The sequence below is a fragment of the Parachitinimonas caeni genome (assembly GCF_030129945.1).
In the GTDB taxonomy this organism is placed as follows: Bacteria; Pseudomonadota; Gammaproteobacteria; order Burkholderiales; family Chitinimonadaceae; genus Parachitinimonas; species Parachitinimonas caeni.
Genome location: NZ_JARRAF010000010.1, coordinates 1 through 113118 on the forward strand (window position 1 = coordinate 1; position 113118 = coordinate 113118).

The 113118-nt window shown below is 57.5% G+C and carries 117 protein-coding genes, 3 tRNA genes and 1 CRISPR repeat array (1 of these 121 only partly in view); of the genes, 66 read left to right on the forward strand and 54 right to left on the reverse strand.

Annotated elements, in window-relative coordinates; all coding sequences use genetic code 11:
* From PZA18_RS10115 to PZA18_RS10195, 17 genes are all read right to left on the reverse strand, one after another.
* The coding region (locus PZA18_RS10115; protein ID WP_284100719.1) for a secretin N-terminal domain-containing protein at positions 1 to 1066 on the reverse strand (1066 nt) is incomplete at its 3' end.
* Positions 1067 to 1079: 13 nt separating this feature from the next.
* Positions 1080 to 1529 carry a toxin co-regulated pilus biosynthesis Q family protein gene (locus PZA18_RS10120; protein WP_284100720.1) on the reverse strand — a complete coding sequence of 150 codons (450 nt, stop codon included), beginning with the start codon at positions 1527 to 1529 and terminating at the stop codon, positions 1080 to 1082.
* 69 nt (positions 1530 to 1598) lie between these two features.
* A complete protein-coding gene (locus PZA18_RS10125) occupies positions 1599 to 2072 on the reverse strand; it encodes a transglycosylase SLT domain-containing protein (RefSeq protein ID WP_284100721.1) in 474 nt (157 codons plus the stop codon).
* A 7-nt stretch (positions 2073 to 2079) separates the two neighbouring features.
* Positions 2080 to 2625, reverse strand: coding sequence for a hypothetical protein (locus PZA18_RS10130; RefSeq protein ID WP_284100722.1), 546 nt, complete (start codon positions 2623 to 2625; stop codon positions 2080 to 2082).
* Positions 2625 to 4760 (reverse strand): TraM recognition domain-containing protein, encoded by a 2136-nt coding sequence (locus PZA18_RS10135; RefSeq protein ID WP_284100723.1) that lies wholly within the window; start codon positions 4758 to 4760, stop codon positions 2625 to 2627. Before PZA18_RS10135 ends, PZA18_RS10130 begins: the two co-directional genes overlap by 1 nt.
* Position 4761: 1 nt before the next feature.
* Positions 4762 to 7797 (reverse strand): IcmB protein, encoded by a 3036-nt coding sequence (locus PZA18_RS10140; RefSeq protein WP_284100724.1) that lies wholly within the window; start codon positions 7795 to 7797, stop codon positions 4762 to 4764.
* Positions 7798 to 7799: 2 nt separating this feature from the next.
* On the reverse strand, positions 7800 to 8390 hold the full coding sequence (locus PZA18_RS10145; protein ID WP_284100725.1) for an HNH endonuclease signature motif containing protein: 591 nt from the start codon (positions 8388 to 8390) through the stop codon (positions 7800 to 7802).
* A 4-nt stretch (positions 8391 to 8394) separates the two neighbouring features.
* Positions 8395 to 8766 (reverse strand): hypothetical protein, encoded by a 372-nt coding sequence (locus PZA18_RS10150; RefSeq protein WP_284100726.1) that lies wholly within the window; start codon positions 8764 to 8766, stop codon positions 8395 to 8397.
* A 32-nt stretch (positions 8767 to 8798) separates the two neighbouring features.
* Positions 8799 to 9368 (reverse strand): hypothetical protein, encoded by a 570-nt coding sequence (locus tag PZA18_RS10155; RefSeq protein ID WP_284100727.1) that lies wholly within the window; start codon positions 9366 to 9368, stop codon positions 8799 to 8801.
* Positions 9369 to 9418: 50 nt separating this feature from the next.
* Positions 9419 to 10582: a hypothetical protein gene (locus tag PZA18_RS10160; RefSeq protein WP_284100728.1), complete on the reverse strand. Its 1164-nt coding sequence runs from the start codon at positions 10580 to 10582 to the stop codon at positions 9419 to 9421.
* Positions 10579 to 11796 (reverse strand): DotG/IcmE/VirB10 family protein, encoded by a 1218-nt coding sequence (locus PZA18_RS10165; protein WP_284100729.1) that lies wholly within the window; start codon positions 11794 to 11796, stop codon positions 10579 to 10581. Before PZA18_RS10165 ends, PZA18_RS10160 begins: the two co-directional genes overlap by 4 nt.
* A 1-nt stretch (position 11797) precedes the next feature.
* On the reverse strand, positions 11798 to 12712 hold the full coding sequence (locus PZA18_RS10170) for a DotH/IcmK family type IV secretion protein (RefSeq protein ID WP_284100730.1): 915 nt from the start codon (positions 12710 to 12712) through the stop codon (positions 11798 to 11800).
* Entirely contained in the window at positions 12709 to 13407 is a 699-nt protein-coding gene (locus PZA18_RS10175; RefSeq protein WP_284100731.1) for a DotI/IcmL family type IV secretion protein, read from the reverse strand. Before PZA18_RS10175 ends, PZA18_RS10170 begins: the two co-directional genes overlap by 4 nt.
* Positions 13388 to 13654: a hypothetical protein gene (locus tag PZA18_RS10180; protein WP_284100732.1), complete on the reverse strand. Its 267-nt coding sequence runs from the start codon at positions 13652 to 13654 to the stop codon at positions 13388 to 13390. Before PZA18_RS10180 ends, PZA18_RS10175 begins: the two co-directional genes overlap by 20 nt.
* Before the next feature lie 437 nt (positions 13655 to 14091).
* A complete protein-coding gene (locus PZA18_RS10185) occupies positions 14092 to 14850 on the reverse strand; it encodes a VanW family protein (RefSeq protein WP_284100733.1) in 759 nt (252 codons plus the stop codon).
* Positions 14837 to 15583, reverse strand: coding sequence for a class I SAM-dependent DNA methyltransferase (locus tag PZA18_RS10190; RefSeq protein ID WP_284100734.1), 747 nt, complete (start codon positions 15581 to 15583; stop codon positions 14837 to 14839). Before PZA18_RS10190 ends, PZA18_RS10185 begins: the two co-directional genes overlap by 14 nt.
* 177 nt (positions 15584 to 15760) lie before the next feature.
* Positions 15761 to 16624, reverse strand: coding sequence for a DMT family transporter (locus PZA18_RS10195; protein WP_284100735.1), 864 nt, complete (start codon positions 16622 to 16624; stop codon positions 15761 to 15763).
* A 238-nt stretch (positions 16625 to 16862) separates the two neighbouring features.
* Between PZA18_RS10195 and PZA18_RS10200 the strand changes: the two genes are divergently transcribed.
* On the forward strand, positions 16863 to 18302 hold the full coding sequence (locus PZA18_RS10200; protein ID WP_284100736.1) for an RCC1 domain-containing protein: 1440 nt from the start codon (positions 16863 to 16865) through the stop codon (positions 18300 to 18302).
* A 75-nt stretch (positions 18303 to 18377) separates the two neighbouring features.
* Here PZA18_RS10200 and PZA18_RS10205 read toward each other — a convergent pair whose 3' ends face one another.
* Positions 18378 to 19877, reverse strand: a complete 1500-nt coding sequence (locus PZA18_RS10205) for a mechanosensitive ion channel family protein (RefSeq protein ID WP_284100737.1) — start codon at positions 19875 to 19877, stop codon at positions 18378 to 18380.
* 280 nt (positions 19878 to 20157) lie between these two features.
* Between PZA18_RS10205 and PZA18_RS10210 the strand changes: the two genes are divergently transcribed.
* Positions 20158 to 20526 carry a VOC family protein gene (locus PZA18_RS10210; RefSeq protein ID WP_284100738.1) on the forward strand — a complete coding sequence of 123 codons (369 nt, stop codon included), beginning with the start codon at positions 20158 to 20160 and terminating at the stop codon, positions 20524 to 20526.
* A 66-nt stretch (positions 20527 to 20592) separates the two neighbouring features.
* Positions 20593 to 21279, forward strand: coding sequence for a helix-turn-helix transcriptional regulator (locus PZA18_RS10215; protein ID WP_284100739.1), 687 nt, complete (start codon positions 20593 to 20595; stop codon positions 21277 to 21279).
* A 39-nt stretch (positions 21280 to 21318) separates the two neighbouring features.
* Here PZA18_RS10215 and PZA18_RS10220 read toward each other — a convergent pair whose 3' ends face one another.
* Positions 21319 to 21831 (reverse strand): cupin domain-containing protein, encoded by a 513-nt coding sequence (locus tag PZA18_RS10220; RefSeq protein WP_284100740.1) that lies wholly within the window; start codon positions 21829 to 21831, stop codon positions 21319 to 21321.
* A gap of 262 nt (positions 21832 to 22093) precedes the next feature.
* Here PZA18_RS10220 and ggt point away from each other — a divergent pair, with 262 nt between their 5' ends.
* On the forward strand, positions 22094 to 23830 hold the full coding sequence (gene ggt, locus PZA18_RS10225) for a gamma-glutamyltransferase (protein ID WP_284100741.1): 1737 nt from the start codon (positions 22094 to 22096) through the stop codon (positions 23828 to 23830).
* Between the two features lie 97 nt (positions 23831 to 23927).
* Entirely contained in the window at positions 23928 to 24686 is a 759-nt protein-coding gene (locus tag PZA18_RS10230) for a substrate-binding periplasmic protein (protein ID WP_284100742.1), read from the forward strand.
* A gap of 44 nt (positions 24687 to 24730) precedes the next feature.
* Here the strand turns inward: PZA18_RS10230 and PZA18_RS10235 are convergent, their stop codons facing one another.
* Positions 24731 to 25306, reverse strand: a complete 576-nt coding sequence (locus tag PZA18_RS10235) for a 3'-5' exonuclease (RefSeq protein ID WP_284100743.1) — start codon at positions 25304 to 25306, stop codon at positions 24731 to 24733.
* A gap of 457 nt (positions 25307 to 25763) precedes the next feature.
* Here PZA18_RS10235 and PZA18_RS10240 point away from each other — a divergent pair, with 457 nt between their 5' ends.
* Both PZA18_RS10240 and PZA18_RS10245 read left to right on the forward strand, forming a co-directional pair.
* Positions 25764 to 26756 (forward strand): BsuPI-related putative proteinase inhibitor, encoded by a 993-nt coding sequence (locus PZA18_RS10240; protein WP_284100744.1) that lies wholly within the window; start codon positions 25764 to 25766, stop codon positions 26754 to 26756.
* Between the two features lie 347 nt (positions 26757 to 27103).
* A complete protein-coding gene (locus tag PZA18_RS10245; protein WP_284100745.1) occupies positions 27104 to 28165 on the forward strand; it encodes a BsuPI-related putative proteinase inhibitor in 1062 nt (353 codons plus the stop codon).
* Between the two features lie 47 nt (positions 28166 to 28212).
* Here PZA18_RS10245 and moaC read toward each other — a convergent pair whose 3' ends face one another.
* From moaC to PZA18_RS10275, 6 genes are all read right to left on the reverse strand, one after another.
* Positions 28213 to 28686: a cyclic pyranopterin monophosphate synthase MoaC gene (gene moaC, locus PZA18_RS10250; protein ID WP_284100746.1), complete on the reverse strand. Its 474-nt coding sequence runs from the start codon at positions 28684 to 28686 to the stop codon at positions 28213 to 28215.
* 115 nt (positions 28687 to 28801) lie between these two features.
* Complete coding sequence (mobA, locus tag PZA18_RS10255; protein WP_284100747.1) at positions 28802 to 29392, reverse strand: molybdenum cofactor guanylyltransferase MobA; 591 nt, start codon at positions 29390 to 29392, stop codon at positions 28802 to 28804.
* Positions 29379 to 29876, reverse strand: a complete 498-nt coding sequence (gene moaE, locus PZA18_RS10260; protein WP_284100748.1) for a molybdopterin synthase catalytic subunit MoaE — start codon at positions 29874 to 29876, stop codon at positions 29379 to 29381. The genes mobA and moaE overlap by 14 nt, the downstream gene beginning before the upstream one ends.
* Position 29877: 1 nt before the next feature.
* A complete protein-coding gene (gene moaD, locus PZA18_RS10265) occupies positions 29878 to 30138 on the reverse strand; it encodes a molybdopterin converting factor subunit 1 (protein ID WP_284100749.1) in 261 nt (86 codons plus the stop codon).
* A gap of 18 nt (positions 30139 to 30156) precedes the next feature.
* Positions 30157 to 31374 carry a molybdopterin molybdotransferase MoeA gene (locus PZA18_RS10270; protein WP_284100750.1) on the reverse strand — a complete coding sequence of 406 codons (1218 nt, stop codon included), beginning with the start codon at positions 31372 to 31374 and terminating at the stop codon, positions 30157 to 30159.
* A gap of 453 nt (positions 31375 to 31827) precedes the next feature.
* Positions 31828 to 32091, reverse strand: a complete 264-nt coding sequence (locus tag PZA18_RS10275) for a hypothetical protein (protein WP_284100751.1) — start codon at positions 32089 to 32091, stop codon at positions 31828 to 31830.
* Positions 32092 to 32441: 350 nt separating this feature from the next.
* Here PZA18_RS10275 and nudB point away from each other — a divergent pair, with 350 nt between their 5' ends.
* A complete protein-coding gene (gene nudB, locus PZA18_RS10280) occupies positions 32442 to 32927 on the forward strand; it encodes a dihydroneopterin triphosphate diphosphatase (protein WP_284100752.1) in 486 nt (161 codons plus the stop codon).
* A 110-nt stretch (positions 32928 to 33037) separates the two neighbouring features.
* On the opposite strand, the gene PZA18_RS10285 is transcribed toward nudB, so the two are convergent.
* The 7 genes from PZA18_RS10285 to PZA18_RS10315 form a co-directional block, all read right to left on the reverse strand.
* Positions 33038 to 33499, reverse strand: a complete 462-nt coding sequence (locus PZA18_RS10285) for a DMT family transporter (RefSeq protein WP_284100753.1) — start codon at positions 33497 to 33499, stop codon at positions 33038 to 33040.
* 5 nt (positions 33500 to 33504) lie between these two features.
* On the reverse strand, positions 33505 to 34548 hold the full coding sequence (locus PZA18_RS10290; RefSeq protein ID WP_284100754.1) for a bifunctional UDP-4-keto-pentose/UDP-xylose synthase: 1044 nt from the start codon (positions 34546 to 34548) through the stop codon (positions 33505 to 33507).
* A 140-nt stretch (positions 34549 to 34688) separates the two neighbouring features.
* On the reverse strand, positions 34689 to 35594 hold the full coding sequence (locus PZA18_RS10295) for a formyltransferase (protein ID WP_284100755.1): 906 nt from the start codon (positions 35592 to 35594) through the stop codon (positions 34689 to 34691).
* Complete coding sequence (locus tag PZA18_RS10300; protein ID WP_284100756.1) at positions 35591 to 36532, reverse strand: glycosyltransferase; 942 nt, start codon at positions 36530 to 36532, stop codon at positions 35591 to 35593. The genes PZA18_RS10295 and PZA18_RS10300 overlap by 4 nt, the downstream gene beginning before the upstream one ends.
* Before the next feature lie 9 nt (positions 36533 to 36541).
* Positions 36542 to 37666, reverse strand: a complete 1125-nt coding sequence (locus tag PZA18_RS10305; protein ID WP_284100757.1) for a DegT/DnrJ/EryC1/StrS family aminotransferase — start codon at positions 37664 to 37666, stop codon at positions 36542 to 36544.
* A gap of 26 nt (positions 37667 to 37692) precedes the next feature.
* On the reverse strand, positions 37693 to 38064 hold the full coding sequence (locus tag PZA18_RS10310; RefSeq protein WP_284100758.1) for an EamA family transporter: 372 nt from the start codon (positions 38062 to 38064) through the stop codon (positions 37693 to 37695).
* Positions 38065 to 38082: 18 nt separating this feature from the next.
* Positions 38083 to 39726 (reverse strand): glycosyltransferase family 39 protein, encoded by a 1644-nt coding sequence (locus PZA18_RS10315; RefSeq protein ID WP_284100759.1) that lies wholly within the window; start codon positions 39724 to 39726, stop codon positions 38083 to 38085.
* A 127-nt stretch (positions 39727 to 39853) separates the two neighbouring features.
* Between PZA18_RS10315 and PZA18_RS10320 the strand changes: the two genes are divergently transcribed.
* The 4 genes from PZA18_RS10320 (at position 39854) to PZA18_RS10335 (ending at position 43777) form a co-directional block, all read left to right on the forward strand.
* The gene (locus PZA18_RS10320) at positions 39854 to 40759 is read left to right on the forward strand and encodes a polysaccharide deacetylase family protein (RefSeq protein WP_284100760.1); all 906 of its coding nucleotides are present in this window, start codon (positions 39854 to 39856) and stop codon (positions 40757 to 40759) included.
* 141 nt (positions 40760 to 40900) lie between these two features.
* Entirely contained in the window at positions 40901 to 41665 is a 765-nt protein-coding gene (locus PZA18_RS10325; protein WP_284100761.1) for an endonuclease/exonuclease/phosphatase family protein, read from the forward strand.
* Between the two features lie 4 nt (positions 41666 to 41669).
* Positions 41670 to 42845, forward strand: coding sequence for a cardiolipin synthase ClsB (gene clsB, locus PZA18_RS10330; protein ID WP_284100762.1), 1176 nt, complete (start codon positions 41670 to 41672; stop codon positions 42843 to 42845).
* Positions 42846 to 42946: 101 nt separating this feature from the next.
* Complete coding sequence (locus PZA18_RS10335; RefSeq protein ID WP_284100763.1) at positions 42947 to 43777, forward strand: response regulator; 831 nt, start codon at positions 42947 to 42949, stop codon at positions 43775 to 43777.
* Here PZA18_RS10335 and PZA18_RS10340 read toward each other — a convergent pair.
* A complete protein-coding gene (locus PZA18_RS10340) occupies positions 43744 to 44256 on the reverse strand; it encodes a response regulator (RefSeq protein WP_284100764.1) in 513 nt (170 codons plus the stop codon). The two genes, PZA18_RS10335 and PZA18_RS10340, sit on opposite strands and share 34 nt — an antisense overlap.
* A gap of 860 nt (positions 44257 to 45116) precedes the next feature.
* Between PZA18_RS10340 and PZA18_RS10345 the strand changes: the two genes are divergently transcribed.
* Positions 45117 to 45944 carry a helix-turn-helix domain-containing protein gene (locus PZA18_RS10345; RefSeq protein ID WP_284100765.1) on the forward strand — a complete coding sequence of 276 codons (828 nt, stop codon included), beginning with the start codon at positions 45117 to 45119 and terminating at the stop codon, positions 45942 to 45944.
* Between the two features lie 203 nt (positions 45945 to 46147).
* Positions 46148 to 46852: an autoinducer binding domain-containing protein gene (locus tag PZA18_RS10350; protein ID WP_284100766.1), complete on the forward strand. Its 705-nt coding sequence runs from the start codon at positions 46148 to 46150 to the stop codon at positions 46850 to 46852.
* 12 nt (positions 46853 to 46864) lie between these two features.
* On the opposite strand, the gene PZA18_RS10355 is transcribed toward PZA18_RS10350, so the two are convergent.
* Positions 46865 to 47398 (reverse strand): helix-turn-helix domain-containing protein, encoded by a 534-nt coding sequence (locus tag PZA18_RS10355; protein WP_284100767.1) that lies wholly within the window; start codon positions 47396 to 47398, stop codon positions 46865 to 46867.
* Positions 47399 to 47654: 256 nt separating this feature from the next.
* On the opposite strand from PZA18_RS10355, the gene PZA18_RS10360 reads away from it, so the two are divergent.
* From PZA18_RS10360 to PZA18_RS10525, 34 genes are all read left to right on the forward strand, one after another.
* Positions 47655 to 47897, forward strand: coding sequence for a helix-turn-helix domain-containing protein (locus PZA18_RS10360; RefSeq protein WP_284100768.1), 243 nt, complete (start codon positions 47655 to 47657; stop codon positions 47895 to 47897).
* 106 nt (positions 47898 to 48003) lie between these two features.
* Positions 48004 to 48492, forward strand: a complete 489-nt coding sequence (locus PZA18_RS10365) for a hypothetical protein (protein ID WP_284100769.1) — start codon at positions 48004 to 48006, stop codon at positions 48490 to 48492.
* Positions 48493 to 48498: 6 nt separating this feature from the next.
* Positions 48499 to 50697, forward strand: coding sequence for a Mu transposase C-terminal domain-containing protein (locus PZA18_RS10370; protein WP_284100770.1), 2199 nt, complete (start codon positions 48499 to 48501; stop codon positions 50695 to 50697).
* A gap of 30 nt (positions 50698 to 50727) precedes the next feature.
* Complete coding sequence (locus PZA18_RS10375) at positions 50728 to 51477, forward strand: AAA family ATPase (protein WP_284100771.1); 750 nt, start codon at positions 50728 to 50730, stop codon at positions 51475 to 51477.
* A complete protein-coding gene (locus PZA18_RS10380; RefSeq protein ID WP_284100772.1) occupies positions 51474 to 52058 on the forward strand; it encodes a hypothetical protein in 585 nt (194 codons plus the stop codon). The genes PZA18_RS10375 and PZA18_RS10380 overlap by 4 nt, the downstream gene beginning before the upstream one ends.
* A complete protein-coding gene (locus tag PZA18_RS10385) occupies positions 52055 to 52396 on the forward strand; it encodes a hypothetical protein (protein ID WP_284100773.1) in 342 nt (113 codons plus the stop codon). The genes PZA18_RS10380 and PZA18_RS10385 overlap by 4 nt, the downstream gene beginning before the upstream one ends.
* Positions 52393 to 52710, forward strand: a complete 318-nt coding sequence (locus PZA18_RS10390) for a hypothetical protein (protein WP_284100774.1) — start codon at positions 52393 to 52395, stop codon at positions 52708 to 52710. The genes PZA18_RS10385 and PZA18_RS10390 overlap by 4 nt, the downstream gene beginning before the upstream one ends.
* The gene (locus tag PZA18_RS10395) at positions 52707 to 53018 is read left to right on the forward strand and encodes a hypothetical protein (RefSeq protein WP_284100775.1); all 312 of its coding nucleotides are present in this window, start codon (positions 52707 to 52709) and stop codon (positions 53016 to 53018) included. Before PZA18_RS10390 ends, PZA18_RS10395 begins: the two co-directional genes overlap by 4 nt.
* The gene (locus PZA18_RS10400; RefSeq protein ID WP_284100776.1) at positions 53005 to 53502 is read left to right on the forward strand and encodes a host-nuclease inhibitor Gam family protein; all 498 of its coding nucleotides are present in this window, start codon (positions 53005 to 53007) and stop codon (positions 53500 to 53502) included. Before PZA18_RS10395 ends, PZA18_RS10400 begins: the two co-directional genes overlap by 14 nt.
* A complete protein-coding gene (locus PZA18_RS10405; protein WP_284100777.1) occupies positions 53502 to 53714 on the forward strand; it encodes a hypothetical protein in 213 nt (70 codons plus the stop codon). The genes PZA18_RS10400 and PZA18_RS10405 overlap by 1 nt, the downstream gene beginning before the upstream one ends.
* A 14-nt stretch (positions 53715 to 53728) precedes the next feature.
* Positions 53729 to 53920, forward strand: coding sequence for a hypothetical protein (locus tag PZA18_RS10410; protein ID WP_284100778.1), 192 nt, complete (start codon positions 53729 to 53731; stop codon positions 53918 to 53920).
* A gap of 26 nt (positions 53921 to 53946) precedes the next feature.
* Positions 53947 to 54231: an HU family DNA-binding protein gene (locus PZA18_RS10415; protein ID WP_284100779.1), complete on the forward strand. Its 285-nt coding sequence runs from the start codon at positions 53947 to 53949 to the stop codon at positions 54229 to 54231.
* A gap of 65 nt (positions 54232 to 54296) precedes the next feature.
* Positions 54297 to 54728, forward strand: a complete 432-nt coding sequence (locus PZA18_RS10420) for a hypothetical protein (RefSeq protein ID WP_284100780.1) — start codon at positions 54297 to 54299, stop codon at positions 54726 to 54728.
* Between the two features lie 2 nt (positions 54729 to 54730).
* A complete protein-coding gene (locus tag PZA18_RS10425) occupies positions 54731 to 55186 on the forward strand; it encodes a gp16 family protein (RefSeq protein WP_284100781.1) in 456 nt (151 codons plus the stop codon).
* On the forward strand, positions 55176 to 55619 hold the full coding sequence (locus PZA18_RS10430; RefSeq protein WP_284100782.1) for a Mor transcription activator family protein: 444 nt from the start codon (positions 55176 to 55178) through the stop codon (positions 55617 to 55619). The genes PZA18_RS10425 and PZA18_RS10430 overlap by 11 nt, the downstream gene beginning before the upstream one ends.
* Positions 55620 to 55653: 34 nt before the next feature.
* On the forward strand, positions 55654 to 56496 hold the full coding sequence (locus PZA18_RS10435) for a DUF4238 domain-containing protein (RefSeq protein WP_284100783.1): 843 nt from the start codon (positions 55654 to 55656) through the stop codon (positions 56494 to 56496).
* A gap of 121 nt (positions 56497 to 56617) precedes the next feature.
* Entirely contained in the window at positions 56618 to 56989 is a 372-nt protein-coding gene (locus PZA18_RS10440) for a putative holin (RefSeq protein ID WP_284100784.1), read from the forward strand.
* 2 nt (positions 56990 to 56991) lie between these two features.
* Positions 56992 to 57717: a transglycosylase SLT domain-containing protein gene (locus PZA18_RS10445; RefSeq protein ID WP_284100785.1), complete on the forward strand. Its 726-nt coding sequence runs from the start codon at positions 56992 to 56994 to the stop codon at positions 57715 to 57717.
* The gene (locus PZA18_RS10450) at positions 57714 to 57911 is read left to right on the forward strand and encodes a hypothetical protein (RefSeq protein ID WP_284100786.1); all 198 of its coding nucleotides are present in this window, start codon (positions 57714 to 57716) and stop codon (positions 57909 to 57911) included. The genes PZA18_RS10445 and PZA18_RS10450 overlap by 4 nt, the downstream gene beginning before the upstream one ends.
* Complete coding sequence (locus tag PZA18_RS10455; protein ID WP_284100787.1) at positions 57905 to 58516, forward strand: hypothetical protein; 612 nt, start codon at positions 57905 to 57907, stop codon at positions 58514 to 58516. Before PZA18_RS10450 ends, PZA18_RS10455 begins: the two co-directional genes overlap by 7 nt.
* Positions 58509 to 58829: a hypothetical protein gene (locus PZA18_RS10460; protein ID WP_284100788.1), complete on the forward strand. Its 321-nt coding sequence runs from the start codon at positions 58509 to 58511 to the stop codon at positions 58827 to 58829. Before PZA18_RS10455 ends, PZA18_RS10460 begins: the two co-directional genes overlap by 8 nt.
* 25 nt (positions 58830 to 58854) lie before the next feature.
* Complete coding sequence (locus tag PZA18_RS10465; protein WP_284100789.1) at positions 58855 to 59064, forward strand: TraR/DksA C4-type zinc finger protein; 210 nt, start codon at positions 58855 to 58857, stop codon at positions 59062 to 59064.
* On the forward strand, positions 59061 to 59468 hold the full coding sequence (locus PZA18_RS10470) for a hypothetical protein (RefSeq protein WP_284100790.1): 408 nt from the start codon (positions 59061 to 59063) through the stop codon (positions 59466 to 59468). The genes PZA18_RS10465 and PZA18_RS10470 overlap by 4 nt, the downstream gene beginning before the upstream one ends.
* Before the next feature lies 1 nt (position 59469).
* Positions 59470 to 59814 carry a VpaChn25_0724 family phage protein gene (locus PZA18_RS10475; RefSeq protein ID WP_284100791.1) on the forward strand — a complete coding sequence of 115 codons (345 nt, stop codon included), beginning with the start codon at positions 59470 to 59472 and terminating at the stop codon, positions 59812 to 59814.
* A gap of 46 nt (positions 59815 to 59860) precedes the next feature.
* Entirely contained in the window at positions 59861 to 60316 is a 456-nt protein-coding gene (locus tag PZA18_RS10480; RefSeq protein ID WP_284100792.1) for a DUF1804 family protein, read from the forward strand.
* Entirely contained in the window at positions 60303 to 62060 is a 1758-nt protein-coding gene (locus tag PZA18_RS10485; RefSeq protein ID WP_308447361.1) for a hypothetical protein, read from the forward strand. The genes PZA18_RS10480 and PZA18_RS10485 overlap by 14 nt, the downstream gene beginning before the upstream one ends.
* Entirely contained in the window at positions 62060 to 63643 is a 1584-nt protein-coding gene (locus tag PZA18_RS10490; RefSeq protein ID WP_284100793.1) for a DUF935 domain-containing protein, read from the forward strand. Before PZA18_RS10485 ends, PZA18_RS10490 begins: the two co-directional genes overlap by 1 nt.
* On the forward strand, positions 63640 to 64974 hold the full coding sequence (locus PZA18_RS10495) for a phage head morphogenesis protein (protein WP_284100794.1): 1335 nt from the start codon (positions 63640 to 63642) through the stop codon (positions 64972 to 64974). Before PZA18_RS10490 ends, PZA18_RS10495 begins: the two co-directional genes overlap by 4 nt.
* Complete coding sequence (locus tag PZA18_RS10500; RefSeq protein WP_284100795.1) at positions 64959 to 65447, forward strand: phage virion morphogenesis protein; 489 nt, start codon at positions 64959 to 64961, stop codon at positions 65445 to 65447. The genes PZA18_RS10495 and PZA18_RS10500 overlap by 16 nt, the downstream gene beginning before the upstream one ends.
* Entirely contained in the window at positions 65444 to 65923 is a 480-nt protein-coding gene (locus PZA18_RS10505) for a hypothetical protein (RefSeq protein WP_284100796.1), read from the forward strand. The genes PZA18_RS10500 and PZA18_RS10505 overlap by 4 nt, the downstream gene beginning before the upstream one ends.
* A 19-nt stretch (positions 65924 to 65942) precedes the next feature.
* Positions 65943 to 67838 carry a zinc ribbon domain-containing protein gene (locus PZA18_RS10510; protein WP_284100797.1) on the forward strand — a complete coding sequence of 632 codons (1896 nt, stop codon included), beginning with the start codon at positions 65943 to 65945 and terminating at the stop codon, positions 67836 to 67838.
* A gap of 185 nt (positions 67839 to 68023) precedes the next feature.
* Positions 68024 to 68643: direct repeats of the CRISPR family, unit length 37 nt; unit sequence GTTTCACCGGCCATCACAGCGGCCTTGTAGCTGTGAC.
* A gap of 234 nt (positions 68644 to 68877) precedes the next feature.
* Positions 68878 to 69867, forward strand: coding sequence for a phage protease (locus tag PZA18_RS10515; protein ID WP_284100798.1), 990 nt, complete (start codon positions 68878 to 68880; stop codon positions 69865 to 69867).
* A 33-nt stretch (positions 69868 to 69900) separates the two neighbouring features.
* On the forward strand, positions 69901 to 70260 hold the full coding sequence (locus tag PZA18_RS10520; RefSeq protein ID WP_284100799.1) for a head decoration protein: 360 nt from the start codon (positions 69901 to 69903) through the stop codon (positions 70258 to 70260).
* 43 nt (positions 70261 to 70303) lie between these two features.
* Entirely contained in the window at positions 70304 to 71299 is a 996-nt protein-coding gene (locus tag PZA18_RS10525) for a major capsid protein (RefSeq protein WP_284100800.1), read from the forward strand.
* A 63-nt stretch (positions 71300 to 71362) separates the two neighbouring features.
* Here the strand turns inward: PZA18_RS10525 and PZA18_RS10530 are convergent, their stop codons facing one another.
* Positions 71363 to 71839 (reverse strand): DUF1353 domain-containing protein, encoded by a 477-nt coding sequence (locus PZA18_RS10530; RefSeq protein ID WP_284100801.1) that lies wholly within the window; start codon positions 71837 to 71839, stop codon positions 71363 to 71365.
* Between the two features lie 92 nt (positions 71840 to 71931).
* Here PZA18_RS10530 and PZA18_RS25460 point away from each other — a divergent pair, with 92 nt between their 5' ends.
* Positions 71932 to 72177, forward strand: coding sequence for a major capsid protein (locus tag PZA18_RS25460; protein ID WP_407951182.1), 246 nt, complete (start codon positions 71932 to 71934; stop codon positions 72175 to 72177).
* 82 nt (positions 72178 to 72259) lie between these two features.
* Here PZA18_RS25460 and PZA18_RS10540 read toward each other — a convergent pair whose 3' ends face one another.
* Positions 72260 to 73081, reverse strand: a complete 822-nt coding sequence (locus PZA18_RS10540) for a hypothetical protein (protein WP_284100802.1) — start codon at positions 73079 to 73081, stop codon at positions 72260 to 72262.
* 270 nt (positions 73082 to 73351) lie between these two features.
* On the opposite strand from PZA18_RS10540, the gene PZA18_RS10545 reads away from it, so the two are divergent.
* From PZA18_RS10545 to PZA18_RS10605, 13 genes are all read left to right on the forward strand, one after another.
* Positions 73352 to 73768, forward strand: a complete 417-nt coding sequence (locus tag PZA18_RS10545; RefSeq protein ID WP_284100803.1) for a gp436 family protein — start codon at positions 73352 to 73354, stop codon at positions 73766 to 73768.
* Positions 73768 to 74211 (forward strand): phage tail terminator protein, encoded by a 444-nt coding sequence (locus tag PZA18_RS10550; protein ID WP_284100804.1) that lies wholly within the window; start codon positions 73768 to 73770, stop codon positions 74209 to 74211. The genes PZA18_RS10545 and PZA18_RS10550 overlap by 1 nt, the downstream gene beginning before the upstream one ends.
* 18 nt (positions 74212 to 74229) lie before the next feature.
* Positions 74230 to 75144 (forward strand): phage tail tube protein, encoded by a 915-nt coding sequence (locus PZA18_RS10555; protein WP_284100805.1) that lies wholly within the window; start codon positions 74230 to 74232, stop codon positions 75142 to 75144.
* A 73-nt stretch (positions 75145 to 75217) separates the two neighbouring features.
* The gene (locus PZA18_RS10560; RefSeq protein WP_284100806.1) at positions 75218 to 75652 is read left to right on the forward strand and encodes a hypothetical protein; all 435 of its coding nucleotides are present in this window, start codon (positions 75218 to 75220) and stop codon (positions 75650 to 75652) included.
* Positions 75595 to 75915: a DUF1799 domain-containing protein gene (locus PZA18_RS10565; RefSeq protein ID WP_284100807.1), complete on the forward strand. Its 321-nt coding sequence runs from the start codon at positions 75595 to 75597 to the stop codon at positions 75913 to 75915. The genes PZA18_RS10560 and PZA18_RS10565 overlap by 58 nt, the downstream gene beginning before the upstream one ends.
* 10 nt (positions 75916 to 75925) lie before the next feature.
* Positions 75926 to 83161, forward strand: coding sequence for a tape measure protein (locus PZA18_RS10570; protein ID WP_284100808.1), 7236 nt, complete (start codon positions 75926 to 75928; stop codon positions 83159 to 83161).
* Positions 83158 to 84780, forward strand: a complete 1623-nt coding sequence (locus PZA18_RS10575; RefSeq protein WP_284100809.1) for a hypothetical protein — start codon at positions 83158 to 83160, stop codon at positions 84778 to 84780. Before PZA18_RS10570 ends, PZA18_RS10575 begins: the two co-directional genes overlap by 4 nt.
* Positions 84773 to 85612, forward strand: a complete 840-nt coding sequence (locus tag PZA18_RS10580) for a hypothetical protein (protein ID WP_284100810.1) — start codon at positions 84773 to 84775, stop codon at positions 85610 to 85612. The genes PZA18_RS10575 and PZA18_RS10580 overlap by 8 nt, the downstream gene beginning before the upstream one ends.
* Position 85613: 1 nt before the next feature.
* A complete protein-coding gene (locus tag PZA18_RS10585) occupies positions 85614 to 87032 on the forward strand; it encodes a hypothetical protein (RefSeq protein ID WP_284100811.1) in 1419 nt (472 codons plus the stop codon).
* Positions 87029 to 87973 carry a DUF7483 domain-containing protein gene (locus PZA18_RS10590; protein WP_284100812.1) on the forward strand — a complete coding sequence of 315 codons (945 nt, stop codon included), beginning with the start codon at positions 87029 to 87031 and terminating at the stop codon, positions 87971 to 87973. The genes PZA18_RS10585 and PZA18_RS10590 overlap by 4 nt, the downstream gene beginning before the upstream one ends.
* 5 nt (positions 87974 to 87978) lie before the next feature.
* Positions 87979 to 88608: a DUF4376 domain-containing protein gene (locus PZA18_RS10595; RefSeq protein WP_284100813.1), complete on the forward strand. Its 630-nt coding sequence runs from the start codon at positions 87979 to 87981 to the stop codon at positions 88606 to 88608.
* Between the two features lie 63 nt (positions 88609 to 88671).
* Positions 88672 to 88884 carry a Com family DNA-binding transcriptional regulator gene (locus PZA18_RS10600; RefSeq protein WP_284100814.1) on the forward strand — a complete coding sequence of 71 codons (213 nt, stop codon included), beginning with the start codon at positions 88672 to 88674 and terminating at the stop codon, positions 88882 to 88884.
* Positions 88835 to 89701 carry a DNA cytosine methyltransferase gene (locus PZA18_RS10605; protein WP_284100815.1) on the forward strand — a complete coding sequence of 289 codons (867 nt, stop codon included), beginning with the start codon at positions 88835 to 88837 and terminating at the stop codon, positions 89699 to 89701. The genes PZA18_RS10600 and PZA18_RS10605 overlap by 50 nt, the downstream gene beginning before the upstream one ends.
* Positions 89702 to 90036: 335 nt before the next feature.
* Here the strand turns inward: PZA18_RS10605 and maiA are convergent, their stop codons facing one another.
* Positions 90037 to 90684: a maleylacetoacetate isomerase gene (gene maiA, locus PZA18_RS10610; RefSeq protein WP_284100816.1), complete on the reverse strand. Its 648-nt coding sequence runs from the start codon at positions 90682 to 90684 to the stop codon at positions 90037 to 90039.
* Between the two features lie 69 nt (positions 90685 to 90753).
* Positions 90754 to 91530, reverse strand: a complete 777-nt coding sequence (locus tag PZA18_RS10615) for a substrate-binding periplasmic protein (RefSeq protein WP_284100817.1) — start codon at positions 91528 to 91530, stop codon at positions 90754 to 90756.
* A gap of 204 nt (positions 91531 to 91734) precedes the next feature.
* Here PZA18_RS10615 and PZA18_RS10620 point away from each other — a divergent pair, with 204 nt between their 5' ends.
* A complete protein-coding gene (locus PZA18_RS10620; RefSeq protein ID WP_407951181.1) occupies positions 91735 to 92238 on the forward strand; it encodes an Lrp/AsnC family transcriptional regulator in 504 nt (167 codons plus the stop codon).
* A gap of 63 nt (positions 92239 to 92301) precedes the next feature.
* On the opposite strand, the gene PZA18_RS10625 is transcribed toward PZA18_RS10620, so the two are convergent.
* Complete coding sequence (locus tag PZA18_RS10625) at positions 92302 to 94689, reverse strand: DNA translocase FtsK (RefSeq protein ID WP_284100819.1); 2388 nt, start codon at positions 94687 to 94689, stop codon at positions 92302 to 92304.
* Positions 94690 to 94869: 180 nt separating this feature from the next.
* The gene (locus PZA18_RS10630; protein ID WP_284100820.1) at positions 94870 to 95661 is read right to left on the reverse strand and encodes a substrate-binding periplasmic protein; all 792 of its coding nucleotides are present in this window, start codon (positions 95659 to 95661) and stop codon (positions 94870 to 94872) included.
* Positions 95662 to 95862: 201 nt separating this feature from the next.
* On the opposite strand from PZA18_RS10630, the gene purL reads away from it, so the two are divergent.
* Positions 95863 to 99828, forward strand: coding sequence for a phosphoribosylformylglycinamidine synthase (purL, locus tag PZA18_RS10635; protein WP_308447362.1), 3966 nt, complete (start codon positions 95863 to 95865; stop codon positions 99826 to 99828).
* Between the two features lie 35 nt (positions 99829 to 99863).
* On the opposite strand, the gene PZA18_RS10640 is transcribed toward purL, so the two are convergent.
* Positions 99864 to 100268: a hypothetical protein gene (locus PZA18_RS10640; protein ID WP_284100821.1), complete on the reverse strand. Its 405-nt coding sequence runs from the start codon at positions 100266 to 100268 to the stop codon at positions 99864 to 99866.
* Between the two features lie 196 nt (positions 100269 to 100464).
* Here PZA18_RS10640 and PZA18_RS10645 point away from each other — a divergent pair, with 196 nt between their 5' ends.
* Positions 100465 to 101109: a Clp protease ClpP gene (locus tag PZA18_RS10645; RefSeq protein ID WP_284100822.1), complete on the forward strand. Its 645-nt coding sequence runs from the start codon at positions 100465 to 100467 to the stop codon at positions 101107 to 101109.
* Positions 101110 to 101196: 87 nt separating this feature from the next.
* Here the strand turns inward: PZA18_RS10645 and PZA18_RS10650 are convergent, their stop codons facing one another.
* The 12 genes from PZA18_RS10650 to PZA18_RS10705 all read right to left on the reverse strand — a co-directional run bounded on the left by PZA18_RS10650 (position 101197) and on the right by PZA18_RS10705 (position 111918).
* The gene (locus PZA18_RS10650) at positions 101197 to 102885 is read right to left on the reverse strand and encodes an ABC transporter ATP-binding protein (protein ID WP_284100823.1); all 1689 of its coding nucleotides are present in this window, start codon (positions 102883 to 102885) and stop codon (positions 101197 to 101199) included.
* 16 nt (positions 102886 to 102901) lie between these two features.
* Positions 102902 to 103942: an ABC transporter permease gene (locus tag PZA18_RS10655; RefSeq protein ID WP_284100824.1), complete on the reverse strand. Its 1041-nt coding sequence runs from the start codon at positions 103940 to 103942 to the stop codon at positions 102902 to 102904.
* A gap of 18 nt (positions 103943 to 103960) precedes the next feature.
* The gene (locus PZA18_RS10660; RefSeq protein WP_284100825.1) at positions 103961 to 104899 is read right to left on the reverse strand and encodes an ABC transporter permease; all 939 of its coding nucleotides are present in this window, start codon (positions 104897 to 104899) and stop codon (positions 103961 to 103963) included.
* 132 nt (positions 104900 to 105031) lie between these two features.
* A complete protein-coding gene (locus PZA18_RS10665; RefSeq protein ID WP_284100826.1) occupies positions 105032 to 106849 on the reverse strand; it encodes an ABC transporter substrate-binding protein in 1818 nt (605 codons plus the stop codon).
* 147 nt (positions 106850 to 106996) lie between these two features.
* Complete coding sequence (locus PZA18_RS10670) at positions 106997 to 107737, reverse strand: hypothetical protein (protein ID WP_284100827.1); 741 nt, start codon at positions 107735 to 107737, stop codon at positions 106997 to 106999.
* Positions 107734 to 108156 (reverse strand): ExbD/TolR family protein, encoded by a 423-nt coding sequence (locus PZA18_RS10675; RefSeq protein ID WP_284100828.1) that lies wholly within the window; start codon positions 108154 to 108156, stop codon positions 107734 to 107736. Before PZA18_RS10675 ends, PZA18_RS10670 begins: the two co-directional genes overlap by 4 nt.
* Positions 108157 to 108158: 2 nt before the next feature.
* Entirely contained in the window at positions 108159 to 108905 is a 747-nt protein-coding gene (locus PZA18_RS10680; RefSeq protein ID WP_284100881.1) for a MotA/TolQ/ExbB proton channel family protein, read from the reverse strand.
* Between the two features lie 604 nt (positions 108906 to 109509).
* A tRNA-Arg gene (locus PZA18_RS10685) sits at positions 109510 to 109586 on the reverse strand.
* A 25-nt stretch (positions 109587 to 109611) separates the two neighbouring features.
* Positions 109612 to 109688: transfer RNA gene (locus tag PZA18_RS10690), tRNA-Arg, on the reverse strand.
* Between the two features lie 13 nt (positions 109689 to 109701).
* Positions 109702 to 109795 (reverse strand) — tRNA-Ser (locus PZA18_RS10695).
* A 50-nt stretch (positions 109796 to 109845) separates the two neighbouring features.
* A complete protein-coding gene (locus tag PZA18_RS10700) occupies positions 109846 to 111072 on the reverse strand; it encodes an aspartate kinase (RefSeq protein WP_284100829.1) in 1227 nt (408 codons plus the stop codon).
* A gap of 213 nt (positions 111073 to 111285) precedes the next feature.
* Complete coding sequence (locus PZA18_RS10705) at positions 111286 to 111918, reverse strand: DedA family protein (RefSeq protein WP_284100830.1); 633 nt, start codon at positions 111916 to 111918, stop codon at positions 111286 to 111288.
* Positions 111919 to 112609: 691 nt separating this feature from the next.
* Between PZA18_RS10705 and lplT the strand changes: the two genes are divergently transcribed.
* On the forward strand, positions 112610 to 113118 hold the beginning of the coding sequence (lplT, locus tag PZA18_RS10710) for a lysophospholipid transporter LplT (RefSeq protein ID WP_284100831.1). It continues 784 nt past the right edge of the window; 509 of the gene's 1293 nt are visible here — the first part of the coding sequence; it begins with the start codon at positions 112610 to 112612; its stop codon lies beyond the right edge, outside the window.

The following is a 113118-nucleotide window of genomic DNA, read 5'->3' on the forward strand; positions in this document are numbered from 1 at the left end:
CCGAGCCGAAACTCCAGCCGATATTGCCCAGGCCATTGCTGGTGAGCTTCTGATAGACCGCCGTCCAGTCGAGGCCCAGATCGCCGTTATCACTGGTCTGCACCGACAGCACCTTCACATCCACCTGTACCTGCCGCGTCAGCGCCGCGTTTTCGCGCTCGATGTATTCCGCAATGCGCTCGACGGCGTCGCGGGTGTCGGTGACGGACACGGTGCCGGTGGTCTGCGAAATCTCGGCTTTGCCGGCCGCCGTCAGCATGGCTTTGAGGGTGCGTTCGATGTTGCTCCAGAACTGCAGCTTGGCGGTGGACGACACCTTGTTATCGCTGCTGCTACTGGCCGAGCCGCTGTTCGAGCCACTGCCGCTACCCGAGCTGGTGGCGGTGGCCGACTTCGAGACATTCACCGTGGCATCGCCCTCGCCCGGTGGCAGCAGCAGCGTGAAGGTGCGGCTCTGCAGCCGGTAGAACTGCACCAGGCCATCGCGGTATTCCCACGAGATGCTGGCCTGGGCGGCGATCTTGTCGAGCAGGCCGCGTAGCGAGTCAGCACCGAGATAGCCGGTATACAAGGCATCGCGCTCGGTCTGGCTGATATTGCCACCGCTTGATGGCCGGACCGTGGCCGCTGAAGGGGCGGCCGAGGGGGCGGCGGTGTAGACGTCCGGCTGGATGCGGATCATCACGCCACTGACCTTGGTCAGCGCATCGGCCACACCGGCCAGCGTGGTTGGGTAGCGCAGGCTCAGCGAGTGCGGCTGGTCGAACACCGGTGGCAGTTGCTGATCAGGTGAGAGCTTGATGGCGCGGCTGCCGAGCCAGAAGCCATCAACCTTGCGGACCGGCCCGGCCTGCTTCTGCGCATAGTCGGCCTGCACGCTACGTTGCTGGGCGGTGTTCTGGCTGTTGTCGGCCACAGATTTTTCAACCTGATGCTTGAGCTGCACCGAGCTGCAGGCGGTCAGCGCCAGCGCCGTGGCCAGACAGATGGCGCGCCGCAGGCCCGCATCGGGCGTAGGCCGGGCCGGGTGCTGGGCGCAGGCGGAAAGTGGTCTGGGTGTTTGCATGGTCATCCCCTTGTCACTGGGCCTTGGTGCCGGCCTCGACGATCCGCACCACGCGGTTGCCGTTGTACATCAGCGCATTCAGCGCGACGTCGGCCGCAGACAGCGAGGCAAACACGCCGCCGATGGCCTCTTCAAAGGTGCCGGTGAAGGTCGCCTCGTAGTTGATCGGGTATTCCACCGAGGCTTCCCACGCCACCTGCCAGCCGGCACGAGCCGCCCATTCGATCAGCGCCCGCCGCACCGTGCCGTGCTGGGGTCGCAGTACCCAGGTGGCTTCGGCCGGTGCTTCGGCCTTCATGGGCTCGGCCTTGGCGGTCGGGGCCGCAGCCGGGGCTGGCTTGGCGGCTTTGGCCGGCTTGGGCGCCTCGGCGCTGTCTTCGATGCTGAATCCCGCATGGACTGGCGTGGTCAGCCACAGCGCCAGTCCCACGGCCATCCCGATCTTCCCCTTGCGCATCTTCATGGCTCATCCCTTCCGCGACATCGTTTTCGAGTCATCCATCGCCGACGAGCTGCAAGCCCGCCCTGATCCTCACTGCACCCCTGCCCAGGCCACTTCAACCGGGTAGTGGCGCGCCAGCCAGCGCCCCCAGACATCGGCCGCCGCAATCAACCGGCTGCGGTAGACGGCGTTGTAATACGGGGTGGCCGAGTGGTAGCGGGCGGCACGGCTCCACCAGTCGCCACGCCCTCCCCGCCGAACCTCATTCGCCAGCATCCAGCCCGCCAACTCGGCCGCGTAGCAGCCACGCAGTCGCAGGTCATCGGCGCGGATGCCATAACGCGCCAACCGGGGCAGATGTACGCTGTTGATCTGGAATTGCCCCAGATCGACGCTGCCATCGCGGTTGGCCCGCACCTGGCCATGCCGTCCCGCCTCGACGCTGGCAATGGCCAGCAACACATTGGCCGGCACCCGCTGCCGGCGCGCCGCGGCGATCACGCAATCCACCGTAGCCGGGCGGGTGGCGTAGTAATCGGCAGGCAGATCGGCGGCATCCATCATCAGTCCTTCAAATCCACCAGCGTTCGTGCTGGAACCACCGCCAGAACAAGCCCGGCTCGAACAGGCGCCGCTGCTGCAGCTGCCAGTGGCGATAGCTGGCGCGTAACCCCAGCACCCACAGGTTGATCGACACCGCCGTCCAGGTCGCAAACGCCATCCAGCCCCCGGCGTCGTACAGTCGTGCGGTGCCAATGGCGAACAACAGCGCGGCCATCAGCAGATAAAAGCGGGCGCTGTAGCGAAAGTCGCGCTGACGGCGCCGTGCGGCGTCGGGCGCCTGGCGCAATTCGCGTCGCACGCTGCCCCGGTTGGCCTTCAGCGCCCGCTCGCACAGTGACTCGCGGCTAGCTGCCCGCACCGTGAAACCACAACCCGTGCAGCACCAGTCACCGTCACGCGCCATCAACCGGCCGTTATGGCAACGCCAGCACAGCGGTGCATTCAGGCTGCGGAGCCAGCTGACAAAGCTGCCGTTGCCCAGGCGCAGCAACTGGGTTCCGAACAAGGCACCGTGAAAGCGGCCAAACCAGCGTAGAAGTCGGGGAGCAGGCATCAGGCGGTCTCCTCGGCAATGTGGGCGATGATGTGTTGCAGGTTGTCGAGCTGTTCCTGCGGTGTGCTGGGCTCGGGCAAGGGTTCGCTCAAATAGAATTCGCGCAAGACTTCAAACGCAAAGGGCTCGACTGTCGGCTCGGTGTCCTGCCCGGCCTCGGCTTCGGGGGTGCTGTCGGCCCGTTCCTGCAGCCACTGCAGGAGCTGGTGGCCAGCATAGGCGACTTGATCAAGCAACTCGGCCAGCTCCAGCAACACCGGGTCAGGCCGTTCCCGCTGCAACTGCTCGGCAAACTCACCCGCTTCGAGGGCTTGCGCCAGCGCCGTGCGTTCAGCCGCCAAGGTATCGGCATCGCCTCGGGACGGCGGTTCGATCGGCAGAAAGCCGTTGGTGCGCATTTCACGCGGCGGATCGCTGGCGGTGTAGAAGGCCATGCTGCGGATGACGCGCACGCCGCCGCCCTTGCGCGACTTCTTGCCCACCAGAAAGGTGAATTCGCCGTTTTCCTGCTGGGCCAGATCGTCGTAATCGAGCCGGCCACGTTTTTCGACCTTCACCCCGCCTTCACGCTTGTAGCCATCGCCTTGGGCTTCATAACCGCCGATCACTGTCTCGTAGGCTTCCCCAGCCGCTTCCGACAATTTCTGCCAGGTATCGGACTGGCGGCCGCCCGTCATCCGGCCCACGGCGCGGATATTGGTGTTCTCCCAGATCGCCTCGGCTTCTTCGGCACTGGCTTTCTTGAAACTGGAAAAATCCTGGCCGGCAAAGGTCATCGAAAACGACAGGCTGCGCGCCTGTGCCGGCATCACGGCGGTGCCGGGGATGATGTAGTAACCGGCTTCGTCAAAGATGGTGTAGTAGGGAACCGCCGCATTGGTGGGGCGGGAGTCGATGATTTCGCGCACCATGCCTTCGATGCGGTTGCCAAGCGCCCCGGCCATCATCTGCTTGACGCTGCCGACGATCAGCTTGCCCAGCATCTTCAGCGATTCGGGTGCCCGCTCCAGCGCTGGCAGCAGCACCACCAGACAGCGCCGGCCATAGACCACATCGAAGATATCCACCTCGCCGACCCGCACCTTGAAGATATGGCCGTAGTTGAATGCGAGGTCGTTGAAGATGCGCGTCAGCTGCATGGTGATATAGCCATGCTGTTCGAGCGCCTTGGCGTCCTGCTTGCCCCGGTCTTCCTTGCGATAGCCGGGCAAGGTGGTGAAGTAGGCGCGCATCGGCGCCGCCACGGTGTCGAAGTCGGCGCCATAGCGGCCGTTGTGGCCCCAGACCAGCTCTTCCAGCCGGCCCAGATCGAAGTACTCGATAAAGGTTTCGGAATCGAGCACCAGATGGCCAAGGTCGCGCAGATACACCAGCAACCGGGTCTGGGCCGCGACAAAGGTCATCGCCCTGCCCTTCCACATATCAGCGCCGCCGCCCGAGTCGTCCATCAGGCTGACGATCAGTTCGATCAGCATGCCGGACGAGCCGACGGCCATCGGGTTGAGGGTGTTGGTGAGCTGGTCTTCCTGCCGGCCGATAAAGTCGCGGCCACTGGTGATGAAGTTGATGACGAGCAGATCGTCTTCACGGCCGAATTCGCGCATCAGCCGGAATACATCCTTCTGCAGCTTGGGGTCGCCCTTGCCGTCGATGTAGATAAAGCCGCTGTTCTGTACCAGGGCATTGGCGACGATGCCGAGCAGGTATTCGGTCTTGCCGCTGCCGGTGGTGCCCAGCACCAGCTGGTGGGTGCGCAGATCGCTATTGCTGGCATAGACCTCTTCGTTGCTGCCGATTTCGCTGCCGAGGTAGGTCAAGCCTTCGCCCAGCTTGCCGTTGGCCGAGCCATCGCGCACCTTGGCCAGCAGCGGCACCCGGTAGGGAAATTCAAACTGGCGACCTTCCACCTTCAGGTAGCGGCGGTAATAGAGCCAGGCGGCCAACACCAATAACTCGCCCGAAAACGGCAGACGCAGGGTCAGGATCGCCAGCGCCGGGAAGGCCATCAGCCCGAACAGCGCACCCTGCCCGGTTTCGAGCCAGGCGGCGAGCTTGGCCCCGGCGCTGCGGGTATCCACCCGGCGCCGGCTGCTGGCGACTTCTTCGTGCTCCGATAATCCACGGTAATTGGCCATGTCATTGCCCATCCCGCAGGTATTCGGCCACCAGCTGGTTGGCCAATTCTTCAACGGCTGAATTCAGCTGCTCCTCATCCAGAAAATCCGACTGGTTGAACAGGTTTTCGCGCATTCGCTCCAGATAGGCTTTGCACGAGCCCGAGGGAAAGCGCTTGGCCAGCAGCTCGCGGGCTTCGCGCGTGCCCATACGGCGATAAAGCAGTGAGCGCAGCTTGCGGTCTTCGGCCGTGGTCGAGAGCGCCCACAGCCGCTTGGCGCCACAGGTGAGGGTAAACAGGTGGCTGTATTGCTTGGTTTTGGTGACAAAGCGCGCCAGCATGGTGGCACCATCTTTGTTCGCGCCTGTGACATAGCGCTGCAGCGCGCTGTTTTCGACCTCACTCAAGCCGATGGTGTCGCGGGCGTACTGGCGCGTCTGCTCAGTGCCCGAATCGAGAATGAAGATCGACGTGGCGATTTTCGACAAACCGCCAAAATCTTCCAGAATCTGCGAGGCGAGCACGATTTCGAGGTTCCACTTACGGGCCTCGCGGCCGTCGGTCATGATCTGTTCCTGCAACATGGCGTGGCCGCCCGTCTTGTGGAACTCGTCGTAGCAGATGACCTTGTAGTCTTCGGCAATCTCGTCGGTCAGCCGGGTGTAATGGGCCAGATAACGGGGCGGCACCAGTGCTGTGTCTTCGCGTGAAATCGCCACCTTCTTCAGGAAGGACTGGCGGGCGATCATGTACATCAGCGCCGCCTGTTTCTTGGTCGCGGCCGAGCCGACCTGCACCACGTCCTGCAAATCAAGCGACATCACCCGCGACTCGCCCAGATCAAAGCTGGTGGGTTTGCTGAAGATGGGGTAGTCGTTGATCGCCTCGCTGATCATGGTCATGAACAGCCGGGGCAGGCTCTGGCCGGCGCTGGTGGCGCGGTCGCCGTAGTCTTCCTGAATATCGGGCGTGGCGGCGATGCCAATGGCGATGTCCAGCGTCGGCACCGCATAGCGTTGGGCGCGCTGGGCGCCGTAGATATCGCCGGCGTCGAACAGGGCGTCCACGATGTCCCACCACTTGGTCGCCTGCCGGATCTCGACCCGCGCCCGCTCAATGGCTTCATCGACTTCCTGATCCAGCCCCGGAATGTAGTTTTGCGGCCGGCCCCGTGTTTCGCGGTCGGACACCGAGCGGTACACCGAATCGACGATGCGACCGACAAAGCCGCTCATGCCGTCATAGGGCACGCCATCGCGCTCGGGCGGTGTGGCCAGCATCACCAGGAAGTTGATCAGAAACTGCCGGTCTCGCGGCAGCGGATTGCGCAGGCCGATATGGGTATCGAAGGGGTTGATGGCGTAATCGGCCGTGTTCTGGATGCGCTTGTACACCGCCAGATGCTTGCGGTCTTTGGGCAGGGCATCGGCAATCAGATCAATAAAACCCGCCGACGAAATACCGATGTCGATGATGCAGATATAAGGTAGCCGCGTCAGGCCCGGCATCAGGCAGCTATCGACATTGTTCGAGTTCATCATCACCGACTTGCCGGAGCCCGGTTTGCCGGCAATCAAGGTGATCCAGGTCGATTGATCGCTGGAAAAGCGCTGATAGCGCATCAGCTTGCCATCGAGGCTGCGGTAGAGCGTGGAGCCGAGCTTGAACGGGCTGGTCGGCCGGGTCAGCGGCAGCAGATAGACTGCATCGTAAAGCGGTGCCGCCGCCGGGTTGCCGATGTGCTTGTACGACAGCCCCACGGCTGTTGACTGGAAAGCCAGCAGCGGATGCCCCGACTTCTCGACCACCTTGCCGCCACCCCAGGCTTCGAGCGACTTGATCAGCTTGCGCTTGCGCAGGCTCAGTTCCTTGTCCTCGCCCAGCCGGGCCCAGGTCAGCGCCGAGATACGCAGCTTGACCAGAGTACCGCCATCGCGCCGGAACTCGCCCAGTGCCTTGGCCGCTGAATTCAGATTGCGGTTCTGCTCGCTGGTAAAGCCGAGGATGCTCGAAAACACCGTCTTCAGCCCGAGCACCGACATGCCATCGCCTTCGAGCATGAACGACAGGGCGTAAGGCACCGACCGCTTGCGACCGTTCTCGACGGTTTCGGCCTTGTTCAGATCGTTGAACAGCGCGGTGAAGGTCTTGGGTTCGTTGGGCGGCAGCTCGAACAGCACTGGCGCAAACACTCGTGCCCCCAGCCGAACCGTGTTGGGGTCGGGCAATACCGGGTTGCCATGCCGGCCGATTTCAGCATCGAGTGTCATCACCTGCTGGGCGATGGAGGGTGGCAACAGCTCACTGGCATCGCGCCGGTTGGCATTTTTCTTCCAGCGGATCACCGGCCGGTCGCCCGGCAACTGCGGTTTCCAGCGCGGGTCAACACTATCCGGGTAAACCGAACGTTTGATCGCCCGCACCATGCCGTGCACGTCAAACTCATCGACCATGAAGTCGAGCATGCGCAGATCTTCCACTACCTTGCGTACAAAACCGATGTGCCGGTCGTAGAGAAAGCGCACCGGCCGCAAGGGGTTTTGCGCGTTTTTCAGTGCGGGCAATTTGTGTTGTTTGGCCAGCGCCCGCTTTTCTTCGGCATCAATGCGGGCTTCGGCCGGGTCAAGCAGTAGCGGTCGTGACCACAATACGCAGTGCAGGGTTTCGTCGTAGAGGTAGGCCGATAGCTTGTCGGCGGTTTCATCGACCAGATCGACGACATCAAGATTCAGATAGGCCGCCGTGTCTTTCTGCGGCGCAATCGCCTCGTTCAGCAGCTCGGTCGGGTCGATATCGCGCCGGAACACCACCTGAATCTGGTGGCCCCGGCTGCGCATGAAAGGCGTCAGTGCGCCTTCCAGCCTTTGGGCGATTTCCTGAAAGTGGGCACTCGACAGCAGGGTTTTCACCCCGAGGATGCGGATCACCGTGGCGAGCGAACCATCGTTGGCCACCAGCACGTTGTCGTCGATGGTTTCGATATCGCAATAATCGACCACCTCGGTGCGCAACACCGACAACAGGCTGATAACGACAGCTTCCAGCTCGGCCAGCATGGCTACGCCCTCCCGGCTTCGAGCCGTCGCCAGTCTTCAATCTCACGACGGAAGGCCGAGGCCAGCGGCACCAGCCGCAAGCCATCGAGCGCCCGTTCGATCTCATCACAGGCGGCTTCGCTCTCGGCGGCAGCCAAGTCGGCAAAGATGGCCGGGTAGATCGCCGCTTCGCCATAGCGCAGCGCCAGCCGTGCCACACCGCGTTCAAGCCGTGCCGACAGCTCTTCCGCCAGCCGGCGCCGCCCCGGCTGGGGATGGTCCGCATCGAGCCAGGCCCGCCGGGCCAGCAGGTTGATCTGCCACTGCTGCAGCTCGGGCAACCACGCCAGCCGTGCCAACCCCATCACTCCGGCCGCGACAGGATGCGCTGCCAGCCGGCACAAGGCACAAGCCAGGGCCAGATTGTGCGCATCGCGGTTGCGGGCATTGCCATCACGGAACACCACCCCCCGATGCGGCCCGGTCGGCTCGCCACAGAACGCGCACACCTCGCCAGCCTCTTCCAGCCAGCGCCGCAACGGCGCCGGCACTGGCCGGGTCAGGCCCAGCACGCCCCGATAGTGTGTGAGAGTGGGGGTGGTGAGGTGGGTCATGGCATCAGCCCGTTACGGTATTGCGCATCACCACGGTAATCGTCGATATACCCAGCATCGCCCCGCCGATAAATAAACCGACAATGGCCGAAGCGGGCTTTTCCCGCTCGTCTTTTGACGACTTATAAAGCTGGTAAAGTGAATACCCCACAATCAAGAATCCTACCAGCGCTGCCACAGTTAACAGCAGATCATAAATATCATTGCTGGCTGTTTTTAAATTACCGGTAATAGAACCTAGTTTTTTTTCTTTTCCTGCGTCATTTAACTCCCCCTGCAAAGTCTTCTTGCTTTCATCGGCCCAGGCTGCACTACTGCCAAGCAAGATCATGTAAAAAACCATATTTCGCCAAATGGCATTCAGATAATGGAACATTTCAACCTCCTTGTTGGCACAGGTCGCATACTTCATTTCACATCAAACACCCAGGTAATCAGATTAAAGCCGGTGGTGTTATTCAAAACGATGGCCAGGTCTTGCACGTATACACAGAGTACGCCGCCAATCATGAAGGTCACCGCCTGGCCGATGGTGGCGCTGCCGGTGCCGTTGTAATAGCGGTTGAGCAGAATCAGCCCGCGTAGCATGGCGACTAATCCGACTATCCGCAAAAACAGCAAAATGCCGATTTTGGCCGCCTTGGTTTTATCGGCCGAATTCGAGGCATCGCTCACGCCATATAGAAATGCCGAATTCAATTGGCTGGGGGTATCAAACAGGGTGTTACCCAGAATGCCGGTAAAGGTGGCAAATGACACCAGCGCCCCGCCAATCAGTAGCTGTATTACTTTTCCCGATAAACTCGGCTGTTTATGGCCCATGAATTTACCGGACGATAACGAACCCAGGCTCACCAGCGAATCGAATATCAAATACAAACCAAATAGCGGGCCCAATGCACCGAGCAAATCGAAGACGCCTTCGAATTCTTTGGCGACATTGATAAAGATGGTAAAGAAATCAGATTCTTTTGCCATGTCCCGGCCCATTTATGGCTAATTGAGTAACACGCTGCCCTCACCTACGGTTAATCAATGACCTGTCCATTCACCAGCCGCACATCGCGCCGGCCGACTTCCCTGACCTTGAAACCCGCCACCATCTCGCCGGCCGCCACGCTCAGCTCATCACCATTGGGGGCGATGATCCAGGCCCGGTCGCCGATGATGGCGCTGATGCGATAACCCGCCGGCAGCTGGCGGTCGGTCTGCCGGGTGTCGGCCTCGGCTTCGGCAAGGCGCTTGCGCTCGGCACGGCTGCGGTGACGGCGACTATCGCTGCTGTCTGCCTCGCTGGTTTCGACTTTGGTGCTGCGCGTAGCGCGTGCCGACTTGCTGTCGGTTGTCGCGGCGACGTCAGCCGGCTTGGCAACGTCGGCTTTCGCTGGCGTAGCTTCGGCCCGGCCCGCTTCACTGGCGCGGCTGTCATGACGGGGTGCCCCTTGCTCCAGCCGGCTGAGGATGGCTTTGAGGGTGGTTTCAATATGGCCGACCCGCTTGTTCAGATCGCTGACCTGCGCCGTCACCCTGGCGGTATCTGCGCCAAGCTTGTTGACGCGACCGGCGATGTCGGCAGGCTCTTTCTGTTCAGCCGCTTTGGGCTCGGCCGACTTGCTGGCGGGCTTGGCTGCGCCGGGAGGAGTCAGGGTTTCGACAACGGCCTCGGCCGGTTTGTCAGCACCGGCCGGGGCAGCCTCGGCCTTGGCGGCTACAGGCAGGCTCTCGGCCATTTTGAGCGGTTCGGCGGATTGGGCCGCCGCCGCTGGCTGCGGCTCCGAAGCCGGAGGGGTGGCCGCTGGCGCAGGGTTTGGTGCCAAGGCCACTTGCCCGGCCGGCGTGGCATCGGGTGCAGGCGGCATGGTCTGTGGCACTTGCAGTGCCGGTTGTGGCATGACCAGTGACGGCTCGTCCATCTGCGCGGCGCGCTTTTTCTTCAGATAGCTCATGGTGCCAATGGCACCAACAATGATGACCAGCATGAACAGGCCGAAGATGCCAATCAGCATGCCAAAAGACATGCCGCCCGACTTCTTGCCGGCGGGTTTGGTCGGCGCCGGTTCGTCGGTATCGTCGTCCGAGTCGGTGTCGTCGTAGTCCTCGTCGGCGTCGTAGTCCGGCTCGTCGTCATCGTCCTTGGCGTTGTAGGGGCGACGTGACAGGGTGGTGACCTTGGCGGTATTCGACTGGCTCATGGTGTTGCCCCCTGGTTGTAGGCGACATCTGTCGCCGGGCGGTTCACGTCTTCAACAAACAGCACGCCGATGCCTTTGCCCGCCGGAATCGACAGCGTGGGCGGCCGGCTGAACTGCTTTTTCACTTCGGCCCCCAATGCCGTGCCGACTTCTCCGGCCGCAAGTCTGGCCTGACGGCTGGTGTCGAAAGGATCAACGGTGGTGGTCGTGGTGGTGGCGGTGCCGGTGCTGGTGGTGGTGGTCGAGCCGCTGACTACAGATGCCGCCTTGCCAATGCCAGTGAGTGCCGCAGCGGTAAACAGTGAGAGGTAACGCGAGAAGTAGTGCCCATCCACCTCATCCGTCACGTTCTGGCGCCCATCTTCTTCCCGCAGGGCTACCGCGCTGACCCGGATCGAGCCGTCGTTGACCCTGGCGCCGGACATGGCGTTGAACTCAATGCGCATGGCGGCTTCGCCCACCTGTTCCAGCCGGACTTTGCCGATCATCTTGGCGCCATCGAACTCACCACCACGCAAGGTGGCCAGCACCACACCCATGTCGTCCGAATTGACGGCGGTATCGAGCGTGGCATAGAGAATGGTTCCCTGCCGGATCATCGGCTTGCGCGCACCGCCGGCCAGCGCCACCTTACCGGCAGCTGGCGACGTGGCGGCTTTGTCGGTGGCTGTCGGGGCCGCAGTTTCCGCCTTGGGCGGGGCGTATACCGCCACACTGAAGGTCGTGGGTTTACCCAGTGTGCCGATCAGGGTCTGAATCTGTTCCTGCGCCCGCTTCTGCACTTCCTGCTGGCGCCGGCGATAGGCTTCCATCTCTTCATTCCATCGTGCCTGGGCGGCGGGGTCGATTCCCATATCCGATTTGCCAAAGCGCCCCATGTCATCTTTGACAGCCGGCAGCATCTCGGCCTGATAGCTCTTGTTTTCCTTCTGCGCGGCCTGGGCCTCTTCGAGGCCCTGCTGCTTGCGCCGTTCCACCTCGCTGGCGGCTACCGGTTTGGTCGGATCGGTCTTGATATTGGGCGCCGCCGGCAGCTCGACATTGGGCGTCTCACCCGCCTTGGGGGCCGGTTTGCCAAACAGCCGGCTCACCGCCACATAGCCAAAGACCACAACGATAAACCCCGCCACCAGCAGCGAAATGCGGCCAATCCCGCTGCCGAACACGGCTTTGACATTCTGGGTACGGACGTTGCCGGCAGGCGCTTCGCTCATCTCAGTAGCCACTCATGAAGTAAGTCACCGCCCGCCCGGACTCCAGCGCCACCACGACAGGCGGCATGCCGGCGAACTTGTAGACACTGGTGCCATCCGACGACCCCATGCGCGAGATGAACGCAGGTGACTGCACCGCGCTACGGGTGCGCACAAACAGATTGCCGGCGTACAGCCACGCTTCGGCACTCCCCCCTTGCACGTTGAGGCGACGAGCCGTGTCAGGGGGCACGCCATCAATAAAGGCCACCATCTGCACGTCGTGCTGGGGCATGGTCACCATCACCAGATCACCCGGCGAGTCGGGATTCCGCCCCGGAATGCGGGCATCCACCCGCACGTCGGTTTCCGCTTGCCCGGCACTCAGCATGAAAATCACCGGCGTGGCCATGCCCCGCAGCATGACGGTGACGTTGCCAAACGCGCTGGTGGTACGCGGTTCCAGATTCAGCACATTGGTCTGGGAGGCTTTGGCGCCGCCTTCCCCATCGCTGAACTGGGTACGATTAAGCGCCACCGACTCGATGAACCACGGGTTGCCCTGTGCGTCGGTGAACACCACACTGGTCACCGTTCCCAAGGCCAGGCGCAGCATTGGCGGCTGCGCCCCCGACTGCAGATTGACGTTGAGCGAGCGGGTAATCGGCCGCGAGGGTTTGACGTAGTTGCTATTCAGCAAGCGGTCACGCTCGGTGAGCAGACGTTTGATTTCATTCACCTGCTCAGGTGAGAGCGTGGTGTCGCGTAGATCGCGTACGGTGTCGCCCAGCACCTTCTGCGGCATCAGCACCGGAATCGGCGGTAACGATGGCGGCAGGTTGGCCGGGGGGAGATTGGTTGGCGGAATCGGCGGGTCAGCCGCGCAGGCCAAACCCAGCCAAAACCCGATCCACCCTGTCTGCAGCAGGCGTTTCATTCGACCACCCCCCAACCGGATGGCAGGGGCGCCACCACGGTTTTATGCACGGCAATCCCTTTGGGATTAATGGCATTGGTCGGTTCGCGAATCACGGTAGAAACAAACAGCACGCGCTGTAATTGGCCATTTTCCTGCTGGCCACCCACCGAATATAAAATCTTGAGCGGGGTTTGGACTTCCCAATAATAAATACCGTTTCGCACCCCTTGTTTGGCCACTTGCGACGGCGCAATCGCCACGGACGAAACAATTAACCGATTCTTGATTACCCGATCCAGATTACCCGACTCTTCCAGCGAATTAAGAAAGGCCGTGCGGCCATCCGCTGAATAATATTTATCCATTGCCGCCGTCAATATCGGCCGGTAATTCCGATAATCGAAAGTAAAACTGCCGACGGCTGCATCCGTAGCAAATTGCGCCACCGCTGCGACATCGACATTGGGCTGATCGAGTGCCTGGGCCACACACACGGCATTGGCATCTTTGACGTGAATATAACGGTATTTGGGAAAACCCCAGAAAAAAGCCCATACCAGCGTCAGTAACAGGCAAATGGTGACCAACAGGCCAATCACCAGGCGCAACAGCTGCAATTTAAGGCGGCTCACCTCGTCGTGCAGACGGGCATTGTCCTGCAGGACCAGGCCATAGGCGGCTGCCTCGGCAGCATTAGCGGCTGATTTTGCCATTCTCGCCTACCACGCAGTAATTGGTGGTGCCGTCCGATACAATGGCCAGCTCCAGATTGCGACCAAATATCAGCAGCAGCAGGAATATTGCTGCCAGCAATAAAACCGACATCAATGCGATTTCGATTACCATATTGCAGCGCCGCAAAAATACCATATAGCGCTGCAAGGCTCTGGAGTCAGGCAGGAATTCAAATCTTCCCCAGGAAGAGAATTTGAATAATCGTGCGGATGTGGCCTGTTTCATTCAACCACCTCTAATCCACCCTGCTTGTATTGAACAAACCCTGTCAACCGGCAGCGCAATCCATGTTATCCCACCTGTTTATTCATCAGGCTCTTTTGGCCAATCAAAACCATTCGATGCATGATTCATTCAGCCATTCATGAAATCCAGCGTAGCAAAGCCCCCACAAAATCAAAGGAAAATATTGTTCAGTGCTGTACAAAACAATCGGATTTAATTCTGAATAAATGCAAACAAATTAGTTATTTTCAGCGCAAAGATTGTCTGACCATGCGGTAAACAAGCGGGCAGATAGCCGATGACCGCCCGCAACCAGGGTCGCGCACTGGACAAAACCTGGATGCCTGTTCAGGTATCGCAATGTGGCATGTGCGCAAACCGCTGCCCGCCCCCGAGAACGAAGCAGCCGGTTCCACGCAGCCCGACGCAAACAGCGGCTAACTGGACTGGCGAGCAGTAGGCAGGGCCAGACCGGGGCGTTGCTTGTAGAGGGTCTGTGCCAGCGTGCGGCCATCGACCAGGGTGTGTACGCGTACCTGTTCCGGACCGAGTTGTTCACGCTCAAACGTCACCTCGCAGGGACGGAGCGGCATGTTGATCCAGCTGCGGCCAACCAGCGCATCGGAGTGGACCTCGAACTCAAGCAATATCGCCAGAGGATGAGGGTTGCACAGGCGCAGATCCTTGTAGCCCCAGACCACCGTGGCGTCGGCCCCCAGTGTCGTAAAGCGCTCGTGCTCCTGGTAGATGTCGATGGAGTGAGCATGGCGTTCCACCACCTCCAGACCACTGCGCAGACCGAGGTGGTACAGGATGGATGAGAGCTGGCAAAGCCCCCCGCCCACTTGCCGCGTCAGCTCACCTTCAACCAGATTTCGCCCGACCATGAAGCCATTTTGCGCCACCGGCCGGCCGACATGGCGCCAGAACGAGCAAATGGCATGCGGCTCGATCAAAGCCAGATTCAGCTTGTTGGCCCCTAGCCGCAGGTTGATCAGCTTGTTTTCCAGCAATGTACTCGGCATCACCGGCTGGCGTATTTCGGCCAGCAACTGCCAGGAGTCGGGCAAATTCACAGCATGTCTGGGCATCAGCTGCGCACCGAGGGGGTAGTCGCGCACCTGACGTCGCCACTGCGCCACGTTCTGACGCAGGGCCAGAGGGAGCATGCGACGTACCAGATTACGCCAGGTCATGACGCGCGCCCTCGGTAACTGGCTGACGTTGCAGCTGGTAAACGTGGTAAGACGCCCAGTCCGCAAGCGGGCTGTTGCAGAGCAAGGTGTCGAGGGGCTGGCAGGCGGCACGCAGGCGCGAGGGCAGACGGTGGATCGGCAGAAACAGGATCCCCCGTCGTGCGATCACTTTCCACTCGGGTCCCGCCCATTCCTGCAGCAGTGCCGTCGTCGCAACGGTGTTGGCGTGCCAGGGCGTACTGCTGGCACGAATCCGCCGCAAAGACCGCCGCCGCAGGGAGGGCAGATCAACGATCAGGCTACCGCCGGGCCGAACCAATGCCGCCAGGGTTTGCAATGACTGGGCAATCACCTGCGGGCTCAGGTGCATGAAAACATGGAAGCAAGTCGCCACCTGAAACTGACGCGCAGGCCGAGTGGCGGGCAAGGAGGGGTCCGCTTCGAATAGTTCGGACAGGTCTGGCAATTGGCTGCGAACGAGCCGCCGATCGGCAAATTTGCGTGCAGCCTCTTGCAGCATGGCATCGGAGACATCGACCCCGGTTTGCGCGAAATTCAGCAAGCGACCGGTGCCGCACCCGATGTCGATGACCTCCGCTGCCGGCACACCCGCCAGCCACTGGCACAGGATGGCGCGTTCCATGGCATCGATATACCGGCCATAGGAATTGCCGAAACGGTTCTGGTCATAAGTGGGTGCAAGCTGCTCGTAATAGTCGTGGATGGCTGTCATGGTATCGGCAGACCCCGGTCGGCGTGGGTTGGGTAGACCGGTTCATTCTACGTGCGAATCTGCCACCTGGCTGCCGCGTGGGGCTGCGGCGATTGCAAGGCTGCGTTGACCTTTTATTTCCAGCCCACAGGGTTGCGCCGGGAGCAAAACGCCAACTGCGTCTACGGTACCCGATTCTCAACGCCGACCATTCATGACAGCGACAACCCCCGCCCCGATGATCAGCATGATGGCAAGATAAGCGGTCGTCGGGTGGCGATCGTGCCAGAAAACCATGCCAAAGAAGGTGGAAAACAGCACGGTCGAATACGCCAGACTGGCCATAACCAGTGGTTTTCCCGTGCGATAAGCGCGTGTAAGTGCCAGCTGCGCCAGGGTGGCCGTCACCCCCATACCGACAATGATCAACAGGCCGCGTCCGTCTATGGCATGTAACGGCCCGGTCATCATCCAGACAAAACCAACCAAGGTGGAGATCAGGGAGAAGTAGAACACCGTGCGCCAGTCTGGCTCCCCTGCTTGGCTGAGCAGGCGCACATTCAGATAAGCTACCGCCGAAAGAAGCCCAGAGAGTAGTCCAGACACACCAGCCAGCCATTGTGACTGCTCGAAAGTCGGATGCAGCAGCAGAGCCACCCCTGCAAATCCGGCAATGATCGAACCCAGCAACTTTGAATTGAATCGCTCATGCAGATAGAGCGTTGATAACGCCGCCAGGAACATCGGCGAGGTGTAGTTGAGCGTAAAGGCCGTACCAAGCGGCAAGTGCGAGATGGCATAGAAATAGAACATCATCGACACCGTGCCTGATATTGAGCGGGACAGCTGCTTTTTCAGCTGACCCGTACGCAACGAATATCCCTGATACCAGACAACCCCTCCCATGACGACCAGACTGGCTGCGCAGCGATAGAAGAGCAGCTCCGCAGTCGTAAACTGGCTGGCCCCCAGCTTGACCATAACTCCCATGACAGAGAACAGAAAACTGGCAATTAGAATCCAGACGACTCCAGATCGGCTGAGTTTCTCGAAACGGGACATTGGCAGGGCCTGCAAAAATCAGATATCCCGAAAATTGTAGTGACTATGCCGGACAATCGGCAGTGCCAGTTGACCCACAGCCAGCCGATACAGTCGGTTTAAGCCCCTCCTCGCAACGCCTGTCAGAAAATCGACGCCGCCCATCCGCATTATGTCATTGTAATTACTGGAAAATTAATTGACTTTCCAATGACATAAAGCGAAACTGCGGGCTGTGTGAAATATGCCAAAAATAGAAATGAAGTCATTGAATCTTCGAGCTTTCCTGTTCATTCCATTCTTTGCAGCCAGCTTCAGCCATGCTTGGGCCGTTTCTCCGCAAGTTGCTGCCGGAGCCAGCCACAGCCTGATGCTGCGTAGCGACGGCACCCTCTGGGCTTGGGGACAAAATGATTTCGGCCAACTCGGCGATGGCACCCGCAAAAGCCAAACACGGCCCCGCCAGATTGGCGCAGATTTCTCAGCCGTCGCATCGGGTTGGTATCACTCTGTTGGGTTGAAAGCAGATGGCAGCCTGTGGGCATGGGGAACGAATGAGCAAGGCCAGCTCGGAGATGGAAGCACCGTCACCCGCTCCGCCCCAGTCAAAATCGGCAAAGACTTTATCGCCATCGCTGCTGGCAATCTGCATACCCTCGCCATCAAGCGCGATGGCAGCCTGTGGGCCTGGGGCAACAACAGCCACGGCCAGTTAGGTGACAGCACGCTGATTTCCCGCGTATCTCCTACCCGCATTGGAGGTGGATTCACCGCGATTGCGGCAGGTGATCTGCACTCGGTGGCACTGAAGGCAGATGGCAGCGTCTGGACATGGGGCAACAATGTTCACGGGCAGCTGGGAGATGGCGGCACCCAGGCGCGCCGTATGCCTGCGCAAGTCAGTGGCTTGTACCGCGCAATTGCCGCCGGCGAAAACCACACGGTTGCACTGAAAGCCGATGGATCACTCTGGAGCTGGGGCGCCAATTCACACGGCCAGCTTGGCAACGGCACTACGCAAAAACGTAACTACCCCGGTCTGGCAGATGGCAATTTTGCGGCGATCAGTGCAGCAGGCAATCACACCGTTGGTATCAAGTCCGATGGCAGTGCCTGGCGCTGGGGCCGGACCAATCATCAGGGCAACTGCGACGATGAATCGCAGACCACGCCAAAGCAGATTGATGGCCAATTCAGCAGTGTCGCAGCCGGTTCACGCCACACGGTGGCGCTGAAACGCGACGGCAGCCTCTGGGCTTGGGGACATAACGACTGGGGTCTTGCTGGCGACACCACCGACGCCTCCAGCCCAGAGAAACTGTCCAGTCTCGTCGCCATTGCGCCGGACTACCAGGCCAAGGTCCGTGGCGAGCCCGGGGCGCAGAATCTGACGGTAACGGTAGACCCCTCGCCTGCGGATATTGGACAGGATGGCGATGTTTACATCGTGGCGGTTTCGCCAACGCTGGGTAGCTGGCAGAAGACCCCAGCAGGCTGGGCCCCCTTCAATGTCCATGCACCTGAAGCTGCCTATAGCGGCAAGCTACGTAAAGCGGATTTCTCTTTGCTCGAAAACACCGACTTTAGCGCGCTCAAGGGCGCACAGGTGTTTGTCGGTTACGGCCGAGGCCAGAACCGCGCTGAACGCTTCGCCGATCTGCTGAACTTTCATATGCATCAGTCGGTATTTCAGTTCTAGGCTTGGCAAATACGAGAATCTCCCCAACAGCCCGCCAAGCGGGCTGTTGGCATTTTGTGGCCTGCACGAACACCGCTACTGCAAACCAAAGAAATGCTTCATCCGTGCCAATAGCTCGGTGTGATGAGGCGTAATTGGTGCCACCGATGAGTTGTTTACCTTATTGCGATTGGCTTCAAGCCGAGTCGCCAGCACTTGCGAAATAGCTTCGGCCAACTCCGGCCTTTGATGCAGCGCCTGCTGGAATACGGCTTTGTCGAGTTTGTAGCACTCGCAGTAGCTGACAGCGACAACCGTTGCCGAGCGCGGTGCGCCGGTCATCAGTCCCATCTCACCAAAAAAACTGCTGGCCGTCAGCCGGCCCAACATTTGCGCATCAGCTGTACCGAAGTCCTTCCAGACCTCGACTTCACCAACTGTCAGGATATATAGCCAATGGGCAATCGCCCCCTGCCGGGTGATGATGTCACCCGTCTCGAATGGTGCGAAATTCAGTTGCTCGGCAATCTTGGTCCGCTCCGCTTCAGAAGCGGCAGCCAAAAGATCCATTTCACTCAGGGCTTTGATGCGGGCTTGCAGATCCTTGGCCAGCTTGGCCGCCATCGTTTTGTCGTTGTCCTTGGTCATCAATACATTGTGACTGTGGATCGACAAGGCAAAACCATGCCTCAGCAGCGAGGCCACCACATGCGCCCGGACTTGTGAATCCGTCGGATCATCCACCTGCGGGTTGGTCAGCCAATAGCGCAATGCATACCGGGCCACGCCATTGGACAACTCCATCAGCACCGCCTGTGGTGCTGGCTCCGTTGCCACAAACTCGATACGTGCATCACGCACCCCCTGGGTAGCGGCGTCCATGACATGCTGGGGAGGGCACTCCCAATCCACTTCGAAATACACCCAGCGACGCCAGACCTTCAGCTCGCCGAGCTGCTTGCCAATGACCGAAAATGTATTTTTCATCAGCCAGGCATTCGGCACGACGGCCGTCTCGCCATTGCGCGTCTCAATCTGGGTACTACGCCAGCCGATCTGAACAACGCGGCCCGAAATATCGCCAACCTTCACCCATTGACCCAGTTCAATCGAGCTATCGAGCTGCAATGCAATACCCGACAGTACATTGCCCAAGGTGTCCTGCATCGAGAAAGCCAATACCGCCGTGATGATGGTCGAGGTGGTGACAATCTGCGAAAGATCCAACCCGGCATAACGCAGCCGTACCAACCCCCAGGCCAGGTAGCCGACCGAGACGATGACGTCTTCCAGGATCTGCGGCACCCGCACGCCGATTGCCGGCAGCAACAGACGAAATATGGCCAGCCCCCACAGCCGGATGATGACCATACCCAGCAGGATGGTGAAAACCTCGCCCATGATGGCCGCCACCCGCGACATGCCCATCAAGCTCGCGCCCTGCGCAATCCCGTAGCCAATCAGTCCCAATACCAGGAACACAGCCGTCAGCCTGACATTACGGCGCTCGTCAGGGCGGAAGCGGTACATCAACAACAGCCCCACAACGCCACTGATCACGACATATAAAAGCTCCTGCTGTAGCAGCGAGTACACCGTACCTCCTGTTTCCACCCACGCAGGCTTCATGAGCAACCGATTTTGCCAACCGGAAACACCCAGCCACTGCCATGGATGTTGAATCCCTGATATCAATCTTAGGCTCTGTTGCCGTTTTGTTTTCGGATCGCGTTTCGTCGGATTTGGGTCTGCCAAAGCGCACACTTCGCCAAACCCTGCTGACAGTATGCTGTCAGTAGCCCCTGCGTAGACTGGCCTCATCGACTTAGCCAGCACCGGGTCGAAGCCCAATCCAACTACTGACAGGAGCATACCAATGAACGCCATCAACTGGTTCGAGATCCCCAGCCACGACTTCAATCGCGCCACCGCATTTTACGAAGCACTGTATGCAGAAACACTCCGCCTCGACACTGACTTTCCCGGCATGAAAATGGCCATACTGCCGCATGGCGACGAAGATGTCGGCGGTGCAGTCGTTCATGCCGAACACCTGCGTCCATCCTCTGATGGCATGCTGCCCTACCTGAACGCCGGCGCAGATCTGGCCCAGATGCTGGGACGGGTAGAAGCGGCGGGCGGCGCCATCATCATGCCCAAGACCCATCTTGGTGAGAAAATCGGCTACATCGCCATCTTTCGCGATAGCGAAGGCAATCACGTCGGGCTGCATTCCATGAACTGACCGACCTCCGTGGCCTGCTGCCATCCGCCTTATCCGGACCGCAGCAGGCCCGCACAAGGATTTACCATGCGCCGTGCTGACCGGCTGTTTCAGATTGTTCAATTATTGCGTGGTCGCAGATTGACCACAGCGCGCTACCTGGCCGAGCGGCTCGAAGTTTCGGAACGGACGGTCTACCGGGATGTGCGCGATCTGATCCTGTCCGGAGTGCCGATCGAAGGTGAAGCCGGCGTTGGTTATGTTCTCCGGCACAAGCTCGACTTGCCACCCTTGATGTTCGACAAGGAAGAACTCGAAGCCCTGCGCATTGGCGCCCGCATGGCGCAAGCCTGGGGAGACAAGGCACTCGGCCGGGCTGCCGAGCAGGCGCTGGCCAAGATCGAATCGGTGCTACCCGGAACACTCAAGCCCAATCTTGCCGGCAGCCGCCTGTATGCGCCAACCGTACGTTTCTATTCGCTGGACATGATGGCTCCGTTGCGGCAAGCGATTGCCGAGCATCGCGTGGTCGATCTTGACTACCACAAGCAGGATGGCGAAGCGTCATCACGCCGCGTCTGGCCACTGGGCTTATTTTTCTGGGGTACCGTCTGGACTCTGACCACCTGGTGCGAGCTGCGGGCGGACTTTCGTAGCTTCAGGCTGGATCGGATTGATCAGATCCAGCTATCCGACGAACATTTCAGCCTGCTGCCCGAGCAGACTCTGGAAGCCTGGCTCAAGCGCGAAGGCGCACCGCCGCCGCAGTTTTAGACTCAATCGGGATTCAGAGGTACCCACCCGATCAGCCCATCAATACGGGCCGTCGTCAGCCCGCAACTGGTCGGGAAGCCCGTCATGATCGCCCATATCGCGTGGTGGAACATCCGCCCAGTGCAGATCCCCGATGCGGATATTGCGTGCCGGGTGCAAAGGGTAATGCACTTGGTTATCGTCCCGTCGGGTATCCCCCACGACCAGCAGATGTACCGGCTGGCAGGTGTTGTTGATGAAGGTGTGCGCGAGCCCGTCACCCGGTTTGAAGCCCACGCCATCGCCCGGCTGCAGACGGTGCAAGACACCGTCAATCCACACATCCGGATTTCCCTCGATCACATAGACAAACTCTTCTTCTGTCTTCTCGGCATGAGGCCAGGAGGTTCTGCGGCCTGGTGGCAATAGCTCATGGTGAATCCCCAGTCGCTGCAGACCAAAGTGGCGGCCGAATGGCGCGCCAATCGACAGCCGCTCGGCACTATCCGGGTAATGGGCGTCATCGGCAGTCTGGATATCAAGGTAATGGGCAATGCAAGGGGGGCGGCTCATGGAACGGTCTTCTCACTCTCTCGTCGAAAGTGAGGTTTATAGCGAATTCCCGGCAGCTCGCACAAATCTGCGGCCCAAGCAGTGGCCCAGTCGGCAGCCCGGTCATGCACTGGTCGGTCTGCTGTTGACGGCTTATGCGCAGCAAAATTTGCCCATCTCATTGGAGAGTCATTCAGGGATCGCGCTGAAAACCTTGCCGCATGGCCTGTCACGGCAGATCATGAACAAGTTCCCAGCCGTCCCACCGTCATCAGGAGTCCGCATGAATCGACACGCCCTCAGACCTTTGACAGCCAGCCTTCTGGCCACCCTGCTGCTTACCCCATTGGCACTTGCAGCAGAAACCGCGCCCGAGGCCGCCACCGGCACTTATGGCAAGACCTTGGCTTATGCGCCGGAAGTCATGGTTACCACTGCCAATCCCTTGGCCACCGAAGCCGGTTTGGCCATGCTGCGCAAAGGTGGCAGTGCCATTGATGCGGCTATTGCCGCCCAGCTGATGCTGGGACTGACCGAGCCACAATCCTCAGGCATCGCCGGTGGTGCCTTTCTGCTATATCACGACGGGAAGCAAACCACGAGCTTTGATGGACGGGAAAAAGCGCCCGCAGCCGCCAAGCCTGAACGCTTTCTCGACCCCAACGGCAAACCCCTGGCGTTTTACGATGCCGTGATTGGTGGCCGCTCGGTTGGTGTGCCCGGCGTGTTGGCGATGTTGCACATGGCTCACCAACGTCACGGCAAACTACCCTGGGCAGCGCTGTTCGAACCGGCAATCAGCCGTGCAGAGAATGGCTTTCAAATGTCATCGCGCCTGCATGCCTTACTGGTCAGCGAGCCTCATCTGAAGAAAGATGCGAACGCCCGAGCCTATTTCTATCAGGAAGATGGCAAACCCTGGCCGGTTGGCAGCGTATTGAAGAATCCCGAATATGCCGCCACGCTGCGCGCCATAGCGGCGGGAGGCCCCAAGGCGTTTTACAGCGGCAAAATCGCCCAGGCCATTGTGGATGCCGTGAAGCGCCATCCAACCAACCCCGGCGATCTGACCCTGGCAGACTTCGCCGCCTACAAGGCCGTTGAGCGCCAGCCGATCTGCGGTCTGTACCGTTTCTACAAGGTGTGCGGCATGAATGCGCCAAGCTCAGGTGGCGTGGCAGTGCTGCAGATGCTCGGCATTCTGGAAACGCGCAAGCTGGCAGACTGGGCACCGCATGCGGTAGAAAGTGCCCATCTATTTACCGAGGCTGGCCGACTGGCATTTGCTGATCGCGCCAAATATCTGGCAGACCCGGATTTCGTGAAAGTCCCCAGCGATGCGCTGGTATCCAAACCTTATCTGGTCACCCGCAGCCAGCAAATCGACATGGCCCGCAGCATGGGTCGAGCCCAGGCCGGCGACCCCGTGCCCAAAATGGCACTTGGCCTTGATAGCTCTCCCGAGTTCCCGAGCACGAGCCATCTGATCGTCATCGACAAGCAAGGACATGCGGTATCGATGACCAGCTCCATCGAAGATGTCTTTGGCAGCCGGATGATGGTGAAAGGCTTCCTGCTGAATAATCAGCTCACCGACTTCTCGTTCAGCCCCACCGACAACGGCCAGCCGGTCGCCAATCGGGTAGAGCCGGGCAAGCGGCCCCGCAGTTCCATGTCGCCGGTGCTGGTCTTCAACGAACAGGGGCAACTGGCGTTTGCAGCCGGCTCTCCGGGAGGGAGCCAGATCATCAACTATGTGGCGCAGACTCTGGTCGGCTTGATCGACTGGAAGCTATCCCCCCTGCAGGCAGTTGCCCTGCCCCACTACGGTAGCCGCAACGGCCCTACCGAACTGGAAAAAGACACCGGGCAGGAAGCATTGGCCGAAGCCCTCAAGGCCAAAGGCCATGAAGTGAAGTTCGTCGAAATGAACAGTGGTTTGTCGGCGGTCGTGGTTAAACCCGATGGCCTGTGGGGCGGAGCCGATCCAAGAAGGGAAGGGGTTGCCAAAGGCTTCTGACGCATTCCCTTGCGGCTTCACCGTGACGTGCTTCAATCAGGGAAGAGCGTTCATGTGAACGCTCTTGCCACGAGAGTCTCGCCACCCTGGAGCCGCCATGAAAAACCTGCTCGCCATCAGCCTGTGCCTGGCTGCAACATGCGCCAACGCCGATGTACTGACAATCAGGGCCGACCAATATTGCCCGCTCAATTGCGCACCTGGCAGCAGCAGCCCGGGTTTCATGATCGACATCGCCAACGAGATTTTTGGCAAAGCCGGGCACAAGGTTGATTACAAACTGATGGGCTGGCAGCGTGCGATTGCCGAAGGCAAGGCAGGTAACATCCATGCCATTGTCGGCGCACTCAAGGATGACGCACCCGACTTCATCTACCCGGCCAACGAACAAGGCCGCTCCATGCAGTGCTTTTATACCCTGAAAGACCATCCCTGGCAGTTTGATGGCCTTGCCAGCCTGAGCAAGATCACGCTTGGCACCATCAATGGCTACAGCTACGGCGAGGAGCTGGATGCCTATATCAAAGCCCATGAAAAAGATGGCAAGGTACAGATGCTGGTGGCCAATGACGAACCGTTGATCCTGAACATCCGGAAGCTGCAGGGCAAACGCGTTGATGCGATCGTCGAGGCCCAGCCGGTTGCCATCTACACACTCAAGCAGCAAAAAGCCACCGACACCGTCCACGAAGCCGGTTGCGAGAAAAAAGCGCAGGACATCTTCATCGCCTTCTCGCCCAAACACCCCAAATCCCACGAATATGCCGAACTGCTATCCAAAGGCATGCAGGATCTGCGCAGCTCCGGTCAACTCTCGAAAATCCTGGCCCGTTACGGTTTGAAAGACTGGCGCTAAGCGCTGTTGAGATGCTCGTGCTCCCTAGCAAAACATCAACAGCACTAGCGCTGCCCCAGCGGCACCCCGCCAAAGATATGCGGCAAGAGCCGCACGATATTGCGCGCATCGTCGATACCCCGATGCGCAGTCCCTTTAAACCGCATCTGCGCGGCCTTCATTGCCATCCCCAGTCCCAACCCGCGCTTGAACCCCTGCTGGTCTGAAAAGCGCTGCTTCACATTGCAATGCTCACCGCCTATCGGATTACTGCAGCGGTGAAATTCGGCGTCCTGAATCAGCTGCTTGCGGTCGTAGTCCCCCCACGAGCAAAACAAGACCGGGCGATGCGGCGCCAACCAACGCTCCAGCTCCTTGGCGACCGCCGGGAAAGTCGCGGCGGAATCGACATCCCACTGATTGATGGTAGTCAGCGTCTTGCAGAAGTCCGTCAGCAGCGGATGACGAACCGGCCGGATGAATCGCTGAAACTCATCAATCGGTCGAAAGGTGTGGCAATCAACCAGCACGGCGCCCACTTCAATGATTTCCATTTCATTTCGTGGAACAGAACCTTTGTCACAACAGGTTGCTTCGAAGTCAACAACAAGAAAGTTGTTTTGTGTTTCAGTAATTTTCATTTATTAGAATCCTCTTATATAATGACAATTGTCAGGCAATTCTACGTCATAAACCCTTCATCAAACGACTTAGTTTCATCAGACTAAGCCCGCCACACCAGCTAATGCCATTCGCAAAAATTTTTAAGTTATTCAAATAAGAAGATAATGACGTTTATATAAAACCATTGGTTTTATGCAAAATAGCGACAAGTTTATTCAAAAGAACGACACGAATTTTGAAACAACTTCCCATCCGCTTACAATGCGCCCCGCATTCGGACTCAGCGATCCTGACCGAATGCATTACTCGCCCGATTTCTCACCGGAATCGCGGCAGCCGATGACCTGCATGGGGGCTAGCATCGGCTGCAACCGGCTGATCTGTATGAATTTTATTCTGAGGACGCCTGGTGCGAGTTCACTGCCACTCCAACCGGACTGGCTTGTCAAATAACAATGATCTGGAGTAGTCAAAATGAAAATTCGTTCACTGAACATCGCTCTGATGGGTATGGCCGTTGCTGCAACCGCCTCCGCCAGCACTTACATCGCCACCGTAAAGGGCGACACCGCAACATTCACCAGCAACCGTGGTCAGGAAGTTCAGGTTAACGTCACCGACGTCACTTCCACCGCATGGCGCAAGTATTCCGATTTTGCCGGCACCGGCGAGCGCTGGATCTGGGCAGATCCTAACGGCGAGTCGATCTTCACCCGCGTAGAGCGCACCAACCAGTCCGCCAAGATCGTTGATTTCAATGATGCCGTTGGCACCCGTTACACCAGCACTGGCCTGGGTGCTTGCCAAAGCGTCGCCGTTCTGGCCGACAAGGGCATGAACATCAGCACCGCTGCTGGCACCTTCAGCAACGTTGCTCGCGTTACATTCAGCGGTCAGTGTGCTGACGCCGGCACTGGCGAAGCGTACTTCGCACCCAAGGTTGGCCTGATCAAGTGGACCAGCCAAACCATCGCCGGCCCGAACGTATTCGAGCTGTCCAAGGCGACGGTTGGCGGCAAGAACTTCCCTGAAGGCGGCCTGAAGGTTGCAGCCACTTTCCCATCCTCCCGCCTGGTATTGGGTCGTGACAAGGCAGAAGTTGAAGTTGCTCTGGATATCACCAACGGCAGCAACAGCGACATGACTTTCACCTTCCCTAGCGGTCAAGACTTTGACATCACCCTGACCAATGCAACCGGTCAAGTGATCAATAGCTGGGGTGCTGACAAGCGCTTCATCATGGCCATTCACAACACCACACTGAAGGCCGGCGAAACCCGCCGTTATGCTGGCACACTGGCCGTGCGTAACCTGAATGGCGCATCGGTGGATATCGGCACTTACAAGCTGGGTATCGAGCTGAAGGGTTCGAACGCACCTGCAGGTTCGGTTTTCGTTCCAGAAACCGTCAAGGCTGAAGCACCTCTGTACATCGACCGCATGATGACCATCAGCACCCCTCGCTAATTGGCCTGGCAGTGCATCAGGTCGGACCAGACCTTCTCATGGCGTATTGTCACGAAGGACAACACGCCAACACGATCAGAGGTTCAAGCTTACCCAAGGTTATTGCGCAACGGCATTGAGCCCAAAGGTCTGGCCTTAGCCTGAATATGAAAAAAGCGGGGAATTCCCCGCTTTTTTCATTTGCGACCGCTAGCAATCACTTACATGCCCGATACGCAGCATCGCCTGTGCCCGATGCCTGTACCTCATCCTTGGCAAAATTGGTAGGAACAATTTCCAGACAAAGAACATTGCCAAGCCACAAAGGCAGATGTGATTCTTCGTGGTTATTTGGGCTTGAAGCCCTCATGCTTTACAAGCTTTATCCAACTTGCAAGACCTATAAGCCAACGGAAGTTCACATCATGATGCGCGTAATCAAGGCCGCTCTTTGGGGCGTAGCGATTTCTGCAACCGCCTCCGCAAACAGCTACATTGCTCTCAACAAGGGAGACACGCTGGTATATCAATCGAAAGGCCAGAAGTCTTTGCACCCGGTGACCGTGCAAGAAGCCAAGGCTAACGGATGGCGAAAATACTCCAATTTTCTGGACACAAGCTATCCACTATGGCTCTGGTCCGACGCCAACAGTGAGGCAGTATTCATTGCCGGTTCTGAAGGTGGCCATGCGACCCGCCTCATTGATTTCAATGACCCCGTCGGTACGATCTATACGCACTTAGCTTTTTTCATGTGCGCAGATAAGGTGAAGATTGTCCAAAAAGGGCTGACCATCAACACGCCTGCGGGAACATTTAGCGATGTCGTCATGGTCCGCTTTTATAGCGATGATTACCATTGCTACGACGTCGGACTGCTTGGTGCTTATTTCGCCCCCAAGGTAGGCCTCATCAGTTGGTGGGAAAACAACATCGGGGGCGAAGTCCGCTACGATTTGGCGAGTGTCCAGCTCTCGCCTTCCGCAGAACCGACATTTGATGGCGTAAAAGTCACGCCAATCATCCCCAAGAATCGATTGAAGCTAGGCAGGGACAAGGAAGAAATCGAGATCGGGCTGGACATTGAAAACATCAGTGGCCAGGATATGCAGATTCACTTTCCCAGCGAGCAAGAGTTCGAAATCACGCTTGGCAAAGAAGTCCAGAAGCCTGTTTTACGCTGGAGTGATGGCAAGCAGTTCGCCGCACAACCCCATACTATCAACCTGAAATTTGGCGAACGTTATCGTCTCTCTGGTACCTTGCCGCTGCGGCTCGCCGATGGAAGCAAACCAGCCCTTGGCAACTACCATGTCTCAATTACCGCCAAGGGCTCAGTCCATGCCCTGGGTGCCGAGATTGATGCAAAGAAGCTACAGACAGAAGCCATTGTCAGCATCAGCCAATACATGAACCTCAAACCCCGCTGATCAGCCACCTTTGGCAGCCAGAGTCAGCTCTGGCCGCCTCTAACGTATCAAGCCTGCCAGGCTCCCGATTTGCCACCACGCTTCTCCAGCAGACGAATACCGCCAATCACCATTCCCTTATCAATTGCCTTGCACATATCGTAGACCGTGAGCAACGCCACACTGGTGGCAGTAAGCGCTTCCATTTCCACACCGGTCCGCCCCACAGTTTCGGCCGTCACCAGACAACGCACCGCAGACTCGGCCTCCAGTAGTTCAAACTCTACCGCCACTCGTGTCAGCGGTAGCGGGTGACACAATGGGATCAGGTCGGCCGAGCGCTTGGCGCCTTGAATCGCGGCGATCCGGGCAATTCCCAGCACATCCCCCTTCTTATGACTACCGGCTGCAATGCGCTGCAGGGTGTCCGCCTGCATGGTGATCCGGCCTTCGGCCACTGCAACACGGTGCGTCTCGGCCTTGGCGTGGACGTCCACCATATGAGCCTGGCCCTGACTATCGAAATGTGTAAGTTCTGACATGAGAGTCCTGATGGTTCGATGGATGTTCTGAAAATGACTGAACGCTGCTGATATTTGATTTCAGATCGAAAGCTGGGTTCTGTTGAGGTTAGGTTTGCGCGGCAAGCACGCAAAACTAACGGGTTTGTGCCGCCTGTAAGGCCTGCGGCGTATTGAGGTTGTCAAATGCCGCGTCATCAGGGAAGGTGACCGCGACAGCAGCTTGCTGATCAAGCCACTGCCAGAGGCGAGCCTGGCCGTTGTCCAAGGAAGCCGTCAGGGCAGGCAACAAGGCTCTTGCCAAGACACAACACGCTGGATGGCTACGCTCGGCGGTCAAAGCATAAGCTGCCTTCGCCTCGCCAACACCGCGCAGCAGGCGATCTGCCAAGTCCAACGGCAGTTTAGGTACGTCACAGGGAACAACCAGCAGCCAGTCAGCGCAGGTATGGGTCAACGCTGCTTCGATTCCTGCCATCGGGCCAAGCCGTTGCGGGCGAAGATCTGCGATCACAGCAAGCCCGCTCGCCGCATAGCGCTCCAGGTGGCGATTGGCCGACAGTACAATGCGCTGGGGTGGCAATGTCTGCCCTTGCAACTGCCGCCAGGCGTGCTGCCATAGCGGCAAGTCATCCAGCATCAGCCAACCTTTATCGACTCCGCCCATCCTACGGCCTTCCCCGCCGCACAGAATGACAGCCTCGAATACTCGATTAGTCGTGATCAACAATCCCCCAGTTGGTCTTCAAGGCATGCTCCCAACGCTCCAGAGCGGAATAATCGGAGTCTCGGGCATCCACCCAGCGCGCCTCACCATCCACCCCATGCTCCTTCTTCCAGAATGGCGCACGGGTCTTGAGGTAGTCCATGATGAATTGGTTGGCTTCATACGCATCTTTACGATGCGGGCTGGCAGTCAATACCAGCACGATGTCATCGGTGGGTTTGAGATCGCCCACCCGATGTACAACACGCACGGCATTCAGTGGCCAGCGGATGGCCGCTTCATCGGCAATCCGCTGCAAGGCTTTTTCAGTCATGCCAGGGTAGTGTTCAAGCGAAAGCGCCACCACATTGCGGTCCAGATTCAGATCGCGCACCCGGCCGACGAAGGCCACCACCGCACCAATGCCCGCATCGTCGGCACCAAACTGGCGATATTCGGCGGCAAGATCAAACGACTCGGACTGCACGGAAACGGAATTTGTCATTTCATCCCCCGGTTACCGGTGGAAAAATCGCCACTTCGGCACCTGCCGGAATTTCCGCATCCAAGCTAGCCATCTCCTGGTTGATAGCCACCCGGAACAAGCGCTTGCCACCCAGTTCCTCAGCCCACTTGCCTTCACGCTGGCAGAGCAGACCCATCAAATCTGCAACCGTCCGGACCGTTTCCGGCAGACTCAACCGCTCGTGCCCAACGCCCAGCACTTCCCGCAAGCGGGCAAAAAACAGCAAATCAATTTCACGCATCAGCAATTATCCAGTCACTCATCCAATCAGCTGCGACAGTGCGATATAACTCACCCTGTCACCCGCCTTTACACTCTGCCCTGCGGGCAGATCAATCAAACCATCCCCCCATACCAGTGACGTCATGACCCCCGACCCCTGATTGGGATAAAGCCTGGCTATCGCCTCTCCCTGAGCATCAAACTCCAGCTTTACCCGCAGAAACTCTCTGCGTTTGTCAGGCTTTGGCCAGTCGAAACCCGCTTTCACGGGTATGCGTTGCGGTAGATAGTCCGTCGCGCCCATACGCTTCAGCAGGTAGGGCCGGGCCAACAGCACAAACGTAATGAAGCTGGAAACCGGATTTCCCGGCAGACCGATAAATGCCGCGTCAGCCACCCGGCCAAAGGCAAGCGGCTTGCCAGGCTTCATGGCAATCCGCCAAAGTTGTAACGCACCCAAACTGCCAACAGCCGCTTTTACGTGATCTTCTTCACCTACCGATACTCCCCCGCAGCTGATGACCACATCATTCTCCGCTGCAGCTTCAGCCAGTGCATCCCGGGTTGCCTTGGCCGTATCAGGCACATTGCCATAGTCGTTGACCACGCAACCCAACCTGCCCAGCAGGGCAGACAATGCGTACCGATTGGAGTTGTAGATACCTCCTGGAGGTAGGGGTTCCCCTGGCATGGTGAGCTCATCGCCCGTGAAGAGTAGCCCCACTTTCAGCCGGGCATTCACCTGCAACTCGGCCACGCCGACCGACGCCGCCAGGGCAATGTCTTGTGGCTGCAGGCGTTGCCCAGCCGGCAGCACCTGAGTGCCAGCGGTAATATCCTCGCCTCTACGCCGAATATGCTGCCCCGGCGAGACCGCCCCCTTGACCGTGAGCTGACCGTCGATCTCCTCACAGTCTTCCTGCATCACCACAGCATTGCACCCAGCCGGAATCGGAGCGCCTGTGAAAATTCTCGCAGCTTCTCCGGCTGCCAGCGGCTGACCAACCGCCCCCGCCGCAATGCGCTGCATGACCGGAAACCGCGCCGGCATTGCGCCAAAGTCAGCGATAGCCAAGGCATAACCATCCATGGCACTGTTATCAAAAGCCGGGACATCAATAGTGGACACCAAGGGACGAGCCAAAATCCGGCCAGCGACATCCAGCGAAGGCAAGGTCTTGGTAGCCTCAATCGCCTTGGCGTTGACCAGCAAAGCCGCCAGCGCATCATCAAAACTCTGCAGAGGTGCATTCATAGTGGGATCATCCTGTGCGGTACTGCCCCAATGTCGGAGCAATGGAAATCTGTTGGCTAACCTGTCAGCCCCAAGCATCTCTGGGCCGCCCGGTACGTGTTATGTCTCAGGCACGGCCTCGATGGGAGAAGGGGCAATCACCGGCCTATCGTTAAAAAACGCGTTTTGCACACTTGCGCCAGTTTAGGCGTTTAACCGGTCAACTGCACCCTTCAGCCCTGACGGGCCCGAGCCCGTCCCATCGCCCGCCTCCCGTTACCTCAGGCAATGGTAATTCCAGACAATAAATGTATCGACGGGAATTCAGAATGCAGAGGACGACCATGACAATGCCGACCCCATACTGATGCAGCGGATAAGCCTCTCGAGGCAACTGCGTACCCAGGCGCAAGTGCATGAGGCTTAGCTTATAGATCACGCCACATAGCCATTTGCTTTTATATAAGTTCTTATTTAAATAGATTTATCCCTGAAGTCAGGTTTTTGCATACCAACCCCTGCAGAGCCTAGCTTAGCTGGCTTTTTCATACCATGACCCGCATCAATCCGCACATCTGCCATCACTTTGCGTAACGCCATCTCTCGATTCGCTCTCCCCATACTGGTGTTTGTGGCCCCAGGGTATTTTGCGCGAGTCAGTAGCCCTCCACTCATCCCTACCAAAACAAAAATGACATTTGAATTCAAAGACTTTTGTATGGCATCGACATTTTTCATACCAATCGCATTTCATTGATTTGTTAATTTTGTTATTAAAATCATTAAGTTACTTAAAATCAAAGAAAAAATGACATTTGAAAATAATGTTTGTACACAAGCATAAATTCGTTTTACAATGGGTTCTCTGTGCAGCTATCCACAGATTCGATTGAATCTAGGCACCGCTCCGCTGCCGGTTAGCTGCAGGTGTTCGGTCTGGGCCAACCTTCCGCTGTCAGGTTGGCTCCTTATACGGGAGGGTCCATACCCTCCCGTTTATTTTTTCTGCGCGGCATCTTCTTCCCCCATCCGAATTGACGGTGCCGGCCTGCTAAAATCAGGGCTTTCCGCTTTGAGTCCGACCCGCCATGACAGATGCCGTCGCAACCAATGTCCGCTATAAACAACCCCGCTCCGTACTGGTTGTTATTTACACCGAAAAACTCGATGTATTGCTGCTTGAGCGCATTGACTACAAACACGCCTGGCAGTCAGTAACTGGCAGTATCGAAGGTCTGGAGTCGCTAAGAGACACGGCTATTCGTGAGGTCGCAGAAGAAACTGGGCTGGATGCCACGGTTTACGAGTTGCAGGACTGGCAACTTGAATCTGATTTCGAGATATTCGAGGTATGGCGGCATCGTTACGCGCCGGGGGTCACCCACAATACCGAGCATGTATTTGGCTTACGGCTACCCGAGCGGATTGACCCTAGAATCAATCCCGAAGAGCATTCCGAATGGCGCTGGCTGGGCTGGGAACAGGCGGCTGAGCTGGTATTTTCGCCATCCAATGCCGAAGCGCTGCGCATCCTGCCTGAAATGTCAAAGCGCTTCGGGCCAGATCATCAGTAAGCAACAACGCCCACGGCCTGACAGGTCTTGAGCTCATCAAAAAAGAAAAACCGGGTTGATCCCCGGTTTTTCTTTTTATGGCTGCCAAGCAAAGCGCATAGCCAGCGCTGCTATTTGCTGAATCTATCGCCAAAGTTGACCAGCAATACGCCAACTAACAAACATGCCGCACCAATCAATCGGGGCGTGGACAGCTCACGCGTCGCCACGCCCAACCAGCCAAAGCGGTCAAACAACAGAGAAAACATCATCTGACCAGCAATGATCAGCGACACCATTGCTGCCACACCGATACGAGGTGCCAGCAACGTTGTGCCAAAGACAAAGGCAGCACCCATCAAGCCGCCAGTCAACTGCCACCAGGCAAGTTGATGTAATCCACCAAGTTGCTGCCAGCGCTGGCCCGTCAACAGCGCAAGCACCGCAAGGGCCGCTGTTCCAACGAGAAAGGACACGAGTGCCGCAAGCAGCGTACTTCCACCCAGCCCGACTTTGAGCTGATTGTTGACAGCAGCTTGAAGCGGCACGACACAGCCGATAGCAAACGCAAACAGCAGGCTGAAGGCGAGCATGGCGTTTAGTCTACCAATCCACGCGCCTCAGCAACCTGCCCCCGGTAGGCGTCAAAAATATGTCGCAACGCATCCTGCATGGTCACGGTGGGTGCCCAATCGAGATCCTGCATGGTGTTGTCGATCTTCGGCGTACGGTTCTGAACATCCTGATAGCCCTTGCCGTAATACTCGCCCGAAGTGGTTTCGAGAACTTTGACCTGAGCAGCCGAGTCACGGTACTCGGGGTATTCCTTGGCCAACTCCAGCATCATGCTGGCCAGCTCGCGCACCGAGTAATTGTTTTTGGGGTTGCCAATGTTGTAGATCTGGCGCGTCGCCTTGCCATCGGTATTGGCGATGATCTTCATCAGCGCCGAAATACCGTCGTCGATGTAAGTAAACGCACGGCGCTGGGCGCCACCATCCACCAGCTTGATCGGTTCGCCGCGCACAATATGGCCAAGGAACTGGGTAATCACCCGGCTGGAACCTTCTTTGGCGGTATGGATGCTGTCCAAGCCAGCACCAATCCAGTTGAAAGGGCGGAACAGGGTGTAATCCAGTCCTTCCTGCATACCATAGGCGTGAATCACGCGATCCATCAGTTGCTTCGAGCAAGCATAAATCCAGCGTGGCTTGTTGATCGGGCCGTAGATCAGCTCAGAATTGTCTGGATCAAACCCTTCGTCACGGCACATGCCATAAACTTCGGAAGTCGAGGGAAACAACACGCGCTTGTTGTACTTCACGCATTGCCGCACGATCGGCAGATTGGCTTCAAAATCCAGCTCGAAGACCCGTAGCGGTTGCTGCACATAGGTTGCCGGCGTTGCGATGGCAACCAGCGGCAACACCACATCGCACTTCTTGACATGGTATTCAATCCACTCACGATTGATGGTGATATCGCCTTCAAAGAAGTGGAAGCGTGGGTGGTCAATCAGATCGGACACTTTGTCCGAGAACATATCCATCCCGAACACCTGCCAGTCGGTGGTCTCGATGATGCGCTTTGACAGGTGATGGCCAATAAAGCCGTTGACGCCGAGGATCAGGATTTTTTTCATCGAATGGTCCTTTGCCAATTCATGGGCCGCTCGGCCGTGAGAGTTGTTTGGGGCACATCGCCCAGCAAAGTCGCTGCATTGGCTTGCCTGCAGCACTTTGCAAGAAGAAACGGTTGGAAGATGCCGATTGACGATTCAGTTTACAGATCGGGCTGGCCCAACTGATGCCAATCATCGGCAGTCAGACGCTCACCATTGAGCTCCGCCTCAAGCAGGTATAGCAACTCGCCATCCCCGCAGCGCACATAGAGCTGTCCTTGGTGTGCAAATAGGCGGCCTGGCGCAGAAATCGTCTGGCTGGCTGGCCGGGTGCGCCACACCACAAGCCGACCCGCCGGCATATCGTGAAAAGCTCCGGGAAACGGTCTTGTCACCGCACGGACGAGATTATGAACCGCCACAGCAGGTTTCGACCAGTCGATACGGCCATCCTCCGGCTTACGACCACCAAAATAGCCACCTTTTGATAGATCTTGTGGCTGATAGACCACTTCACCCTTCAGCAGACCAGGCAGTACGCGGTCCAGTGCCAACTCTGCGGCCACCGTCACCTTGTCGAACACTTCAGCTGCCGTATCATCCGGCAGAATCGGCACCGCCTGCTGCGCGACAATGGCCCCGTTGTCGGGTTTTTCATTCATCACATGCAACGTGGCACCCGCTTCACGCTCACCGTGAATGATGGCCCAGTTCACCGGTACTCGTCCGCGATACTTGGGTAATAAGGAACCATGCATATTGAAAGCGCCCCGAGCAGGGGTGGCCAACAGCGGGGCTTTCAGCATCAATCGGTAGTAGAAGGAAAACAGAAAATCCGGCCGGCAGGCTGCAACCTGGGCAACAACCTCATCGGCATTGGGGTCAGAGGGGGTGATAGCAGGGATTCCGTATTCACGGGCAGTCTGCGCCACGCTGCCAAACCAGATGTTTTCAGCAGGATTGTCTTCATGAGTTACCACCAGGCCCACCTCGACACCATGTGCCAGCAGGGTTTTCAGGCAACGCACCCCCACGTTGTGATAGGCAAATACCACTGCACGACTCATGCTTCCTCCTTGCGCTCCAGAACGCCAGCGACCAGATAACGGGGTCTGTCACGCACTTCCTGATAAATCCGGCCGATGTATTCGCCCAGCAGCCCGATGCCGAACAAGCAGAGGCCAATCAGGAAGAAAGCGATGCCGAACAGGGTGAATGTCCCTCCCTCTTCCGGGCCAATGATCAGACGTCGCAACGCCAGCACAACCGTCAACGCCCCGGCCAGGGCGGATACCACCATGCCCAGCAGTGAAAACAGCTGCAAAGGCATCAGCGAAAAACCGGTCATCAGGTCAAAGTTAAGGCGAATCAGGCTATACAGCGAATACTTAGACTCCCCGGCCACGCGCTCTTCGTGCCCGACCACCACTTCGGTCGGGTTTCGGGAAAACGAATAGGCCAGTGCAGGAATGAAGGTATGCATTTCCTGGCATTGATTGATGGTGTCGATGATGCGGCGATCGTAAGCGCGCAACATGCAGCCCTGATCGGTCATCTTGATACGGGTGATCTTTTCGCGCAGGCGATTCATGGCCCGACTCGCCACATGCCGCCACCAGCTGTCATTTCGCTGACGACGGATTGAGCCGACATAGTCATGCCCTTTGTCCATCTCGGCCAGCAGTGTGCCGATGTCCTCTGGCGGGTTTTGCAGGTCGGCATCCAGCGTGACGATGCGTTCGCCATGACAGTGGGCAAAGCCGGCGAGAATAGCCCGGTGCTGGCCGAAGTTGCCGTTGAACAGAACAACCCGCGTGACATCGGGCCGCTGATTGAACTGATCGGCCAGGATGGCTGCCGAGCGATCACGGCTGCCATCATTGACGAAGACGATCTCATACGGCGTATTCAACGCATCCAGCGCGGGATACAGCCTGGCAAACAATGCGTCCAGGCTCGCCTCTTCGTTGTAAACAGGGATGACAACCGACAGCACAGGTTTCATGCACACTCCTTATTGCAAAACGGGCCGCAAAACAGCCTCAAGCGCAGCACATACCCGGTCCACATCCTCGTCGCGCATGGCCGGGAACAACGGTAAAGTCACCGTTTCACGCCCGACCTTCTCAGCATTCGGGAAGTCCCCTTCCTTGTAGCCCATGCGACGATACAGGGTCAGCAGGTGAATGGCCGGGTAGTGCACGCCGACGCCGATGCCATGCCCGTGCATGGCCTGGATGAACTCGCCGCGCGTCATACGCATGCTTGGCAGCGGCAACAAAGGCTGGAACATATGCCAGTTGGAGTTTTCAAAGTCAGCCAGAGGCAAACCCAGCCCCAGTGTGCGATCAATCCGTTCGAAGTAACGCTTGGCCAGTTCTGCCCGCCGTGCATTGAAGCGCTCCAGATGCGGCAGCTGGCCCAGGCCAATCTGGGCCGCAACATCGGTCAGATTCATCTTGAAACCCAGAACATCGCAGTCAAGTGTTCCATCCGGAAAGCGGGTCACGCCCTGCAGGCGATAACGCTCGAACAAACGGGCCTCTTCTTCGGTATTCAGAACCAGACAACCACCTTCCGATGTCGTGATGTTCTTGTTGGCATGGAAGCTGATCGAAACGAGGTCACCAAACGTGCCGATCTTGCGTCCGCCGGAATGCGCCCCCATTGATTGGGCGGCGTCCTCCAGCACGCGCAGGCCGTGCTTGCCGGCAATCTGGTACAGGCGGGTCCGATCTACCGGCAGACCGGCCAGATCTACCGGAATGATGGCCTTGGTGCGCGGGGTAATGGCGGCTTCCAGTTGGTCGAGATCCATATTGCGGGTCAGCGGATCGACATCAACGAATACCGGCGTTGCACCAACATGCAGGATAACGTTGGCACTGGCCACCCATGACAAGGCAGTGGTAATGACTTCATCCCCTTCACCGACTCCCATCAGCTTGAGCCCGATTTCCATGCCTCCGGTAGCCGAATTGATCGACCGGACCGGCCGGCCACCGAAGTGCTCGGACAAGGCCGCCTCAAGGGCTTTTACTTTGGGACCGCTGGTAATCCAGCCGGAGCGCAGAACCTCACCGACAGCGGCAATCGTTTCTTCGTCAATCGACGGGCGGGTAAATGGCAGAAATTCCATATACTGATTATTCCTTCCTGCGGCTTCTAGCTTTTGGCAACCAGATAGACGCCGACAATAATGATGGCGATACCAATCATGCGCTGGGTGGTAATGACCTCACCGAATAGCGCGTAAGCGAGCGCGGCATTGACAACATACCCTATCGACAGCATGGGATAGGCAATACTGACATCAACCCGCGACAGCGCCATGATCCAGATACCCACGCTGACGACATAGCAGGACAAGCCACCGAAAATATAGGGGTTCGTAGCCAGCTGCCAGCCTATAGGCAAGACATTGGACAGGCTGAAATCAAAATGCCCAATCGCGCGGGTGCCGGCTTTCAGCGCCAGTTGCGCGGCGGCATTCAATAAGACTCCGGCCAGAATCAGGGCAAACTCAAGCGCTTTCACAATTCATCTCCACGGGGTTTACGGCAGCGGCGCAAAAGCCACTCGACGACTGTCTTCCGACAGCAGGCGCATTTTCAGGCCACGTTGCTGGAGTTCTGCGTAGAAGTCAGGGCTCGTGACGGCCACAGCATCCTTCTCGGCGGGCCAGCGAGCCAGAAACTCTGCCAGACTGATTTCATGCTTGCCGGGTTCCTGCCTGAGGCCGAACGACAGCTCGTCACCAAACTCCACCAGCGTGAAGGTGCGCTGCAGATAAAACGGCAGTGTCTGTTCATAGTGGCGCAAGCTGTAAAGCTTGGTGTTCGGACCGATATAGGGACGGATGTCATCGGCCAGACCTGCCGCACTGCTGGTTCGCCGCAGCTCGTTATGACCAAGCATGGCAACCTGCCCACCGGTCAGGGTGCCGATGGTGCAAGCCAGAATTGCAGCCCGCACCATTCCTCTACGGGCAAGCCAGCCTCCAAATGCCGCTCCCGCCACAATCAACCCGCCTGCTGCCACGACCCAGGGCGCGTAAGCATCAAATAAAGGACGGGGCAATTCCAGCTTGTAGTCAAAAGCCAGAATGGAAGGCAGCGTCATGGTGAATACACCAAGCACAATCGGCAGAATCAGGTGCCACCCAAGGTTTTTGGGTGCCATCTGGTCCACCACTCGAGCAAACAGCAGCGCCAATGCCGGGAAGATCGGCAGGATATACGACGGTAGCTTGGAGCCGGATTTGGAAAAGAAAGCAAAGATGAACACCGACCACACCAGCAGCATTTGCGCGGCCTGAAACCTGCCAGGCCCCCGTCGGCAACCAGTCACCAAGCCTTGGGGCAACAAACTCAGCCAGGGAATGACGCCAATCGCCAGAATCGGAAAGAAATACCACCAAGCCCCCTCACGTTTATGCTCGGTGGAGGTAAAGCGCTCGAAATGCTCATGGATGAAGAAAAAATGGGGAAACTCGGGGTTGCGGAGCGATACCCAGATAAACCAAGGTGCCGCTATCAAAAGAAACAACGCTATGCCACGCAGCAACTCCAGCCGTCGCCACAGATTCCAATCACGGCTCCAGACGGTGTACACCACCAGCACACCCCCTGGCAGCACCAGCCCGATCAAGCCTTTGGATAGTACCGCCAGCGCCATCGCCGCCCAGGCGACCAACATCCAGCGACGGGCCTCTCGCGGCGTTGCCTCATCACGCTGCGCCAGCAAGAACGCACATAGCGTCATAGCCATCCAGGCCGATACGCCCATATCAAGGGTCAGGAAATGGCCGTTGGCGATATGCCAGAACGTTCCGGCCAGCACCAGCGCGGCAATGTCCCCGACCCTTTCCCCCCACAAACGGCGCCCGGTAAAGCCGACCATCAGGATTGCCATAAAGCCCATCAGTGCCGGCCAAAACCGGGCCGACCACTCATTTTCGCCAAATACTTTATAACTGGCAGCCCCAGCCCAGTATTGCAGCGCGGGTTTCTCGAAATATTTGATGCCATTCAGGCGGGGTGTGACCCAGTCCCCAGTTGCGCTCATTTCGCGCGCAATTTCGGCGTAGCGTCCCTCGTCGGGGTGAATCAGCTTGCGGTATCCCAGCGCGCCAAACCACAGCACGGCCAGCAGGATGACGACAAGCCAACGGCGTAGATGAATCTGTGCAGCAGGCATGTGGCGGGTCAGCGGAGAAAAAACGTGCAAGTTTACTACGCCGCAGCTACGGCACGCGAGGCCACGCCTTGCCGCCTGCCCTGCTTTCGCTCCACAATCGTGCCGCTTTTGAATCGGGACGAACGCCATGCTGCTTGCACTGAAGATTGATGTTGATACCTACCGGGGCACCCGTGAAGGTATTCCGCCATTGGTAGCCGCCCTGCAGCGTCACCAGGCCGGGGCCACCTTTTTATGGAGTCTGGGACCGGATCACACGGGGCGAGCGATCAAACGGGTATTCCGTCCCGGCTTTCTGAGCAAGGTCTCGCGTACCTCGGTGGTGGAGCACTACGGTATTCGCACCCTGCTCTACGGGACGCTGCTCCCCGGACCAGACATTGGCCGTCGTTGTGCAGCCCAGATGCGGGCCGTCAGGGATGCAGGTTTCGAATGTGGCATTCACACCTACGACCATATCAAGTGGCAGGATTATGTGGCCAGCAAGGATCAGGCGTGGACCTTGCGCGAGCTGGAGCGGGCCCGCCTGCGCTACCAGGAAATTTTTGGCGAACCACCGAAGACCCACGGCGCTGCGGGCTGGCAGATGAACTCGCATGCGTATCGCTGGGAGGAAACCGTCAAGCTCGATTACGCCTCGGACGGACGGGGAACCCACCCGTTCTGGCCGGTTGTCGATGGTCAGCGGCTGAACTGCCCACAACTTCCGACCACCCTGCCTACCCTGGACGAACTGATCGGTGTCGATGGCCTGACACCGGAGAATGTGCATGAACATCTGCTCGGCCTGACGGCAGACGCCCCGGCTCATGGTCATGTATATACCCTGCATGCCGAGCTGGAAGGCATGCGCCTACTGCCAACGTTCGAACGCCTGCTGGCTGGCTGGCGTCGGCAGGGCTATCAGCTGGTTTCCACCCGGCGGCTATTCGAGCAGCTGGATCTGGCCCGGCTACCGGAACATGGTGTGGAAATGGGCGAGATTCCTGGCCGCTCCGGCACTTTGGCGCTGCAAGGCAAGGTACGGGGCTAGGCTCTGTTGACCTTAGGTTTTCAGTCGCGCCGGGCCGAGGCGCTTTTACCGGGATGTTCACGGCACAAACCGCAACAGCGCCTATGCTTGAATTAAGACCCTGCAGCAAGCAGGGTCAACGCTCCCCAAGCCCCGCCGACAATGATCAGCTCACATAAAGACAGCCTCACCGTTGCCACTTACAACATCCACAAAGGCATGTCGCCATTCAACCGGCGGATCACTCTGCACGAGCTGAAGGCAGCATTGGTTGCGCTGGATGCCGATCTGGTGTTTCTGCAGGAAGTTCAGGGCGAGCATCGGCTACGGGCAGCCCGTTGGGATCACTGGCCGGATCAGCCACAGCATGAGTTTCTAGGGAATGGCCTCAGTCACAACCATGCCTATGGCCGCAACGCCGTCTACCGGTGGGGGCATCATGGCAACGCCCTGCTCTCGCTCTACCCCATTCTCACCGTCAAGAATCATGACATCACGCTGAATCGCTTCGAGCAGCGTGGCTTGCTGCACTGCGAAATCGAGATTCCCCACTGGCCGCAGCCTCTGCATGCCGTGTGCGTCCACCTCAACCTGCTGGCAGGGGATCGTCGCAAGCAGATGGCTAATCTGGTAGCGCGGGTACGCACACTCGTCCCGCCAGAAGCCCCGTTGATCATCGCGGGTGATTTCAACGACTGGGGACGTGAAGCCTGCCGTTTCCTCGGCGATACCATCGGCGTCGTTGACGCCTTCCATTGCAAACATGGCCGGGTCGCGGCAAGCTTTCCGGCACGCCTGCCGCTGTTGCCGTTAGACCGAATCTACGTAAGAGGTCTGAATGTGCGGCACGCCCAGGCCCTGCATGGTGCGCCGTGGGACAGGCTATCCGACCACACACCATTGAGTGCCACCCTCTCCCTGGAATAACGCTTTGCTACGACGGTTGACGCGAACCCTGCCAGGAAACCGGCTCACCTTGCTTTGCAATGGTGCCGACTATTTTCCGGCACTGATTGCCGCCATCCAGTCGGCCCGACATGAAATTTTGCTGGAAACCTATATCTACCGTGTCGATACCACCGGACAGCGCATCGGCCAGGCCCTGCAACAGGCGGCCCAGCGCGGCGTAGACGTCTGCCTGCTGGTCGATGGCTTTGGCTCGGCCGATCTGCCCTCCTCCTTCCGTACCGAGCTACAGCAAGCAGGGGTAAAGCTGATGTTTTTCCGCCCGGAAATTTCGCGCTTTGCCCTGCAAAGGCACCGGCTGCGCCGGCTACATCGCAAATTGGCGGTAATAGATGGAAGAATCGGCTTTGTCGGGGGAATCAACATGCTCAATGACAACGACCACCCAGACGAACCACCACGCTACGACTATGCCTTACAGATAGAGGGGCCACTGCTAGGGCCTCTGCATGCTGCTGCCACGGCCATGTGGCGACGCACCGCCTGGATGCAGCTAAGACACGACTGGGCAGCAAAGCGCCCACTGCAGCCAATGCGTGCACCCGTCGGCCCCATGCCCGCTGCCTTGCTGGTACGTGACAACCTGAAACATCGACACGCGATCGAGACCGCTTACCTGAGCGCCATCCGCTCCGCCCGGCACGAAATCGTCATTGCCAATGCCTACTTCCTTCCTGGCTACACGTTTCGCCACGCACTGCTGGCTGCAGCACGTCGGGGCGTCAAGGTGACCCTGCTGTTACAGGGCAAGCGCGATCATGCGCTGTTGCAATATGCCTGCAAGGGTTTTTATCGGCGATTCATGAATGCAGGCATCGAGATTCACGAGTACACCCGCAGCTTCATGCATGCCAAAGTCGCAGTGATTGATGGCGAATGGCTAACTGTGGGTTCATCAAACATTGACCCTTTCAGCCTGCTCCTGGCACGGGAAGCCAACGTGGTAGCCAATTACCGACCACTGGCACAAACCCTGCGTGCCGATATTTTCCGTGCGATCGAGACCGAAGCCCGGCGCGTTAAAAAGCGGGAAGTGGTGCGCGCACGCTGGGTCTATGGTTTTCTGGCCTGGATGGCTCTGCTGATCGTCCGCGCCTTGATGGAGCTGGTTGGTTACGGCCACCGCGAATATCGCGAATAGCCCTGGCACCGCCTAACATTCAAAGAGAAGGCGACGCTCTGGGCAGACTGCACCGGTCTGCATGCCAGACCCTTTTCCCCAGTCGGAGAGAGCTTTTTGCCATGAGTCTTCCAGATTCCATTTCCACAGAGTCGCTGATCCTGTTTGCGGAAGACCACCATACCAACCGCAAGCTGCTGAGCCTGCATCTGCAAAAGATGGGCTTTGCACTGGAAAGCGTCAGCAATGGTCAGGAGGCGCTCGACGCCTGGCGTTCTGGCCGGTTTGCGCTGGTACTGACGGATTGCCACATGCCCGTGCTGGATGGCTTCGAGCTGGCAGCGGCCATCCGCGAGGCCGAGCGGGGAACATGCCATCGCACCCCCATCGTGGCACTGACGGCAGATGCGCACGAATCCGATAAAGCACGGGCCTGCGAAGCTGGTATTGATGAATTTTTAACCAAACCCATCGAGATGCAGCAGCTGCGGGAACGCCTGACACACTGGCTGACACACGGCACCCAACATCCGGCCCATCCAGGCGCGGCGCCCTGTACAACGCTGTCAGAGGCTATCGACACGCAACGTTCCCTGGCAATTCTGGATCAAGCCATCCTCTCAGAAATGTTTGGTGATAACCAAAGCCTGACGCAGACCATGCTAGGAAGCTTTCGCGTCGCCAACGACGAGGATGTCGCGGCGTTGAGGCTGGCAATTGAGCGGGCCGATGCGGCCGAAATCATGGAGCAGGCACACCGCATCAAGGGAGCGGCCCGATTGATTGGCGCCATGCGCCTGGGCGCAGAGGCTGCAAGGCTGGAACAGGCAGCGCGCGAAGCCGATCTGGGCAATATCCTCTCGACGCTGCCCGAGTTCGAATGCCAGCTGACCGCCTTGAATGCGGCCATTGACAGCTTCTACCAACGAATCCCACCCATGGGCGGGTTGTAGTCATCAAACACCAGACCATTCACTGTTTCGCGATAATTCACCGAAACACCGGAATACTGGTCTTTGGGCCTGACAACCTGCTGGCGGGCCAGCGCCGCTCTGACCCGTTTTTCCAGCTCGATGGGTTTCACCGGCTTTACGATGAATCCATCAACATCCAGCGCCATCGCCCGTTCGACCACGGCACGGTCGGAATGCCCGGACAAAAACAGGAAATTGGTATCACGAGACAGATCGGTCAACCCCATGCGAACTGCCTTGAGCAAGTGCAAGCCGTTGACCGGCTTCATGTTGATATCGCAAATCACCATATCCAGTGCCTGCTTGCGCATCACCTCTACGGCGGCATCAACAGAGTTGGCCTGAAAGACGCGATTGATGGTCATCGCGCCCAGCAATTGTCCCACGATGTCGCGGACAAACCGCTGGTCATCGACGACCAACACCTTCAGCTCAGAAAATTCGATTTGGTCGATCATGTTAGGTTCTGTTGACGTTAGGTTTACCGTCGCGCCGGATCGAGTTTTGAGGCAGGGCTATACCCGCAAAGAGTAGGCCGTGGCAGGTAAGGGGCTAAAGCCCCAACCACCACGCACGGCAGGGTAAGCACGGTTTAGCGAGCTAAATGAGCGAACCCTAACGACGCCCTGCCCCAAAAATCGACCCCGGCCTTGCGTGGCTGTTGCCGCAAAGCGGCTTACAGCCACGACATTGTGGGGTGGTGCTCATATTGTCATAGGGGATATATCTCAAAAAAAGAGCCTAATTCGTTGATTCGTCAACGCCTTAGGCTTTTTTTACGTCAAGTTTTGCTTTGAGCAGATTTGCGCGATTGTGATCGGCGATTGCGCGATTATTGTCATCGCATGATCGCAAATCAAACGTTTCTGCTTCAAGGGGTATAGGTCTGACGACTATCTGCTACTGAGTATGCTAAGTAAGTGAGTCTACAGGCCAGCTCATCGGGCACATTGATGCATAGCTCTAATAATTGGCGCTTAACGGAGCCTGTCCCCGTTTGTGCACTCTGAATTGCAGACTGCATCATGCATATGTCACTACTTGAGCCTAGAGGCTGATCGCGTGCCACCAAAAGTACAGTCTCAACTATTAGGTGATTGATTTGCTCTTGATTGTTTTTGCTCAAGTCCTTCTCCCAGCTTCCATGCAGCAAATTTGTTATTGGAAAGGATAGTAAGAGAACACTCGGCCTGTGGATAGTCCCCTTTCCACCCTCGGCAGGTAACAAGTTGTTACGTTTTTTTAAAAAATTCCCGTGCAATAAGGGAAAACGAGAGTGGGTGTTGCAAAAAAAAATTACTAATGCTCAAATATTTCGATGGGAAAACGCGAAAACGTGAATCCAACTTCACACATCATGGGCAATGTTGCTGCCTTGCTATATGAGATTGAGCCATATAAGCACCGCTGGGCATCATGGCTTGCAGAACGGACGGGAATGACTCCGCATTGGATGCGGAAGTTCCTGGCAGGCAAAGCTTCCAGCCTTGAGGTTTATTACAAGGTTGCCGATGCTCTTGGAGTCCCTATCGCCCGCCTATTTGACGAGAGTCTTCCGAATTCACGAGTGATAACCGCCAAAGCAAATATAGCGGGCCGAGTTTCAATAGTTCGTGCTTGGATCACGCTAGAGTGTTTTATTCCCTGGAATGACGAATACCTATACGCCATAAGGGTGGATGACGGTACATGGCATATTCTTGATGCGGGAGATCCACATACAGGACCTGCTTACAGAGTCTTACGTCATGAAGGCGTAGGCGATCCACAACCTTTAGATGTATGCAAAATTCTTCTCTGCGCTCTGCCAGGAAATGAAGATGCTGAGGATCTAAAGTTATGGCTGATAAGGCGAGGCTTCACAGTTCGCATGGAGTGCGACATTCATAGCATTCCCGGTATCTCTAGGCGGTGGAAGCAGCACATCTTGATTGCTATGGTTGATCAAGACATCCAGCTTTTTGATGAAGTGATTGCCAAGGCTCGCACCCCTCTCTCCGCCATAGCCATTAGAGATTCAGTAAACTGCATCGAGTTAATAGAAGATTTTCCAAATAGATATTGGATTGTTCCCCCAACCAGTCACGACATTCTCTTTGCAATTAAGAAGTTAGTTTACTTTTTATCACCGGAAACCAAATTGTAAATTTAGAAAGGCTCTCCTTATGAAGAAAATTCTTCCTATTCAAGAACTTCCGATGGAGTTACTTGAACACGTATCTGGCGCAGCAGAAAGCGAGCCGGCGCCAACACCTGCGCCTCCACCACCTCAACCCACAACTGGATCAGCCCCATTACTTCCTGGTGCAGTCGCAGATCAGAGCATTCCCGTGCCTGTAGTGAAATAGCATGTTTAAACGGCCCCTACGTGATCAGCTTGCGGATATTCGCAATCAGTCCGAGTTGAAATACCAGATTGAACGGCTGGTGGGGCAGCTTGGGTGCAGTGCCTATGCTTTAGGGTATTGCACCCATTCTCGACCAGAGGACACGGTTTACTGGGTTGAAAATTATCTAGGCCGGTATGAGGTGCCGGAGGATTATTTAGAAAGGGACCCACTAGCTCAAAGAGTGATTGCAGGCCCGAGCTTATTTGAGTGGGGAAAGGAAGACTATATACAACGTAATGCCTTGGATATTTGGCAGTTGGCCAGTGAGCACGGCATACACTCAGGTTACGCGACATCCCTACGGCCTCATGGTGACTCTCGGCTGATGCTATCAATTGTCAATCATCAACCTTTATCCGGCTCTCTGAATGATCGAAGGGTTGTTTTGGAGGAATTTGGACAATTTGCCCGAATGCTTGCAGGAGTTGTCATGGATACATTTGAATCGCTAGAAAGATTCAATGCGCTGTTGACCGAGCAAGAGAAGGAAGCACTTCGTTGGGTTTTTCATGGTTGCACTACTCAGCAAGTTGCTGATCGAATGCGACTTAGTTACGGTACTGCTTACCGAATATTACATGATGCAGCAGTCAAGGCTGGCACGAATGACCCGTTAACTGCCGCTTTTTCAGCAGCACGGTCAGGCGTCCTTGGCGCCGTCTAAATTTCCCCTTCCTCAAGGCTCTTTCTGAGTTGTCACCCATATAAAGCCATCGCGCACTTGGCGAATGGCATATTCAGCAGCCTCATCCGCATTTAGCCCACTTCTTGAGGCGGACTGCATGACGCGGGTTCCAAAGTCTGCTGCCTCGGACGCAGATAGCTTCATTGTCACAGTCATAATCGCAATGAACTTACATAGTTGCCATACCGCCTGCTTATCGAGCGCTATTTCAGGTGCGTCACCATGCCATTCGTTCGGTGGCTGACCATCTAAATTGGCTTCCTTTTGGGCCAGATCTGACCCAGTAGCAAGCCACTGAACGGACACTCCCGCACCATTGGCTATAGCAAGCAGTAAAGATAGTGTTGGAGTACCTCCGCGCAAGAGGCGAGTAATCCCCGTTACACTAACCCCACACTTCTTGGCAAAGGCTGTAGCGCTTCGCTCACGCGCTACCAGACTACTCAGGCGTTCGTGAAACTCGCCGACCCCCTGAAGCTCATCCCCCTCTACCAATACATTCACTGTCGTCTCCTTTGACTTCATGTTCATTCCCCGAGTCGGGACAAAACTCCAACCGTAGCCATCCGACTTTAATGATCGAAGTCGGATGAATCCGAACTACTCAAACAAATTCATCCGACTTCGCTTCAAGCTCTTGAAATTGCTAAATAAGTTCAAAATCAGGCGCATTTGACGACAAAATTTAAGTCGGATGAACCTAGATGCTTTCGATTTTTCTTGCAAATGAAATCAAATGAATTCAAAATGGCATCATGTAGTAACGACATGAGGTGACTAAATGATGTCATGCCAGCTGCCAAAAAAAGCCGGCGAGGATTGGCATCCTGCCGACGTCATAGCGGCGCTAAAAAAGCAAAAAAAATCCTTACGGCAATTGTCAGTGGCGGCGGGTTACAAGCCGGCCACACTTTCAAATGCCTTACGTACGCCTTGGCCAAAAGCGGAACAGATCATTGCGGATGCGATCGGCTTAAGGCCAGAACAAATTTGGCCACAACGCCACGCTAACCGACAGCCCTAATTGAGTCTGTTTCTTTCTGCCTGTGCATGTTGTGCACTGCTGATAGAGGTAATTTTCTACCAAAAACCTCAATTGTGCATGCAAAACAATTATTGGAGTGATGACCGTGACAACAAGAAAAGTATCGAAACGCAACTGGAAAGCTTTACGGCCCAAGAGTTTAGGTCATGCCGTCGAGCTGGATGCGGAATTTGCGCTGACTGAAAAACGTCTACCGGCGAAGCGGATTTGTGAGCAGCTGGAAACATCGTTACCCACTTACTACCGCTGGGTGTCTGAACAGCAGATTCCCTTAGGCAAGGTGCTGACGTTTGAGCGGCTGTGCGGCGCTTCCTATGTGGCCGAATATCTGGCGGTGGCCTCCGGCAAGATTGTGATTGATATGCCACGCGGCAGAGTGGTGAAGCCCATCGACTTGAACGCGCTGTCTGTGCAGGCCGCAGCGGCCTTACTGGCACTGAATGAATGTTATGCGGGGCATGGCGCACCCGAGGATGCGGTTTCCCGGATTGATGAAGTCTTGCGGGGTCTGACGTTCCACCGAGAGAACGCCAGGAAGTTGCGGGCCCCCGAGCTGGATCTGTTTGCGGAGTAAGCCGCCATGAGTCTAGCCCTTAAATCCCATTACAGCGCATCTGAGTTGGCCGCGTTTCATCTACCCGGCTTGCCTGCCACACCCCGCAACATTCTGGAGCGGGCCAAGCGCGAGAACTGGGCCTCAAGGCGGCGGGACGCGCAGGGCGGTGGCATTGAGTATGACTTCAATAGTCTGCCTCCTACGGCACAGGACGCCATCAAGCGCCACATCCTGCAAGCGGTGGTGCAGTCGCCGCAGATTGTGGTGCCGTTGCCGGTCAAGTCCAGGCCAGCGTTGCAGCCGGTGATCCGTGAAGCCAAAGCCTTGGAAGTAGCGATCAAGTCCGGGGTCTGCGGCATTCAGACCTGTTTGACCGGGCTGGATGACGAGCAGCGGGCCAAGGGGGATGCGCGCAAGGGCATCTTGCTGGCGATTGAGTCGATTCAGGTTGCAGCCCGTTGCAGCTATGAAGCAGCCCTGACCACGCTGCTAACCAATGCCCGCCAGGGCAAGGTGGAGCCGCAGGTGATGGCGATGTTGCGGGCGGCCCGGAGTGCAGCCGGCCGTAAGGGTGGCGAGTTGCCGAGTGTGCGCACGCTGAAGCGCTGGTTGTCGATTGCCAAGCAGGGCGGCGATCTGGTGGCCAAGCGCAAGCAGAAGGAACCGCTGCCGGTGTGGATTGGCGGTTTTTTGGAGTGCTATCGGCAGCCGAGCAAGCCCACCCTCAAGCGGGCGTATATCGAGTTCGCCCAAATCTGGCAAAGCCAGCCTGAGTTGGCCGATGTGCCGGTGCCGAGCATTGATGCGGTGCGGCGGGCCATGAAGAAATTGCCAGCGGATCTGCTGGAGAAAGGTCGGCATACCGGGGCCGCCCTGAAAGCCCTGCTGCCCTATATCGAACGCGATTGGTCGGTGTTGCGGCCGAATGATGTCTGGGTCGGCGATGGGCATGGCCTGAAAGCCTTGGTGGCGCATCCCGAGCATGGTCGGCCGTTTGTGGCCGAAGTCACGCTGGTTCTGGATGGCAATACGCGCTTGGCGGTCGGTTGGAGTGTGTCGCTGTCCGAGAATCAAGTGGCGGTCGGTGATGCAATCCGGCATGGCATCAGCCAGTACGGCAAACCACTGATCTATTACAGCGACAACGGCGCCGGTGAAACCGCCAAGACCCTGGATGACCCGCTGCTGGGCATCTTGCCCCGGCTCGGCATCCACCACGCCACCGGCATCCCCAGCAATCCGCAGGGCCGGGGCCTGATTGAACGGGCGCACCAGACGATTCTGTTACCGCTGGCCGAACAGTTCGCCACCTTTCGCGGCAAGAAAATGGACCGCGAAACCCTGCGCAAGACGGCGCAAGAAATCGAGTCGGCGCAGAAGCGCGGCGAGACCTCGGCCAAGCTGCCGACCTGGGCGCAGTTGATCGACGCCTTGGAGCAGGCGGTCCACGCCTACAACCACACGCATGAGCACAGCCGCTTACCCAAAAAACCAGACGGCCGTCATTACACCCCGGCCGAGTATTACGCCGAGCGGGTGTCCGAGGACATCGAAAAAGTCTCGCCGACCGCGCTGCAAGACCTGTTCCGGCCGCATGTCATCCGCACCCCCGAACGCGGGGTGGTGAAGCTATTCAACAACAGCTATTTCAGTCGCGAATTGAGCGCTTTGCCGAGGGGGACCGAGGTGCGGGTGTCGTTCGATATTCACGACCCACAAACCGTGCAGATCCGCACCTTGGAAGGCGTGTTCATTTGCCAGGCCGAGTGGAACGGCAACAAGCGCGCCGCCTTCCCGCTGAGCTTTATCGAGAACCTGAAGGACCAGCGGGCCGAACGCAAGATCAAGCGCGGTAACGCGATTATCGAAGAGGCCGAAGCCGAGCGGCGGCCGACCTATCAGCTTGAATCCACTGAACGGATCAGCATTCCGGGCGTCGTCAGCCTGCGGCGCGACGAGTTGTCAACGTTGGCGGTGGGGGCGATTGAGGGCGAAGCCGTGGCAGTGCCAACCGCGCCAACGCTGGCGGCAGTCGCCGGGCCGACGCCGGACGAACGCTGGCAGCGCTGGTGGCAGATTGATGTGCAGATGCGGGATAGCGAGGAGGAACCGGCAGAGGAAGACCGGCGTTTCTGGCGCCAGTATCAGAAAAGCCCGGAATACCGGGCTCGTCTGAAGTCTGAAGGCGTACCCAGCTGGGCGGCCACCCAGTTAGGTCTCTGAAGAAAGCAAATAAAGCGAAAGGAATCATAGATGGGCGCTATCGAAACTTCAAGCATCACGGCGGTGCCGGGGATTGCGCAAATTGGCAATCTGGCGCTATGCCGGGTGGCGGTACGGCGAGCGCTGGACCGGAATTCAAGTCTACCCGGCATGGTGGTGTTGCATGGCCCCAGCGGTTACGGCAAGACCATCGCGGCCAATTATCTCGCCAATGAGTCGCGGGCGTTCTATGTGCAAGCGCAATCGGTCTGGACCCGCAAAGCCTTTCTGCAGGCGATTCTGCGCGAAATGTCGATCCGGCCCGCTGGCACCGTTTGCGAAATGGCCGAGCTGATTGCGCAAGAGCTGGCCGCCAGCGGCCGGCCGCTGTTTATCGACGAAGCCGACCATGTGGTGGACCGGGGCTATATCGAGCTGGTGCGCGATCTGTACGAAGCCAGCCATGCGCCGATTTTGTTGATTGGCGAGGAGCTGCTGCCGACCAAGTTGCAGCGTTATGAGCGGGTGGCCGGCCGGGTCTTGGCCTGGGTGCCGGCTCAGCCCGTCAATCTGGAGGACGCCAAAAAGCTACGCACCATCTACGCCGCCGATGTAGCGATTGCTGACGATCTGCTGCAACGAGTGGTCGAGGTTGCGCATGGCTCGGTGCGGCGGGTGGCGGTCAATCTGGATTTGATCCAGTCGGAAGCCTTGAACGAGGGGCTGGAACGGGCGGATCTGGGCTGGTGGGGCCGGCGGGAGTTGTATACGGGGGAAGCGGCGAAACGGAGGCGCTTGTGAGATTCGGGCGCACGTATACGCAAGTCTGGTCGGCGATCCAGGCGCTGGCTGATAAGCCGCGCTGGCGGATACGCGACGTGATGATCGGCGCGCCGGGGCTGTCTGACTCCGCCGTCCGGCAGTATCTGAATCGGCTGCTGCGCGCCGGTTATGTTGAGCCGTTGCCGAGAGTACCGGCCTACGGCCCTGTGTACTACCGGGCCATTCGCCCCTTGACCGGCAAGGCCCCGCTGCTCGATGGCAATGGCCAGCGCCGGCCGGCACCGGTCACCCGCCAGCAGGCCATCTGGGGCACGATGCGGCGCCTGCCGCAGTGGACCATCCCTGAACTGGCAGCCTTTGCGTCGGTCGGCGAGCGGCCCTTATCTCGCGCCTCAGTCTCTCACTATGTCCGGCAGCTGGAGCGGGCCGGGTATCTGGTGTGCCTGGAGCGCCATCCGTCGCGCACCGGCATTCCCTCGCGCTATGCCCTCAAGCCCGCGCATCGACTCAAACCGCTACCGCCGGAACGGCGCTCATCTCGCGTGCTGTTCGACCCGAACACCAGGCAAACCATCGAACTGCCAAGGCGGGCGTCATGAACCCCATTTACCAGCACGAGCCCTGGTACCAGTTGCTACGCCAATCGGTGGCAGCCGTTGGTGTCAGTGCCACGGCGCGCCGCCTCGGCTACCGCAACCACACCGGCACCAGTCTGGCGCTCAAGGGCTGTTATCGCGGCGACATCGCGCCGTTTGCCGCCCGCGTGCTGCAAGTGCTCAGTCAGGTGGCTTGCCCGCATACCGGCAGCACGCTGCCGCTGGCCGACTGCCGCGCCATTGCCCTGGCTGCCGCCCCCACGCACAACCCCTTGCGTCTGGCGCACTGGCGCGCCTGTCGCAACTGTCCGCATCGCCCATCACAGGAGGGAACCGCATGAGTACTGCGATTTACAGCGCGAGCGCCTTGGCCCGCATGGCTGAGCGTTTACCCAAAGTCTGGTCAGGCTTGGCTGTGTCCCGCCTAGCGCAGCTGAATACGGTGTTGCGGCAGGTGCGGCAAGCCGGCTGCTGCGTACGTGAGACGCAGTTGAACACCCGGCTGGATGGCCAGTGCTCGCGCATCGTCATCGACCACGCCACGGCTGAGCTGCACCGGCAATGCCGGCAGGCGGGTACCTGCCCGACCGGCCACGGCCGCGAGTACCGGTTGGAGTTGGGCGGGGTGGAAATCGTCTGGCGGGTGCCGGCATGAGTGCCTTGCCGATTGAAGTCGCGGCAAAACTACGGGCCGAGGCCGAGCATCTGGCCCGGTCGCGTGGGCTGGATTTGCAGGAGGCCAAGGCCATCGTCTGGGCCAAGTTTAAAGCGACCCCGGCGGTACCGATTGAGCCGGTAGTGGCCAAGGCGCAGGCGCCACCGAAGACAGCGGGTGCGGGGATGGGCTTCTATCGCAAACCCAAAGGCTGGGAGCCGCGAACACCGCAACAACTTGCCCACGGCAAGGCTGCCGTGGCCAGCATGCTGCAACAAATCAGACGAGGGAAATATGACAAGACGTAAAACCCTAGGCACTCAACTGAACGACTGGAATGCCGTGGACGATGCCTTACGGCAGATCGGCGAACTGGATCGGCAGTTGAACCAGATCGAGACCGAACAGAACCAGGACATAGACCAAATCAAACAACGTCAGGCTGCGAAGGCTGGCCCTTTACTGGCGCAGAAAAGTGGACTTGAGCGGGCCTTGCAGGAATTTGCCAGTGCCAATCCGCAAGCGTTTGTCGAGCAGAAAACCCGCAGCCTCACTTTCGGCAGCATCGGTTATCGCTTTTCCACCAGCGTGGTGGTGAAAGACCCCGCCGCCACGCTCGACACGCTGAAGCGGTTGGGTCTGTTTGGCTGCATCCGTATCACCGAAACACTGGACCGCGAGACCCTGAAAACCTTGGCGCCAAGCACCTTGCAGGAGATTGGCGCGGCAATCCGCAGCCAGAACAAGTTCGGCTACGAAATTGCCCGGCAAGCCTTGGCCGAGGTCGCGTGATGGAAGAGCCCCCAGAACTGGAAGTCACCCTGGTCGAGGTGGATGGGCAGACGGAGGTTTGTATTCACCTGAGCTTCGACCGCCAGTCGCATTGCTTGCTGTTGCCCGATGCCGTGGTCAGAAACCTGATCCGGGAATTGACAGATCGGCACCTGCAGAGCCTGGCACTACGGACCTTGGCCGCACTGCCCGGCGCTACCGCCGTTCATTGAATAAGGAGGAAACCATGCAACTGAAAGAAGTCGATAACTGGCCCCGGCTGACCGTGCAGCAGCTGTTCGACGATGCCCGCCGCCGCGACGGCGATCAGGCCGACATCGTACGGCTGACGGCACCGAACGGCCGGCCAGTGGTGATTGCGGTGCTGTCAGGCCGCACCGCCCGCGAAGCTTCCGAAGTACTGAGTCAGTTTCAGTAGTGCCCGTAACCCATCAGGAGACATCCATGAACAAGCAGGAATTGATACGAGAAATCACCGAGGTATGCAGCGATAGCGGGCTGGATCAAGGCGACATCGAAACCATGCTGGATGGGCTGGCCAAGGTGGCCACCAAGAGGCTGGCTGCCCGTCAGGACGTCAGCTTGCCGGGCTTGGGCAAGCTGCGGGCCAGCCTGCGCGCGGCCCGTCCTGGTCGTAACCCGAAAACGGGCGAAGCCATCCAGATTCCGGCCATGACCTCGGTCCGCTTCGCTCCCTCCAAAACCCTGAAACAGGCGCTGAATTCGTAGTCCCCAGCCTGCCGCCTCTGTTAACGCGGGGGCGGTGGAGTGGCGATTACGAACGGGAGGCAAGCATGTTGAGTACCGAACAATGGAAACAGGTGGAGGCCGAGTTGTCGTACCTGCCGGGGCGGGTGAGTCTGCGTGCCGATGGCTATCACGTCGATGCACGGGTCATCCAGATGGGCCGGCGCGTGTGCATTCTGGTCTGGGTGGACGGTCGGGGGGATGGCGAGTGGATGCAGGGCGCGGCGGAACAACCACGCAAGTTCTGGTTTGAGCGTAAACGCTTTCTACATTCCAAAGCCGAGCGCGACGACGCGGCCAAGCAGGCCCGCAAGCGTGGCACGAGCCAGCTATGGAAAGCCTATCTGCAAAAGATCGTGACCCGCACTTACTCAATGTGGACGCCCGAATGGGGCAGCCCCCGCAGCTTCACCCGTCATCTGCGCCGCAGCTGCCAGCACGTTGAGTTGGTCAGCCTCGGCTATTGCACGGAGCGATAAACATGGCCACTGCCCGCAATGCCGCCCTCGGCAAGATTCATATCGCCGTGAAACAGCTCGATATGGACGATGACAATTATCGCGCGCTGCTGCGGCGGGTGGCGGGCGTTAGTAGCGCCAAAGACCTGGACCAGACGGGCTTGGATAAGGTGTTGGGCGCGCTGGTCAAGCTGGGCTTTCAGCCCAAGCCCAGCACGCAACACGGCCGCAAGCCGACCGTTACCGCTAACCGGCAAGCCCAGCTCAACAAAATTGAAGCGCTACTGACCGAACGCAAGCTGCCCTGGCCCTACCTGACTCGGTCCAGCACCGGCAAGCGGTCGATGCTGCAGCGGCTGTGCGGGGTCGATGCAATTGAATGGGCCAGTGGTCAAGGTCTGAACAAACTGATTGCCGCGCTGGCGGTAGACCAACAGCGGCGCAGCCAGCGCGCAGACGGAGGTCAGGATGAACGATAAGTGCATACTCGAACCCTACCGCCACCTGCTGCCCGATACCGCGCAGCTGCTGGTATCGCTGCTGGGCCTGACGCCCGCGCTCAAGCTGTGCGAGCACTTTGGCGGCACCACGCTGATCGTACCCAAGGGCCTGCTACGCGCCGGCCAGGCCCGGCAAGCCGAACTGGCCGAACTCATCGGCGAGCCGGCCGCGTTGGCGCTATCCAAGCACTACGGCGGCGACAAGCTCTACGTGCCCCGCTGCGCCGCCGCCCTCCGGCATATCCGCGACCAGCAGATCTGCGCCGACTTCGACCGCTCCAGCCTCAGCGCCAACCAGACTATTGCCAATCTGGCTTTGGAGCATCGTCTTTCGGACAAGCGGATACGGGTTATTCTGAAATCAACCGTGATTGCTTCTGGCGTTCGGTCAGCCCAGGGGGAGCTGTTTTAAGCATCCTCTGCCAAATCGATGTGGGGGTGGAAAGATGCCTGCTTATGAAAATCAGCACTACGTTCCGATATGCCTACTCAAGAATTGGTGCGGAAGCAGGCATACACTCTGGCGCTATTGCTGGAAAAATGGTCGTTTGGTGTTTGACCCTAAGGGACCGAGAAAGGTTGGCTTCAAAAAACATACGTCCAACTACCACAACCTGCCGGGCCGGGATGCTACGGAGCCCGAGCAGCGGCTCGGCCGAGAAGTTGATACCCCGGCAAGCCTTGTTCTGGGAAAACTACAAAGCTGTCAACTTCAGGACTTATCGAACCAAGATCAGCTTACGTGGTGGAAATTCATCGCCTCGCTGAGAGCGCGCCATCCTTGCAACGTTGATAGATATTTTCGGTCGCGAGCTCAGAAATTGTACGAAGAATTAGCTCGTCCATTCTTGGACCCGAAGTATGGTAGTTGGTTATGGGACAGCGGCCGCGACCTTAACAGGCTGGAATATATAAACCAGCTACTGCGGCTAAGAAATTCCAGCCTGATTCACTGGACTACAACAATGGGTAAGGTCGGGGGGTGGCTTTTTGATGATATGCACTCTCAGTTGATCAATACTCAAAAGCCTTTGTTATTGGGCGACTACCCATTGGTCGAAAATGACTTGAGTTGGGATGCGCCGATGTACACCGGCACGCTGCCAATAAGCCCATATCGCGTATTTTTATTTTCATCCAGAGCCATAGAGTGGGTTGTGTCAGATCTGGATCAAATGACCCATGACATAAATAGATACACGGTCGAAGATGCAGAAGCGGAGGTTTATGCTGATTCGGCAGACCATCGCGATTTCGTAGAACGCTATTTGCGAAAGCCACCCTGCTAGGGAACCCCTTCCTTCCTGCCCTGAATCCTCCCGCCTTTTAAGCTTTCCCCTACAGAAGCCACCCGAACGCCATCGGGTTTCAAGCGGCCTCCCCGGCCGCTCTTTCTATACGGAGGAAAGCATGTCTCAATCAAACCCCATCCTATCCCGTTTGCCACGCATGAGCCTGTGGGTCGTGCTGGCTGCTGCGCTATTGCTGCTGATTGCCTTGGTCGCCCCGCAGCAGCTGGCGGTAGACCTGCATAAAGCCTCGCTGCTGTGCCTAGCTGGTGTGATTGGCTATTGGCTGGATCGGGGGTTATTTCCCTACTCACGGCCTGATAACTATTTACAGACCGACAACTGGCGCGAGTTGCTGTGCGGGCTGGGCAAGAGCGCGACCGATGCCGACATCAAAGTCGCGGCGGGTTATCACTGGCTGTTTGCCTTGGCCATGCTGCGGCGAGCCGTGATTGTCGGCGCCGCCATGCTGGCGCTTGCCCTGGGGTTATAAGCATGGGCTGGCTTGCCGGGTGTTTGGGAGTACTGGCGCTGGGTGTGGTGGTAACCGCCTGGCTGGATTGTGTGCGGCCGACCCTTGGCCGCCATCAACTGTTGCAATGCCTGGGCTGGCTATGGGCTGGCGGGTTTCTGTCGGTGATGTTGGTGCCGCAGGCACAAGCGGAGGTTCCATCGGCCGCGCTACGGCTGCGCGCCCAGCTGATCCGCGAGAGCCAGGCCGCTTGGGGCTTGGCTGCCCCCTCGGCGACCTTTGCCGCCCAGATTCACCAAGAGAGCCACTGGCGTAGCGAAGCGATCAGCCCGGTGGGTGCGGTGGGTCTGGCCCAATTCATGCTCGCCACCGCTCGCTGGTTGCCGAGCGTGCGGCCCGAACTCGGCTCCCCCCAACCGACGCACCCTATCTGGGCGATGCGGGCCATGCTGCAGTACGACCACTGGCTATGGCAGCGCGTCAGCGCGGCCAATGACTGCGAGCGAATGGCCAAGACCTTGCGCGCCTACAACGGCGGCTTGGGCTGGATTCGGCGCGATGAGGCGCAGGCCCAACGCAATGCCATTGATCCCGCCATCAACTTCGGCCAACTCGATACCGTCAACAGCGGCCGTAGCCGTGCGGCATTCCGAGAGAACACTGCTTATCCGCGCTTGATTCTGTTGAAGTGGGAGCCGGCCTATGTGGCAGCTGGCTTTGGTCCGGGTGTCTGTGGGGGGCTGATATGAGCACCCTGCAAGACAAGCTCGGCCACGCGCTGGCACACGGCTTGACCGCGCATGCGGTGTTGGTGGAACGGGATAGCGAGGGGCGATTGATTGCCACCGTTCGCTACTCCGGCATCGGTGGTGATGCTGGCCGTTTTCAGGTGGTTGGCGATCAGTTGCAGCCACTGGCGGCATCGGAGGTACAGCCATGCTGAATCCTGCTTATGGCTGGCTGGTTGGTATCGCTGCCGGTGCAGCCGTGTTGGCCGGTGGTGGCGGTGCCTGGGTTGGCTATCGCTACGGCCAACAACAAGGCGAAGCAACCGTGCAACGCCTGCGCGCCGATCAGGCCACCGCCCGAGCCGAGGCCACCAGCCGCGCTGCCAGCCGCTATCAATCAGCGGTCGAGTTCGGCGAGCAGTTGGCCCGCCTGCACCTGTCCCAACTCGCCAGCCTGCAAACCGCTTCACGCCAACGTCTGCAAAGGGTATCCCATGTTTCGACCGTCTACCGACCGACTCCGGCCGTTGCCGCTGTGCCTGTTGTCTGCACTATTCCTAACGGCTGGCTGCGCGACTACAACGCAGCTTTCGGCCTGTCCGACCCTGTCACCAATACCGGCCAGCTTACAAGCCAAACCGCTGCCGCCGCCAGCCCTGAGGCCGGGCTACTGGACGACCTCGCCACCAGCGGCGTCAGTCTCGCCGACCTTCGCGCCCACAGCGAAGACCTTGCCAGTTGGTGCCAAGCGACCGCTGCCCAACGTGATCGATTGCTTGACCTGTTAACTAGCCAGACATCGGAGGACAGCCATGACTAGTCGGGAGATTGTTCAATGCACCCAATGCAATTCTCAGCATGAGCTGGCAGATCGGATCATCGCCGGCAAGCGCGATCTGGCCTGCCCGCATTGCGGAGGACGCCGTTATTTCCAACCCACTCCGCAACCGGATAGCCCGCCCAAGCCAGTGCATTGCGATGATGTGCGAGAGGTCTGGGTAAGTGCGCCAAGCGTTGAGCCCTGTTCGTCGCTCAGCCCATCCAGCTACGCCATCCAAAGCGATAGTAGCGGCTTCTCTTCTAGTACGTGCTTCGAAAATTCAACCAGCAGTACCGATTGCACCAGCTTCTAACATCCATAACACCAGGAGGAAACCTGTGGACCAGCTAGACCTTGCGGCCGAACTCGAATACGAGCACCGCAGCTATCACCTGACCCGGCAACAGCAGGCCGCCCCACCCAGGCCATCGGCCACCGATTGCGACGACTGCGGCGAGCCGATACCCGAAGCGCGGCGTCTTGCGGTGCCCGGCGTCGTGACCTGCATTGCTTGTCAAATCCGACGTGAGCAAAGGAGCAAACCATGATGCCCAGTTGGCAGATTCTGTTAGGTCTGGTGGTCGCCCTGGTGGGTGGCGTGTGGGCGGTCGGGCGGGTTTTGGTCGGGCAGTACGACCGACGCTTGGACGAACGATTCGCCGCCCGCGACAAGACCGATTCGGAACGCAAGGTCGAGCTGGCGACCCGGTTGGACCGGCTGGAAACCCGTCAGGCTGACGAAATCGACGAAATGCAGCGGGTGGATGAGCGGCTGAGCGAGCGCATCGGCCGGATGGAGGCCGCGCTGGCAGCTGCCCCCACCAAGGATGATCTGAATCAGGTGCATTCCCGGATTGATGAGATTGCCGCCAATATCGCCGGGCTGAGGGGCGAGTTCCAAGGGGTAGCCGTAACGGTTTCCTTAATTCACCGCAAGATGCTGGAGGGCTGATATGGACCTGCAGGAAGCGAACCGTCGTCGCGCCATTCTGGTGGCCCTGTCCATTTCTGCCCAGTACCGGCTGCCGATACGACCCTTGCGCGACATACTGGAATCGGTCGGTCATGTGCTGAGTCTGGACCGCTTGCGTACCGATTTAAGCTGGCTAACGGAACAAGGCTGCATCGAACTCGGTGCCAATGACCTGGCGATTGCCAAGGATCGTGGCGTAGACGTGGCCATGGGCCGTACCCATATCCCCGGCATCGCCCGCCCCACCCCGACTGAAGTGGGCTCGCTGTCGTCGGCCTTGGCTACCACCGGCATCAATCTGGCCAAAGCGCTGGGCGGGTACTGAGATGGCCCACGGCGAAGACACAAAACGCCTGGTGCGGAAATCGTATGTGTTCGATGGACTGGACTTGTCCGCTGCCGCCGCCTTACAGGGCGTGTCCGATGCCACGGCCCGACGCTGGAAAAGCCATGCCAAGGAGGTAGGCGACGACTGGGACAAGGCACGCGGTGCCCATCTGATTGCCGGCGGTGGCCTGGAGGAGGTGGCACGGCAGACGCTGGCACTGACGGTATTGCAGGTCAATGCCACGCTGGATGCCATCACCAACGAAGCCGATATGCCCGCTGCCGCCAAGGCCAAGGCGCTGGCCAGCCTCGCCGATTCCTACAACAAGCTGTTATCGACCAGCAAACGCCTGATGCCGGAGACCAGTCAACTCGCCACGGCCATGGATGTCATCCAGCGCCTGGTGCAGTTTGTGCGCGACCAGTATCCGCAGCATACCGGCGCCCTGGCTGAGGTATTGCAGCCGTTTGGCGAAGAGGTGGCCCGTGCCTATGGATAAGGATATTGCCCGCCAGCTATCGTCCAAAGACTTCCGCGAAGAGCTGGGCAAGCTGGTCGGCGAGCTGAAGAAAGACATCGAGGCCCACCAGTCCGGGCTGGACCCGTCACCGGCCGCCATAAGAGAACGGCGCCGGCGCGTATTGCAGGGCGACTTTCAATTCTTCGCCTATACCTATTTCCCGCACCATGTACGGGGCGAGCCATCGCGGTTCCAGGCGCATTTCTGCCTGCGCTACCCGCAGCTATTGCGCCAGACTGGAGGTGTCACCGAGTGGTGGATTGCGCCACGGGGTGAGGCCAAGTCCTCGCTATTGACCAAGGTCGGGCCGACCTGGTGCGTGGTGCAAGCCCTGCTGCAACAGCCCGGCATCCGCGCAGAAATCGGCTGGGACGGCCCGCCGCCGTACTTCGTCGATTACATCATTCTGCTGGGCGCCGAAACCAAGCTGCCGACCAAGCTACTGGAAGTGGTCAAGACTGAATTGACCGTGAATGCCGCGCTGGCGCTGGACTTCCCGGAAGCCTGCGGCCGGGGACCCATGTGGAAGGTCGGCGAGTTCATCAGCCGCACCGGGGTCAAGGTCGAACCCTTCGGCGCCGAGCAGGCGATCCGGGGGACGTTTCACGGCGCCAGCCGGCCCAAGCTGTTGCTGGGTGATGACCTGATTACCGATGCCGAGGCCAAGAGCCCGACCGAGCGCAATAACCGCTGGGACTGGCTGAGCAAGGCGATTGATTACCTCGGGCCGCCAGATGGCAGCGTGAAATATCTGGGTGTCGGTACCGTGCTGGATAAGGACGACCCCATCAGCCGGGCTAAACGCACCATTGGCCATGTGGTGCACCACTTCCGCGCCATCGAGCAGCTACCGACCCATATGGACCTGTGGGCGCAATGCCAGGGGCTGATGCTGAATGCGGACAAAACCGCGCAGGAAGTGGCCGCCCACAGCGGGCAGGCGCTGCCGGAACAGGCGTTCCCCTCGTATCGCTTTTATTTAGAGCATCAGGCGCAGATGGATGAAGGGGCCGTTATTTCCTGGCCAGCCGTGCGCAGCCTGTTCTGGTTGATGCGGCAACGGGCCAAGGCACCCCGTGCCTTTGGCACCGAAATGCAGGGCGAGCCGCGCAGTGATGAAGACAAGGTGTTCAGCAAAATCACCTTCTGGGTACAGCGTCTGCCCAACTGGCTGATGTTCGGCAGTTGTGACCCGTCAATGGGCAAGGGGGAAAGCTCGGACCCGTCGGCTCTGCTGGTGGGGGGCTGGGACCGGCTAAAAGGTCAGCTGCATGTGGTCGAGGCCGAGATCAAGCGGCGGGTGCCGTCCAAGCTGGAAGCCGACCTGATTGCCTTGCAGCGCACCCATCGTACCCAGGCGATTGCCTTTGAAAACAACGGTGCGTTCGAGCATTCGCGCCAGACCTTCATCAAAGCCGGGCTGGAACAGGGGGTGGCCCTGCCCTTGATCGGCCTCACCGCCACGGTGCCGCAGGAGGTAAGGATTGATTCGCTGGAGCCCTTTATTACCGATGCCTTTGCGCCGTGCATTCTGATCAGCCCGGCGCTGACCCTGTTACTGGCTGAGCTGGACAGTTGGCCGGAGAAGCAGAGTGGCCATCATTACGACGGCCTGTGTGCCTTGTATTGGTTGTGGCATCTGGTTACCGAAGGGCAACAGACCATCGCCTTCCACCGTGTACCACGGGCCAATGGCCAACGCTTCTCAAGAGGAACCTGGTAATGGCCAAGCTCGTCGATGTGAACGGCCGGCCGATTGATCTGGCGGCCCTGCGCCAACCCATTGCCAACCCGACCCTGACCGGGGTCCGCCAGCCGGTGGGGGCTTCGGTGTCGTCCGGGCTGACGCCGGAACGGCTGGCCCAGCTGTTACGCAATGCCGAGGGTGGCAACGCGGCCGGCTATCTGGCGCTGGCCGAAGAGATGGAAGAGAAGTATCTGCATTACAGCTCGGAGCTGGCGACCCGCAAGCGGGCGGTGGCCGGGCTGGCGGTGCAGGTGCTGCCGGCCGGCGAAGACAAGACCGCCGAGGCCGCCGCCTTGTTGGTTCGCCAGTGCCTGCCGCTGATCCAGGCTCGCCTGCCGGATCTGCTGGATGCGGTCGGCAAGGGCTTCTCGGTGCTGGAAATCGACTGGGATACCAGCGGCAAGCAATGGCTGCCGCGTGCGCTCGAATGGCGCGACCCGCGCTGGTTTCAGTTTGCACGGGCCGATGGCCGCACCTTGCTGTTACGCGATGAACGAGCGCCGGATGGTCTGCCGCTGGCACCTTACAAATTCATCCAGCACCGGGCAGCGGCCAAGTCGGGCCTGCCGATTCGGGGCGGTCTGGCGCGGCCGGTGGCCTGGGCCTATCTGTTCAGCAATTACTCGATCAAGGACTGGCTGACCTTCGCCGAGGTCTATGGCCAGCCGCTGCGCCTCGGTAAATACGGCCCGACCGCCACCGATGACGATATAGCCACCCTGATTGAAGCGGTGCGCGGCATCGGTACCGATGCGGCGGCCGTCATTCCCGACTCGATGCTGATCGAATTCAAAGAGAACAGCGGCAAGGCCGCCAGTGCGGATCTGTACGAGCGGCTGGTCAGCTATATGGACCGGCAGGTGTCCAAGGTCGTACTCGGCCAGACCCTGGCCACCAATACCAGTCAGTCCGGGGGTGGCGCTTATGCCCTGGGGCAGGTGCATAACGAGGTGCGGCTCGACATCGTGAAGGCCGATGCTGCCGGACTGGCCGCCAGCCTGAGCCGCGATCTGCTGCGCCCGCTGGTCGATCTGAACCTCGGGCCCCAAGCCGCCTACCCGCAACTGCGGATTGACCTCGAGGAGCCGGAAGACCTGAACGCCCTGGCCGGCCATCTGCGCACCCTGCATGAGCTGGGGCTGCCGATCAAACGGCAGTGGGTGTACGACAAGTTCGCCATTCCGGCACCGGAAGCGGGCGATGTGTTGTTGGGGGACCAAGCGGCAGCCGGTGCGCCACCCGCCACCCAGCGTCGGTACGGCAGCGCCCACAGCACGCAAACAGTGCCAACCCCTGCCAGCCCCGCCCCCGACCCACTCGACGACTTGGCCGAACTGGCGCTGGAAGGCTGGCAGCCGCAGCTGAAGCCGCTGACCCATCCGCTGGTGGCCGAGCTGGCCGCCAGCCTGCAGCGCGGCGACAGCCTGCAACAATTCAGCGACCGCCTGCCGGGGCTGCTGGCGCAGATGGATGTGACAAACATCGCGCAAAGGCTGGCCGAGGCCGACTTCATGGCCCTGCTGGCCGGCCGTGCCGGCATCGATCTGGGGGGCGAATGAGCGGTAATGATCTACAGCCCCTGCCGCCCAATGCGCGCTTGCAACCCTTGCCGCCGCAGGCCGCCATCGACTACTTGCAGGGCAAACGCCTGTTGGCCAGCTTCGACTGGCAGGAACTCTGGCAGGAAGAGCACAACCGGGCGCTGGTGGTGGCGAAGATGGCGCGGCTGGATTTGCTGCAGGCGGTGCAAGCCGCCTTAGTCGAGGCGGTCCGCGACGGTAGCGGCCTGGCGGAATTCACCGCCCGGCTGAAGCCGCTGCTGGAGCGCGAAGGCTGGTGGGGCAAGAAACTGCTACCCGATCCGTTAAGCGGTGAGCTGGTGGAAGCCCAACTCGGCAGCCCGCGCCGGTTGCAGACGATTTACGAGGTCAATACCCGTCAAGCCTACGCGGTGGGCCGCTGGGCGCGCATCGAGCAAAACAAGGCCGTGCTGCCTTATGTGCGTTATGTGACCCGGCGCGATGAGCGGGTGCGGGCCTCGCACCGCAGCTGGCATGGCCTGACCCTGCCGGTCGATCATCCGTTCTGGCAGACCCACGCCCCGCCGAATGGCTGGCGCTGCCGCTGCAGCGTCTATGCCCTGAGCGCGTCAGCTATCAACGATTTGCGCGAGGCCGGCGAGGCAGTGCGCACCGAGGCACCCATCATCGAATGGGCCGACTGGACCAATACCCGCACCGGCGAAGTACGGCGGGTGCCGGTCGGCATCGACCCCGGTTTCGGCTACAACCCCGGTCAAGCGCAGGCCCGTGCCGCCAGTCAATCCGCCGCCTTGCTCGGCAAGCTGGATCAGGCCGCCCCGGCCTTGGCGCAGGCGCATGTGCGTGACTTCTTCGACAGCGGCGACTTTGGCCGTTGGCACAAGCAACTACAAAGCGCTATCGCCACCGCCGAGGCTGACGAACGACTGGCCGCCCTCAGCCCCGCTGCCCGCGTGCAACAGCTGCAAACCGAACTGGGCCGGGGTGAGGTGCGCGGCGTGGCCGTGGTCCCGCCCCCGCTGCGGCCACACCTCGGCGCAGCCCCGCCAGTGGTCCGGCTGGGTGACCCGCAGCTGATCGCCCAGTTGGCGCAACCGGCCCCGCTGAGCCCGGCCGACTACGCCCAGTTGCCGGCGCTGATCGCCGCGCCGCAACAGCTGGTACAGATCGGCCCGCGCTGGCTGCTGTGGCGGCAGATCGACGGCAAGCTGTATCAGGCCGAATTGGCCACGGGCAGCGACGGTGCCTTGGTCCTGCTGGCATTGCAGACCACCACCCCGGCCGAAGCAGCGCAGATGGCCCAGACGGGCCAGTTATTGATTGGAGGGGCTCTATGGCAGGGGGATTAACCGTAACAGTCGCCGATACCGGCATTCGCCAGGTCTTGCAGCAGCTGGCCCAGCGCACCAATGACCTCGATCCGGCCCTGCATGCCATCGGTGCGATTCTCGAATCCGCCATCCGCCAACGCTTCGAGACCCGCAAAGACCCGAACCGCCAAGCCTGGGCGCCACATGCCGCCAGCACTGCCAAACGCTACGCCAGGCAGGACCGCCACCCGAAAACCGGCCAGCTCCACAGCCGGGGCACGCTACTGCAACGCACCGGCGAAATGCTGGATTCGCTCAACTACCAGGTAGAAGGCCAAAGCGTGCTGATCGGCTTCGGTAAGCCCTATGCGGCCTACCACGAATTCGGCACCCAACGCATGCCCCGGCGGGGCATGTTGCTGGGTGATCCAATCACCGGAACATTGGGGCTGGGGGATGAGGGCGAAGTCGTGGCTATACTTCAACGGTTCATTGAAGGAGGCGCACGATGAAACTGAAGAGCATTCTGCTTTGGTTGGCGGTCGCTCTGTGGCTGGCTGGATGCGCGGCCTCGGGGCCGGCCTTTTCGATATTGAAGACCTCAAGTCCGAATAGCGGCGCCCTGTATATTTACCGACCGCAGATCATGGCCAACGTCCTTATCTCCCCTGGTATCAAGCTTGATGGCACTGAATATGCAACGCTGCAAAATGGTGGCTACATGGCCTTTGAAGTGGCTGCAGGCGTCCACACCGTTGAAATGGTTCTGAGTAAGCGCTACAAGCATGAAGGGGACGGGCTCAAGGTATACGTGCCCGAGCGAGGCGATGTCTTTGTCCGATTGACCACACAAAACACCCTAAATCAGAGAAGGTTCTTGCTGGATCTGCCCGGTTTTGAGGTAGGCAGCACGGAGATTGCTGCCTGCAAGCAGGTTGACCCCATGTCTGGCAACAAACATAGCCCGAATTTTTTAATTGATAACTAGGCTTTCAAATCATCTGGTTATGAAGCTCTCTGTCACCGGCGCCGGCCCGATTGAGTCGCTGATCTACGAATACGGCATCCGTATCGACAAGGAGCACCTACGGTCGCAGGTGCTGGAAGATGGCACGCAGCAGGACTGCGCTTTGCAGCAGCAATTCTGGCAGGCGCACCACAGCTACAACGCCATCGTTGCCCAGATCCGCGACACCCTGCAGGCGGCGATCCATTGGCTGGAGCGGCAGGCAGGGCCGGAGGTGGTCAGCCTGCGGCAGCAGCTGGAGCTGGTGACTGCCCGCTGGAAGGAGGCCAAGGCGGCAGATGATCGGGAATCCCTGAAGAAAATCGCCACCGAACGGCAGGGCTTATGGAAACGTTATTACGAATTGATGCACGCCGCCCGCAAGACCCATAGCGCGCAGCTGAATGCCCAGTTTCTGGATCAGCTGGCCGAGCGCAAAGGCTGCCCGATCTACACGACGCGCTGCCAGGCGGTGGACGAGGGCTTGGGCTGGGCCACTGCCAATCTGGTGATCAAATCCGCCATTCAGGCGTTCCGTAAAACCTGGCCCCGCTTCAAGCTGCCGCGTTTTCATCATGCCTCCGAAATTGTGCAGCAGATGGTCGAACTGCAGTTTGCCAGCGGGGCGGTGTCGATTGGCGATCTGCTGGCTGGTCGTCACAGCGAAATCAAGCTGCTGGCTGGCGAGGCAGGTAGCCGCCACTACTATCCCTTTGAATTCCGCATCGGGGCCGGTGAGCGCAAGCAACAGATTACCGGCACCCTGCAATATCATCGCCCCCTGCCCGAGGGCGCGAAAATCCAGCGGGCGCGCCTGATTGAGCGACGGATCGGTAAGGACCGGCGGTACTACTTGCAGTTTTCCCTGCATCTGAACCAGCCGCTGCAACAGCCTGTGCCGGAGGACCGCCAGCCGCTGGTCGCGCTGGATTTTGGCTGGTACTACGACGAGGATGACGGCCGCCGCATTGCCGGCAAAACCGATAACGCCGATCCAGGTCTGGCAGAAATCCTGCGTCTGCCGCCCGAGCTGGACCAGCAATTCGATCATGCCGATGAACTGAAATCCCGACGCGATGCCCTGCGTGATGAGCTGGTACCGGAACTGCGCGCAGTAGATTGGTGCCATGCGCCCGAGCCGATTGCCGAGCGGCTGGCCAAGATCAAGCGCGTGCCCAAGCCGCAATATGTCGCCCCCGGCCAGCTGGCGATGCTGGTTCTGGCCTGGCGCCAGCACTGCCCGGACTATCTGCCGGACTGGCTGGCCCGGCTGGAGGCCTGGCGCCAGACCGACCGCCTGTTGTGGCAGGCTTCCAGCCATCTGGCCCGCCGCACCCGCAATGCCCGCCGCAAGCTGTATCAGCAATGGGCGCTGGATCTGGCACGGCGTTACGAGGTCATTGTCATCGATACCCCCGACCTGGAACAGACCGCCAAAGTGAAAGACGAGGAAACCGGCGCGCACAACAAGCTGGGGGCACGTGCCCGCGCTGGCCGGGTGCGCGCCTCACTCTATGAATTGCGACAGGCATTGGAATGGGCAGCGGCCCGACACGGTACGATCATTGCCGACATCAAGGGCCGCACCAGTAAAACCTGCGCTTACTGCCAGGGCAAGGCCGAGCCGCCCGAGCCAGCCGCCCGTGCCGTGCATTGCCAGAACCCTGATTGTGGTGCGGTGACGGACCGCGAGCACAATGCGGCAGCGGTCTGTTATCAGCAGGCAGACAGGCGGCAGCAAGAGATCCGCTACCAATACGTCGAGGCCAATCGAGCCAAAACGGAGGCTTTGGCGAAACGGGCCGATTCTCGGCAGAAACGACAGCAGGCACGCTGGAAGGACAAAGACAAAGACAAAGATGATAAGGGCCCGGAGGCGGAAACCCGCGATGAATAAAGCAGATTGCGCGAACCGGTATCGATTGCAAAAACCCGGCCGGTTCGCGCATCCGGCAAGCTATTGATAGGGAAGGACTTTGGAGTGATGCCCGCCAGCCGCTACTGCCATCCTGCTGACATCCGGAAAGGGTCGGCGCAAATGCAGGGATTTGGGCTAGTAGAAGAAGGGGTTATAGTGAAAGGGTTTCACCGGCCATCACAGCGGCCTTGTAGCTGTGACATTTCAGCAGCGGGATGGATACCTTGACGCCACGGGTTTCACCGGCCATCACAGCGGCCTTGTAGCTGTGACAGTATAAGCAAGTTGATATTCGATAGCCCTGAGCGCGTTTCACCGGCCATCACAGCGGCCTTGTAGCTGTGACTGGTGTTAATTACATTCTTTGCTAGGTCATTGTCAGTTTCACCGGCCATCACAGCGGCCTTGTAGCTGTGACAGGTAGTCCTTTTCCGCCTGCAGGGCTAGAAAGTGGTTTCACCGGCCATCACAGCGGCCTTGTAGCTGTGACCCAACGTCATCAATCAGCACAAGATTGGCCTCCACGTTTCACCGGCCATCACAGCGGCCTTGTAGCTGTGACTCGACCATCAGATGTGTACGCTGGTACGTCATAATCGTTTCACCGGCCATCACAGCGGCCTTGTAGCTGTGACCACTTCACGTCAACCTTGCTGGGCTTGCCCAGCACTGTTTCACCGGCCATCACAGCGGCCTTGTAGCTGTGACAGGGGCTGTGCGAGAAAACAGGGCATGACCGGAAAACCAGTTTCACCGGCCATCACAGCGGCCTTGTAGCTGTGACGTGATATATGACTCGCGCTTCGAAAAAAAGGCGGGATTCACCGGCCCTCACAGCCGCTTTATTGCAAACCAATGAGCCATCCCCTTGGCCTTGCCGCTTCCGGCAGCCACTAACGCCCTTCTAACGGCCTTTTCCGGCCCTTCCTGCATCATGTTCCGCCTGCCCCAGCCTCCCGGCCACTACTGAACCCCTTCCGCCTTAGCTCACCCCCCGCCACGCCGCAGACTGTGCGGCATGAAACCGAACCCTGATTCCCTACTATCGCAAGCCGCGCACGCCGTGCAGCTGGATGCGGCCTTGCCCGAATGGGTCCATCTGCTGCCGGCTGGCACCTTCAGCGGACGCGATGGGCGCGGACCGTACCGGTTGGATGCTGACGCCGGCCCCGTACTGGCGGCATTTGCCAGCTGGGGCAAGCCGCTGCCCATCGACTACGAACACCAGACCCTGTACGCGCCCGACAACGGCCAGCCTGCGCCCGCTGCCGGCTGGATTCATGCGCTGGATTGCCGGCCGGATGGCCTGTGGGGTCAGGTCGAGTGGACCACGCGGGCGGCTGGGTTCATTCAGAACCGCGAGTACCGCTATCTGTCGCCGGTGTTCGACCACGACCCGGCCGGCCGCGTCATGTTGTTGCAGATGGCCGGCCTCACTAACGACCCGAACCTTTACCTCACCGCCATTGCCCGCCGTCTGGCGGGTCATTCCCAGGAGCACACCATGTCCGGCATCAATAAAGACGAGTGGCGCGGCCGGCTGATCTGTCAGCTGAGCCTGCCCGAAACCTGTACCGACGATGACATCGCCCAGCAGCTGCAGCAGGTAGTGAACGCCTACAAAGGTCAGACCACCAGCGTGGCGCAGATGCGGCAAGCCTTGAACCTGGCCGTGGATGCGCCACTGGAAAGCGTGGCCCATGCCGTGATTACCGCCACGGTTCCACGCACCGAGTACGACCGGGTGGCGCAACGCCTGCAGACGCTGGAAACCGCCAGCCAGCAAGGCGAGGCCGAGACGCTGATCCGTGAAGCCATGACGGCCGGCAAGCTAGCGCCCGTGCAGGAGGGCTGGGCGCGGGCCTATGCCAGCCGCGACTTGGTTGGCTTTCGGCAGTATCTGAACCAGCAACCAGCGATTGTCAGCCCGGCTGGTCCGGTCTCGACACCACCGATCAGTAGTGCCCACCGCCTCGACACCGCCGCCATCTACCAGGCCCGCCGCTGAACGGCCGGCCCCCAACGCTCACAGGAGTTCACCATGCCCCGTGTTCTGCCCCCCGCTACCGGCTCGGCGATTCTGTCCGAAGTCGGGCTGATTTCCCGCGATGTTGTGACCATTGCTGCAGGCCAGAAGCTGAGTGCCAATAGCGTACTCGGCAAGAATGCCGCCGGAGCTTATGTGCTGCATGACCCGGCCGCCAGTACCAGCGAGAAAAACGCCGTTGCCATCCTCTATGCCGACACCGATGCCACCGCCGCCGATACCAAGGCCGTCGCCGTGCTGCGCCTGGCTGAGCTGAAAGCCGATGAGCTGATCTTCAAGCCCGGCATCACCGCCCCGCAGCTCACTGCCGCCCGCGCCAAGCTGGCCGAAAGCTATCTGATCGTGCGCGACTGAGCGCTCCCGCGACACCTGTACCTTATATAAGAAAGGATCTGCCATGCCCCTCGTCCTCCCCGACGGCTTCACTCTTGAAGAACTGACCGCCGCCATCAATGCCCAGCCGCATGTACCCGGCCGAATTGGCGAGCTGAGAGTGTTTGAAGAGGAAGGCATTACCACTACCTCAGTGGATATTGAATACAGCAATGGCTTGCTGGAGCTGGTGCAGTCCAGCCCACGCGGCGGCCCCGGCCAGACTGCCGGCGGTGATAAACGCTGGCTGGAAACCTTCAAAGTGCCGCATCTGCAACAGGACGATAGCTTTCTGGCTGAGTCCATCCAGAACGTGCGGGCCTTCGGTTCAGCCAGTGAGACCCAGCAGATCAGCGTGGTGCGCGATCAAAAGCTGGCGGCCAAACGCCGCAATCTGGATGCGACGATTGAATGGCACCGCATCGGTGCCATCAAGGGGCAGATTCTGGATGCCGACGCCACTACGGTGCTGTTCGACCTGTTTGCCCGCTTTGGTGTCACTCGCCAAGTTGTACCGATGGATCTATCAACGGCCGGCACTGATCAGCGTGGCAAATGTCTGGATATTCAGGAAGCGATGGAAAATGAGCTGGGCGGGACCAGCTTCAGCGGGGCGCGGGTGTTGTGTGGCGCCCAGTTCTGGCGGGATCTGATCAGCAACAAATCGATCAAAGAGACCTATCTGAATACCCAGCAAGCCGCCGCTCTGCGCGGTGACCCGCGTGACAGCTTCGACTTTGGCGGCCTCACCTGGGAGCGTTATCGCGGCAAGGTCGGCAGCGCCGCCTTCATTGGCAATGACGAAGCGTATGCCATCCCCGAGGGCGTCTCCGGCCTGTTCATCACCCGCTTTGCCCCGGCCGATTATCTGGAAACGGTCAACACCCTGGGCCTGCCGTACTACGCAAAAGTCTGGCCAATGGCCAACGACAAAGGGCTATCACTGGAAGCCCAATCCAACCCGCTCAACCTCTGCACCCGGCCACGGGCGGTGATTCAGTTGAAGCGCGGGGCGGCGTGATGGCGTAAGCCTGGGTGGATAGGACAAAGGCCGCGTAAGCGGCCTTTGTGTTTCAGGAACTGGCTAGAACATATCAGGGCGAAGGCAATACTTTTGCCAGATGCCGGGTTCTGTCTCACCGTCGGCCTTGAGCGCAGTAAAAACATGCTTTAACACCGCTTTGTTTTCAGCGCTGTTGTCCCAGACTAAATACCCCGCCATTCGTACTGCCGCCATCATCATCTGTAGCTTCACATAAGACACCCCGTTTTGCCGGAATAAGGTTTCAAGGATGTTATCTGCCAGATCACGATCTATGGGTGTTTGATTGGCGTGATGAACATAGTAGAGCCAGTCGTGGACAAGGGCCGCAGCCATGACGTCCGGATGAAACGGCTCGTAGGTGGCTTGCCAGGCGATGGCGGGCACCGAAGCACCGTCGTAGTGAAAGAAGCGGGGGACCGTAATGGTTTGGCCATACGCGGTAATGGTGTAATCAGCAATGAGCAGGTAGTGCTCTTTGGTTGGCATTGGGCTGAGATGGGGTTGTGCTGTTGGCATTGGATATTCCTCCTGGTGAATGAACGCGCTTCTAGGTATTCCCCTGTGTTTGAAGTCTAGTTCCTATTTATGCTTCACATGTCAGCAGCGGAATCCGTGCAGCCTTCATCGGCAATGACGAAGCCTATGCGATACCGGAGGGCGTCTCCGGCCTGTTCATCACCCGCTTTGCCCCGGCTGATTATCTGGAAACGGTCAACACTCTGGGCCTGCCGTACTACGCCAAAATCTGGCCACTGGCCAACGACAAAGGGCTATCACTGGAAGCCCAATCCAACCCGCCCAACCTCTGCACCCGGCCCCGGGCGGTGATTCAGTTGAAGCGCGGGGCGGCGTGATGGAAAAGCCTGGGTGGATAGGACAAAGGCCGCATAAGCGGCCTTTGTCCTCAGTAAGTATCACTCGTGGTCAGCTAAACCTTTAGAGTCTAACGCTCCCCCGCAACCCTGCCGGGTCGTCAGGCGCATAGACTCGAATGGTTTGGACCAAATCCTTCAGATTCATTTTTTTTGGCATCACATAGCCAGACTTCTTAAACCAGGCCAGCACCGCTTTTAACTCCGACTCCGTTGGCTTGAATGGTTGTAGTGCTCGCGCCAGCTTCGGATATATCTCCCGGCGAAGATATCTGCCTTTACTCTTAAGCCCGTTATAAATCACTGCAACGATACCAATAATCATGATAGACAAGCTCAATTCAGCGACTGGAATTGTGCTAAGCCCAATAGCTTGCAATAGATTAACAATCAGAGCAGGCCCCGCTATAGTAAATAGCAAACTTGCCACTACGTAGAGATCAATATGTGTCTGCGAGAATCTTTCTTCTACTGTATTTGCTACCAGGTTAAATGGCTCCATAATGAGAGACATTCTTTCTTCATCTGAAATGAATTCCAACCCGCGAGCCAGCCTGGCTTCCAAGTCAAGACGCTCTTTGTATGCCTCCATAATATTTGGGAAGGTTTGTTCAATCAAACTTTCCATATCGGGCGCATTAATGGGTTTATCCAAAATATTCTGATAGTTATCAATATTGACTCCAATCAGACTCTCACAGGTCATGCACATGGCCTGATGCCCGATTAATTTCCCCTGCCCATTGGCGATTCCATAAACATGCGATGCCATGCCAACCCGAGCCAATTCAAAACGCGCTATCTTACGGCAGGCAGGGCAAAAATCGGCCACATGACCAAGAATACGAACAACTTTTTTTGTTCCCCAATAAATAAACACAATCATTATTCCTTTAAATAAAATGCAAAACAAGGATAGGTTTGCAATCTAACTAAATTGCTTAATGTCGAAATATTTCGCAAGACGACAAGCAGGCGACCAAAAGGGATGCAGGCGTGAGATTTTAAACAAACACCTCTGATTTTGAAATATTTTTTCATTATTTTACATAGGAGCTATTGAGTTAGAGTATATCCACTATTCAAATAGATCGGATTCCTCTACTGAACCCCTTCCGCCTGATCCGCCCATCCCCCCGTCGCCACAATAGGCGGCATGTACTGCACCGAATCCACCCTGATTGAACGTTACGGCGCCAGCGAAATCGCTGCCTGGCAACTCGACCGTGGCACGCCATCGCCCGAGCGGCTGGCGCGGGCCATCGCCGATGCGACCGCCGAAATCGACGATGCCCTGCGCGTGCGTTACCGGCTGCCGCTGGCCGAGGTACCCGCCAGCATCGAGCGGGTGGCGTGCCAAATATCGCGCTATCGGCTCAGCGTGGCGGCCGGCAAGACCACCGAACTGATCGCCGCAGAATACGCCCAGGCCGTCAGCTGGTTGCGCCGGGTCGCCCGTGGCGAAGTAGACCCCGGCATTGCCGCGCAGGCCGAGTCAGCCACGGTACCGGGTCGCGCCAGCTTCACGGGTCAGCCGCGCCGCTTCAGCCGCAACACGCTGGAGGGCTATTGATGAACCCGTTTCTGGAGGACTGGCTGGCCGCCGGCCCCCTGCTGATCCAGCGGCTACAAGGGGTCGCTGGCGTGGCCAGCGTGGCTGGCGGCCGTGATCTGGTGGACGTGCAGGAACAGGCGCAGGCAGTGCCGGCGGTGTATGTGCTGTATGGCGGTGACCGCATCGGCAGTAGCGGGGGGGATTGTCAGCAAGTGTTCCAGCGCTGGCTGGTGGTGTTGACGGTGCGCAGTGTCGCCGACCTGCAGTCCGGCAGCGGCTTGCACGCCGAAGCCGGCCAGCTGCTGCCGCGTCTGATCCGGCGCCTGAGCGGCTGGAAACCCGCCCGAGGTGCCCAGGCGCTGCAACAGGTCACCGGCCCGGCGCCCATTCTGACCGACGACTTTGCTTACTTCCCCCTGCTGTTTGAACTCGGGGTATTCCTCCCGACCGACCCTGATTGACCTTCCTGGAGACCTACCATGACCCAACGTAAACGCAGCTTCATTGGCAAGGGCATTGTCCGGCTGGCGCAAGCCGGCACTGATCGCTACTTCGAGGTGGGCAACTGTTCCAAGCTCGAATTCACCCATAACGAAAAAACCATGGAGCTGCCTGATTACCAGCACTCAGGTGGCGGCACGGCCGCTTATCACACCCGGATTGAGGGGGTGGAGATTGCGCTGTCCTTGCGCATCTTCAGCCCCGACAACCTGGCGCGCTGCATTCATGGTGACGTGGACGCGCTGACCGCCAGCAGCAACCAGACTCTGAGCTTACAGGCAGCCAAGGGCGGCTTTGTGCCGACGCCCTGCCTGATCAACCCGGCCAGTGCCGTACTCAAATCCGCGACCCCGCCCGCCTGGACCGCCAATACGGCTTATGCCCTTGGTGCCCGCATTAAGGCCGGCAGCAAGAGCTATGTGGTGACGGTGGCCGGTACCTCGGCGGCCGTCGTGCCAACCTGGCCGACCACCACCAATGACACCGTGGTCGATGGTGGCATCACCTGGAAATGCGAAGGCAATTACACCGCCACGACCTATGTGGCTGGCACCGACTTTGTGGCCAGTGCTGCCGGTATCAGTTTCCCGGCTGGCAGCAGCATTGATGACCTGACCCCGCTGGAACTGAGCTATGACCGGCCGGCCCAGTTCAGCATCGACGCGCTGAGCCACGGTGCCCGCGACTGGTCCTTGCATTTTGAAGGCATGAACGAAGCCGATAGTGATAGCCCGGTGGTGGTGTCGGTAGCGCTGGCCAAGTTCGGCGCCACCAAGAATTTACCCCTGATCGGCGACGAATTTGCCGCGCTGGAGCTGTCCGGCAAGGTGCTGCGCAGTGGCGAAGGCAGCGGCGACAGCGCTTATTACCGCCTGCTGCAAGCAGCGGCCTGACCCTCGGGCCGGGCGGCGGCCCGGTTCCTGATTACCCATTCATAACCGACTTCTGAACTGAAAGGATCATCCCATGAGCAACACCCAACAAGCCCGCATCGTCATCGCCGCCAAACCTCAGCCGATCCGCTGGCCCGTCACGATCAAACTCCTGACTGATGGCGGTGAACAATCCGCCTTCCAGTTCGACGTCTGGTTTGCCCGTCTGACGTTGCCAGAAGGCTTACAGCTGGATGCCGAGTTTCCAAAGCTCGGCGACGGCGCCACCGATTGGGAGTACCAGCAACGCGACGCCGAGCTGTTTAGCCGCATCTTAACGGGCTGGAGCGACAACCTCGTCATAGAAGATGCACACGGCAGCCCGATGCCCAGTGGTAGCCAGCCCGAACGTGTCGCCGCCCTGCATCGGCTGTTTGAATCGGCCGAGGGCGGCCAATTCCGCCTGGCGCTATGGCGGGCCTACACCGACTGGCGCAGTGGCCAACCGGCGCTTGCCACAAAAAACTAACCGCCGCCGCCCGCGCCTGGGCCAGCGGCGAGGGCGAGGTCGAGCTGTGGCCGGAACATGGCGACGCCTTCCTCCTGTTCTGCCGCTGTCCCTGGCGACTGATTGGCGGCGGTCTGGGTGGCCTGGCCTACGCGGGGCTGGACTGGCAGCAGCTGGAAAGCAAAGCCCGGTTGCTGGGCATTACCGTGAATGACCGGCCCGAACTGCTAGCGCAACTCGAAGTACTCGAATCCGCCGCACTTCCATTTCTGAACGAGCGCTAACTGATCTGACATGAGCAACCGCGAATTCCGCTTATCGATCCGCATCACCGCCGATGGCAAGGTTGCGACCAATGAAGCCAACCGGGTCGGCGCCTCGTTTGACCAGCTCGGCGCCAACGCCCGTCAGGCGGGACAAGCGGCTGGTGCGGGCCTCGGGCAGGCCAGCCAGAGTGCCGGCCAGCTCGGGGCGGCGGCGCAGGGGGTGCTGGCACAGGTCGGCCAATTGGGGCCGGCACTACAGCAATCCGGGCTGGCGGCCGCCAATGGGCTGGGGGCGGTCAATACCCCCTTGCAACAGCTGGGGCAACACACCGAATCCGCTCGCCTCGGTTTTGCCCGCTTTGGCGAGGCTGGCCAGAACGCTGGCCGGGCCATCAGTGTGGGATTGGGCGGCGCGGTGGCCGGGGTGTTGCCGCCGGTGCAGCAACTCGGCAACGGCTTCAATCTGCTGACCAGCCGGGTACAACAGGCTGGCCAGCAAGCGGCGGCAGGGCTGGGTCAGATCGGGCCGGCCAGTCAGAATGCGGCGCAAAGCTTGCTGAATCTGGGACAACTGGGGCCGATGGCCGGCCAGTTGATCAGTAGCGGTGTCGGCGCGGCCAGTAATAGCCTGCAACAGTTCGCCCTGCAATCCCAAACCGCCCGCCTCAGCTTTGCCGGTTTCGGCGAGGCTGGCCAGCAGGTCGGCCGGGCCGTCAATGTCGGGCTGGGTGGAGCGGCGGCTGGGGTGCAGCAGCTGTTGGGCCAAAGCCAGCTGGTGCGCACCAGTCTGGTCAGCCTCGGCGATAGCGGCGACGCCGCTGGCCGTCGGCTGAACGCCGGGCTGGGTCAGTCAGGTTACGGCATCCGCCAACTCGGACAGTCACTGCAACCCATTACCGTGGCCTTGAATGGCATCGGTAACGGCGCAGTGCAGACCGGTGCCCAGCTGCGCCAGCTCGGCGCCGGTCCGACCGCTGATGAATTGCGCCGCCTGGCCGACGCCAGCCGCCGGGCCCGAGAAGCCGGCGACCAGTTTCTGCAGACGCTGCAGCAGGAAGTGCAGGCCATCGGCAAAACCCGCCACGAATTGCTGCAGTTGAAAGCGGCGCAACTCGGGGTGGCCAATGCGGCCGGGCCGATGATTGCCCAGCTGAAAGCCGCTGAAGAGGCCAAACAACGCTTGATCAATGTCGGGGGGCGCGCTGGGGCGGCACTCAACGGGTTGGCGGGTGCGATGCAGTCAGTTTATGCCAGCGGCTCAGCCCTGGCTGGCATGGCGCTGATCGGTGGGCTGGCAGCGATTGGCCATGCCGCGCTGGAGGCCCAGATTCAGGTCGATAAGCTGCGGGCCGGTCTGCTGTTCAGCAATAGCGGTAGCAGCGTGGCTGCTGGCCGCGATCTGGAATACCTGCGTGTCACCGCGAATAAACTGGGTCTGGAGTTCACCAGCACCTCGGCCAGTTATATGAAACTGGCCGCCGCCAGTCGCGGCACTTCCTTAGAGGGCCAGAAAACCCGCGACATCTTCGAGTCCGTGGCCAAAGCTTCCAGCGTCATGGGCTTGTCGGCGGTCGAAACCGAGGGCGCCTTGCTCGCCATCAGCCAGATGATCAGCAAGGGCAGCGTGCAGGCGGAAGAATTGCGCGGCCAGCTCGGCGAACGCCTACCGGGGGCGTTTCAAATCGCATCCAGAGCGATGGGGGTGTCAACCTCCGCACTCAGCAAGATGCTGGAACAAGGTCAGGTGATTTCCGACGACTTCCTGCCCAAGTTTGCCCAGCAGCTGAAGACCGAACTTGGCGACGCGGCCGAGCAGGCCGGCGACCGGGCACAGGCTGTCGTCAATCGCCTGGCGAATTCGTGGCATGAATTCAAGGTCTCGGTGGCCGAAAGCGGCGTGGCCAAGGTCGTTTTGGCCGAAGTCGAAGGCGCCTCGGCCGCCATGACCCTCTTCAATGAAGCGGCCGAAGCCTCGCGCAAGGCCGGTCATAACGGCCTGGTGCAGTTCGGTGCCGGCGTCGCGGATCTGGGCCTGTCGCTGGTCGAAGCCATCGGCCTGTTTGATGTTTTCGGCTTCGGTCTGGATACGCTCAGCCTCAAGTCCGGCCCGACGGCGGCCGAGCTGAAGAAAGTTACCGATGAGCTGCAAGCGCAAGAAGCCGCACAGAAGGAAATCGCCCGGCTGGCGGCCCGGTCGCGCGATGAGGGCTATGTTGGTACTTATGGTGTCAAAAGCCGCGAAGCGTCGGACAAATGGGCGCATAACCATCGGACCAAGCAGGAAATCGCAGCGGATGATTTTGCCCTCCAGCGCAAATGGCACGACGACGGCATCATCAGCGATGCCGAGCATCAGCGCCGCATTCAGCTGATCCGAGAAAAAAGTCAGGACAAGGGCGCCATCCGCTCGGCGGGTAAAGATCAATATCAAGCCCTGCTGCAACAGCAGGACAGTGCCGAGAAGCAAGCCCGTGAATCCCTGCAACGGCAGACCCGCGAACTTGATAACCAGCTGAAGCGGCGGCAGATCAGCTATCGCGACTATTACGCCAGCCTTAAAACCGCCACCGAAGCCACATCCGCCAAACAAATTGATGCGGGTCTGATCAAGCTGAATGCAGCCAAAGCCAAGCACGACAAGTCCGACCTCGCCAAGTTTGAAGGCGAACTGAACCGGCTGCGGGCCGAGCGCGACGATAAGCTGGCCCAGTACGACGACGACCTGCAGACCAAGATCCAGCAGACCAGCGAGCAGTTTCAGCGGCTCACCGAGTCAGCGCAGATTGAGGCTTTGAAAGGTCAGGGCCAATTGGTCGAGGCGGAACGGCTCAAACTGACGCAAGAATTGACGGCCCTGCAACGCGAGATCAGCCGGCTGGGCACTGAAAATGCTCAGCAGCTGTTGTCCCAATTTGACCAGTACAAACAAACCCGCCTGGATAAAGCTCAGATCGAAGAATGGGCCGCCAGTGGCAAGGCCGCGCTGGCCGAGTTCGATGACGCCATTGCCCTGGCGCGCAAGCGCAATCCCGGCGGGATTTGGGGCAATCAGCGCGAAATTGAAGTCGAACTGCAGTTGCAACGGCAATACGCCGAAACCGTGCTGACCGATCTGCAACGTGCCCGCGAGAAAGCCGTCCAGTCCGGACTCAAAGCCGAAGCCCGCGTCCTCGATAACCAGATCCGCGATGCTCAGGCCAAGCTGGAAGAAATCCCGGAGACCCTGAAAAAGCGCAATGAAGAGCTGAGCCGCAGTGTCAGTGATGCCCTGATGCGGGGCTTTGAGGCGGGTGGTAACTATGGCGAAGCCTTTGCCGAAACCCTAAAAAACCAGATCAATAGCCTGGTATTGCGGCCACAGGTTGAAGCCCTGGTGAATCTGGTGATGCAGCCAGGCCAGCAAGGCGCCGGCAATGGCCAGGGCAATGCAGGTGGTCTGGACTTTGGCCAGCTGTTCAACTTCGGCAAGTCATTCTTTGGTTCCGGCTCTTCGGCTGATACGTCATCGGTCAAAGGCAATGCTTGGAGCTATGGGCCGGGCAACGCCGGCGACTTTGGCTCAGGCGGCTATAGCCTGGGTGGCAGTTATAGCGGCGGCAGTGCGATGGGCGGCATCGATAGCAGTATGTCGCCGGTCGCTGCCGATTACCTTGGGGGTAGCAGTAGCAGCGGTCTGGGCGCCATGGCGGGTGGCGACATGATGAGCAGCGGCGCCAGCAGTGGTGGCGGCATGTCATCGGGCCCGTGGGCGGCCATTGCCGGCATGATTGGCTCGGCGGCTTCCAAGGACAAGAGCAAGTCGCAAAGCGCTGGCCAGGGTGCCGCCATGGGCATGCAGATGGGCATGCAAACGGGCAACCCGTATATAGCGGTTGCCGCTGCTATTGCCGGCTGGATTGCGGGCGGCGGGCTGGAGGATGGGCTGGCCGAGCGGAAAGCCCAGCTCAAGACTGGCAGCGCCAGCGACTTTGCCCCCGGTAGTTATCAAAAGGCGGCGGGCCTGCGCAACACGGCGCTGGGCACCGTCGGCATCGTCCATGATGAATGGTTCAGTGATCAGGAGATGGGGCCGGCGCTGACGGCGTTCATGGACTCGTTCAAGACCATGGACGATGCGGTGGCTGCCAGCCTCGGCTTGAAGGGCAAAGCTCTGGACGACGTCAAGTCCGCTGTCGCGGGCACCAGCCAGCAATACGACTTCGGCACCGAGCATGATCAGCTCAGTACTCGCCTGGTCGAGTCTTATAAAGACCGCTATAGCGCTGTACTGGATTTGCAGGGGAAAGCCTGGGGCGACTTCATCCGACAGTTCAGCGGCGAAGCCAAAGACTTCCCGGCCACGCTGGAGGCCGTCAGCAAGGCGGCCGCGCTGTTCAATCAACCCGGACAAATCAAGCGGGTATTTGGCCAGGAGGCCCAGCTTGACGACTTCAATGCCCTGGGACAGAACGGCGAGAAGGTGTACGAGACAGTCAATCGCCTGGCCACCACTTTTGCTGCCACCGATGCCGCGATTGCGCTTTACGGCAAAGACTACGCAGACACGGTGCAGAAGCTCGGCTTGGCTACCGCGTCGGCGCGTCAACAGCTAGTGGACATGGCCGGTGGGGCTGACAAGCTGAGCGCCAGCATTGCTGGCTATCAAAACGACTTCCTGCCCGCTGCTGACAAAACCCGCACCCAGATCGGGCTGCTGGCCAAGCAAGTGGAAAACCTCGGCGCGCCATTGCCAAAGTCCGCCGCCGACTTCCGGGCCATGGTCGGTGCTCTGGATTTGAATAGCGAAGCCGGCCGCAAACAGTTCTCGGTGCTGATGCAAGCCGAGGGCGCGGTTAAAGCGTATACCGATGCGGTCAGCGAACAGACCAAGCAATGGGCCGGTTGGAATGCCGACGATGCCGGCAAAGCCTGGCAGGACGCCATCCTCAATGCGGACAGCGCCGCCGAGGCCGGCAAGCAATACGCCGGGGCCTTTGGCGACGCCTTCACCGGCGCCCTGACTGGCCAGGTGTCGCAACAGGTCGGCCAGCTGGTGATGGATCAGATCATCCAGCCGCAGATCAATGCCGCCTTGATGCAAGCGTCCACGGTCGCAACCGGCGGGACCGTGGCCGGTGTTGCCATGCAGACGGGCGGTACCCAAGCCGGCACTAGCCTCAGCAACGCCGTTGGGGTGGTCAAGCAGTACCTGACCGCTATGTCTGGCGTGTTGTCGAACCCGGAAATCAAGCAGGCCCTTAAAGACATTCAACCCGCCCTGGCCGAAATCGGCAGCCTCGGCTTTGAATTCGCCCGGCAGTTGCCCGGCAAAACGGGCATTCAACGCAGCCCCAAAGATCCCAGTAAAGACGCCGACAAGGCTGCGGAAGAGGCGCGCAAACGGGCTGAAGACTTGGCCGAGTTTCTACGTGACATTGACCGCGAGCTGGTGAGCATTGGCCGGTCTGATACAGCTACCAAGCTCGCCGAAATTAATAAGTCGCTGGATGACAACATCGCCAAGCTCAAAGAGCTGGGCGGTACCTCGGCCGCGAACATGGCAAAACTGCAGCGGCTGCAGGCGGCCCAGGTTGAGCAATTAGCGGTAGACGTGTGGAAACGTTCGCAGGCGGCGCTGGGTAATAACAATGCACTAATGGCGCGAGAATTGGCATTGAGCGGCCAGGCTAGCCAAGCCGCGTATGCCGGCGCTGCCAAGTCGTTTGGTTTCGATACGGCCGGGCTAGATGCTTGGCTCAAAGCCACCGGCCAGACGCTTGAACAAGCAGCGGTTAGCTATTGGGGCGCGATGAGCGACGCGCAGCGCCAAGCTGTGGTATTGGCGGTCGATGCCAAAGCCGCTTACATCGAGACGGTACGCAGCCAGTTCGATGCCCAAGCCGAAGCCGCCCAAGCCCTTGAGCGCGACTTGAACAATCTGCGGGCGTTATCAAGTGGCATCAGCGACGACATTGCCAACATCCAGATTGAGGCCGGCCAACTCAATAAACAGCAGTATTTAGGTAGCCAGATTGCCACTGGCTGGGAAAAACTCGGCCAGCTCTATAGCGCGGGCGCCGGCATCGATGAACAGATTGCGCAAGCGGACAAACTGAAGTCGCTGATTCTCGACCGCTACCGGGTCGAACTCGAAGCCGAGCAAAAGCGCCTGGAATCGGCTCGCGAGTTTGGCGACTATCTGAAGTCGCTCAAGGTCAGCGACAAATCCAACAAAACCGTTTCCGAACGGCTGGCTGAATCAGACAAGCAACTGGCCGAAGCCGCCGCCAAAGCCAATGGCACAGGTGACGAGGCCGGCAAGGCTCGCGCCAAACTCACCCAGTTAAGCGATCAATACCTTGAGCTGGCACGGCAACGCTACGGTTCCGGCACCGGCTACGATGCGGCGCTGTCGCATGTCCAAACGCTGATTGGCCCGCTAGCCGACTCGGGCGACCTGAAAGCCCGTGAGCTGGCACAACAAACCGCCATCGCTGAGCGGGCCAAGCAAGCGGTCGGCGAGTTGCAAACCCTGCAGCGCAGTGTGGACGGGGTGCGGGGCATTACGGCTGGCAAATTCGACATCGCCAATACCCGGCTGCGGGATATTCACGATCAGCTCGGCAAGCTGGGTGTGGATATGACGGCGAGCCTGCAGAGCCTGTCGAGCGAGCTGCGCAACGCGATTACCGGCAGCGTGGCCAACCGGCCGCCAGCGGGTACCGTTGGCAACAGCGGCACCGTTGGTGGTGTCAGTCAGGGGCGCGACAGCCTGCGTGACGCGGCGCTGGCCAACCAAGTCAGAGCCGGTGACCTCGACGGCGCCCTGCGGGCCGCCGTCGGTCTGGGTTACAACGTGAACGACATGCTAGCGGTAGCAAAGCTGGTGGACCCCAAGAGCACGCTGACCAGCGCACAACTGGCGCAACTGGCGCGAGAACGCGGCATCCCCGGCTTTGCCGTCGGCACCAATCATGTGCCATCCGACATGATTGCGCTGATTCATCAGGGTGAACGGATTGTGCCGGCGGCCGATAACCGCGAACTACTGGCGCAGTTGCGCGACAGGAATTCGCTGGTGCCCTTGCTGGAACGACTGATTACCGCCGTTGAGCAGACCAACAAGACCCTGGCGGCCTCCCGATCCGATCAACGCAATGGCGACTTGGCCAACGTCGAAGCCACGCTTGACGCGGCCAGCAATGTAATAGAAGCCCTCACCAAAGCCAGCCGCGACGCGACCTATCAGACGGCCAGGGCATTGGAAGCCGGGAGGCGCGCATGAACGATGCTGAGTTTCTGGCCTGGCTGCGGTCCGGCGCCCGCCGCGTGGTCTTGATTGAAGCCCGGCCGTTTGATGGCCAGGCCGAGCACCCGATCTATCTGAGTCAGGGCGGCTATACCTCCGGCCCAGCTGACATCCCACCCAACCAACCGTATGCCGATCTAGCGACCGTGCCGCGCTTCAAGGGCGAACTCGGCGACAGTCTGGACGGGGTGGCCGTGCCGGCCTGGGGCGATATTGAAGTCCTCAACGCCTTGGGCGAGTTCGACCACTGGCTGGGCTGGAGTTGGGACAAGCGGCCAGTCGCGCTCTACGTCGGCGCGCCGGACTGGCCGCGTGCTGCATTCCGGCCGGTGCTGGTCGGCGTGCTGACCGATATTGCCGTCAAGGACGGCGCAACCCTGACCCTGAAGATTGCCGACCGTCAGCAGCTGTTCAATACCCCGGTGTCCACCCGCAGTCTGGCCGACCCGGAACCGCTGGGCGGCTTGGTCTGGCAGATTCTCGGCGGGGAGCCAGTGACCAGTATCGACGCCGTGGATGATGACGGCCGGCTGGTGTCGTTTGCCGCCGAGCCGGCGCTTGGCAGATTCAGCCTGGCTGCGCCACCAGTCGGCCGGCTCAATGTGCGGTTTACGGGTGGCAATGCTAGCGGCGGCACGCTGTTACCGATTCCGCTCGGCGCCGTGTTCAACGTCACACCCCCGCTACTGAATGGCGGACTGCACCGCTATCTGCTGGCCGATGGCCCGGTGCAGGCCGTCACCGCCTGCCGTGACGACGGCGCGCCGCTGCCGTTCACCCTCGATGCCGCTAACGGTCGGCTGACCTTGAATAGTGCGCCCACCGGCACTTTCACCCTCGACTTGCAGGGCCGCACCGATAACGGCCCATGGCCACATACCGTGGCCAGCCTCAGCCGCTTTCTGCTGCAACGCTATGCCGGTCTCACCGATGCCGAGCTGGACCTGGCCAGTTTTGCCCGACTTGACACCGATTGCCCGCAGACCGTCGGTATCTGGCTGGCCGACCGTACCAATCTGCTGGATGTGCTGGATAGCCTGTTGCGCTCGGTCGGTGCCTGGCTGTGGCCGGACCGCAACGGCCGGGTACGGGTCGGCCGATTGATGGCGCCAACCCAGGCCAGCCTGCAGCTTGGCCCCGATGATCTGGACGCCCGCCGCGAGCTGCGCTTACTGCGCCGCCGGCTGCCGGCGCGCTCGGTCAGCCTGCGTTATCGCCACAACTATCAGCCTTTAACCAATGTGCGCGAGGCCACCCCCGATGCGGATAAAGCGGCCCTGCGCCAAGCCTGGCAACGGCTGCCCTTGAGGCAAAGCACGCCGTACCAAGGGGCCGAAGACCTTGAACCGGAAACCTGTTTGATGAACATCCACGACGCCCGCACCGAGGCGGCCCGCCGTTTACTGGCCCGGCGTGGGGTGCAAAGCGTGTGGGAGTTGCCCACCTTACTGGCACCGCTGACCATGCAGATCGGCGATGCCGTCCAGTTCGGGGCTGTCCGCTATCTGGCCGGCCGCTTTGGGGTCGTAGTCGGCATTGATGAAGCCCTGACCGATAACCAGACCACGCTGCAAGTATGGGTGCCGCATGAGTAATTTCCGCCTGTTCCACGACCTGCCAACCCGGCATTACCACCAACTGAGCTCGATGCCGCCAGCGGTGCCCACACTGCCACTGGACAACCTGCTGAGCCCCGGCCGCGACAGCCGCACTCGCTGGTTATCCACCTCGGTCACTGTGCAATTTGCCTGGGACAGTGGCCGGGTGATTGATTCGGTGGCGGCGATTCGCGGCAACTGGTCTGCCGCCGCCACCTGGCAGCTCAAGCTGTGGCGCGATGCCGACCGCAGCCTGCTGGTGTACGACTCCGGCTCGCAGTCGGTCTATCCCCGCTTGGGCTGGGGCGAATTCGCCTGGGGCATAGCGCCGATTGGCGCCTCGGTCTACGACGGCTGGCCGCTCAAGTTCGGGGTTATGCAGTTTCCACCGCTGGGGGCGGTGGCCGGTGAACTGCGGTTTGACGACCCCGGCAACCCGGCTGGTTATCTGGAAATGGCGCGTTTGCTGATCGGCCTCAGCTACAGCCCCAGTCATAACGCCGACAGCCCGCAAGTCTACTGGCTGGACGATGCCAAGCAGGTACGGACCGCTGGCGGTTCGCTGGTCACCGTGTCAGCGGTCGAGCCCTATCGCCGGGGTGAACTCAGCTACAGCAGCCTGCCCGAGACCGACCGCGCCGCCCTGACTGAGCTGGCACGGCAACTCGGTGGCCGTGAAGACTGGTTCGGCCTGGTGTGGGATGGCGCAAAAGAAAGCCGGCTGCTGATGCACGGCGCGATTCACGCCAAGTTTGTGCAGCCGCCCAAGGCGATTCATCGCGCCCGCGATGCCTTTGATATTCCGACCTTCAGCTTTGAGGAGTGCTGAGATGACCCGTGTGGACCAGATCATTGGCGGTAGCTTTCATCCGGCGGTCGCCCCGCTGGCTGCCGTCGAAGTGATCGACCTGAACGACCGCAATTACCCGGCCAAGCTGACCCAGCTACACGTCGAAACCGTGCGCGCTTTCAATACTGGTCTGCTGGCCAGCGAGCAGGCCCGTGCCGAGAGTCTGACAGCCAAGGGCGAGGCGCAGCAGGCAGCAACGGCAGCCGGGCAAAGTGCCGGCAGTGCCACGGCCAGCGAGGCGGCCAGCCTGGCTTACAAGAATCAGGCCGCGACTAGCGCCAGTAACGCCGCGCAATCGGAAACCGCAACCCTCAATAGCAAGACCTTGGCAGCGACCAGTGCCAATAATGCCGCTACCAGCGAAGCCAGCGCGGCCAATAGCAAGACCGCCGCCCAGGCCAGTGCCACGGCAGCGGCGGGTAGCGAGGCCAATGCCCTCGCCAGCAAGAACGCGGCGGCCAGCTCGGCCGCCAGCGCCGAGGCAGCCAAAACGCTGGCCCAGCAATACGCCAATGCCCCGCAAAACACCGAGGTGCTACCCGGTGAGTTCTCAGCCAAGCACTGGGCCTTGCAAGCTCGGGCATCGGCCGTTGGGGCTTTGGTTTATCGCGGCACCTGGTCTGCCGCTGGTGGCAGCTCGCCCGCCTCGCCGGCATTAGGCGACTTCTATCGGATCGGTACTGCTGGAATCATTAACGGCACGGCCTACCTGGTCGGCGATGCCCTTATATATAACGGTGCAGCATGGGACAAACTCGACGGTGCTGAGGCAGTGCATAGCTTCAATGGCCGACTCGGCGCCATTACCTTGCAGGCTGCCGATATATCGATGGCGCTTGGTAATAGCCCAGTACTCCAAACCGGCAGCGATACAATTCGTTTCAGCTGGGCCAGCATTACAAGCAAGCTCAGGTTGACCATCAATGGCAATGATCAGGGTGGGCTGCTGCTGGAGTCGGCATTTACTTGGGCCAACCTTGGCAATAAACCTACCACTGTTGCCGCCGCCGGTCTGGCTAACGCGGCCGTGACGGATGGCGCAAACAGCTTCAGCGGTCGTCAGACTTTCGGCAGCGACTATGCCGAAACCGTTAATACGCTGGGCAATGTCAGCGGGAACAAGACGATTGATGCCGCCCAGGGTGGATACGTCACGGCCACGGTGATTGGCGCCACCACCTTTGGCTTGGCCAACCCCGCCCCAGTCGGCCGAGTCACCTCCTTGACGCTCGAACTCACCAACGGCGGCAGTGCCGTCATTACTTGGCCAGCGACGATCAAATGGCCCGGCGGTGCCGCGCCGATTCTCACTGCTGCCGGCGTGGATGTGCTGGTGTTTACCACCCGTGATGGCGGGGTGAGCTGGCGTGCCGGCTTGGCTTGGAAGGATTCGCGATGATTGCCCAGCGATTGATGAGTGCCAGCGGCAACAAGCTGGACCCGGCCAAGCTGCTGGCGGTGACGGCCTACACGGGTGACGGCGTGAGCGGCCGCAGCCTGGCCACGGGTCTGGACCAGACTGGCGGCGGGCTGTTGATCGGCAGCGCCAGAAATGGCAGCGCCGCCCCCTGGTTGAAGTCGGTAGCGGATCTGACGGTGCAATGGGATATGACGGGGGTTGGCACGGCCATCAATTATGGTTCTGCAGGGGTTACTGCCGTGAGCCGAACCGGCCTCACGCTATCGAACCATGTATTTGCCAATGCCGCAGCTACCCCCTACGTGCTGTGGCAGTTAGCCCGCTGCCAAGGTTTTATGGACCTGGTCAGCTATGCCGGCAATGGTAGCGTGCGCACCATTAGTCACGCCTTGGGCGCCATGCCGCGTTTGCTGATTGTGTTATGTGCCAGCAGTTCCACGCTGAAATCGGTCTACCACGCCGACCTCGGCGCCAGCCAAGGCTTGTTGCTGGGCAGCACGGTCAACGCCAGTGCGGGGCCGTGGAACAGCACGGCGCCAACCGCCAACGCTTTTACCGTTGCCGCTGACGCCAACGTCAATGGCGCTGGTAATCAATATCTCGCTTGCCTCTTCGCCGAGGTAGCCGGACTCAGCAAGATCGGTAGCTACAACGGAACCGGCAATGATCTGTTTCTAAACCTCGGCTTCCGGCCGCGCTTGTTCCTGGTCAAGTCCAGCGCCGGCAGTGTGCAGCATTGGCTGGGTTTCGACACGGCACGCGGCTTGATTGACCCTGGCAACGACCCGGCCCTCTACCTCGACTCGGCAACCGCCGAATTCAATAACGAATTCCTGAAGCCCGCCGCCTCGGGCGTCACCCTGCCGCCCAGCATCATCAACGTGGCAGGTTCCACCTTTATCTATATTGCGATGGCCTGACGATCATGTATCTACATATCCCGACCCAAAGCTACCCCTTATCGCTGGCTGACATTCAAGCCGCGCTACCGCATATCAGCCTCCCCGCCAATCCCTGCAATCGCGATCTGGCACCGCTCGGTTACTGCAAAGTCAAACCGAGTCCGTTGCCAGCAGCCGGCCCGTACCAGCGTGCCAGCGAAGCTGCACCCATTCAGGTCGGCAATGACTGGCTACAACAATGGACCGTGATTGATGAGTTGCCACCGCTGGATCAGCTCAAGCGCGCAGCCAAGGCACTCGTCGATACCCGTCGCGCCGTCGAAGAAATCCGCAATTTCCTGTTCCCCTTCCCTGATGGCCAACTGGGGACGATTGAAATTGATGAACCCCGACATCGGGAAAACCTGTCTGCCCAAGTACAAGTCGCCCAAGCCTTGCTGGCGATTGGTGGTACTCAACAGCTGCCATGGCGCGATGGCGAGAACGTCACCCATCATTTAACGCCCCGGCAGATGATTGATGTGGGCTTGGCCTGGGCGAGCCGCAAAACTGGCACTTATGAAAACGCCTGGCGGCTGAAAGGCTTGATTGATGCTGCCACCACCAAGGAGACCCTGCATGATCTGGACCTGAACAGCGGCTGGCCCGACTGAGCCAGCATTCAACTAACCGTGCCGAACATTGCTCACCTAAAACAGACAACGATATGAGCCTCTATGACTTATCCGACTATTCGTTGTGGTGCCTGTCACCGCAAGCTGGCCGAGGGCGCTTATAGCTACCTTGCCATCAAATGCCCCCGTTGCGGGGTCATCAATCAATTGAAGGCCGTCGAGCCTCCCACCCGCACGCCCCGAGCGTCCACCGCTTCAGATGATCATGACACTGAACCCGGACACCCCTCAGGGCAACCGCCCCACCGTGGGTAGTTTATTTGCAGGTATTGGAGGTTTTGACCTTGGATTCGAACACGCAGGATTCACCACTCGCTGGCAAGTCGAAATCGACCCCCTCTGCCGCGCCGTACTCGCCGACCGATTCCCGCACGCCCAACAGCTCGTCGACGTGCGTGAAGTCGGCACCCATAACCTCGAACCCGTCGATGTGCTCGTTGGCGGCTTCCCCTGCCAAGACCTCAGCAGCATGGGCAAGCAACGAGGGCTCGCCGGCAACCGTTCCGGCCTGTTCTTTGAAGTCTGCCGACTCTTACGCGAGCTTCAGCCCCGGTGGGTGGTCCTTGAAAATGTCACGGGCTTGCTCGCTTGCAACGATAGCCAAGACTTTCAGACAGTCGTGCAGTCGCTTGCCGAATGCGGGTATGTGGGACTTTGGCGGGTGCTTGATGCTCGATATTTCGGAGTCCCCCAAGCACGCCGTCGGGTTTTCCTGGTCGGGGGTCTTGGACGACAGCCCCCAATGGAGTTGCTGGCTGACGCCGCCGCAGTGGCAGCAGTACCTGGCCCGTCTCGTTCGCAGTCAATCCCATGCGAAGCGGATCGATGGCCTGCCAATACTCTACTGGCCAGCAACACCCCGTCCCGCATTGCTCTCGGTTGTGAAGTTCTCGTCGCTCACGCCGGACTGCGGGATTCGATGGTTGAGCGGGGCCGAGCGGCTGCGGATCATGGGCTTTGTCTCGGACTGGATGCGGCCAACTTTACAGAAGCTCGGGCTGCCGGAAACGCCGTTGTGCCGCAAGTCGCGCAGTGGATCGCCGGGCATCTGATGCGGGCCATTCAAACGTAAGTTGGCCAGAACGAAAAACGGGGCGAGCATCGCCCCGTTTCTTGCAAAAAGATTCCATCTGGTAGAAATTGGCGCGATGCCATTTATTGCGCCAAACTACGCCAAATTTCGCGCCGCGCTACAACATCCCCCATGCGGGGACGGAGGATTCCGCCGGAAAATGGCCTGGCCCGGTGTTGCAGAACGCTTGCATAGAATGACTATGCGGCGCGTTCTGCGCCTTGTTCCAGGCCATTTTCCGGCGAAACGCGATCTGCAAACCTGACGTCAACAGAACCTAGCTACTGCCTCATCCGAATTTAACAGTAGGCAATTCGACCTAGGCTTGCAATCCGCTACTCCGCATCTGGCTGGCGGCTGGGTTGCGACTCGATGAACGCGGGCAGGGTCATACAGTGCGCGTCGATCCTGACGATGCGTGGATAAGGCGTCAGATCCACATTGAACCGCCGGGCATTGAATACCTGAGGAACCAGGCAGAGGTCAGCGATGGTTGGGTGGTCACCGACACAAAAGTCACCACTACCCAAAGCAGCCAACTTTTTCTCGAAGGCATCAAAACCTTGGCGTATCCAGTGGCGATACCAGTCATCCGCTTCCTGCTGGCTACGGCCGAGCGGCCCCTTCAGATATTGCAGAATTTTCAGATTGTTGACGGGATGGATATCGCAGGCGATGGTAAGCGCCAATTCGCGAACCCGCGCCCGAGCCAGCGGATCTGCCGGCAGGAGGGGGGGCGATGGATGAACTTCATCCAGGTATTCGATGATCGCCAGCGATTGGGTAATCGCAATATCCCCTTCCTGCAGCGTTGGTACAACTTCCTGAGGGTTGATCGCCTTGTACTCGGGGCTATGCTGCTCTCCGCCGTTGCGAAGCAGATGTATCGGCGCCAGTTGATGCGGTAGCCCTTTCAGCAGCAAGGCAATGCGGGTACGCCAGGCTGCGGAGGAGCGAAAATAGGTGTACAGCGTTCGTTCCATTGAATTCCCTTTGTGTTATCTGATTTCGACCGGCGATTGGTCGTGACAGGACCAGGCTCTGTTGACGTTTTATTGTTCAGCGTAATAGCGAAAGATCCGATCTAGCTCACCTTGGTCTTTCAACTTGCGTAGCGCCCTCTCCAGCTGCTGCGCCACATTCGGCGGCAGCGACTTGCCCAGAGCCAGATATTGCACTTCTTCCACCATCGGATGAGGCAGAACACGCAATTTATCGCGGTCTGGGTGATGTTTTTGCAGGTGGTTCAACACCATGTCGGTGTTATAAAAGAAGCGCCCCCGGCCGCCAATCAGTTTGCGTACATTGACGCGGTTGTCACTACTGGTGTCGTCAACGGTTAATCCCCTGTGGCGCAACATCGTCGGAAACGCCGTCCCATTGGTTGAAATGATCAGATTATTGGGCGTCAGCGCCACCAGGTCGTCCAGGTCATTAACCACTACCGTGTCTTCAGCCCGTGCCATCAGCTTGTGTCGGGAGGCATAGAGAGGTGGCTCGATAAACATGGCATACACTTCGCGCTCAGGTCGTCGCAGCATGCCGCAAAATACATCAATCATGCCTTTCGAGAGTGCCGACTCGATGTAGGGAAACGAATAGCGCTTGCCATACCCGGTGAAATGCAAATCCGGCTCCAGCCGTTCAATGGCGCGCAGAATATCGGGGCAAATGCCTCGAACCGAGGCACCTTCGATCAGATATTTGGGTTCGCTGTCCTGCGCAACGGTCCGCAACTCCAGCGCATGGGCTGCCGGCGCCGCCCAAAGCCATCCGCAAAGGCTCAGGCAACACAGAACGCTCGAACCTTGCAGCCTGTTCCATCGCATTACCATCATCATCAGCCCCATTTGCCCGGATTGAAGCGAAGGCGTGCTTTATCCCCACCACTCGCAAAGCGCACCAGATTTTATTCTGGCCCGTTTGCTTCAAACCGCCAGTATCGAATCACTTCCGCAGCCAAACGGTCGGCTACGTAATCAGAAACAACATAAAATGCCAAAACCAGAACCTTTCAAGCATTTTCATTGCTCATGATTGAACTCGACAAAATCGACCTGAAAATTCTCGCCGCCTTACAGGAAAACGGCCGGCTAACCAATCTGGAATTGGCCGACGTCATCAATCTCTCACCCTCCCCCACCCTGCGTCGCCTGAAACGGCTAGAAACCGAGGGCATCATTGCATCCTACCGGGCCTTGCTCGACCCAACGCAACTAGGCCTGGGGCTGGAAGCGTTTGTACGGGTCATGCTCGACAAGCGCGGTAATCAGTTCACCGCCAGCTTTAACGAAGCCGTGCAGAAATGGCCAGAAGTCGTAGCCTGCCACGCCATGGCAGGGGAAATGGACTATCTGCTGCGTGTGGTCTTTGAGGACTTGGCGCATTTTTCGCGTTTTGTCATGGACCATCTGCTGCAACATCCAGGGGTGATTGATGTGAAGTCGAGTTTCGTCTTGCAGGCCGTCAAACAGACAACGGCACTGCCGCTCGGACATCTGGTCGCTCAGGCACGGCGACGCGCGGAAAGGGAATGACAGCGAGGCGCCAGTAGGGCAGCACCCAAAGGGCCGTCACACCGGCCATGTCAGGCTTAGCGCCTAGATAGTATCGTCACGCACAGGGGCCAGCACCGTGCGGTTGCCATTGGTTTCCATTGGCGAGACTACCCCGGCAGCTTCCATTTGCTCGATCAGGCGGGCGGCACGGTTATAGCCGATTCGTAACTGGCGTTGTACGGATGAGATCGAAGCTTTACGTGACTTGATCACAAAATTGACGGCTTCATCGTAAAGCGCATCACTCTCGCCATCGGCATTCAGCCCAAACTCACCGCCACCGCTGCCGCCGTCACCGCTTTCGATCGACGCTGTCAATATACCTTCCACATAGTTGGGTTCGCCCTGCAATTTGAGAAACTCGACGACCCGATGGACTTCTTCGTCGGCCACAAATGCTCCATGCACCCGCAACGGATAACCACTGCCCGGCGGCAGAAACAGCATATCCCCCTGCCCCAGCAAGGCTTCCGCCCCCATCTGGTCGAGAATGGTTCGTGAGTCGATCTTGCTGGAGACCTGAAATGCCGCCCGGGTAGGAATGTTGGCCTTGATCAGCCCCGTAATGACATCCACAGAGGGACGTTGTGTCGCCAGCACCAGATGAATACCTGCCGCACGCGCTTTCTGCGCCAGCCGTGCAATCAGCTCTTCGATTTTTTTCCCCGCCACCATCATCAAATCAGCCAGCTCATCAATGATCACCACGATCATGGGCATGAATTCGAGGGGTTCAGGGTCGGATGGATTAAGGCTGAAAGGATTGCGCAGCTTGTCGCCCTGCTTTTCCGCCTCTTTGAGTTTGGCATTGAAGCCAGCCAGATTCCTGACACCCAAGGCGCTCATCAAACGATAGCGGCGCTCCATTTCGGCAACGCACCAGTTCAGGGCATTGCCAGCCAGCTTCATATCGGTCACCACCGGTGCCAGCAAATGCGGAATACCTTCATAAACCGAAAGCTCCAGCATCTTCGGATCAATCAGGATCAGGCGAACTTCCTCGGCCGATGCTTTATAGAGCAAGGACAAGATCATGGCATTGACCGCCACCGATTTGCCTGAACCGGTTGTACCGGCCACCAGCATATGGGGGGCTTTGGCCAGATCTGTTACAACCGGCTTGCCGGCAATGTCCTTGCCCATCGCAATCGTCAGGTGAGAATGCATGTCGTGATAAGGCTGCGAGCTGAGAATTTCAGACAGCCTGACGACCTGTCGCTTGGGGTTGGGCAGTTCCAGCCCCATATAGGTCTTGCCTGGTATCGTTTCGACCACCCGAATGCTGACCAGTGACAGCGCACGGGCCAGATCTTTCATCAGGTTGACAACCTGCGACCCCTTGACGCCCGTTGCCGGCTCGACTTCATAGCGCGTAACCACGGGACCAGGATAAGCCGCCACAACCGTGACACTGACACCAAATTCCTGCAGCTTCCGTTCAATGAGGCGGGATGTGTACTCCAGCACTTCATGGCTGACCGACTCCTGAGCCGGTGGTGGCGGTGCCAGCAGGCTGACAGATGGCAATTCCCCCGGCTGACCCGGGACCATCGATACAGGTGCAGGCAGAGGCAGATCATCAAACAACTCGGGCTGGATTTCTTCCCGCTTCTGCTTTTCCTGTTTTTCACGGGCCTTTTTCTCAGCCTTTTCTACCTGCTTTGCAACGGGGATCTCGACTTGTGGCGGCTCAATATGCAGTGGCGGCGCCTCATCAAGCTTTTTCTTCTCGACTTTCACGGTCTCTTCACGCTGGATCGCAGCACGCTCCCCCAGCTTGCGGTCATGCGCCGCCTGCAAGGTCTGCATGACCTTCATCCAGGCATCTTCGAGCACGCCACCGACTTTCTCCATCAAGGAGAACCAGCTCATGCCGGTAAACAACGACACTCCGATCGCAAACAAACAAAGAACAAACAGCGTCGAGCCGGTAAAACCCAATGTCCGATACAACCATCCCCCTAAAGACAACCCCAGCAAACCACCAGGGGCCAGAGGCAAGGCGATATGCCAACTGCCCATCCGCAGGGCTTCGAGGCTACTGCTGGACAGCACGATCAGGAAGTAGCCAAAGGCCGACACAATCGCCATCGGCCCGCCTTGGGACTCCATGCGATCAAGCCGACGGTAGCCCCACATGATGGCCGCCACACAGAATACAACCCACCACCAGGCTGACATCCCGAAGGTATACAGCAGCACATCAGCCAGCCAAGCACCCAATGCGCCTCCATGATTGTGCACTGGCGCCTGTGTTGCGCTATGCGACCAGGAAGGGTCTTGGGGGTTATAGCTGGCCAGAATCAGAACCAGATAAATTGCAGCCGCCACAGCGATGAACCACCAGGACTCACGAAGAATGCTGGTGATATGCGGTGGTAATGGCGATGAATTTGGCTTTGCAGCCGACTTTTTCCAGAAAAACAGCATTGGTTGGCACACCGAAGAGGAGTGGCAAGGATTATATCAGTGCATTGACGGTGAAATATGCCAAGCAATTTCAATCATTCGACACATAAACCAATACAGAACGAGAAATTGCACAAACAAAAAATAGCGTAAGCAAATTCAATCAATCACAGAATAGCCCATGAAAAGTGCCTTTCACCCTTACGGTGTGACAACCTCGACGGTGCGGCTTTTGTATTCTTCCAACAAGCGGGTATTGGCTCGAATACCATCAAGCGCTTTCATCCGTTCATCCAGGACGGGCAACCAGCGCAAGCACGATGACTTCCTGCTGAAAGCAAAATAAATGTCGTTGGTGGTAACGTAAGGTCCAATCGGTACCACGGCACGGCTCAGTCCCGTGTTATTCAGGTAAGACAATCCGGCATAGTGGCCAGTCACGAAGTAATCAATCATTCCCGACGAGAGCATCCTGAAGTTGTCCTTCATGGAAAGCGCCACTTCCACCTTCAACTTTTTTTCCAGAAAGCTATCGAAATTACCGCCAAACCGGTCTCCCAGACTGATACCACCCCGAAACGGGATGAGGTCATCCCAGGTTTTGTATTCAACATGGCTACCTACTTTCACGAAAACCGACATTGGGTTTGCGAACGCACGACTGGCGAAAAACACGAGGTAGCCCTTACGTTCGGCATTTCGTTGTAAAGGTGCAACAAGATCAATCTTGCCTTGCTCTAACTCCAGCAAGACCCGCTTCCAGGGTACAACCCGGGGTTCAAGTTTGATCGGCAGGTCTGCCACCAATTGCCTCAGAAGCGCGATACTGGCTCCGTCAAACCCACCATCTACTGCCCAATGAAAAGGCGGGTAGATCGGATTCGCCGAATAGACCAGCCTGTCACAGCATTGGGCAGACCCGCCGGTCACTAGCAGCAAACCTAGCAAGGCCGCCAAACTGCGAGCCCATCGCTTTACGATCAGTGTTTTCACGCTTTCTCCTCCATGCCACTCGCCCCCAAGGTGCCTCCCCGATTAATCCGCCAGGAATTTCAGCAGGAATGCCTGAAATATCGTCCTGATTTGCGGTCCTGTCGGCACGAAACACGGATTCTTGTTAGATCGTGGCTCGAAGCAGGGCCGGATATCCGGTAAAATTACGTCTCCTTCCTTGCCGTGTCGGGTTCTGCCTCCATGTCGGACATCCTCAAACTGCGCGGAGGTTCCGCGCTTTCCCAGTTTCGCCTCGCCAAATTATCGTCACAGCTTGATGCCGCGGGTGTCCGCGATATCGATCTTTATGCCGAATTCTGGCACTTCGCCGAAATAAGCGCGCCCCTCTCTGCTGAAGAGTCAGCCGTGCTTGATCGCCTGCTGCAATATGGTGACCCCGCGCAACCCGCCCAAGCACTTGGTAGCATGCTTGTGGTGATTCCTCGCGTCGGTACGATTTCACCCTGGTCCTCCAAAGCTACCGACATCGCCTCGCATTGTGGCTTGTCCAAGCTGATGCGCGTTGAGCGCGGAACCGTGATCTATGCAGCACGCAGCGGCAAGCCTTTGTCCGCTGACGAGCTCGCCAAACTTCGGCCACTGATTCATGACCGCATGACTGAGCAGGTGTTCGATTCGATCGACGATGCGAGTCGGCTGTTCCGCCATATCGAGCCTGCCACGTTGGAGACAGTAGATATTCTCAACGGCGGCAAAGCCGCACTGGAAGCCGCCAACAAAACGTGGGGGCTGGCGCTTTCGGCAGACGAAATCGACTACTTGCTGGAAAACTTCAATACCCTCGGCAGAAACCCAACTGATGTCGAGTTGATGATGTTCGCCCAGGCGAATTCGGAACATTGTCGGCACAAGATTTTCAACGCCGATTTCATTGTTGATGGCGTCAAGCAGCCCAAGTCCCTGTTCGGGATGATTCGCGACACTCATAAAGCTCATCCCCATGGCACGCTGGTTGCCTACTCTGATAACTCCTCGGTGATAGAGGGCGCAACCATTGATCGCTTCTATCCAGAAGCCGACAGCAATCAGTACCGCTACGAGAGCCGCCCAACCCACATCCTGATGAAAGTGGAAACCCACAATCACCCAACCGCGATCGCCCCCTTCTCCGGTGCGGCAACAGGTTCCGGCGGTGAAATCCGGGATGAAGGCGCAACCGGCCGAGGGGGAAAGCCCAAAGCTGGTCTCACCGGGTTCTCTGTGTCCAATCTGAATATCCCCGGCGCCAAGCAACCATGGGAGATGTATTCCGAAGATCAGCCAGAATATGGCAAGCCGCATCGCATCGTTTCTGCGCTGCAAGTGATGCTGGATGGTCCCATTGGCGGTGCCGCTTTCAATAATGAGTTCGGGCGTCCCAACCTTGCCGGCTACTTCCGCACTTACGAAGAAGAAGTAAACGGCGAAATGCGTGGATACCATAAGCCGATCATGATTGCCGGAGGTATGGGCAATATCGACGAGCGTCATATCGGTAAGCTGGACCTGCCAGAAAATGCCCTCCTGATCGTCCTTGGTGGCCCTGGCATGCTGATTGGGCTTGGAGGTGGCGCAGCATCCAGTATGGATACCGGCGCGAATACCGCCGATCTGGACTTTGATTCGGTTCAACGTGGTAACCCGGAAATGGAACGTCGGGCCCAGGAAGTCATCGACCGCTGCTGGCAGCTTGGCGAGAAGAACCCCATTCTGAGCCTGCATGATGTCGGGGCCGGCGGAATTTCAAATGCCTTACCGGAACTGGCACACGGTTCAGGTCGCGGTGCCCTGTTGCAGCTGCGCGATATCCACATTGAAGAGCATGGCATGTCGCCCAAGGAGATCTGGTGCAATGAATCTCAGGAGCGGTATGTCCTGGCTATTGCCGAAGCCGATCTAGCCACCTTCGAGAACCTTTGCAAGCGTGAGCGCTGCCCATTTGCCGTCATCGGTCGCGCCACTCTTGAGCCCCGCCTGACAGTTGCAGACAAGCATTTCAACAACCAACCCGTTGATATGCCAATGGATGTCCTGCTTGGCAAGCCCCCCCGCATGACACGTGATGTAAGCCGTATCAATCGACCCGCACAGGGCTTTGATTCGTCGGCCATCGATCTGAATGAAGCCGCAATGCGCATCCTGCGTTTGCCCGCTGTAGCGGATAAGAGCTTTCTGATCACGATTGGCGATCGTACGGTTGGGGGTTTGTGCTCCCGCGACCAGATGGTCGGTCCTTGGCAGGTGCCGGTTGCCGACGTCGCCGTAACAGCTATGGGCTTCAATACCTACCAAGGTGAAGCCATGTCCATGGGGGAAAGAACCCCTTTGGCGGTACTCAACCCTGTTGCCTCCGGGCGAATGGCCATAGGCGAAGCGTTGACCAACCTTGCTGCGGCCGACGTTCCCTCGCTGGGACACGTCAAACTCTCAGCCAACTGGATGGCTGCGGCAGGTCATCCTGGCGAAGATGCCGCCTTGTTTGACACCGTGGAAGCCGTTTCGACACTCTGTCAGAACTTGGGTGTCAGCATCCCTGTTGGCAAAGACAGCCTGTCCATGAAAACCGTCTGGCAAGATGGTGGAGAGGCCAAGAGCGTGACCGCCCCCTTGTCGCTCGTCATTTCTGCCTTTGCGCCAGTAAAAGACATCAGACGAACGCTCACACCGGAGCTTCGCACCGATTGCGGCGACACCGACCTGATCCTGATTGACTTGGGAAACGGCAAATGCCGATTGGGTGGCTCTGCTCTGACTCAGGTATATAAACAAGTAGGTAGCCATACACCAAACGTTGATCAGCCGGAAAAGTTGGCGGCATTCTTCACCACGCTACAAAAGCTCAGGCAGGAGGACAAGATTCTTGCCTATCACGATCGTTCCGACGGCGGCCTGTTTGTAACACTCGCAGAGATGATGTTCGCCAGCCGCATTGGCATCACCATCGAAGTGGATGAGCTGTGCATTGAGCGGCGCCGCGCCCAGCGCGAGTTTGGCGAGATCACTCCGGCAGATGTAGAACGTGCCGAGCGTGGCAGACTGATGGGTGTGCTGTTCAACGAGGAACTTGGCGCCGTACTGCAGGTTCGCCGAACCGACACATCAGCAGTATTGGCTGCCTTCTTCTCAGCCAATCTACGCAGTGAGCTGCATGTACTTGGCACCACCAACAAAGACGATCGACTAAAAATCCGCAAGTCAAATCGCTTTGTTTTTGATGAAGCTCGCTTCGACCTGCAACGTGCTTGGTCTGAAACCAGCTATAACATGCAAAAACTGCGGGACAACCCAGCCTGTGCAGAGTCGGAATACGCAACCATTCTGGATGAAAAGTCCCCTGGACTGTTTGCGAAACTGACTTTCGATCCTTCAGAGGACATTGCGGCACCATATATCTTGAAAGGAATTCGCCCTGCGATTGCCATCCTTCGCGAACAAGGGGTAAATGGTCAGATCGAAATGGCCGCAGCCTTTGATCGTGCCGGTTTCGCTGCCGTTGATGTACACATGAGCGACGTTCTGGAAGGACGCATTAGTCTGGCCAACTTCCGTGGCTTCGCCGCCTGCGGCGGATTCAGCTATGGTGATGTACTTGGTGCTGGAGAGGGCTGGGCAAAGTCCATTCTGTTCAACGCCAGGGCACGCGATGAGTTCCAGGCATTCTTCACACGCCCTGACACGTTTGCCTTAGGCGTCTGCAACGGGTGCCAGATGATGAGCAACCTATCCAGCTTGATTCCCGGGGCAGAGTCTTGGCCAAAGTTCGTGAGAAATGCTTCCGAGCAATTTGAAGCAAGACTCTCCATGGTAGAGATTGGCCAGTCTGCGTCACTTTTCTTTGCAGACATGGTGGGCAGCAAGCTACCAGTTGTAGTCTCTCACGGTGAAGGCCGCGCCAAATTCAACAACGACGAAGCGCGAAGCAGCATATCAACCGCGTTGCGCTACATTGATCCATACGGCAGGCCCACTCAGACCTATCCGTACAACCCAAATGGCGCAGAAGCTGCCACGGCAGGCGTCACCACGCCGGATGGTCGCTTCACCATTATGATGCCCCACCCGGAGCGCATATTCCGCACAGTACAGAATTCTTGGCATCCTCGTGACTGGGAAGAAGACAGTGGCTGGATGCGGATGTTCCGAAATGCCAGGAAGTGGCTGGGCTAACACAGTAAAAAAGGGCTTCAAATTGAAGCCCTTTTTTACCTTACATTGCCATTTATGATCGTAATCTCAGGCACATTACCGTAACTATCCTTATGTGCAATCAGCAGTAGCGAGTAAGCATCACCCGCTCCCCGAGGAACCTGAATGATGTCCGCGCTACTTGTGGCAGCGAGAACAAACCAACCCAACGTTCCAATCGCACTACGCACATTTTGTGCACTCATCATGTCCGGCAGACACTGGCGGGAATATACATCAACCAAACCAACCCTTGTCACGGCAGGTGTATTGATGCAGGTTACGCTATACCCAGAAAATCCATTTGGCTTTGCTTTCGCCGTAGCCACATAAGCTCGCTGCAAGTCAGATGCCAAATCAGCATGCGCATTGCCTGCTAGCAGCAGCAGAGCCCCAATTGCAGAAATGGTCGCCTTCATCATCCTTCCCTCCAGAACTATCAATGAGCAGCCTTACTATAACGATGTTGGCCTGAACGTTGACTGAACCGCCCAGCAACGACCGGACTAAGCAACTGACCAATCGCATTTATCGGTTACCTTAATGCACAGACACCTTAAGTAGGGGCTTTCCAAACCTATACTGGAACTTAGGCTCTGTTGATCGAAGGAGGGTAGGATGCAAACGATTGCCCTGAAAGCCTCATCGGAAGATGACAGTGAGGATGGCCTAGCCCCTCAGAGATATTTCCAACGCTACGAATCTCAGATTGCCATCCACCAAATTTCCTTTTACTTAAGCGGAGAAATTGGGCCACCATTGGCATACACAGATCTACTAAGTAGCCTTCGTTCTGCGAATGAAACTGATCTCATATATCTGCACTTGAATACCCCCGGCGGGAATTTTGATACCGGCCTGCAAATTATTAACAATGTCCGTTCAAGTCCTGCAAGAGTTATCACTGTTCTGGAGGCTAGAGCCTATTCAATGGGGGCATTGCTATTCCTAGCTGGCGATGAGCTACTAGTGCACGACAACTGCCAACTCATGTTTCACAACTATTCAGGGAGCTTTATCGGAAAGGGAAATGAACAGCATGCACAGGTTATGGCAATTGGACGCTGGTTTGAAAAAGTAATGTCCAGAATATGCCATCCATTTCTGAGTCGTGAAGAAATTGATCATATCCTGCGTGGCGAGGATATATGGATGGATTCAGATGAAATTCGCCGTCGCCTGCATAAGATGGAACTGGGTCAGCCAACAACAAAACCCAAATTACCAGCAAAAAAGAAGCTCGCTAATGAATCAGGTCAATAGCTTTTAAACTCTAAATCAGAATTTTAAATACAAAATAAAAACACCACCGCTGTCGGTGGTGTTTTTATTATATTTATAACAATCAGACTAATGATTGCCACGCCCAGGAATGGCCGCCAGCAACTTCTGAGTATAAGGATGCTTTGGAGAATGATAGAGCTCGTCAGAGTTTGCAAACTCCACCATCTCACCACGATTCATCACCAATACTTCGTCAGAGATGTACTTCACAACAGACAAGTCGTGCGAAATGAACAGATAGCTCATACCGTACTCATCCTGCAGCTCCTGCAACAAATTCAGCACCTGGGCCTGAACAGAAACATCCAACGCAGAAACCGACTCATCACAGATCATTACCTCAGGCTTCATCGTCAAACAACGCGCAATACTAATGCGCTGTCGCTGGCCACCAGAAAACTCGTGCGGGTATTTGAAGAATGCACTCTCTGCAAGCCCGACGCGCTTTAGCAATGCCATTGCATGCTCAGTCCGGTCTTTATCACTATCCAAGATAGAATGAACCCGCATTGGCTCTAACAATATATCGCCGATGGTAAAGCGCGGGTTCAATGACGCATAGGGATTCTGAAAAATGATCTGCAGGCGGCGCTTGTATGGCTGGAACTCCTTCTGGCTCAATGCCATCAAGTTCTTGCCATCAAAAAGAACCTCGCCCCCCTGACAGGAATGCAGCCGAATCAAGGTCTTGCCGAGAGTCGTCTTACCAGAACCTGACTCACCTACAATGCCGACTGTTTTACCACGAGCAAGCTTAAACGAAACATCTTTAACTGCAACAATCTCTTCCTTCTGGAAAAACCCTCTCTTAGCAGTAAAGGACTTTCGCAGCCCCTTTACCTCCAGAACGATCGGATCTGTCGGCAAAACTCCCCTTGCCCGCTCTCCTTTGGGCAATTCACCTTCGCGTCCTTGGAGAAAATCGTCAACCACTGGCAAACGAATTGGGCGACTGTCCAGGGTAGGACGGCATGCCAATAGTGCCTTTGTGTAAGGATCCTTCGGGTGATCGAAAACAGCACTAGCTTCACCCAGCTCCTTAATAACTCCGTTGTGCATCACCACAACTTGGTCAGCAATCTCACGCACCAATTCAAGATCATGGGTAATAAACAATATGCTCATCCCATGTGTCTGTCTCAGCTTCATCAGCAACTCAACGATTTGCTTCTGAATGGTGACATCTAAAGCCGTTGTCGGCTCATCCGCAATCAATAACTTTGGCTCGCAACAAATAGCCATCGCTATCATTACACGCTGCTGCTGTCCACCGGACAGCTCATGAGGGTAACTATCGATCTTAAGCTCAGGTTGTGGAATGCCCACCTCATCTAGCAGCTCAATAGCACGCTTCCTCGCCGCTAGTTTCGACATCGGCTTATGTAAGCAAATCGCCTCTACGATCTGTTCACCAACCTTATAAACTGGGTTCAGAGAACTCATCGGCTCCTGAAAAATCATCGAGATCTCTTTGCCGCAACGATCCCTGAGCTCGCCTTCACTTTCTTTCAACAAATCAACGCCGTTGAAAATCAACTGGCTATCATTGCTAATTTCGGTATTTGCTCTGGGCAACAAGCCCATAATTGCCATTGCAGACACTGACTTCCCAGAACCAGATTCGCCAACCAAGGCAACTACACTATTTCTAGGAACAGAATAACTAACCCCTTTCAAGGCGGTAAAACGTTCTTGCTTACCCAAGCGAAAGGTAACCTGCAAATTCTTTACATCGAGTAAAACATCATCAGACATTTTTAAACCCCAACCCTTATCGGCGGCTCGACTTTGGATCGAGTGCATCACGCAAGCTATCAGTGAAAAAGCTGAAAGCAACCACAAAAACGGACATGGCTGTTGCACACGATGCCAATTGCCACCATTTCCCGATTACGAGCTCTGACCTAACATCACTGATCATGATCCCCCAAGAAATCAAATCAACAGGGACACCAAATCCCAAAAATGACAACACAACCTCAGCTTTGATGAAGCTGATTACTTCCTGGGATAATTGGATCAAAATCAAGTGGGAGACATTCGGCAATATGTGCAAGAACATCATCCGAAGATGGGATGCACCAATGGCGTTCGCAGCCTGCACATAATCACGATCACGATGCTTAATATACTCAGATCTAATCAGACGATAAGTTCCTGTCCAGCCAGTCATACCAAGAACCAATATGACGGTACCTACCCCTTTACCCAGCACCGCAGAAAAAGCTAAAACCAGCAGAATATAAGGTACCGAGGTAAATACGTTATACACCCACTCCAGTGCATCATTTACTTTCCCGCCAAAATAGCCGGAAAATGCTCCTAAAACTACACCAATGAATACGGCAATGAATGAGGCCGCTAAACCAATCGCTATCGAAATCTGCCCTGCTTTGATGGTTTTAGCTAAAACATCACGTCCCGTCTTGTCCCCCCCGAGAGGAAGAAGCCGCTGCAGCACGGTTACCTTATCTGCATTAGTTCTTTCGAGCTTTGCAATTTCCTCATATTTCGGGGCAAGAGGATCAATTGCCTTGGTTTCATCATCAGTGACAGACGCATCCTCACGAATTAGGCTGGTATCACCTTCGGGATTAGGCTCATTTGGTGCAAAAACCGGGTTGGCATAAGATACACCAACCTCATCGTTCCATCCCTTAGCAATCAGCCCTGTGGCAGAAAGTAAAGCCACCACAAGGTATATGGCCAGAATACAGCCACAGATGCGGGCAACTGGATCAGCCAGCAGTCTTTTCCATGCTTGAATCCAAAAACTTGCCGAGCGTGTATTTGTTCCATTCATACTCATCATCAAGCTCTTTCTTTTTACTTATTTAAGCTGAACTCGTGGATCCAGCCACTTATAGAGTAAATCTACGCCTAGGTTTGCAAGCATGGTCATCATTGCCAAGGAAACCGTGATGGCTTTAATCACTGGAAAATCGCTCCGATCAACCGCCAAAACGACTTCACGCCCTAAACCAGGAATTGAGAAGACTTGCTCAATGACGAAAGACCCGACAAATAATCCAGGAATTGCCATGGCAATATTGGTAACGATAGGAATTGCTGCGTTGCGCAATACGTGCACCAACATCACTCGATGATCCCCGGCACCCTTTGCTCGTGCGGTTCTAACATAATCTTGGTTTAATTCCTCAATAAGGAATGTGCGATAAAGGCGTAAGGAAGGAGCAATAGAAACCGCAAGCATCAGCAATACAGGAAGGGGTGAATAGCGGGTTACATTAACCCAAAAACTTTCACTCCAACCCATTACAGGGAAAAGCGCCCACTTAAACCCAAGGAAGTACTGCCCAATCACCACATATAGCAGCAAGCTAATTGACATGGCAGCGGTACAAATTCCGGTAATTAACCGCTCTGACAAGGATCCCTTAAGATATGCAGCAATTACCGCCAGCAATACAGAAATGATCGCATCAAGAAACCAAACTTGGGCCATCACTGTTAGAGAAACCTTTCCTCTATTAACCAGCATGTTGGAAACCACTTCATTGGTACTCCAACTACGGCCAAAGTCAAAAGTTAGGATTTGCTTGACAAATATCAGCAACTGAACAATTACGGGTTGATCCAGCCCTAATTGCGCTCGAATAGCAGCAATCTTATCTGCCGTTAACTGTTTACCCGCCAAAACAGCGGCAGGATCCCCACCAAAGTACTTAAATAAGAAGAAAACTAGCAAAACGACCCCAATCAAAGTTGGAATCATCTGCCAAACTCTACGAAATATGTAAGCGCCCATTCGCCATCAATCTCCCGGTGCTTAAATCGTTTGATTTTCCTAGTATTAAAATTCAATACAGGGACTATTTCTAAATTCTTAACTTTAATAAAAAAGGCCAGCTAGGTTCAAGCCAACAGCTAGCCTTTCAAGTCATTCACCCAAAACCGCTCTGCGCTTTTCCAAGTCAATGTCGTAATACATGAACTTCGGCTGCTCAATTGGGTGATACTTAAACCCTTTTGCCCAAGGCTGCACCAGATGAGTGCGTATGCGGTGTGCATTCAATCCCCATGGTGCATATGCTGCCACTAAGCGGTTCATTGTAATGAATTTCTTTTGCCTTTCATCACTCTGAGGCATCGTGGCAATTTCCTCATATAGCTTGTTAAAAACGGGGAAATCAAATCGAGACTCGTTGCCTGCGCCCTTATTTGGGCCATACAGCAGTTGCATGTAATTCTCCGCATCGGGATAATCTGCCCCCCATGCGGCCCCTGCCATCTGATATTTCCCACTTTGGCGTCGTTTCACTAGATCGGGAAATGGTGTCATCTCAATCTTCAACTTAACACCAATTTTGTCAAATCCGTTCTTTAAAAGCTCATCTGTGTCTCGTTTGCTGCCAGCAGATGCTGACGACAAATATGTAATCATCAAGGGTTTGCATCCGGGAGCTTCACGCCACCCATCCCCATCACAATCCTTATAGCCATAGGCATCCAATATGCCCCTAGCTTTGGCTAGATTAAACCCACCAAGCGGGTTTTTATAAGCAGGGTCGTATCCAGTAATTCCGGGAGGAACCGGAGACTGGGCAATCAAACCTTGGCGCTTCATCAAAACATTGACTAGCTTTCCATTGTTATATGACAAGACAATCGCTCTACGTAAAGCAACTTTATCAGCCGTATACCCCCCCACAACGGGATCATCCATATTGAAAAGGTTATATGTGGTATCCGGTTCAGCCTCGCTATAAAATTTGACGCCCTTTTTCTCTAAAGCGGGAGATAGCTTTCCTCCTGGAGCTGCCTGCGAAACATATTCCGCACCAAGTCGGATTAAAATATCGATTTGACCGTTCAGGAACGAAAGATATGAAGCCTGTCCGCTTTCAACCACTCTGATATCAATACGGCCAACTGATGGGAGAGATCTCCCCTCAAACGATTTGGCAATGTCCCTGTCCCTAGGGTCCACTTCAGTAGTTGGCTTATAAACTTCGCCACGGTAATTACTATTTGCTTCTAATACCATGCGATGAGCACGTTGCCACTCCACCAATCGATAGGGTCCTGTTCCCACAGGGTGAGAATCTAGGTCTGCGCCGTATTTTTCAACCACTTCTCTTGCAACAGCACCCGTATTTTGCATCGCCATAATGTATGGCAGATTATAATCTGGCTTCTTTAGCGTAATTTGAAGTGTATATTTGTCAGTGGCTTTCAGGCCTTCGACAATGCTATCAAAGTCAAATTTCTTCTTTTTCTTGGCTTCTTCTATCTTCTCATCAAGCCCTACAACTTTTCCCTGAAGAAGAAACGCCCAAGGAGCATTTTTATTTGGATCAACAAGGCGCTTTAAACTGTAGACATAGTCTTCTGCAGTAAGCTCCCTTTTCTTCCCGTTAAACGCTGGATCATCTGCAAAATAAATGCCTTTCTTCAATTTAAAGACATAAATTCGTCCATTTTCCTTAATTTCAGGTAACGACTCTGCGGTATTCGGAATTGGCTTCGCAGGCCTCGCCAAATGATCATAGCCCAGAAGTGGATCAAAAATATTCGCAATAATTATATTGGAATAATTATCTGACACCTCTGCGGGATCAAATCCAGTTTCAGCAGCTTCGAAAGTAAAGTGGAGTGTTTTCTTCATATCAGCAGCCGCAGATGCATGAATACTACAAACGGCTAAAAAGCTGAAAATGAGGGAATTTATCAGGCGCAAATGAGATTTAAGTTTCATCTCTCGAGGAAACCAAGTAAATGGGTCATGATGAAAAATGCGTGCATACTGATAAAAATTAGCGCTGGTCAATAAATACCGACCAACGCTAACCTCAATTGCCGCCGCTATGAAAAGTGAATCTCTCTTGAAACAAAAAGAAAGATATCACTCTTGGCTTAGTTTGAACTCCATCGGCACGGAAACTCTCCGCAACTCAGAAGAAGAGGGATTTAACAAACCCTTGCGTTTCACTTGCTTTGTAACCTCATCCAAAATCTGTCGAGGACACTCAGTTTTGCCCGTGTAACGTGCATTGATTACTTTGCCTTCTTTATCTGCCTCAACTTCCATTTCGGAGATAACGCACTTGACATCCTCATCAAGCTCTGCCATCACCTCTCTCGGCATCGTAATCTTCGGCTTTGTCACCCAGTAAGATCCAGGGGGAGCCGGCTGTTCCACCTTCTCTACTGGCTTATGGGTTGTCGTCTTTTCACCTACCTCTTTAGCAATGGGAATTGCATTACCAGAACCACCCGGAGCATCCGGGATTGGGTCGATTGGAACAGGAGTAGTATCTTTTGGCTGCTCTTTCTGAACAGTCTTAGGCTTCTCTTGAATCTTCTCAACCTTAGGTGGCTCAGGTTTCTTCTCTTCCTTAGGTGGCGGAGGTGGCGGAGGTGGGTCTTCCAAACGAACCTCGCGAAGTTCCTGCTTGACCGGCTTCTTGTGTGCAGCCCCGGCGCTTATATAGTAAAGAGCGCCAAAACCGGCTACTTCCAAGATAAGCGCGATCAAAAACGCTTTCTTTAACGACAGAAATGGCTGCTCGTCTTTTGGATGTGCCCAAAGTGTTTTTCCCCCAGTGGGCGGTACCGGTGATGGAGCTACCATGGCCGCACTCATGACCCCGCTCCAGATGCAGTTGTAGCAATGGCAACGTCCTTAAGCCCGCTCTGCCTTACTACATCCATAACTTCCATTAACTTCTGGAGTTGAACACCCTTGTCTCCAGCGATCACCACATCAACTTTCTCATGAGCCTTCTTATCGGCTGCCAATTGCGCAGTAATCTTAGCCGGGTCCATTGCGATGTTCTCGTAATACATGGTCCCATTCAGCTGAACCGACACAGTTCGTTTGACTGGAGGGTCAAGTTTTTCACTTTGACTTGATGTTGGAAGCTTTAATGGAATGCCAGATGCCTCAATCATCTTCAACATGATAAGCATGAAGAAGATCAACAAGAACATCATGATGTCAATCATTGGCACCACTTCGATCCGAGCTTCCTTACTTTCGAAATAGCGGTGGCTGATACTCATTTTCAAGCTCCTTGAGGCTTGAGCGCAGCAGCATTCACACCAGCAGTCGAAGTGGACTTGTCAGCAACGGCCGCAGTAGAAGATGGAGTATTACATAAACGGTTGATAACCATTGTTTTGATCAACTCCATCTGATGCATAGCAATGCGAATGCGCTTGTTGAAATAGTTCAAGAAGCAAACACCGATAATTGCAATCAGTAGACCACAAGCAGTAGCCATCAAAGCATGACCAATACCACCTGTCACTTTACCAGCCGCACCAGAACCACCAAGACCAATCGCATTAAAAGATTCGATCATCCCGGCAATGGTACCAAACAGGCCAAGCAGAGGCCCCAGCGTTACTGCGGTATCAAGCATCCACATATTGCGATCAAGCTTTGGCAATTGCCACAGCAAGGCTTCTTCAATCTGACGATCCATAGCTTCTGCAGACTGACCACGTACAGTGATAGCCGCAGAAATGATTTTCGACTGAGGAGCATTCTCGTAGTGCTTGGCAACTTGAGATAGCTGATCTACGTTTTGTGGCTTCACGAGCTCCAGATCATGTTCCATTGCCTCACCCGCCTTCACCACACGTACAAAGTAGTAAAAGCGCTCAATGACAATAGCAATAACGCCTAAAAGCATTACCGCCATTAAAGGAATCAAGCCGAATGACAGGATAGAGATTTCGATAATGAAATCGATGAGGCTACCAGATTGAAACATTTTAACTAAAACTCCATCGGGTGAAGGAATCATCAACTGCAACGAGGGATTACTCCGCAACATTCGCAGAACGAAGCCGAAACTCCCGTAAAGGTATTCCGACAATTAATGCAAAAAGCAAAAGCTTCATGCACGGACATTTTTCAAGCAAGAACAAATCGACCCAGAGCTGCTGAAACTGACTTGCAACAAAAATCCAAGTTGAGACAACTTGCTTGCAGCGAAAGCCGAAAAAGACGGCCTACCAATTTGGGTACTACAAATTTAAAAACTAGTTATATTTGGCCAAAAACCTACTTGGAGTACAAACTCTGTCAGTTCAATTGCGCATCAACCAATGATCTCGCAGAGTTATGACACAGCACAATGCATGCCACAAACGACAAGGTCTAGTAGGTAAAAGACGACCGGCGCATAATATGCAATTCCCAGTTTCAGTTCAATTACTTATGATGGTGCAACGCACAATCCGACCGCAAAATCTGTCTAACAGTATATAGGAGATTTCCCCAATTGCGAGCACCCCTCGGAAACTTTTTCCGTCGATTGTGCGCCTAACGAACAGCTTGAGGATTTTAGAAAATGACTTTAGATAGAAAAACGGGGCCTAATATTAGAGGCCCCGTTCATTCAAATTTGGCGCGCCCGAAGAGATTCGAACTCCTGACCCCTTGGTTCGTAGCCAAGTACTCTATCCAGCTGAGCTACGGGCGCATATTGAATTTTGTATACTATATTTTGGCGCGCCCGAAGAGATTCGAACTCCTGACCCCTTGGTTCGTAGCCAAGTACTCTATCCAGCTGAGCTACGGGCGCACAAAAATTTAGTTGGCGGAGAAAGAGGGATTCGAACCCTCGATACACGTTTTAGCGCGTATGCTCCCTTAGCAGGGGAGTGCCTTCGACCTCTCGGCCATTTCTCCGTAACAAGGAGGCGCATTATTGCAACCTTCCCCCCCCTATGTCAAGCGTTTTATGATTCGGAATCCAATCCGAATGCCTTATGCAGCACTCTTACGGCTAGCTCAAGGTACTTCTCATCAATAACAACCGAGATTTTGATCTCTGATGTGGAAATCATCTGGATATTAATTCCTTCCTCAGCAAGGGTCCTGAACATGGTGCTAGCCACCCCTACATGCGAGCGCATACCGACCCCAACCACCGACACCTTGCAAATCTTATCGTCACCTGAAACTGACCGTGCACCAATGTGGCTCTGAACGCCTTCAAGAATCCCAAGTGCCTTTTGATAGTCATTTCGATGCACGGTAAAAGAGAAGTCTGTCGTACCTTCCAACCCAACGTTCTGGATGATCATGTCTACATCAACGTTAGCATCGGCAACCGGGCCCAAAATCTGATAGGCGATACCGGGCTTATCGGGAACCCCCACGACATTGATACGGGCTTCGTCTCGGTTAAATGCGATGCCAGATATCGTTGCCTTTTCCATGTCCTCATCTTCCTCAAACGTAATCAATGTACCTTCGCCACCCTCGGCGAAACTAGAAAGAACCCGCAGCTTGACCTTGTATTTACCTGCAAACTCTACAGATCGTATTTGCAGGACTTTCGAACCTAAGCTTGCCATCTCCAACATTTCTTCAAATGTAATGGACTTCAAGCGTCGGGCTTCAGGCACTACTCTTGGATCGGTTGTGTAGACACCATCCACATCTGTGTAGATCTGACATTCGTCAGCCTTCAGTGCGGCAGCCAGTGCAACGCCCGTGGTATCTGACCCGCCTCGACCCAGGGTTGTGATATTGCCTTGGGCATCTACGCCTTGGAATCCGGCAACAATTACGACTTTGCCGGCAGCTAGATCCGCTCGCATCGCTTCATCATCGATATGCTGGATTCGAGCCTTGGTAAACGCAGAATCAGTGAGTATTTTGACCTGCCCACCAGTATAGCTTTTTGCCTCGATCCCTAATTCCTTCAGGGCCATTGCCAGCAAGCCAATGGTGACTTGCTCTCCTGTCGATACGATTACATCCAACTCGCGAGGATCTGGAGATGCCTGGACTTCTTTAGCCAATGCAATCAAGCGATTGGTTTCTCCACTCATTGCAGACACAACAACAACGAGTTGATGGCCTTCGCCTTTGAAACGCGCGACACGTTTTGCAACGTTTTTGATTCGGTCAGGGGATCCTACCGACGTACCACCGTACTTCTGGACTATGAGTGCCATAAGTTCCAATCCAAGAAGGAAAAAATTTGATTCTAGTGTGAAACACCCGCCACGACGCAAGGACCTAGCGGTTGTAGCTAGAATATTTGCGGTGTGGCTATATTGCTATCGGGAATAACCGCTCAGCAACACTGATTTGGACATATTGAGAAGAGAGGGAGCTTGATGCGAGCCAAGGCGAGGGAGGTTAAACCTCCCTGCCCAACTTGCGCGCTAACGAGAGGTGCTATTGCCGGTCTGGCAGTCCCGCCGTTTGCGGCGCCAATAGACGATAAGTGTTACGCACAGCAAGGCACCTAGTGCAATGAAGATGCCTGTCTGCCCAACCCTTACCCAGCCAAGCAACCACTCCCGGTTATAAGCACCAAAGTAACCCAGATAAACCCATACCGGTACGCTGATCAAGGCTGCTGCACCATCTAGCAGCAAGAACTGAAGAAATGACACCCGACGACTCATGCCGGCAGTCAGGTATATAGGGGAGCGCAACCCCGGTAGAAACCGGGCCACAAACATCACCCGGTTACCATAACGACTGAATTTGTCCTGTACCGCAGAATATCGCTGGGGGGTCATGATGCGCGCCACGACCTTCCACTTCAGAACCTTGGTACCGAAAACACGGCCAATGATGAACATGGTGGCATCGCCAGCCAAGACTCCAGCCAAGCCAATCAACACCATCACATTGACATCGGTGTGGCCCAAGCCAGAAATGATTCCGCCTGCCACCAAAGAAATATCTTCAGGAATGGGCACTCCGAAGCCACAGATTAGCAGTACCAAAAACACTGCCAGGTAGCCGTTGCCGATGAAGATAGATAAAAGGAATTCGAGTATATCCACGAACTATCGCCGGGGTTGGCAAAGACGGCCGCATCATAGCACAGGGGCCGCGTTAAACCTCTGCTTAATCAGAATGGGCTAGATTGGTAACGCCACACCCTCTTACAAGCTGGCTCCTTGCAAGTAAGTAACTGAATTGCACTTGAACAGGATTAAGCCTCGCTAACATTTTGTAAGTAACCATTTGACCTACCAAGGAAACGTCAAGCTCAGCCCCATTTAAACTCAATATAAAAATCAATTACTTACCAACAAATCAACTTAACCCAAGCTGGCTGAGGTGCCATATGCGCTTACATGACCACTATTTTGTAAAGTTGCGTCAGAACAGGGAAATTCAATCCCTTTCGCGATTTTCCTTGCTGACACCAGAGCAAGCCTTCGATATCCATGCCAAGAGCCAAGCCCACATAAAGAGCCACACGTTGGATGGCTGCAAGCTCACTGGTGGGCTCGAAGCATTTAAAACCTGCTAGTTAATAATCTGGGTGTCCGGTTCCATCTGTTTAAGCTTCTTTTCGGCGCACGCTTCGACGGAAATTGGGCTGGCTGTGCGGTAAGGTCTGCTGACTGGAGAATGGCAGCAAGCAAATTTAACGCTGTAGAAGCCCCAAGTTTGGTAATGCGCCCAGAGCCAGCCGCTACTCACAGGAGATTCTTGTGTCAGATCAATCCACGGTAAACCCAAAACATGGATAGAGGGTTCTATACCATTCTTTCCGCGCAATTTCTGTCAGCTTTGGCAGATAACGCGCTATTTCTCGCCGCTAGCGCCCTCCTACGCGCGCAGCTAGCTCCAGAGTGGCATCAGTCCATGCTGCTGTGGTGCTTTACCGTGTCGTATGTTGTGTTGGCGCCCTTTGCCGGTTCGTTCGCAGACTCCATGCCCAAAGGCCGGGCCATGTTGATCTGCAACGGGGTCAAGCTGATCGGATGTTGCAGTATGCTGGTGGGCATGCCGCCGATCATCGCCTACGCCATCGTCGGTTTCGGCGCGGCAGCCTATTCACCTGCCAAGTACGGGATCGTGACCGAGTATCTGCCTCATGACCGGCTTGTTGCAGCCAATGGGTGGCTGGAAGGCGCTACCGTCGCGGCTATCGTATTCGGCACAGTCCTGGGTGGCTTTCTGGCGGGCGGCAATGTCGATCGCTGGCTGGATCGCACATGGCTCGAACCACTGAATGCGCCGGAGTTTGC

What these genes read in the sequence shown, in the direction of transcription:
- PZA18_RS10120 (WP_284100720.1), bottom strand. Translation starts at nt 1,529, where the DNA reads ATGAAGATGCGCAAGGGGAAGATCGGGATGGCCGTGGGACTGGCGCTG.
- PZA18_RS10125 (WP_284100721.1), bottom strand. Translation starts at nt 2,072, where the DNA reads ATGATGGATGCCGCCGATCTGCCTGCCGATTACTACGCCACCCGCCCG.
- PZA18_RS10130 (WP_284100722.1), bottom strand. Translation starts at nt 2,625, where the DNA reads ATGCCTGCTCCCCGACTTCTACGCTGGTTTGGCCGCTTTCACGGTGCC.
- PZA18_RS10135 (WP_284100723.1), bottom strand. Translation starts at nt 4,760, where the DNA reads ATGGCCAATTACCGTGGATTATCGGAGCACGAAGAAGTCGCCAGCAGC.
- PZA18_RS10140 (WP_284100724.1), bottom strand. Translation starts at nt 7,797, where the DNA reads ATGCTGGCCGAGCTGGAAGCTGTCGTTATCAGCCTGTTGTCGGTGTTG.
- PZA18_RS10145 (WP_284100725.1), bottom strand. Translation starts at nt 8,390, where the DNA reads ATGACCCACCTCACCACCCCCACTCTCACACACTATCGGGGCGTGCTG.
- PZA18_RS10150 (WP_284100726.1), bottom strand. Translation starts at nt 8,766, where the DNA reads ATGTTCCATTATCTGAATGCCATTTGGCGAAATATGGTTTTTTACATG.
- PZA18_RS10155 (WP_284100727.1), bottom strand. Translation starts at nt 9,368, where the DNA reads ATGGCAAAAGAATCTGATTTCTTTACCATCTTTATCAATGTCGCCAAA.
- PZA18_RS10160 (WP_284100728.1), bottom strand. Translation starts at nt 10,582, where the DNA reads ATGAGCCAGTCGAATACCGCCAAGGTCACCACCCTGTCACGTCGCCCC.
- PZA18_RS10165 (WP_284100729.1), bottom strand. Translation starts at nt 11,796, where the DNA reads ATGAGCGAAGCGCCTGCCGGCAACGTCCGTACCCAGAATGTCAAAGCC.
- PZA18_RS10170 (WP_284100730.1), bottom strand. Translation starts at nt 12,712, where the DNA reads ATGAAACGCCTGCTGCAGACAGGGTGGATCGGGTTTTGGCTGGGTTTG.
- PZA18_RS10175 (WP_284100731.1), bottom strand. Translation starts at nt 13,407, where the DNA reads ATGGCAAAATCAGCCGCTAATGCTGCCGAGGCAGCCGCCTATGGCCTG.
- PZA18_RS10180 (WP_284100732.1), bottom strand. Translation starts at nt 13,654, where the DNA reads ATGAAACAGGCCACATCCGCACGATTATTCAAATTCTCTTCCTGGGGA.
- PZA18_RS10185 (WP_284100733.1), bottom strand. Translation starts at nt 14,850, where the DNA reads ATGACCTGGCGTAATCTGGTACGTCGCATGCTCCCTCTGGCCCTGCGT.
- PZA18_RS10190 (WP_284100734.1), bottom strand. Translation starts at nt 15,583, where the DNA reads ATGACAGCCATCCACGACTATTACGAGCAGCTTGCACCCACTTATGAC.
- PZA18_RS10195 (WP_284100735.1), bottom strand. Translation starts at nt 16,624, where the DNA reads ATGTCCCGTTTCGAGAAACTCAGCCGATCTGGAGTCGTCTGGATTCTA.
- PZA18_RS10200 (WP_284100736.1), top strand. Translation starts at nt 16,863, where the DNA reads ATGAAGTCATTGAATCTTCGAGCTTTCCTGTTCATTCCATTCTTTGCA.
- PZA18_RS10210 (WP_284100738.1), top strand. Translation starts at nt 20,158, where the DNA reads ATGAACGCCATCAACTGGTTCGAGATCCCCAGCCACGACTTCAATCGC.
- PZA18_RS10215 (WP_284100739.1), top strand. Translation starts at nt 20,593, where the DNA reads ATGCGCCGTGCTGACCGGCTGTTTCAGATTGTTCAATTATTGCGTGGT.
- PZA18_RS10220 (WP_284100740.1), bottom strand. Translation starts at nt 21,831, where the DNA reads ATGAGCCGCCCCCCTTGCATTGCCCATTACCTTGATATCCAGACTGCC.
- ggt (WP_284100741.1), top strand. Translation starts at nt 22,094, where the DNA reads ATGAATCGACACGCCCTCAGACCTTTGACAGCCAGCCTTCTGGCCACC.
- PZA18_RS10230 (WP_284100742.1), top strand. Translation starts at nt 23,928, where the DNA reads ATGAAAAACCTGCTCGCCATCAGCCTGTGCCTGGCTGCAACATGCGCC.
- PZA18_RS10235 (WP_284100743.1), bottom strand. Translation starts at nt 25,306, where the DNA reads ATGAAAATTACTGAAACACAAAACAACTTTCTTGTTGTTGACTTCGAA.
- PZA18_RS10240 (WP_284100744.1), top strand. Translation starts at nt 25,764, where the DNA reads ATGAAAATTCGTTCACTGAACATCGCTCTGATGGGTATGGCCGTTGCT.
- PZA18_RS10245 (WP_284100745.1), top strand. Translation starts at nt 27,104, where the DNA reads ATGCTTTACAAGCTTTATCCAACTTGCAAGACCTATAAGCCAACGGAA.
- moaC (WP_284100746.1), bottom strand. Translation starts at nt 28,686, where the DNA reads ATGTCAGAACTTACACATTTCGATAGTCAGGGCCAGGCTCATATGGTG.
- moaE (WP_284100748.1), bottom strand. Translation starts at nt 29,876, where the DNA reads ATGACAAATTCCGTTTCCGTGCAGTCCGAGTCGTTTGATCTTGCCGCC.
- moaD (WP_284100749.1), bottom strand. Translation starts at nt 30,138, where the DNA reads ATGCGTGAAATTGATTTGCTGTTTTTTGCCCGCTTGCGGGAAGTGCTG.
- PZA18_RS10270 (WP_284100750.1), bottom strand. Translation starts at nt 31,374, where the DNA reads ATGAATGCACCTCTGCAGAGTTTTGATGATGCGCTGGCGGCTTTGCTG.
- PZA18_RS10275 (WP_284100751.1), bottom strand. Translation starts at nt 32,091, where the DNA reads ATGAAAAATGTCGATGCCATACAAAAGTCTTTGAATTCAAATGTCATT.
- nudB (WP_284100752.1), top strand. Translation starts at nt 32,442, where the DNA reads ATGACAGATGCCGTCGCAACCAATGTCCGCTATAAACAACCCCGCTCC.
- PZA18_RS10285 (WP_284100753.1), bottom strand. Translation starts at nt 33,499, where the DNA reads ATGCTCGCCTTCAGCCTGCTGTTTGCGTTTGCTATCGGCTGTGTCGTG.
- PZA18_RS10290 (WP_284100754.1), bottom strand. Translation starts at nt 34,548, where the DNA reads ATGAAAAAAATCCTGATCCTCGGCGTCAACGGCTTTATTGGCCATCAC.
- PZA18_RS10295 (WP_284100755.1), bottom strand. Translation starts at nt 35,594, where the DNA reads ATGAGTCGTGCAGTGGTATTTGCCTATCACAACGTGGGGGTGCGTTGC.
- PZA18_RS10300 (WP_284100756.1), bottom strand. Translation starts at nt 36,532, where the DNA reads ATGAAACCTGTGCTGTCGGTTGTCATCCCTGTTTACAACGAAGAGGCG.
- PZA18_RS10305 (WP_284100757.1), bottom strand. Translation starts at nt 37,666, where the DNA reads ATGGAATTTCTGCCATTTACCCGCCCGTCGATTGACGAAGAAACGATT.
- PZA18_RS10315 (WP_284100759.1), bottom strand. Translation starts at nt 39,726, where the DNA reads ATGCCTGCTGCACAGATTCATCTACGCCGTTGGCTTGTCGTCATCCTG.
- PZA18_RS10320 (WP_284100760.1), top strand. Translation starts at nt 39,854, where the DNA reads ATGCTGCTTGCACTGAAGATTGATGTTGATACCTACCGGGGCACCCGT.
- PZA18_RS10325 (WP_284100761.1), top strand. Translation starts at nt 40,901, where the DNA reads ATGATCAGCTCACATAAAGACAGCCTCACCGTTGCCACTTACAACATC.
- PZA18_RS10335 (WP_284100763.1), top strand. Translation starts at nt 42,947, where the DNA reads ATGAGTCTTCCAGATTCCATTTCCACAGAGTCGCTGATCCTGTTTGCG.
- PZA18_RS10340 (WP_284100764.1), bottom strand. Translation starts at nt 44,256, where the DNA reads ATGATCGACCAAATCGAATTTTCTGAGCTGAAGGTGTTGGTCGTCGAT.
- PZA18_RS10345 (WP_284100765.1), top strand. Translation starts at nt 45,117, where the DNA reads ATGGGAAAACGCGAAAACGTGAATCCAACTTCACACATCATGGGCAAT.
- PZA18_RS10350 (WP_284100766.1), top strand. Translation starts at nt 46,148, where the DNA reads ATGTTTAAACGGCCCCTACGTGATCAGCTTGCGGATATTCGCAATCAG.
- PZA18_RS10355 (WP_284100767.1), bottom strand. Translation starts at nt 47,398, where the DNA reads ATGAAGTCAAAGGAGACGACAGTGAATGTATTGGTAGAGGGGGATGAG.
- PZA18_RS10360 (WP_284100768.1), top strand. Translation starts at nt 47,655, where the DNA reads ATGATGTCATGCCAGCTGCCAAAAAAAGCCGGCGAGGATTGGCATCCT.
- PZA18_RS10370 (WP_284100770.1), top strand. Translation starts at nt 48,499, where the DNA reads ATGAGTCTAGCCCTTAAATCCCATTACAGCGCATCTGAGTTGGCCGCG.
- PZA18_RS10375 (WP_284100771.1), top strand. Translation starts at nt 50,728, where the DNA reads ATGGGCGCTATCGAAACTTCAAGCATCACGGCGGTGCCGGGGATTGCG.
- PZA18_RS10385 (WP_284100773.1), top strand. Translation starts at nt 52,055, where the DNA reads ATGAACCCCATTTACCAGCACGAGCCCTGGTACCAGTTGCTACGCCAA.
- PZA18_RS10390 (WP_284100774.1), top strand. Translation starts at nt 52,393, where the DNA reads ATGAGTACTGCGATTTACAGCGCGAGCGCCTTGGCCCGCATGGCTGAG.
- PZA18_RS10395 (WP_284100775.1), top strand. Translation starts at nt 52,707, where the DNA reads ATGAGTGCCTTGCCGATTGAAGTCGCGGCAAAACTACGGGCCGAGGCC.
- PZA18_RS10400 (WP_284100776.1), top strand. Translation starts at nt 53,005, where the DNA reads ATGACAAGACGTAAAACCCTAGGCACTCAACTGAACGACTGGAATGCC.
- PZA18_RS10405 (WP_284100777.1), top strand. Translation starts at nt 53,502, where the DNA reads ATGGAAGAGCCCCCAGAACTGGAAGTCACCCTGGTCGAGGTGGATGGG.
- PZA18_RS10410 (WP_284100778.1), top strand. Translation starts at nt 53,729, where the DNA reads ATGCAACTGAAAGAAGTCGATAACTGGCCCCGGCTGACCGTGCAGCAG.
- PZA18_RS10415 (WP_284100779.1), top strand. Translation starts at nt 53,947, where the DNA reads ATGAACAAGCAGGAATTGATACGAGAAATCACCGAGGTATGCAGCGAT.
- PZA18_RS10420 (WP_284100780.1), top strand. Translation starts at nt 54,297, where the DNA reads ATGTTGAGTACCGAACAATGGAAACAGGTGGAGGCCGAGTTGTCGTAC.
- PZA18_RS10425 (WP_284100781.1), top strand. Translation starts at nt 54,731, where the DNA reads ATGGCCACTGCCCGCAATGCCGCCCTCGGCAAGATTCATATCGCCGTG.
- PZA18_RS10430 (WP_284100782.1), top strand. Translation starts at nt 55,176, where the DNA reads ATGAACGATAAGTGCATACTCGAACCCTACCGCCACCTGCTGCCCGAT.
- PZA18_RS10435 (WP_284100783.1), top strand. Translation starts at nt 55,654, where the DNA reads ATGCCTGCTTATGAAAATCAGCACTACGTTCCGATATGCCTACTCAAG.
- PZA18_RS10440 (WP_284100784.1), top strand. Translation starts at nt 56,618, where the DNA reads ATGTCTCAATCAAACCCCATCCTATCCCGTTTGCCACGCATGAGCCTG.
- PZA18_RS10445 (WP_284100785.1), top strand. Translation starts at nt 56,992, where the DNA reads ATGGGCTGGCTTGCCGGGTGTTTGGGAGTACTGGCGCTGGGTGTGGTG.
- PZA18_RS10450 (WP_284100786.1), top strand. Translation starts at nt 57,714, where the DNA reads ATGAGCACCCTGCAAGACAAGCTCGGCCACGCGCTGGCACACGGCTTG.
- PZA18_RS10455 (WP_284100787.1), top strand. Translation starts at nt 57,905, where the DNA reads ATGCTGAATCCTGCTTATGGCTGGCTGGTTGGTATCGCTGCCGGTGCA.
- PZA18_RS10460 (WP_284100788.1), top strand. Translation starts at nt 58,509, where the DNA reads ATGACTAGTCGGGAGATTGTTCAATGCACCCAATGCAATTCTCAGCAT.
- PZA18_RS10470 (WP_284100790.1), top strand. Translation starts at nt 59,061, where the DNA reads ATGATGCCCAGTTGGCAGATTCTGTTAGGTCTGGTGGTCGCCCTGGTG.
- PZA18_RS10475 (WP_284100791.1), top strand. Translation starts at nt 59,470, where the DNA reads ATGGACCTGCAGGAAGCGAACCGTCGTCGCGCCATTCTGGTGGCCCTG.
- PZA18_RS10490 (WP_284100793.1), top strand. Translation starts at nt 62,060, where the DNA reads ATGGCCAAGCTCGTCGATGTGAACGGCCGGCCGATTGATCTGGCGGCC.
- PZA18_RS10495 (WP_284100794.1), top strand. Translation starts at nt 63,640, where the DNA reads ATGAGCGGTAATGATCTACAGCCCCTGCCGCCCAATGCGCGCTTGCAA.
- PZA18_RS10500 (WP_284100795.1), top strand. Translation starts at nt 64,959, where the DNA reads ATGGCAGGGGGATTAACCGTAACAGTCGCCGATACCGGCATTCGCCAG.
- PZA18_RS10505 (WP_284100796.1), top strand. Translation starts at nt 65,444, where the DNA reads ATGAAACTGAAGAGCATTCTGCTTTGGTTGGCGGTCGCTCTGTGGCTG.
- PZA18_RS10510 (WP_284100797.1), top strand. Translation starts at nt 65,943, where the DNA reads ATGAAGCTCTCTGTCACCGGCGCCGGCCCGATTGAGTCGCTGATCTAC.
- PZA18_RS10515 (WP_284100798.1), top strand. Translation starts at nt 68,878, where the DNA reads ATGAAACCGAACCCTGATTCCCTACTATCGCAAGCCGCGCACGCCGTG.
- PZA18_RS10520 (WP_284100799.1), top strand. Translation starts at nt 69,901, where the DNA reads ATGCCCCGTGTTCTGCCCCCCGCTACCGGCTCGGCGATTCTGTCCGAA.
- PZA18_RS10525 (WP_284100800.1), top strand. Translation starts at nt 70,304, where the DNA reads ATGCCCCTCGTCCTCCCCGACGGCTTCACTCTTGAAGAACTGACCGCC.
- PZA18_RS10530 (WP_284100801.1), bottom strand. Translation starts at nt 71,839, where the DNA reads ATGCCAACAGCACAACCCCATCTCAGCCCAATGCCAACCAAAGAGCAC.
- PZA18_RS10540 (WP_284100802.1), bottom strand. Translation starts at nt 73,081, where the DNA reads ATGATTGTGTTTATTTATTGGGGAACAAAAAAAGTTGTTCGTATTCTT.
- PZA18_RS10545 (WP_284100803.1), top strand. Translation starts at nt 73,352, where the DNA reads ATGTACTGCACCGAATCCACCCTGATTGAACGTTACGGCGCCAGCGAA.
- PZA18_RS10550 (WP_284100804.1), top strand. Translation starts at nt 73,768, where the DNA reads ATGAACCCGTTTCTGGAGGACTGGCTGGCCGCCGGCCCCCTGCTGATC.
- PZA18_RS10555 (WP_284100805.1), top strand. Translation starts at nt 74,230, where the DNA reads ATGACCCAACGTAAACGCAGCTTCATTGGCAAGGGCATTGTCCGGCTG.
- PZA18_RS10560 (WP_284100806.1), top strand. Translation starts at nt 75,218, where the DNA reads ATGAGCAACACCCAACAAGCCCGCATCGTCATCGCCGCCAAACCTCAG.
- PZA18_RS10565 (WP_284100807.1), top strand. Translation starts at nt 75,595, where the DNA reads ATGGCGGGCCTACACCGACTGGCGCAGTGGCCAACCGGCGCTTGCCAC.
- PZA18_RS10570 (WP_284100808.1), top strand. Translation starts at nt 75,926, where the DNA reads ATGAGCAACCGCGAATTCCGCTTATCGATCCGCATCACCGCCGATGGC.
- PZA18_RS10575 (WP_284100809.1), top strand. Translation starts at nt 83,158, where the DNA reads ATGAACGATGCTGAGTTTCTGGCCTGGCTGCGGTCCGGCGCCCGCCGC.
- PZA18_RS10580 (WP_284100810.1), top strand. Translation starts at nt 84,773, where the DNA reads ATGAGTAATTTCCGCCTGTTCCACGACCTGCCAACCCGGCATTACCAC.
- PZA18_RS10585 (WP_284100811.1), top strand. Translation starts at nt 85,614, where the DNA reads ATGACCCGTGTGGACCAGATCATTGGCGGTAGCTTTCATCCGGCGGTC.
- PZA18_RS10590 (WP_284100812.1), top strand. Translation starts at nt 87,029, where the DNA reads ATGATTGCCCAGCGATTGATGAGTGCCAGCGGCAACAAGCTGGACCCG.
- PZA18_RS10595 (WP_284100813.1), top strand. Translation starts at nt 87,979, where the DNA reads ATGTATCTACATATCCCGACCCAAAGCTACCCCTTATCGCTGGCTGAC.
- PZA18_RS10600 (WP_284100814.1), top strand. Translation starts at nt 88,672, where the DNA reads ATGACTTATCCGACTATTCGTTGTGGTGCCTGTCACCGCAAGCTGGCC.
- PZA18_RS10605 (WP_284100815.1), top strand. Translation starts at nt 88,835, where the DNA reads ATGACACTGAACCCGGACACCCCTCAGGGCAACCGCCCCACCGTGGGT.
- maiA (WP_284100816.1), bottom strand. Translation starts at nt 90,684, where the DNA reads ATGGAACGAACGCTGTACACCTATTTTCGCTCCTCCGCAGCCTGGCGT.
- PZA18_RS10615 (WP_284100817.1), bottom strand. Translation starts at nt 91,530, where the DNA reads ATGCGATGGAACAGGCTGCAAGGTTCGAGCGTTCTGTGTTGCCTGAGC.
- PZA18_RS10620 (WP_407951181.1), top strand. Translation starts at nt 91,735, where the DNA reads ATGATTGAACTCGACAAAATCGACCTGAAAATTCTCGCCGCCTTACAG.
- PZA18_RS10625 (WP_284100819.1), bottom strand. Translation starts at nt 94,689, where the DNA reads ATGCTGTTTTTCTGGAAAAAGTCGGCTGCAAAGCCAAATTCATCGCCA.
- purL (WP_308447362.1), top strand. Translation starts at nt 95,863, where the DNA reads ATGTCGGACATCCTCAAACTGCGCGGAGGTTCCGCGCTTTCCCAGTTT.
- PZA18_RS10640 (WP_284100821.1), bottom strand. Translation starts at nt 100,268, where the DNA reads ATGATGAAGGCGACCATTTCTGCAATTGGGGCTCTGCTGCTGCTAGCA.
- PZA18_RS10645 (WP_284100822.1), top strand. Translation starts at nt 100,465, where the DNA reads ATGCAAACGATTGCCCTGAAAGCCTCATCGGAAGATGACAGTGAGGAT.
- PZA18_RS10650 (WP_284100823.1), bottom strand. Translation starts at nt 102,885, where the DNA reads ATGTCTGATGATGTTTTACTCGATGTAAAGAATTTGCAGGTTACCTTT.
- PZA18_RS10655 (WP_284100824.1), bottom strand. Translation starts at nt 103,942, where the DNA reads ATGATGAGTATGAATGGAACAAATACACGCTCGGCAAGTTTTTGGATT.
- PZA18_RS10660 (WP_284100825.1), bottom strand. Translation starts at nt 104,899, where the DNA reads ATGGGCGCTTACATATTTCGTAGAGTTTGGCAGATGATTCCAACTTTG.
- PZA18_RS10665 (WP_284100826.1), bottom strand. Translation starts at nt 106,849, where the DNA reads ATGAAACTTAAATCTCATTTGCGCCTGATAAATTCCCTCATTTTCAGC.
- PZA18_RS10670 (WP_284100827.1), bottom strand. Translation starts at nt 107,737, where the DNA reads ATGAGTGCGGCCATGGTAGCTCCATCACCGGTACCGCCCACTGGGGGA.
- PZA18_RS10675 (WP_284100828.1), bottom strand. Translation starts at nt 108,156, where the DNA reads ATGAGTATCAGCCACCGCTATTTCGAAAGTAAGGAAGCTCGGATCGAA.
- PZA18_RS10680 (WP_284100881.1), bottom strand. Translation starts at nt 108,905, where the DNA reads ATGATTCCTTCACCCGATGGAGTTTTAGTTAAAATGTTTCAATCTGGT.
- PZA18_RS10700 (WP_284100829.1), bottom strand. Translation starts at nt 111,072, where the DNA reads ATGGCACTCATAGTCCAGAAGTACGGTGGTACGTCGGTAGGATCCCCT.